Here is a 103,979-nt window from a genome sequence, read left to right as displayed (position 1 = left end):
CTCGCGGACCTCAGGAGAAAACTTGTTCGTCGTCTTGCTCATACAGGCTCCACCTTCTCAGGAGTTGGAGCCTCCGGCAAACCCGGCGCGGTTCACCCTCGGCCACCGCGGCATCGCCGGTCGCGCGGAAGCGCCAGTTCTCGAAGGTCACCGCCACCTTCTTGCCGATGCGGCGAAAGGCGAGGATCTGTTCGGGGCCGACCATGCCGCGATCGATGCGCAGATTGGCCGAGCCCAGCCCGCTGCGCATCGTCGTCGCATAAAGGAAGCGGCCGGCGACGCCATCGGCGTCCGGGCGGGGCAGCGTGAACAGGATGCGGCCCTCCGCCGGCACCGCTTTCACCGGCAGCAGCGGCGCTTCCTGCGCCTGCGCCGGCAGCGCGGCGGCACTCGCCGCCAGCCAAATCGCCATCGCCCTTCCGCTTACCCGCCCCCGCATGCCCGATCTCCCCATTGTGGTGCTGCGCCGCCGCATCCTAACCGCAGAAGCCGTTGTGCATCCCAACAAATATGCACAACTTTTCACAGCAGATTGATCGATTTGTTCAACGGAAGGGGCGCCAGATGAACAATTCCACCACCAGCGATCTCGACGGTACCGATCTCCGCATCCTCAACCACCTCGTGTACGACGGCCGCAGTTCGGATGTGGCGCTGGGCGAACGCGTCCATCTGTCGAGCACGGCAACCGCGCGGCGGCGCAAGATCCTCGAGGATCGCGGCGTGATCCGGGGCTATACCGCCGAACTCAACATGGCGGCCTTGGGCTATGGCATCGACGTGCTGGTCTCGATCGAGCTCAGCTCGCAGGCGGAGCAGGCGTTGAACGAGTTCGAATCGGCAGTGGTACGCTGTCCTTCGATGTCGTTCTGCAGCTTCGTCTCGGGCGAGACGGACTTCATCATGATGATCCATGTCCGCTCGTTCGAGGATTATGACCGCGTCTACCGGCGCGAGCTGTCGACTCTGCCGCATGTCGCGCGCATCCGCAGCAGCTTCCTGATGCGATCGGTGGAGCGGCGGATCGTGGCGCCGGTAGTGCTCGACTCCATTCGCCACCCCTGACACTAAGCTTCAATGCAAAGGGTTGCTGCGCACAAATCGGGCGCTTGCCGCCCAATTTACGTTCGATTCCATCAAGCAGCCGGCTCCCGGCTGCATTCTTTGCCGGGAAGCGAAGATGCGCTTTCGCTACACTGCATCGCATAATAGGGGCGACGCAACGACGGAACGCACCCGAGGCAGGACGAACCAACCACGCGGGAGAGACGCCACGTCACCACGGGGGTTCACAACATGCACGAGAGTCGCATCGGCCGCGCATCCGCGCGTCCGTCCAGCATCCAGCGCCGCGTCCGCTTCGCCGCGGTCGCGCCGGGCGCGCTGATCCTTTGCCTCGCCTGGTCGGGATCGGCCTTCGCACAGATCGAGGCGCGCGGCCCCGACAAGTCGGCGCCGGCCGAAGGGCAGACCACCAACACGCCGGGCGGCAAGCCGGAGATCCCGGTCGATCCGCTCACCGGCGAACCGATCGCCGATCCGGGCGGCGACATCGTCGTCACCGGCACGCGTATCGAACGCGACGGGTACAGCGCGCCGACCCCGGTCAGCGTGATCAGCAGCAAGGAGATCCAGACCGAGGCGCCGGCCAACATCGCTGATCTCGTCAACACGCTGCCCGCGGTGCGCGGCGGATCGACGGCGGCGAATTCCAACGGCTCGCTGAGCAACGGTCTGGCGGGCATCGCCTCGGTCAATCTGCGCGCGCTCGGCGCCAATCGCACGCTGGTCCTGTTCGACGGCCAGCGCTCGGTCGCCTCGGCGACCAACGGCGTGGTCGACGTCAACACCTTCCCCCAGGCGCTGATCAAGCGCGTCGAGGTCGTCACCGGCGGCGCCTCCTCGGCCTATGGCTCGGACGCGGTCTCGGGCGTGGTCAACTTCATCCTCGACAAGGAATTCAAGGGCGTCTCGGGCGACTATGAATATGGCATCACCACCTATGGCGACGGCCCGAACCACAAGGTGTCGCTCACCGCAGGCACGCCGTTCGCCGGGGGCAAGGGCCACCTCCTCGCCAGCGGCGAATATTTCAAGCAATATGGCATCCAGTCGATCGACCGCGACTGGAACGATGCCGGCTTCTTCCAGATCGACAACCCCGCCTATTCGGCGGCGGCCTGCAGCGACAGCAACGCCGCGACGATCTGCTATCCGGCGCGCCTGATCCAGGGGGGCATCGGCACCAGCCAGTTCACCCCTGGCGGCCTGATCAGCACCGGCCCGTTCCGCGGCACCTATTTCGGCACGATCGATCCGGCCACCGGCAAGGCAACCACCGGAACACTCGCCTTCGGCCAGGTCAACGGCCAGTGGATGGTGGGCGGCGACTATAAGCTGACTCGTCAGGGCCATCTCGGCAGCGCCACCCTGCTCCCCGCCGAGACGCGCGGCAGCGGCTTCGGGCGGGCGAGCTACGCCTTTTCCGACGCGATCGAGCTCTACGCCCAGGTCGCGTACAGCCGCTATCAGGGCCAGAGCTATTATCAGCAGACGCCCTCGACCGGCGTGACCATCCAGGTCGCGCCCACCGCCGCCAATGGCGGGCTGGTCAACGCCTATCTGCCGCAGTCCTTCCTCAACCAGGTGAGCGCCTATAACGCCTCGGTCGCGGCGGCGAGCCGGATCTCCACCATCGCGATCGGCACCAGCAATGCCGGCATCCCGCCGCAGGGCAGCGACAATAGCCGCGAAGTCTATCGCTATGTGCTCGGCGGCAGCGGCAAGTTCGTCGTCGGGCCGATCGACTGGGCGTGGAGCGGCTATTACCAGAAGGGCGTCACCAAGACGCAGGAGCTGCTGACCAACGCCTGGAACGTCACTCGCCTCGCGCTGGCGACCGACGCGGTGGTCGCCCCCGCCGGCAACAGCGCCGGCATCGCCGCGGGCACGATCGTCTGCCGCTCGACGCTGACCAGTCCGAGCAATGGCTGCGTGCCGATCAACCGGATCGGCGTCGGCGGCGTCAGCCAGGCGGCGCTCGACTATATCTTCTACGACGGCCAGCAGCCGCTGCGGTACCAGACGCTCAAGCAGGACGTGGCAGCACTCAACTTCTCGACCAACAACCTGGTCGACCTATGGGCGGGGCCGATCTCGCTCGCTTTCGGCGGGGAATGGCGGCGCGAGGCAGTGTCGGGCTATGTCGACCCGCTGTTCCAGCCGAGCCTGGTCAACGGCGTCTCCACGCCCACCTGGATCTACGGCAATTACCTGCCCAGCTTCGGCCATTATACGGTCAAGGAAGCCTATGCCGAGACGCTGGTGCCGCTGTTCAAGGGCGCCGACTTCAACGGCGCGCTGCGCGTGACCGACTATTCCACCTCGGGCAGCGTCACCACCTGGAAGGCCGGGGCCACCTGGCAGCCGATCCCGGACATCAAGCTGCGCGCCACCTATTCGCGCGACATCCGCGCACCCAATCTGGGCGAGCTGTTCGCCGCCGCCACCGGCCGCACCAACACGGTCAACGTGCCGCTGGCCAATGGCGCCCAGCGGACCGACCAGTTCCTTGAGGCGACGATCGGCAACCCCGCGCTGAATCCCGAGATCGCCAAGACGCTGGGCGTGGGCGCGGTGTTCACCCCCAGCTTCGTGCCCGGTCTAGCGGCCTCGGTCGACTTTTACCGGATCAAGCTGGGCGGCGCGATCAACACGATCACCGCGCAGACGCTGGTCACCCAATGCTATGAGCAGGCCAATGCCGCGGCCTGCGCGGCGATCACTACCACCGGCGGGCGCGGCGCGACGGGTGCGGGGCTCGCGATCACCAATATCGAGCTGAAGCCGACCAACTTCGTCTCGATCCTCTCCAAGGGCATCGACTTCGAGCTGAGCTATCGCCGCAATCTGGGTGCCGGCAAGGCGACGCTGCGCGCGCTGGTGACGCGCAACCTCAGCCTCTACACCAACAACGGCATCGACGTGCCCACCGAGGCGGCGGGGCAGAATTCGGGCAGCCTGCCCGACTGGAGCTATCGCTTCTCGGCGGGGTACGACGTGGATCGCTGGACCTTCCAGCTGGTCGGCCGCGGCGTGAGCAGCGGGGTGTACGACAACAGCTATGTCGTCTGCTCCACCGACTGCCCGGTCTCGACCGTCGCCAACCGGACGGTCAACACCAATCGCATCGCCGGCGCGATCTATTTCGACCTGCAGGCCAATCGCGAGTTCGCGGTCGGGCGGGTGAACTTCCAGGGCTTCCTGTCGATCCGCAACCTGTTCGATACCGACCCGGTGCTCGTCGGCAACGGGCCCACCGGCAACAACACCCCGGCCTATCCGCAGACCAACCGCAACCTCTACGACGTGCTCGGCCGGGTCTACCGGCTGGGCGTGCGCTTCCACTTCTGACGTCGCCGGGCGTCGCCGATCGCGCGCGCCCGGCTCCCGCTTCCTTACCCCCAGGAGAGACTGGCCATGACCCTCTTGTCCCGCACCCTCGCGACCGCGCTGATCGCGAGCACCACCCTCACCCAGATCGCGGTCGCCGCGCCCCGCCCCGCCGGTCCGCCGGCCCCGCAGGCAGCGGTCGCCGATCCCAAGCTCGCCCAGATGAAGGCCGATGCCGTCGCCAACATCGATGGCCATGCCAAGCTGGTGCAGGAGATGGTGGATTCGGTGTTCAGCTTCGCCGAGCCGGGTTTCCAGGAATATCAAACGATGGAGTATCTGACCGGCATCCTGGCCAAGAACGGCTTCACGATCACCAAGGGCGTCGCCGGCATGCCCACGGCCTGGACCGCGACCTGGGGCACCGGCGGGCCGCTGATCGCACTAGGCAGCGACGTCGACTGCCTGCTCGGCCTCTCGCAGGTGCCGGGCTCGCCGACGCTCAAGCCGCTGGTGCCGGGCGCACCCGGCCATGGCGAGGGGCATAATGCCGGCATGCCGCTGATCATCGCCGCGGCGATCGCCACCAAGGCGGTGATGGAAAAGAACCACATTTCCGGCCGGCTGATGCTGTGGCCCGGCGTCGCCGAGGAACTGCTCGGCGCCAAGGCCTTCTACGTCAAGGCCGGGCTGTTCAAGGATGTCGACGCGACGATCTTCACCCATGTCAGCAGCGATTTCGGCACGGCATACGGCAATCTCGGCAACAACGCGCTGGTATCGGTGGAATATACCTTCCACGGCAAGACCGCCCACGCCGCCGGGATGCCCTGGGAGGGGCGCAGCGCGCTCGACGGCGTCGAGATCATGGACACGGCGTGGAACTTCCGCCGCGAGCATCTCCCCGTCACCCAGCGTTCGCACTATGTGATCACCAATGGCGGCGGGCAGCCGAACATCGTGCCGGACCTCGCCTCGGTCTGGTATTATTTCCGCGAGCAGAATTTCGACAGCGTCCGCAATCTGTACAATCTCGGCAACGAGATTTCGGAGGCCGCGGCCAAGGCCACCGGCACCACCGTCGAACGCCATCTGCTCGGCTATGCCGCGCCCAATTTCGCCAACAAGCCGATGGCCGAGGCGGCCTATGCCAACATCAAGGCGATCGGCATGCCGGCCTGGACCGCCGACGACCAGGCCTTCGCCAAGGCCGTGCAGCAGGCGAACGGGCGCACGCTGAAGCCGCTGCCGACCGAGATCGGCCCGCTCTCCACGCCGGAGACCCGCGAGCGCTCGCTGGGCGGCGGGTCGGACGATATCGGCGACATCATGTGGACGGTGCCGACGATCACCATCCGCTTCCCGTCGAACATTCCCAGCATGATCGGCCATAACGTTCTCTCAGCGATCGCGATGGCGACGCCGATCGCGCACAAGGGCGCGGTTGCCGGCGCCAAGGCGGTATCGCTGACCGTGCTCGACCTGATGACCGATCCCAAGCTGCTCGCCGACGCCAAGGCCTATTTTCGCGACGTGCAGCTCAAGGACCAGAAATATGACCCGGTGGTCGCCCCCACCGATCAGCCCGCCATCCACCTCAACCAGGAACTGATGGAGCGCCTGCGGCCCAAGATGAAGCCGTTCTACTATGATCCCAAGAAGTACCCGACCTATCTCGACCAGCTCGGCATCAAATATCCGAACCTCAAGACCGAATGAGCCTCGCCGGGTTCGCGTGCCGCGCCCGGTGCCGGCACGCGCTCGGGCGGGGCTTGCAAGCTGCGCTCTTGCTCTCGGCCCACGCTGCTACCCGTCGCGCTGGAAGACGATCCGGCGGCCGCGCTGGGCCTCGAGGTCGGCGACAGCATCACCGTGTCGGTGCTCGGCGTCGACCTGCGGGCGGCGCGGTGCTCGACCAGAGCGCGGCGCTGCGCGGCCTGTAGCGGCGGGTCGCCAAAGCGGGTAGGACCGTTGCCCATGAACCGCAGACAGTCGAAGAAAGACCCCTATGGCGAGCTGCTTCGTGTGGAGGAACCGCCCGAAGCAGCTTTGCAGTGCTGGCTGTGCGGACGGCCTATGGGCAAGACGACCGTCTGGCACCATCCGGTGCCGAAGAGCCGCGGCGGGCGCGATGTCGTGCCGATGCATGCGATCTGCCAGCAGACGCTGATCGCCAACTTCACCAACGCCGAACTGCAGCGCCACGGCAACGATGTCGAGGCGCTGCTGGCGAATCCCAACGTCCGGAAGTTCGTCGACTGGGTGGCGAACAAGGACCCCGATTTCACCGCGACCACCGCGAAGAAGCAGCGCTGACCGCGCGATCGCGATCGACGAGCCGCATGCCGTATACCCCGTCCGCCACGCCCTCCAGCCAGGACCCGTAATGCGCCACGCCTTTGTCTGCGACGCCATCCGCACCCCGATCGGCAAGCTCAACGGCGCGCTGTCGACGATCCGCGCCGACGATCTCGCCGCCATCCCGCTCCGCGCGCTCGCCGAACGCAACGGCCGGGTCGATTGGGAAGCGGTCGACGACGTGCTGCTCGGCTGCGCCAACCAGGCGGGCGAGGACAATCGCAACGTCGCGCGCATGGCGGTGCTGCTCTCCGGCCTGCCCGAGGCGGTGCCCGGGGTGACCGTCAACCGGCTCTGCGGATCGGGGCTCAACGCAGTCGGCATCGCGGCCCAGGCGATCCGCGCCGGCGATGCCCAGCTGGTGATTGCCGGCGGCGTCGAGAGCATGACCCGTGCGCCCTATGTGCTCGGCAAGGCCGCGAGCTCCTTCGATCGCGCCCAGAAGATCGAGGACACCACGCTCGGCTGGCGCTTCGTCAACCCGCTGCTGCGTGCCGGCTACGGCGTCGACACGATGCCGCAGACCGGCGAGAACGTCGCCGACCACTGGCAGGTGAAGCGCGAAGACCAGGACGCCTTCGCGCTCGCCAGCCAGGCAAAGACCGCGGCGGCGATCGCCAGCGGTCGCCTCGCGGTGGAGATCGTGCCGGTCGCGGTGCCCCAGCCCAAGGGCGAGCCGATCCTCTTCGCGCAGGACGAGCATCCGCGGGCCACCAGCCTGGAGGCGCTCGCCCGGCTGAAGCCGGTCGTCCGGCCGGACGGCACGGTCACTGCCGGCAATGCCTCGGGTCTCAACGACGGCGCGGCGGCGATGCTGCTCGCCAGCGAGGCGGCGGCGCACGCGCACGGGCTCAGCCCTCGCGCCCGGGTGCTGGGCATGGCAGCGACGGGGATCGCGCCGCGCATCATGGGTGTCGGCCCCATCGAGGCGGCGCGCAAGCTGTGCCGCCTGACGGGCGTCCCGCTCGACCAGCTCGACGTGATCGAGCTCAACGAGGCCTTTGCCAGCCAGGCGATCGCCACGTTGCGCACGCTCGGCATTCGCCCGGACGACCCCCGCGTCAACCGCAACGGCGGCGCGATCGCGCTCGGCCATCCGCTCGGCATGTCCGGCGCACGGATCGTGATGACCGCCGTCGAGGAACTGCACCGCACCGGCGGCCGCTACGCCATGGCGTTCATGTGCGTCGGCGTGGGCCAGGGGATCGCATTGATGCTCGAAAGGGTTTGAGGAAAGACGAAGCCGAAGTCCTTTGCCGAGAAACGCAGCAGAGGCCTGAAGCCCATCCATTCCCGGAATGTTGCCGACGTCCGTCGGAGACCAACCGCTTTGAGATGGGAGCCTTCGACGATGCTTTCACGATAGTGATTTTTCCATGACCCAAGCGCCTGTTTGGAAATGCGCCCAGGCGCATTTCGCGGCACCGGCCCGCACATAGGCGCGCCAGTGTTGCCGTCCTCACAAGCATGCCCTCGGCGCCGAGCAGCCGAGCTCGTGCGGGAATGGCACCCACCGGCGCAGCGCATTCGATCGTCAGCGGGCTCGACGCGACATTCGGAACATGCAAGCTTGCACGCTCAATCCGGAACGGCCGCGCCCGAGACGCGCGGGAGGAGGAGAGGCACAGCATGATCGGCGCGGAGGCTGCCGCCCTGCTGGCGTTGGGGCTGGTGCTCGCGCTGTTCTGCGTGGCAGCGATCGCCGAGCGGCGCGCGGCCATCGCCGCCCGATCGCCGCTCCGCACCGCGGCCTATACGCTGGCGCTCGGCGTCTATTGTTCGAGCTGGACCTTCTACGGCGCGGTGGGCAGCGTGGGTCGCGACGGTTGGAACTATCTGCCGATCTATGCCGCCCCTGTCCTGGCGCTGCTGTTCGCACCCGGCTTCTTCCAGCGGCTGGGCGAGGCCGTGTCCGCCGAGCGGGCGACCACCGTTTCCGATTTCATCGCCGCGCGCTTCGGCAGCGACATCATGGTCGCCCGGCTGGTGACGGTGATCGCGCTGCTCGGCTCGGTGCCCTATATCGCCTTGCAGCTGCGCTCGATCGGCATCGCGCTGCGCATCGGATCGGGCGTCGCCCTGGAGCAGCCGGTGATGATCGCGGCCGCCGCGCTGTTCGCACTCTTCGCCATCCTCTACGGCGCCCGCCGCTTCGAGCTGGCCGGGCGGAGCGAGGGATTGCTCTACGCGATCGGGCTCGATTCGCTGGTGAAGCTGCTCGCGCTGCTGGCGGTGACGTTGCTCGCGGTGCACGTGATCCTCCGCCAGGGCGAGCAGCGCGCGCTTGCCGGGGTGGCGCGCTTCGCCGCGCTGTTCCGCGCCGAGCATCTTTCGATCGACACGCTGGTGATCGGGCTGATCGCCGCGCTGGCGATCATCGGGCTGCCGCGCCAATTCTACATGGGGCTGGTCGAGGCGCGCGGTCCCGGAGACCTAGTGCGCGCACGCTTCGGTTTCGCAGCCTATATCGCGCTGATGGCGGTTCTAGTGCTGCCGATCGCGCTGGCAGGGCTGACGATCCTGCCGCCGGCGACCACCCCCGACGTCTATGTGCTGGCGCTGCCCGCCGCCATCGGATCGCCGCTGGTGCTCAGCATCGCGCTGGTCGGCGGGATCAGCGCCGCCGCCTCGATGGCGGTGGTGGAGGCCAATGCGCTCGCCACCATGGTCTCGAACGACCTGATCTTCCCCAGCATGCTCCGGCGCGGACTGCCGGACGGCGCCGGACGGATCGGGCGGCGGATGCTGGCGGTGCGGCGCGCCTCGATCGCGGCGGTGATGCTGGCAGCACTGGGCTGGGGGCTGGCGATCTCGGCGCGCAACTCGCTCGCTTCGATCGGGCTCATCGCGTTTGCAGCGACCGCCCAATATACCCCGCACCTGATCCTCGCCGCGCTTCGGCGGGACAATGATCCGCTCGCCGCCCGCGCCAGCCTGGGGACCGGCATGCTGTTGTGGCTCTATACGCTGGCTCTGCCGCCGGTGCTGCCCCAGGCGGTGCTCGACGCGCTGGCCGGCACCCTGCTCGATCCGTTGGCGCTGCTCGGCGTGCAGGGGCTCTCGCCGCTGGTGCACGGCGCGCTGTGGAGCCTGGGCGGCAACCTGCTCGCCTTCGCGGTGCTTGCCGCCCGAAGGATGGGGCCGCCTGCCCTGCCCCGCTTCCTCCGCGACCAGCGCCGGATCACCACGATCGCCGAGCTGCGCCGGCTGACCGCCAGCTTCGTCGGGGAGGAACGCGCGCTGGCCGAATTCGCCGAGGAGAGCGACCAGCGGATCGACGCCAAGGCCGCCCGGCGCGCGCAGGCGTTGATCGCCCGGGTGATCGGTGCCTCGTCCGCCCGCGCACTGATCGCCTCGGCGCTCTCCGGGGGCACGATGCGGCTCGACCAGGTCACCCGCCTGCTCGACGAAGGCGGCCAGTCGCTGCGCTTCTCGCGCGCGCTGCTCGCCGCAACCTTCGAGAATATGGACGCCGGAGTCAGCGTCGTCGATGCCGATCTCCACCTCGTCGCCTGGAACAGCCGTTATCTCGAGCTGTTCGACTATCCCGAGGGGATGGTGCGCGTGGGCACGCCGGTCGCCGACCTCATCCGCCATAATGCCCGGCGCGGCGATTTCGGACCGGGCGGGGCCGATTTCCATGTCGAGAAACGGCTCGAACATCTCCGCCGCGGGCTCGAGCACAGCTTCGAGCGGACCCGCGCCGACGGGCGGGTGATCAAGACGGTGGGCGGGCCGATGCCCGGCGGCGGCTATGTCATGAGCTTTACCGACGTGACCAGCGAAGCCCGCGCCCGCGCCGCGCTGCGCGAGACGCTGGAGGCGCTGGAGGATCGCGTCGAGGCGCGGACTCACGAGCTCTCCGAGGCCAATCGCCGGCTCGCCGAGGCGGATCGCGACAAGACCCGCTTCCTCGCCGCCGCAAGTCATGACCTGCTCCAGCCGCTCCACGCCGCCCGGCTGTTCGCGGCGGCGCTGGAGCGCGACATCGCGCCGACGATGCGGCCGATCCTCGCCCGGCTCGACGGCTCGATCCGCGGCGCCGAGGAGCTGCTGCGCGCGCTGCTCGACATCAGCAAGCTCGATGCCGGCGGCGTGCAGCCGACCCTTGAGTCGATCGCCCTCGCCCCCTTGCTCACCGAGCTTGCCGAGGAGCTGCGGCCGATGGCCGAGGCGAAGGGGCTGAAGCTGCGGATCGGCCCTCTGCCCGGCGCGATCCACAGCGATTCCGGGCTGGTGCGCTCGGTGATCCAGAACCTGCTGGTCAACGCCGTGCGCTATACCGCCAAAGGTGGCGTGCTGATCGGGGTGCGGCGGCGTGGGAGCGACTGGCGGATCGACGTGGTCGATAGCGGCGTCGGCATTCCGGAGGCGCAGCTCGACACGATCTTCGGCGAGTTCACCCGGCTGGGCGCGGTCGATGTCGAGGGCCAGGGGCTGGGGCTGGCGCTGGTCGCGCGCATCGCCCGGCTGCTCGGCGGCACGATCGAGGTCCGCTCGGTGCCAGGGCGGGGCAGCCGGTTTAGCCTGCGCCTGCCTGCCCATGCCGCGCCGGCGCCGGTGGCCACAACCGCAGCGCCACCGGCATCCTCGGGCCGATCGCTGCGGCTGCTGGTGGTCGACGACGATCCCGCCATCGTCGAGGCAAGCGTGACGCTGCTGCGCCAGCTGGGGCATGTGCCCGTGGCCGCGCAGGATAGCGCGACGGCGCTGGCGGCGCCGGGCCCCTTCGATGCGGTGATCGCCGATCTGCGGCTGGGCGAGGACAGCCTGGACGGGCTGGCGCTGATCGCAGCGCTGCGAGAGACGCGCCCGGGATTGCCGGCGGCGCTGGTCACCGCCGAAAGCGGCGCGGCGCTGACGGCGCAAGCAGCCGCCGCCAATGTCAGCCTCTATGCCAAGCCGATCGACCCGGAGGCCCTGCGCCGCTTCCTCGATCGCGTGTCAGTGGCACAGGTCCAGCCCTAGCGAGCGGGCGACCAGCGCGGCCTGGGTGCGGTTGCGCACGTCGAGCTTGCGCATGATCACCGTCATGTGCGCCTTCACCGTCGCTTCGCTGATGCCCAGCCCATGCGCGATCTGCTTGTTGAGCTGACCGTCGAGCACCGCGAGCAGCACCTTCAGTTCGGTGGGGGTCAGCCTGGCCACCGTTTCGCGGACCGGCGCCAGCTCGGCATCGTCCGGCGCACGCTCGACGGGCGGCGCCCGCCCGTGCAGCGCCCTGGCGATCGCCGCCTCGATCGCGGCGAGATCGCTGTCCTTACGCAGGAAGCCCACCGCGCCGAACGCCCGCGCCTCCTCGGCCGCCGCCGCACCCTCGGCGCTGGAGACGACCAGGATCGGCACGCCGGGGCGTTCGGCATGGAGCAGCGCGATCCCCGAATAGCCGACGGCGCCTGGCATCTTCAGGTCGAGCAGGATCAGGTCCAGCGCGTCGCCCGCCCCCTGCACGTCTTCGACCGCGCGCGCGGCGGCGGCGAGCGTGCCGGCCTCCACCACCCGCGCCTCCGGCCGCACCCGGGCGACCGCGAGGCCGAGCGCCTGACGGAACAGCGGGTGATCGTCGGCGATCAGGATGGCGGCGGCCACATTCCCCTCCGGTTCATGCCTCCGCGAGCTGCGGACGGTCGGCGATCAAGGTGGCGACCACCGACGGGTCCGCCAAGGTAGAAATATCCCCTAGGTTCGAGGTTTCGTTCTCCGCGATCTTGCGAAGAATGCGCCGCATGATCTTGCCGCTCCGCGTCTTGGGCAGGCCGGGCGCGAACTGGATCACGTCGGGCGTGGCGATCGGCCCGATCTCGTGCCGCACCCATTGCACCAGCGCGCGGCGCAGCGCTTCGTCGGGTTCCACTTCGGCATTGGTCGTGACATAGGCATAGATGCCCTGCCCCTTGATCGCGTGCGGCATTCCGACCACCGCCGCCTCGGCAACCGCCTCGTGCGCCACCAGCGCGCTCTCGATCTCGGCGGTTCCCATGCGGTGGCCGGAGACGTTGATCACATCGTCGATGCGGCCGGTGATCCAGTAATAGCCGTCGGCGTCGCGGCGGCAGCCGTCGCCGGTGAAATATTTGCCGGGAAACGTCGTGAAATAGGTCTGGAAGAAGCGCTCCGGATCGCCCCACACCCCGCGCATCTGGCCCGGCCAGCTCTGGGTGAGCACCAGGCAGCCTTCGGTCGCGCCTTCCAGTACCTTGCCCTCGCTATCGACCAGCTGCGGGGCGACGCCGAACATCGGCTTGCTCGCCGATCCGGGCTTGAGATCGGTCGCCCCGGGCAGCGGAGTGATCATCGCCGCGCCGGTCTCGGTCTGCCACCAAGTGTCGACGATCGGGCAGCGCCCCTCGCCGACGACCCGGTGATACCATTCCCACGCCTCCGGGTTGATCGGCTCGCCGACCGAACCGAGCAGCCGGAGCGACGACCGGCGGGTCTTCTGCACCCAGTGATCGCCTTCCCGCATCAGCGCGCGCAGCGCCGTGGGCGCGCCGTAGAAGATCTCCACCCCGAACTTGTCGACCACCTGCCAGAAGCGCGAGGGATCGGGCCAGTTGGGCACGCCTTCGAACATCACCGTGGTCGCGCCGTTGATCAGCGGGCCGTAGACGACATAGCTGTGCCCGGTGACCCAGCCGATATCGGCCGCGCACCAGAAGATCTGCCCCGGGCGATAATCGAACACATATTGGTGGGTCATCGACGCCCACACCGCATAGCCGCCGGTGGTGTGCAGCACCCCCTTGGGCTTGCCGGTGGAACCCGAGGTGTAGAGGATGAACAGCGGATCCTCGGCGTTCATCGCTTCGGGCGGGCACTCCGCAGGCTGAGACGCGACGCCTTCGTGCCAGTCGACGTCGCGACCGGCCTGCATGGCGACGTCCGCGCCGGTGCGGCGAAGCACGATGACGCTGTCGACATCGCGGCAATGGGTCAGCGCCTCGTCGACATTGGCCTTGAGCGGCACCCGCCGCCCGCCGCGCAGCCCCTCGTCGGCGGTCACCACCAGCCGCGAGCCGCAATCGAGGATGCGCCCGGCCAGCGCGTCGGGCGAGAAGCCGGCGAAGACGATCGAGTGGATCGCGCCGATCCGCGCGCAGGCGAGCATCGCGACGGCTGCTTCGGGCACCATCGGCAGGTACAGCGTCACCCGGTCGCCGCGCCCCACGCCGCGCGCCTTGAGCAGGTTGGCGAAGCGGCACACCTCGGCGTGGAGCTGGCGGTAGCTGATCCGCCGCTCGGGCTCGCTCGGATCGTCGCTTTCCCACAGGATCGCGATCGCATCGCCGCGCACCGCGAGGTGCCGGTCGAGGCAGTTGGCGGCGATGTTGAGCGCGCCGTCCTCGAACCAGCGAATGCCGAAATCGGCCTCGTCGAAGCTGGTCCGCTGCACCCGCGTGAAGGGGGTGAGCCAGTCGAGCCGCTGCGCCTCCTGCCGCCAGAAGCCGTCCGGATCCTCCACCGACTGACGGTAGAGCTCGGCATAGCGATCGGCATTGATCAGCGCGTTCTTCGCCCAGGCTTCGGGCACGGGGTGGATGGCTTCGGACATGGCGCTCTCCTTCGCGTGCGGGCGGCGGGTCGTGGGTCGCCGCGCTTTTCCGCTGCATAGCGCCCGCCGGGCGCAGCCGGACCCCCGACCATCGTCGCCCCTCCCCCGACCATGGTCCTTCTGTCGGCGACGTCTCGATTGCGGGACAGTCAGGCCCAGAAAAAAACGAATGTTCCAGGAGAGTAAGATGGCTGGATCGAAAGCCGCCTTCGTGGCGGCGCTGTTGGGCGCAACCGCGCTCCTGTCCCCGATGGCCGCGCAGGCACAGCGCCGTGCCGGGCCCAGCGCGCGCGAGGCGGCGCTCGAAGCGCGGCTCGCGAAAATGGAGGCCGAACTGGCCGAACTGCGCACCGCACTCCAGGCGAGCCGCGCCCAGACCGATGCCGAAGGCGCCGCCAGCGCCGCGCGGGCAGCACAGCTCGCCGAAGCCGCCCAGGCGGCAGTGACCAGAAGCGAGGCCACCGCCGCCAAGCTCGCCGCGCTGGAGGCAAAGCCCGCGCCGGAGGGCATGCGCAGCGGCAATACCACCATCAAGCTCACCGGCTTCGTCAAGCTGGTCGCCGCGAGCAGCCATTTCGCCAATGGCGCAGTCGCCACCAACTCGCTCGGCCGCGACTTCTACCTGCCGCAGACCATCCCGGTGGGCAGTGCGGAGGGCACGACCGATACCGATTTCGGCGCCAAGCAGACCCAGCTCGCGGTCAACCTCGCCTCCACCGTCGCCGGGCACCGCGTACTGGGTTATGTCGAAACCGACTTCCAGGTGGATTCCAACGCCGCCCCGGCGATCAGCGGCGGTGGATCGCAGCGCACCACCAATGGCTATACGCTGGCGCTGCGCCGCGCCTGGCTGCAGGTCGATCGCCTGCTGATCGGCCAGGAATGGACCAACTTCCAATATGTCGGCGCGCTGCCCGAAAGCACCGATTATGTCGGCGCGACCGAGGGCACCGTCTTCGCCCGCCAGCCCCAGATCCGCTACGCGGCGCCGCTCTCCAAGGCTGTGACGCTCAGCGTGGCGGTGGAAAATCCGGAAAGCGCGACCGCCACGCTCGACGGCCCCGCGCTGGTCGAGAACGGTACCGATCATCTGCCCGACGCCACCGCGCGGCTAAACCTCATCTCAAGTCGTGGTGAGTTGTCGCTGGCAGGGCTGATGCGCCAGGTCCGGTTGGAAGCGAGCGGCACCGGCCGCACTCAGGCCGGCTATGGCGTGTCCGCCGCCGGCAAGCTCTGGCTCAACGCCGCCAAATCGGCCGATCTGCGCGCGATGGTCACCTATGGCCGGGATATCAGCCGCTATGTCGGGCTGAACTTCGCGCCCGATGCCGTCCTCATGCCGGCGACCGGCCGGCTGAAGCATGTGAAGGTGCTGGCCGGGCTGGTGGCGGTACGGGTGCCGCTGGCCGCCCAGTGGCGCGCGAACCTGATCGGATCTTTCCAACAGGTCGACTATGCAAGCGCGCTGCCGCTTGCCAGTATCGCCGCGTACAACAAGCGTGCCTTCAGCATCGCAGGGAACCTGTTCACTTCGCCGGTCAAGAATGTCGATCTCGGCATCGAATTCCGCCACGGCGAACGCGAGCTGGTTTCCGGGCAGAAGGGGCGCCTGGAGCGTGTAGAGTTCGCCGCAAAATACGGGTTCTGAACCGAACCGTCCGAACAACGGGCGGCACGGACCCGCCGAACGAGGAGAGAATGCGATGGCAACCAGCGTTGACGATGCCTTGCCACGGCATCACGAGGCGACCCGAAGCGAGAAACTGGTGATCACCGCCAGTTCGCTCGGCACGGTGTTCGAATGGTATGATTTCTATCTCTACGGGCTGCTGACGACGATCATCGCCGCGCAGTTCCTCACCGGGCTCAACCCCACCACCTCGTTCATCATGGCGCTGCTGGTGTTCGCCGCCGGCTTCATCGTGCGGCCGTTCGGCGCGCTGGTGTTCGGGCGGATCGGCGACATGGTCGGGCGGCGCTACACCTTCATCATCACGCTGCTGGTGATGGGGCTTTCCACCTTCCTGGTCGGCTGCCTGCCCACCTACAAGACGGCCGGCGTCGCGGCACCGATCCTGCTGGTGGTGCTGCGCATGTTCCAGGGCCTGGCACTGGGCGGCGAATATGGCGGGGCCGCCACCTATGTCGCCGAGCATGCACCGGAGGGGAAGCGCGGCTTCTACACCAGCTGGATCCAGATCACCGCCACCGCGGGCCTCGCCATGGCGCTGCTGATCGTCATCACCGTCCGCTCGCCGGTCACCGGCGTGGGCGAGGAAGCGTTCAAGGCCTGGGGCTGGCGCGTACCCTATCTGCTCTCCGGCCTGTTCCTCGCCGTCGGCCTATGGCTTCGCCTGAAGCTGCACGAATCCCCGGTGTTCAAGAAGATGAAGGCCGAAGGCACCGCCTCCAAGGCGCCGCTTACCGAAGCCTTCGGCCAGTGGAAGAACCTGCGGATCGTGCTCATCGCCTTTTTCGGCGCGATCGCCGGCCAGGCGGTGATCTGGTACACCGGCCAACTCTACGCGCTGTTCTTCCTCGAAAAGATGCTGAAGGTCGACGGGCTCACCGCCAACATGCTCACGATCACCGCGCTGCTGCTGGGAACCCCCTTCTTCCTGTTCTTCGGCTGGCTGTCCGACAAGATCGGCCGCAAGCCGATCATCCTCACCGGCTGCGCGCTGGCGACGCTGACCCTGTTCCCGGTGTTCCACGCGCTGACCAACGCAGCCAATCCGGCGCTGGCCCGCGCGCTGGCCTCGGCCCCGGTCACCGTCACCGCCGATCCGGGCGAATGCTCGTCGCAGTTCGATCCCGTCGGCCAGAACAAGTTCGACACGACCAGCTGCGACATCGTCAAGAACGCGCTCGCCAAGGCCGGCGTGAACTATGAGAATGTGAAGGCGGCGCCCGGCACGCTCGCCACCATCACCATCGGCGGCAAGCAGTTTACCGCGCCCGATCCGCGCCAGGTAAGCGGCGACGCGCGCAAGAAGGCGATCGCCGCCTTCACCGCCCAAGTCGTCGGCGCCCCCGCCGTGCCCGCCAAGGGCAGCGATCCGGCCAAGCCCGCCGTCACCGGCGAGCTCGCCAAGGTCGGCTATCCGACCAAGGCCGATCCCGCGGCGATGAACAAGCCGCTGGTCGTGGCGCTGCTCTTCTACCTCGTGCTGCTGGTCACCATGGTCTATGGACCGATCGCGGCGATGCTGGTGGAGCTGTTCCCCAGCCGCATCCGCTACACCTCGATGTCGCTGCCCTATCATATCGGCAATGGCTGGCTGGGTGGGCTGCTGCCGGCGATCGGCTTCGCGATGGTCGCCGCCAACGGCAACATCTATCACGGCTTCTGGTATCCCGTGGTGGTGGCGGCGGCGACGCTGGTGTTCGGGTTGATCTTCCTGCCAGAGACCTTCCGGCGCAACGTCGACGGCTGATCCGCCCTATATTGCCACGCAAACGAAGGGCCCTCGGGGATCGTTTCCCCGGGGGCCTCTCCCTTGCGGCGGGCGGCTTCCCCCGTCTTGCCGGCGAGGCTCATGGCGCCGGCGGATGCGGCGGCACTCGCTTCGGGAAATCAGCCAGCGCATTTTCAAGTTGACCGTGTACGGCGAACGGCTCGGAAAATGCGGCAACCAAACATCTAGAGCGTCTTCACCCATGGTAAAAACGCTCTAGCATCGCCCATCGCCTGCCCTGTCAGGCATAGGGCCAGATTGGCGTGGGAAGCGCCGCGCGATCCATGTTCGAGCTGGCGGCTCGGAAAGACGCGTTGATATCGAACGCCGCCCCCAACAGGCTGCCGAACAGCAGGAAACCGCCGATCGCGCTGCCCAGTTCGGAAAGGCTCGGCATGTCGCTGTCGGGCCCGTACATCTGGCCCGGCCTGGTCAGGTCGGCATCGGCCTGCGTTACCGTCTCGCCCAGCTCGGTCTGCCAGCCGCCCGACGACTCGAGCACGGTGAAGCCGTCGCGATGGGCGGCATCCAGCGCATAGCCGTTGGTCGAGACGCTGACCGCCAGATCGCCCAGCTGCTGCTGGCTGATGCCGTCGATCACCACCGCATTGGCGCCGCGCGTCACCACCACCTGGCTGGCGAAATAGACGTTGGGATTGCCCTTGGCCTGCTCGGTATTGACCGTGATCTTGGTGCCGTTGTCGAGTTCGAACGTCGTCGTGCCGTAGAAGTCGAACTGGTGCTTGCCGTTCACGTCGACATGCGGATCGCCCCACACGCGGGTGCTCTGGCCGGTCTTCTCGTTGACGATCGTCATTTCGCTGTTCCGCTCGTCGATGGCGAGGTGATAGCCGTCGCCCAGGTCGACGCGCGCGGTACTCTGGCCGGTGGCCTGGGCGGTGAAGCCCGCCTGGGGCTGGAGCTGCCCGGCGCCCGCCATCGTGCCCAGCTGGATCGACAGCAGCGACGGCAGCATCGCGCTGGCATAGGCGCTGGCGCCGAGCGGGTTGAACTGCTGGGCGAGCACGCCGCCGGCCAGCGCCAGTTGCGCGGCGGCGAACGGAGTCGAGGCGGCGGTCGAGATCGTCGTCATGTCCATGCTCCTGAGAAAGGCGATTGGGTGCGAGCCCGTTGGTAGGCTACTGCGTCCCATGCCCTGCCCCGCTGCGGCATCGCCGGATCGCGTAGGCCGCCTAAACGAATCGTCTAGCGACGAACCGTGCCGGCGATGGCATCGAGGCACGCGACGGCCTTCGACGGGGAACCACGAACATGATGTCGGCAGCTGACCAGCTCTCGCGACCCACCGGCATCGGGTCCTCTTCGGCGATCTCGACGTCGCGGCAGCGCGCCGCGAACGACGATTTCCAGGCCCGTCACCTGCCCCCGCGCGAGCTGCTTGCCTGGCAGCAGCTCACGCCGCCGGTCCAGTTCGTTCGCAGCGAAGCCCCACAGCTCGCGGCCGAACGGACCGGCGGACCTTCCACCATCGACCTCGCGGCGATGGCGGCGGACGTTTACAACGACACTCCTGCCCCACCCGCCGGCTACCGCGTCGCGAGCAGCGACGACCTGGCACAACTCGGCCTCCGCGCGGAGGACCTGACCTCGCCGCAGAGCAGCTTCCGCGCCCGCGTCTATGTGGCGGAGGGCGATGGTGGCCCCAATTATGTCGTGAGCTTTCGCGGCACCACCGGCGGCAGCGACTGGAAGGCCAATGCCCAACAGGGAGTAGGCTTGCCTTCCGATCAATATACCCGCGCGCTGATGATCGCGAAGGCGATCGGGCGCCATCCGGAGGCGCAGGTGACGATCACCGGCCATTCGCTGGGCGGCGGTCTCGCCTCGGCGGCGGCGCTGGCGAGCGGACGCGACGCGCAGACCTTCAATGCCGCCGGGCTCAGCGACGCGACGATCCACCAGGCCGGCGCGATCCGCGGCGATGCGCCTGCCCCCAGGATCGCGGCCTTCTATGTCCGCGGCGAGATCCTCTCGGCGATCCAGGATGGCGGCGACCGGATTGTCGGAGCGATCCTCGGCGGCATCCCCAGCGCGATCTTTGCCGACGCGCCCGAAGCCTATGGCACGCGCATCCCGCTCGACGCCAAGCAGCCCGCCGGCCAGCCTTGGTATCAGGACACGCCGGTGGCCCGGCACCAGATGGACTGGGTGCAAAGCAGCCTGGGCGCACATTGACCCGGGGCTCCCCCACTCCCTACAGCATGGCCTTGTGAACCGCCGCATCCGCATCCTCGCCGCGCTGATGCTGGCGACCGCCCCGATCGGAGGATGCATGGCCGCCGCGCCCAGTTGCTATACCAAGCGCGCCTCGGTGGTGCTGCCCGACCGTATTCGCGTCCTTGCGCATCTAAACAACGGCGCCTCCGGCCGCGCGGTCGCCGAGGCGATCTTCGACGGGCGTGTCGACGATGCACGCGCGATGCTGGCGCGCGACCCGCGGCTGATCACCACCGCAGTGCTCGACGACCCGAAAGTTCCGCAGCCGCCCGCCGGCCAATATGGCGATCTGCTCACCTTGGCCGTGGCGCGCTGCGACGCTGACGCGGCGACGATGCTGTTCGCCGCAGGCATGCCCAAGGACGGGGTAAAGCGCGGCAACGCGCTGTCGCTCGCCATCCTGGCGGACGCCCCCACCATGGCCGAGCAACTGCTCGCCGCCGGTGCCTCGCCCGATCCGCAAGCCCGGGGCGGCGAGGATCCGATGCGCAGCGCGATCAGCTTCGGCCATCTCGGCGGGGTGATGACCTTGCTCCGCCACGGCGCCGATCCGCGCTGGACCGACCGCTTCGGTATCGATCCCGTCCGCAGGGCGATGGATGCCGAACAGGCGGAGATCGCCGAGTTGCTGGTGGACAGGGGCGGTACGCTGTGGAGCGTCGCCGACGACGGCAGCATGGCCGCGCACGCACTGCTCGAACCGCCGTTGATCTTCACCAGTCCCGAGATGCGCGCCGCCCGCGCCCGCCTGCTGGAGCGTGCGCGCAACGCCGGCCTGGGCTGGCCCCCGCCCGACCGTGCGATGGTCAAGGCGCAGGTGGCGAGCGGCGCGTGGCCGACGGCCGAGATGGCACACGCGGGGATGACCGTCGCGCCGACGGTGCTGGAGCGGATACGCTCTGCGAAGCGCTGATGCCACCAGCAGGAGATGGGCGCGCTCCCCTCCGGAACATCGCCTAAGCGATTCGTGGAGCGCGCCGAGCTGCCCAAGCCGCTATCCAGGCTGGCATGTTGCTTTCGACGGACGAGATTCGGTCATGACCCAGCCCGTTGGCATCGGCGGCCCGCGGTTCAACGCGATCAGTGCTGTCGGCCAGACCGGAACCACGCCAGGCGCGCTTGCCGGCCAGGCGATGACGACACTCGCCAACCGCGTCGCCGGTACCGTGACCCGCGCATTGGGTCTCGCGCAGGGCGACCGGTCGCCGCTGCAGGCTGGGGACGCCTATGGCATCGAAGGCGTCGCACGCGATCTCGCCGCAACGCTGAATGCTGGCCCGGCCGATGCAGGGCGGCTGTCGCGAGCGCTGCACGACTTCACCAGCGAAGTCGCGTCGCTGGTCGCGGCCAGCCCCACCAGCGACGTGCTCGATCGGCTTTCCGGTCTCGGCAATGCGCCGCTCGATCCCGATGGTCGGCCCGGCATGAGCGATAGCGACAAGGTCATCGCAACGATCGACTCCGCCCTCTTCCAGCTGCGCGAAGATCCGACGCGGGTCGGCCGCTGAGCGACGCGGCCTCAGCGCCGCGCCGCCACCGGCATTGCCCTTCCCTGCACGCCCACCTTGCCGACGCGGACCTCGCGGCGCAGCAATCGCTCGTGCAGCTGCTCGCTCCACTGCGCGGCCACTGCAGGCGGCACTGCAGCGGAGGGAATCAGCAGCACATTGACCTGCCCCGCCAGGTCATGGCCCAGCACCGCGCCTTCCACCTTGTAGCTGCCGAGCGGCAGCGACAGATGTACCTCGGGCTGCGCGGTCTTGCTCACCTCGGCGATGGCGGCGGCGATCCGGTCGAGCTGGGCACGCTGGGCGGGATCAACGGTGCCTGCCGCCGAGGGCCGCGCCGCCACGGCAAGCGCGGCGAAGTCGCGCGGCGCGATCATCGCCGCCAATCCGTCGGCCTTTTCCATGCCGGGATCCTTCGCCGAACGCTTGCCGGCGTGCCGGGAGAGCGCGTCGGCGAAGGCCTTGCGCTGCTTGGGTGCGGCTTCGGACTCACCCTTGGCCGGTGCGTCGCGGGGGGTCGGTGCAGGCTTGCCCTGGACCGAACCGCTGGTCGGAGCGCCGTTCATGCCCAGCCCCGCGACAGGAGAAAGGCAGCGGCCTCGGAATCGACGCGATCCTCGGCCCGGCGCTGCTCGGCACGGCGGAGGGTCTGGTGATGCGCGGCGACGCTCTCGCTGCGAGCGCGGTGTTGATCGAGCGCGCGTCCGGCGGCGCCCTGGGCATCGACCGCAAGTTCGTGCCGCGCGCGCTGGTCGCTGGCACGGGCCGCCGCGCCGATCTCCTCGGCCACCCGCCGGTCGAGCCAGAGCCGCGTCTGCGGGCAAGCCGGGCTCGCCTGGAACAGCAGCCGGGCATCGCCGCGCGCGCGTTCCGCCGCGGCGCGCGCGGCTTCGGCAGCGCTGGCCGCCGCATGCGCCTGCGCGGCGGCCTCGCGCGCCTCGATCAGCGCGCGGGTCAGGCGCTGCTCGCGCATCTGGGCGATACGCGCCAGCACCGGCGCGCGGTTGTCAGCGGACATGGTCCATCTCCTCGAAGGTGCGCAGCCGGGCGATGCTCTCGCCCAGCGCGGTGCGTTCGCTACCGGACTGGCGCAGATAGGCGGCGATCGCCTGGCGCTCGGCCAGCGCGCGATCGGCCAGCGGATCGCGGCCGGGCTGATATTCGCCGATCTGGACCAGCAGCTCGATCTCGTCGAGCTTGGCCAGCATCGCGCGCAGCCCATGCGCCGCGCGCTGCTGCGCCACGGTGGCGAGGCGCGGGAACAGGCGCGAGAGGCTGCCCAGCACGTCGATCGCCGGATAATGGCCGCTCGAGGCGAGCTTGCGGGACAGCACGATATGCCCGTCGAGCAGCGAGCGCACTTCCTCGCCGATCGGATCGCCCTCCTCGTCCTCCAGCAGCACGGTGTAGAGCGCGGTGATCGCGCCCTCGGCGGCCGTTCCGCTGCGCTCGAACAGCCGCGGCAGCTCGGCGAAGACCGAGGGCGGGAAGCCGCGCCGCACCGCCGGCTCGCCCGCCGCCAACCCGATCTCGCGGAGCGCGCGGGCGAAGCGGGTGACGCTGTCCATCAGCAGCAACACATGCCGTCCTTCGTCGCGCAGACCCTCGGCGATGGCGGTGGCGACATGCGCAGCGCGCACCCGCTCCATCGCCGGACGGTCCGAGGTGGCGACGATTACCACCGAGCGAGCGAGCCCCTCGGCACCCAAGATCTCCTCGATGAACTCGCGCACCTCCCGACCGCGCTCGCCGATCAGCGCGATGACGATCGCATCGCACTGGGCGTTACGCGCCAGGTTGGCGAGCAGGGTCGACTTGCCGACGCCGGCGCTGGCGAAAATGCCGACGCGCTGGCCGATGCCGATCGGCATCAGCCCGTCGATGGCGCGGATGCCGGTTTCCATCGCCGCGTCGATCGGGCGGCGGTGCATCGGGTTGGGCGCCTCGCCATGAATCGGCCGGTCGGTGCCGCGACGCACGCCGCCCAAGCCATCGAGCGGCTGGAGCCGGGCATCGAGCACGCGGCCGAGCATGTCGGCACCATAGGGCGCGCGATCCTCGCCGCTGCGCAGGATCACGTCGCTGTGCATCGACAAGCCGCGCAGGTCGCCCAGCGGGGTGAGGATCGCGCCGCCATCGGCGAGGCCGATGACCTCGGCCCAGAGCGAGAAGCCGGTCTCGGCGTCGACGATCTCGCAATTCTCGCCGATCCGCGCGCGCACGCCGGTGACGCGCAGGGTGGTGCCGAGCGCGCCGACGATGCGGCCGTGCTGCTCGAACATCGGTGCCGCATCGAGCGCGCGCAACAGCGCCAGCGGATCACTCATGCCACCCCCCAGCGCTTGGCAAGCGTCTCGAGCTGGACGGACAGGCTGGCGATCACCTGCCCCTGTTCGGTGCGGATCGCACAATCGTGCGCGCCGAGTGCAGGGTCGGGCAGGATGCTGACTTCGGTCAGCGCCTCCAGCCGCTCCGCAACCTTGTCCGCCAAGTCCGGCGCCACGGCGACGATCACCGCGCCCTGCGGCTGCAGGCGGTCGAGCGCGCGGGCGACCAGCGCGGGCACCAGCGTCGCGTTGTCGAGTTCGCCGAGCACGGCACGCACCGCCGCCAGCGCCGCCTCGGCGATCTCGGCACGACGCGTCTGCTCTTCCAAATCAATAGCTCTGGAAAACCGTGCAATTTCGCCGGCGAGCAAGGAGTCGATCTCGGCCCGCGCGCCGTCCAGCGCAGTGCTGTACGCCTCTTCCCGCGCAGCATTCGCAGCCTGCACCGCCCGCGCCTGCGCCTCGCGCACCGCGCCCAGCAACGCCACCGCAGCGGCGAAGGACTGGCGCTCGCCGCGCTTGATCACCGCCCGCTCGCTGAACAGCAGCGCGGAATCGTCGGCCTGGACGAGATGATAGGTCATGCGAGGCTCTCCGCGATGGCATGGGCGCGCGCCAGCAGGCCGCGCGCCGCGGCATCGTCACGCGCACCGGGGAACTGGTCCTGCAAGGCGAGCGGCAGGGCGGCCTCCAGCAACTGCGTGCCGACGGCGAGCACGCGCTCCGGTGACGGCAGCTTCTCCGCGCTGACGATCTCCGGCACCTCGGCTTCGCAGACCGCGTCGAACAATGGTTCGCCCACCGCCGCCGCCAGCGCCGCCAAGCGTGGGCCCGAAAGCTCGGTATCGATCGCCCGGCGAAGGCGCAGCAGCCCGGCCGCCGCGGCGATCCGCGCCCGCTGCGCCTCGGGCGCGTCGAGCCAGTCGGGCAGCTTGGCGAGGTCGCCAAAGCTTACCGGCGGCTGCCCGCTCGCCCGGCGGGCAAAGCGCGCGCCGCGGCCCTGCCCGCAATGGCGGGCAAGCAGCGCCAGCTTGGCGGCCCGCGTCTCCCGATTCACCGCTGCACCGTATCCGGCAGGCTGGTCCGGGGTTTCCGCATCCGCCACAGCCCGCGTCCCGCGATCGCCAGCACGATCAGTGCGACCACACCGATGCCCCCGCGCATCAGCGTCGAGACCGACACCATGCCCTCGCTCTCCGACAGCACCGGCGCGGCCTGGGCGGGCACCATCACCACCGAGACGCGGTCATAGGTCAGCCCGTCGATCGAATTGGTGACCAGCGACTTGATCGCCCCGGTCTGGCTGCGCAGGTCGAAGCCGGTGCGATATTTCACGAACACCGACGCAGCCGAGGGCTTGGCTTCGCGGGAGAGCGGGTCGGCCTCGGGCATGGTCAGGTGCACGCGCGCCTGCACGACGCCGTCGATGGCGCTGATCGTCCGGCTCAGCTCCTGCGAGAGGCCGTAGATCAGCCGCGCCCGCTCCTCCAGCGGGGTGGAGGTGAAGCCCTCCTTCTTGAACACCGAGCCGAGCGAGTCATAGTCCTCGTGCGGCAGGCCGTGGGCGCGCAGCGTCTCCACCGCGCGGGCGAAATCGGCCTGGTCGACGGCGATGCTCCACTGGTCCTTCTCCCCCGCCACCTTGGTCGCGGTGATGCCGGCCTGGTTGAGCACGGCGATCATCTCGTTGGCGGCCGGTTCGGTGAGCTTGCCATAGACTTCCTGCCGGCTGCAGCCGGCCAGCCCGAAGGCGGCGATCACCAGCAGCGGCGCGGCGATCCGCGCCTGCCAGCGGCGCGCGGGGGCGCGGCCGCTCATTGCTGCTTGAACAGCTGTTGCACGCCGTCCGAACTCCGGTTGGCGATGTTGGAGGTAAGCTGCGCCTGGAACATGAACTCGGAGCATTTCATGTTGAGCTGCACCATCTCGCCCGGGGTCAGCTGGCCGCCGCTGGCCTCGGCGGCCTCGGCATAGCGCGAGACGGCGCGGGCCTGGACGTTCACCTGGTCGAGCGCGTTGAACATGCCCTTCATCGCCGGCGGGATCCGACCGGCGGCGACGGTGCCCTGCACCCCGCCCATCTTCTCCAGCGCCGCCTGGAAGCGCGCGTCGAACTGCGGCGTGGTGGCACCGCCGCCCTGGCCGCCGGGGGCGAGCAGTTCGAAGGCGCGCGACACGCCGCTCGTGCCCTGCCCCCCGGCCGGCGCGACCAGCGCGCCGATCGCATCGATGCTCATCGTCAGTTCTTCCGCGCCATGGTTTCGAGCGCCTTGGAGACGCTGTCGATCGAGCTGTGCGAGCTGTTCGCCATGAAGCTCATCCGCATCGATTCGGTGGTTAGCTGGGTGATGTCGGAAGGCTTGTCGCCGCCCTGGCTCACCACGTCGGACTGGGCGGTGATCGCATCGGCCTGGGTGTCGAGTGCCTTGCCCCAGGCTTCGCCGAACGCCTCGAACCAGTTGCCCTTGCCGGTGCGGCTCTCGGTGGTGCCCATGTTGCCGAGCGAGGCGATCGTGCCGAGGACGGCGCTGTTGATCGGGTTGGTCATTGGGTGGTCACTCCGTTGGTGTCGCCGCCAGAGGTGGTGGAGGGTGCCGGGGACGGCGGCGTGCTGGGTCCCAGGACGAGTTCTTCGATCCGGCCGTCGCGCTCGAAGCTGGCGCGGCCGTTGCCGATGGCGACGATGCGGTGGCCGGTCGGCACCGTGGCGCCGGCGAACCAGCGGGTACCGTCGGCGGTGGTGAGGTAGCCGGGGTCGCCGTCGACGAAGGTGGCGAGGCCGTATTCGGCACCCGAGAAGAAATATTGCAGGTCGCGGTCGCCGCGCTTGCCGTCGGTGGCGAAGTCGACGCGGGTGATGCCGGGCACGTCCTCCTTGATCAGCCGCGCGAGATCGGCCTGGCGATCGGCGGGGAGGAATTCAGCCTTCACCATCAGTGCGTTGCCGCGGCGGGGAATCGCTTCAGCATCGACCCCTTGTGCGCGCAGCAGATCGGTGGCGGCGGCGGCGAGGCCGTCCATCGTCTCTACATCGAGCGTGGCCGGGCCAATCCGCTCGGCGACGATTTGGCGCAACCGGGCGAGCGCGGCGTCGTCCTTGACGATCCCGCGGACGATCGTGCCGTTGCGGGTTTCCTCCACCTCGAGGTCGCGGAAGCCGGCGGCGGCGAGCATCGTCTGTTCGCCGGCGCTGTCGTGCAGCTCGCGCGCCACCCAGCGGACGGCGGGCGGCGCGAACAGCAGGAGCAGCAGCAAGGCCGCCACGGCCGCGGCATAGGCGGGCCAGTATCGGTCCAGCGCCAGCGCGCCGCGCATCGGGTAGAGCCGGGTCGCCACCCGCTCGGGGAGCGCGGCGCGCTGCGGCGACAATACGGGTGCATCGGCAGCGGCTGGCGCAACCATCGGCGCAAGCCGGATGGCGTCCTCCCAGCGCGGGTCCTCCGGCGCGCCGATCGCGACGGCCACCGCGCCGACCAGCATCGGCACGAAGGGCGGCAGCGATGCCTGCTCGCCCGCTCCGACCGGTCGGCCGAGAAGGGTCACCTGCCCCGCCGCCACGCGGACGCAGGCCATGCCGTCGGCCAGGTCGAGCTCGAGCGACACGCCGCGCACGGAGGGATCGCGCAGCACGATATCATGCTCGAACCCATGCCCTACGCGGACGAACTTGCCCCGGTGCAGCCGGTGCTCGGCGCCCGAGAGGCGACCGTTCAGCACCCGCAGCACCATCGTGCCGGGCTTTACCGGGGCGAAGGGCGCGTTCACCGGCGGGCCCTCCGGCGGCGCTTCTGGTGGTGATCGGCGGCGGCCTGGATCTGCTCTATCGGGATCGGGTTGGTCGCCGTCGCAGGCTGCACCGCCGCCGCCTGCTGCTCGCGGCGCGAGACGACGCGGGGGGTGATCAGGAAGATGCGCTCGAAATGCTGGTCGCCCTTCTTGCGCTTGCGGAAGGCCTGGCCGAGGATCGGCACGTCGCCCGCGACCGGCACCTTCGACTTGTAGTCGTAGGAGGTCTCGACCGTCATGCCGCCGATCAGCAGGCTCTCGCCCTGCTTCACCACCGCGCTGGTGTTGATGCTGCTCTGCTTCACCGCCGGGATGCCGTCGACCACCAGCCCGGTGGGCGAGCCGTCGAGGATCTCGATCGCCATCCGGGTGCGCAGCTCGCCGCCGTCGTAGAGGATCGACGGGTAGACCCGCATCACCATGCCCGCGGTGACCGGGAACAGGTCCACCTGCCGGTCGCCGGCGACGCGGACATAATATTGCACCTGGTTGTTGAACACGGCGGGGATGTTGTTGAGCGTGCTCAGCCGCGGCCGCGAGATCACCCGCAGCGCACCGGTCTTCTCCAGCGCGGTGATGCGCGCGGCGAACAGGTCCAGGCCGCCGGTCAGATATGCCGCACCGACATTGCCGCTGGAGAAGTTGTTGGCCGGGTTGGTCGCATTGCCGCCGAACAGCGCGCCCAGCCCGCCGGTCCTGAAGCCGAAATCGAGCCCCAGTTCCTTGAGCTTGCTGGTATCGAGCTCGAGGATCGTCGCCTCGATCTCCACGCCGCGCGGCTCGACGTCGAGTGCGCGGACGATGTCCTCGTAGACGGTCATCGATTCGGGCCGGTCGCGGATCAGCACGGCGTTGTTGCTGGGATCGACCTCGACGCGCGGGCCGTTGATATCCCGCACCGCCGCCTCGCGGACGACGACGGTATCGAGCCCCGGCGTGCCCTGCTGGTCGAAGCTGCGCTGCGCCTCGTCGGGCGGCACGGCGTTGAGGCCGCGCCCGCCCAGCCGCGGCAGCGACTGGCGCTGGACATCGAAATTGCCGCTGGTCGAAACCGTCGCGCTCGGCCGCCCGTCCCCCATCATCCCGCGCAGGATCGATCCGACGCCGGGGATGGTAATGGTGCGGTCAAAGCTCTTCTGGATCGTGTCGTCGGCGCGCGCATAGCGGAGGTAGAAGATCCGCACCTCATAGGGCGAGCGCGTCGTGGCGCCGCTCAGCACCTTGGAGCGAAGCGGCGAACTGGTCACCGTCTCCAGCGCGGCGGGGCCGAGCAGCGGCGAGACGATGGGTGCGTTGGAGGATGTGGCGGAGGCCGGGATCACCGCCGGGTTGCCTGCGGTACCCGCCAGTTGCGCGACGCGATCGAGGAACGCCGGCACGCCGGTGGCGCTCACTGAATTGCTCGCTGCGGAGACGCGATTGGCGTCGTCGAGAATCCGCAGCTTCTGCGCGTCGCGCACTACCGCCTCGGGATCGGCGGCGTTGAAGCTGCGCGAGGTAACTTCCGCCGCCGAATAGACCCGCACCACCGCGCCGTCATAGTAAGCGACGAGGTTGAAGGCCTTGGCGAGCTGGGTCCACACCTGGCGCGGCGTGCCGACGAACACGCCGTTGACCTTGCCGGTCACCGCCGAGCTCACCTTCGCCTTGACCCCGGCCTGGCCGAACAGATCGACCACGGCGACATCGACCCGCTGGTTGCGCGCGGTGAGCGTGATCCGCTTCTGCCCCATGGGCGGCGTCTCGGCGGATGCGGCAACAGGCAGCAATGCGGTACAGGCAAGCAGGGCAAGGAAGTGCTGAGCGCGGATCATAGGGAAACCTCGTCCGACATCTGGTTGGTCAGGCTTTCCGGGGCGGCGTTGATTTCGCCGACGATGTCGAGCGGCACGGCCGGGTTGAGCTCGTTGAAACTGATCACCGGAACCTCGAACAGATCGCCCGCGATCAGCAGGCGGAGCGGCCGGCGGAGATCCTGCGCGGTGAGGATCGCCCGCGCGCCGCTGGTGGCGACCTGGGTGGAGAGCAGCGCGATCAGCGCGCGCATCTGGTGCGGGTTGATCGCGAGGCGCATCTGGCCGTCGGCGGGGGTGACGGTCTGGCGGATCGTCTCCTCCAGATCGGCGCCGACGATCAGCACGCGGAGGCGGCCGGCCTCGCAGAGCGGCGCGATCAGGTGGCGGCGCATCGCGACGCGCACCCGCTCGGCCATCGGCACGGCTTCGCGCTCATATTGGCCGACCTCGCCGATTGCCTCGATCGCGTCGCGGAAGTTGCGCAGGGGCACACTTTCCTCGGCGAGCAGGCGCAGCACTTCGCCGATCCGGCCGGTGGGCACCGCGCGCACCGCTTCCTTGACGACTTCCGGGTGCGTCTCGCCGAGCCGGTTGAGGTGATCGGTCACCTCCTGCAGCCCGAGGAACAGGCCGAGATTGCGCTCGAGCAGCTGCGCCACGCGCTCCGCCGCCACGTCAGGCAGCGCGCCCGCGTCGCTGGCGCCGCCGCCGAGCGGGGCGTCGTGGGCGCTGAGCAGCCACTCGCCTTCGTTCAGCCGGGCGTCGGGAACGACGCGTAGGTCGGGAATGGCGATGCCGGTGCGCGTCTGGAGTGCCGCCGCGGCGTCGCGCAGCCGTTCCGCCAGTGCCGCAAAGGCAGGATGCTGCGGCGGCAGGCCGACGGCGAGCCGCAGCGGATCGACCACCGGCAGCGCCTGCGCGGGGATCAGCGTCTCGCCGGTCGCGACCGCCGTCTCGCTCGTTGCCAGCCCCAGCCGTGCCCGCAGCCAGGCGCCCGAGGTCGGGTGGAGGAAGGCCCCGCCGAGCAGGAGCGCACTCGCCAGCGTGAAGAAGATCAGCGTCGGGAAGCCCGGCACCAGCCCGAGCAGCATCGCCAGCCCGCCGGCGATCATCAGCACGTGCGGCTTGCCGGTGATCTGCCGCGCGATCGCGGGGCCCAGGTCGCTGTCCCGCTCCTCGTCGGTGGTGCGCGTGACGAGCATGCCCGCCGCCATCGCCGAGAACAGCGCCGGCACCTGCGCGACCAGCCCGTCGCCGATCGTCAAGATCGAGAAGGTCGTCGCCGCCTCGCCCGCCGACATGCCGTGGTAGAGCATGCCCACGGCCAGCCCGCCGAGCAGATTGACGAGCACGATGATCACCGAGGCGATCGCATCGCCCTTCACGAACTTCATCGCGCCGTCGAGGCTGCCGTGGAGCTTGCTCTCCATCTCCAGCGTGCGGCGCTTCTCGCGCGCCTCGTCCTTGGTGAGGATGCCCGAGCGCAGGTCGCTGTCGATCGACAGCTGCTTGCCCGGCATCGCATCGAGGCTGAACCGCGCGGCGACTTCGGCGACACGCTCGGCGCCCTTCGAGATGACGATGAACTGGACGATGGTGATGATCAGGAACACCACCAGCCCGACCACGAGATTGCCGCCCGCGACCATCTGGCCGAACTGCTGGATGATCTCGCCGCCATCGACATGGGTGAGGATCATTCGCGTCGTCGAGATGCTGATCGCCAGCCGGAACAGCGTGGAAAGCAGCAGGACCGTCGGGAAGGTCGAGAAATCCAGCGGCTTGGTGACGTACATGCAGCTGAGCAGCAGCAGGATGCCCACCGTCATGTTGGTCGCGATGAACGCGTCGAGCGCCAGCGGCGGCATCGGCACGATCATCAGCAGCACGACGGTGACGACGCTGCCGACCAGCAGCATGTCCGCCACGCGCAGGGGCATGCGGCGCAGGCCGCGCAGGATCAGGGCTGGGGCCATGTTCAGCGGGCCCGCGCGGCCTGTTCGGCGAGCAGCCGGCTGTACCGGCCCAGTACGCCGGCCACATAGGACTGGGTTTCGGGGTAGGGCGGGATGCGGTTGCCGTAGCGCCGCACCGCGCCCTCGCCCGCATTATAGGCGGCGAGCGTAAGGTTGAAATCGTTGAAGCGGCCGTGCAGTTGGCGCAGCAGCCTCGCGCCGCCATCGACATTGGCCTCGGCATTGGATGCCGAGACGTTGAGCATCCGCGCCGTGCCCGGCATTAGCTGCATCAGGCCGTGCGCGCCGACCGGGCTGCGGGCATCGGCACGATAGTGCGATTCCTGGTCGATCACCGCGTGCAGCAGCAGCGGATCCACCCGCCGGCGCGCCGCGACCCGTTGGATCATCGCATCATAGCGCGTCGCATAGGATAGCGGCCGCATCGCGAGGATCGCCGCGTCCGACGCCGCCGTCCGCGACGCGGGCTCCTGGCGGAGCGGCGCGATCGCCGCGACCCGCAGCGTGGCGGCGGGTGCCGGCTCCGCCGCGCGGTGCTTCTTGCCCGAGACCAGCTGGAACGACGCGGCGCGATCGCCCGAGGAACCCTCCTCGGCCTCCGGCGCGATCCGCACATCCTTCGGCATTTCGGCCGGAGTACCCGGCGCGACAAGGATGTTGCTGCAGCCCTGGAGGGACTGGATCCCCGCCAGGGACGCCGCATCCGCCACCCGCAACGTGACGGTCAGCGCACAGGGCGGCGGCGGCGGGGTCTTGTCCCGCGACCATGCCGCTTCCGGAATAATCATCGCCGCACCGCACAGGGCCAGCGAGGAAACGCTAAGAACTACTCTACACATTGCATCGCTCCCCAGCCGATGGCGCTCTTGGCCAACAGTTGTCTCAGCACGATGCCCCACAATTCCCGGCCTGCCCGTCCAGGAACACCTATAGGCTGTCGCGATTTTCTTACAATTTCAAGTCGATATTCAGAAATATTTCGCAGTGTTACGGCGCGACGAACGGAGACATTATGTCGATGAGATGCGGAACCTTTTCAAATTCAAGTTTTGTTGACACTCGTGTCAACACAACTGATCGCCGATGAGCAACCACCCACCGCGATTCGACTCGCCGAACATCGTTCAATATCAATAACTTAACCTATCCATTTTGCATCCGGCACAGATTTTGCCTGTTGCATCCGGGAACCGGTTACAGGATTTTAACGATGTTGCTGCCCCGCCCCACGGGCAGACAATGTGTCGACCTGCTCGACCTGTCCGGACACTTCGCGACTATGGTCGCACTGTCCGGCAGCAAGAGTTCAACTTCATGAGCCAAGGCAAGGATAGCGCCGACAAGAGCGAGCTCCCGACGCCGAAGCGGTTGCAAGATGCACGCAAGAAGGGTGACGTCGCCAAGTCCAAGGATTTGGCCACCGGACTTCTTACGCTCGCCTGGTTGCTGCTGGTCGTCGGGGTCTCGGGCTATGCCGCGAGGGAGCTCGCGCGCCTCGCCACCGATGTGGTGGCGCAGGCGGCGACCGGCTCGTTCGAGCAGACCGCCCCGGCGATCGGCTGGGATGCGGCGTGGACGCTGCTGCGCCTCACCTTCGCCACGCTGGTCCCTGCCGCACTGATCGGCACCTTCGCCGAGTTCCTCCAGGTCGGTCCGATGATGACGACCGAGAAGATGAAGTTCGGGCTGGAGAAGCTCAATCCGGTGGAGGGCCTGAAGCGAATGTTCGGCAAGGACGGCCTGTTTGAACTTGCCAAGACGCTGGTGAAGGCCGGGCTGATCTGCGCGATCGGCTATCTCGTCTATCAGAGCGCGCTGTCCAGTTCGGGCCAGCTGATCCGGCTCGCCGCAACCTCGCCGATCGACGAATCGCGCGAAGGTGCCGCGCTGAGCACGATCGGGCTCACCTATTCGCTGACGCTGCAGATGCTGGCGATGGTGGTCGCGGTCTTCCTGTTCGTCGCGGTCGCCGACCGGATCTATTCGAAGCACAGCTTCATCAAGAAGATGAAGATGAGCCGCCGCGACATCAAGCAGGAGCACAAGGAGAGCGAAGGCGATCCCCAGGTCCGCGCACTCCGCCGCGACATGCACCAGGAATGGGCGAACCAGAACAATATCGGTGCCACGCGGGGCGCCGCCGCACTGCTGGTGAACCCCACCCAGATCGCCATCGCGCTCAACTATGACGAGGCGACGTGCCCGGTGCCGGTGATCGCCGCCAAGGGCATGGGCGAGCTCGCCGCCGCGATGCGCGCCGAGGCGGAGGAAGCCCGCGTGCCGATCGTCCGCAACGTCGCCGCCGCTCGCAGCTTGTGGGCACGCGGCGAGATCGGCGAGATCGTGCCCGAGGACATGTTCGACGCGATCGCCGCGGTGATCCTCTGGGCCGCCAAGGCGAAGAGCGGCGACGGCCCGATGCAGCACGACATGGATACCGCCGCCCCGCGCCTCGCCGCGCCCCAACGCTGACCAGACCGGAGAACGAATCGCATCATGGGAATCGGAGCCGTCTTTTCCTCGATCCTCGCCACCGTCGTGGCGCTTGCCCTGGTATTGGGCATGGCCTGGGGGGTGATCTGGCTGCTGAAGAAGCTGCGGGATCGCCAGCTGGGCGTCGCCGCCAATGGCGAAAGCGACGCGCCGATCCGCTTCCTCCGCTCGATGCAGCTCGGCCAGCGCGAACGGGTGGTGCTGATCGAGGCACGCGGCGAGACGATGCTGGTCGGCGTCACCGCCGGGTCGGTAACGCTGCTTGCCCGCTGGCCCGAGGGGCAGGCGCCGGCCAAGCCGGTTGCCGCGCCGGTGCGCTTCTGATGGCGACCATGCTCCGCCTCGATGCGCTCGACCTGCCACGGGTCGATCCGGCGCGCGACGCGCTGGCCGCTGCCGTCGCGCGACTGCTCGATCATGCCGGGTTCGCGGTCGAGATCGTCGCGGCGCCGCCGCGCGGCAGCTGGTTTCGCTGCGCCGATGGCAGCCAGTTCCGCCCCGGCGGGGCCGTGCTCCATCCCGAACGGATCGCCGAAGCCGCCGCCGCGCTGGACGATGCCGAACCGATGCTGCTCGCGCTGGAGCAGGTGCTGGGCTTGCAGCTGGAGCCGGAAGACCTCCGCAGCGCCTCGGAAGAGGCCATGCTCCACTTCGCGCTGCGCCGAGAGGACCAGAAAGCCGCGCTGCTCCTCCCCTGCGACCATCCGCATGCGGCAAACTGGCTTGCCGAGGCGGATGCGCTCACGCCGCTGGCATCGCGCCTGCCGGTTCTTGCACTGCTGCTGGTACAGGGTCCCCGGCTCGGCATCGCCGAAGCGGGTGACCTCGCCCCCGGCGATCTCGTGCTGATCGGCGCCCGCCCCCGCGCCACGCTCGAAGCCCCGCATTTCCGGCAGGCCGGTCAGTTCGACCTCGCCGCCGGCAGTTTCACCCCGCATCCCGACGGAGCGCCCATGGAATCCAGCGACGCTGCCCCCTCCCCCCGCGATTTCGCCGTGCCCCTCACCCTCCGCCTGCCCGCGCAGCGGGTCAGCGCCGCGGCGCTCGCCGATCTGCGCCCGGGCCTGGCGCTGCCGCTCGGCCCCGTCTCCGAAGGGATGGCGGTAGAGCTGCTGGTCGCCGGCAGCCCGATTGCCCGCGGCGAGCTGGTCCAGCTCGGCGATCGTTTCGCGGTGCTGATCGAGGCGCGCGAAGATCTCGCCGAGGGCACGGTCCAGCAGCCGGTGGAGGTGGCGGCGTGAACCTCGCCCAGTTCACCCCCGGCTCGGCGCTGATCACGGTCGTCCTGATCGCGCTTGCGCCGTTCTTCGCGGTCATGGTGACCAGCTTCACCAAGATCGCCGTGGTGCTGAGCCTGGTGCGCAACGCGCTGGGGCTGCAGCAGGTGCCGCCCAACCTCGTGCTCAACGGGCTGGCGCTGATCCTCAGCGTGTTCGTGATGTACCCGACGCTGGAGAAGATGCAGGCGGCCGCCGCCGTCCAGGGCCCAGCCACCCCCACCATGCCCGGCGATCCCCCGGCGCAGGCCGAAAACCCGATCGAGAGCACCGGCGACATCTTCGCCACCGCCGATCGCGCCAAGGAGCCGTTGCGCGAGTTCCTCGTCAAGCACAGCGATCCGCGCGAGCGGGCCTTCTTCCTGCGCACCCAGCAGCGGATCGGCGATCCCGGCAAGGTCAGCAGCCTGCGCGACACCGATTTCGTGATCGTCATCCCCGCCTTCGTGGTGAAGGAGCTCAAGCTCGCCTTCCAGATCGGCTTCCTGATCTTCCTGCCCTTCCTCGTCATCGACATGGTGATCGCCAACATCCTCCTGGCGATGGGCATGATGATGCTGTCCCCCGTCACCATCTCGCTGCCGTTCAAGATCCTCCTGTTCGTGCTGGTCGACGGCTGGGTGAAGCTGAGCCACGGCCTGGTGCTCTCTTATGCGTAAGGGGGTGCTTCCTGCTGCGCCAAGGGCGCAGGTCCGGTGCCGGCCCGCTCCCCCACCCGGCCACCCAACGCCAGTATCCTATGGGTGGCCGGGTGGGGGAGCGGGCCGGCACCGCGCGGAGAAAATGTCATGAGCGACGACCTGGTCGCCGTCACCACGCAGGGGCTGTGGCTGGTGCTGCTGCTCTCGGCGCCGCCGATCATCGCGGCGTCGCTGGTGGGGCTGCTCGTCGCGATCGTGCAGGCGGCGACCCAGCTGCAGGAACAGACGCTGCAATATACGCTGAAGTTCTTCGCGATCGTGATCAGCATCTTCGTCACCGCCAGCCTGATGGCGGGCACGCTGTACGGCTATGCCGATTCGATCTTCTCCGGCCTCGCGGCGGTCGGACGATGATCGAGGCGGTGCCGCCCGGCGTCGGCGTGCCGCTGTTCGCGGCGATGCCGTGGCTCGACCAGTTGCTGGTGGTCGCGGTCGCCTCGGCGCGCTTCGCCTTCGCCTTCGTGTTCGTGCCGGTCTTCTCGCGCGAGGTAATGCCGGGGACGGTGCGCAACAGCATCATCGTCACCTTCGGGCTGGTCGCGCTGCAGATGCAGCCGGACTTTCACCCGAACGCCCTCTCCGCGATGGGCTGGCTCAAGATGCTGCTCAAGGAAGCCGCCGCCGGGGGCGCGATCGGCTTCTTCTTCGGCACCGTGCTCTGGGCGATGGGCGCGGCGGGCGAAATCATCGACACCAAGGTGGGTGCGACGATCGGACAACTCGTCGATCCCTTGAGCGGCAACACCAGCTCGCTCACCGGCATCCTGCTCAGCCGCTTTGCGGAGGTGGTGTTCGTCACCGCGGGCGGGCTCACCCTGCTCGTCGGCACGGTGATGGGCAGCTACCTGATCTGGCCGCTCGGCCCCGGCGCGCTGCAGCTCGATGCGCGCGCGCTGATGTTCTTCGAGGGCGAATTCGGGCGGCTGTTCGCCCTCGCCTTCCTGTTCGCGGCGCCGGTACTGACCGTGCTCTACGTGATCGACCTGGCGATGGGGTTCCTCAACCGCTTCGCCCAGTCGTTCAACGTCTTCTCGATGGCGATGCCGATCAAGGCCGCCGCCGCCACCTTCGTCGTCATCCTCACCCTGCCGCTGCTCGCCCAGGCGATCCTCGCCGATCTCGGCACGCGCGAGGAGATTGCGGGCGGCGTCCTCCAGCGAACGGCCAAGCCCCAATGACCAGCGCCACCGCCCTCCGCGCGCCCTCGCCGCCAAGCGATGCCGAGCAGCTCGCCCAGCTGATCGCCGAGTTGCGCGAAGCAGAGGCGCGCCGCGGCGCCGCCACCCGCGAGATCCGCATCGGCGCGTTCACCGTGCCCGGCTGGCGGGTGCCGCTGCTCCATCTGGCCGGGCTGCAGACGCTGACCCGCAACGAGGCGGCAGTGCTCCGCTTCCTCGGCTGGGGCCGCGCGAACGGCGATATCGGCACCTTGCTCAACATGACCGAGAACACCGTGCGCACGCACATGAACAACGCGATCCGCAAGCTCGATCTCGACGGCGTTCGCGAACTCAACAGCCTGGCGGGACTGCTCTTCCTGCCGCTCGAATGATCGCACCCCTCCACGATTCGTTGAGCCCGGCTAAACGAATCGTGGAGCGCGTGCGGCGCCGATCCGGGGCAATTTGCGCTCGTACCGGCGACACGGTGTCGGCGGCCTGGCTCCCGAGGGGGAGCGCGATATCTGGATGGAAAGGAACGATCCATGGGTCTCCTGAGCGGTCTTACGCGGTCTCTGGTCAATCCGATCAGTCTGGCGTCCCTGGCGATGGGCCCGGCGGGCTGGGCATCGCTCGCGGTGCGCACGCTGGGCGCGGCGATCGGCCAGCAGGTACTCCAGCAGCTCGGCGAAAAGCTGGGCCTGCCGCAGGGGATGATCGACATCGCCAAGAGCACCTTCAGCGCCGCCGTCGGCGGGGCGCCCGGCAGCATCGCCGATGCGGTCAGCACGGTCGGCTACGGCCTTTTGTCGCCGACGGAGCAGGGCGCGATGGCGCGCGAGATGAGCCAGCAGGCCGACAACATCGCCGAGAACCTCTTCGCCGCGTCGCGCGAGGGCAGCGACCGCGCCAAGACCGAGAGCTCGCGCGAAGGCCGGGTCGGCAGCGGCAACTGGCTGCGTGCGATTGCTGAGGTGATGGCACAGTCGATGGATGCGAAGATCGACGAAATGCAATCGCTGGCGCAGACCTACGATTCCCAGTCGAAGAGCAACAAGTCGACCAAGACGATGACCGACCTGCAGGTCGCCACCCAGGAATTCAGCTACCTGATGCAGTCGACGACCAACATGGTCAAGACGATCGGCGAAGGCCTGTCGACCATGGCTCGCAAGGGCTAGGAAACGCGGCATTTCATCGCAAAGGGCCGGGCGAAGCATCGACTTCGTCCGGCTCGTTTTTTATTCTGCCGGCTGTCGGGCAACGATCCGTCCGGCATGTGTGGGAGGTATCGATGGCATCGCGGTTGCTCATTTCCCTCGGCCTGGCATTCGTCGCCCTGCCCGGCGTGGCGCAGGCCCAGATGATCAGCCCGATGCTCTACGAGGGGCCGCGGATCGCACTGCAGGATCATGCCGATCGCTTTTCGAACGACGCCAGGGCACCGCAGGCGCACGCGCGGATCGCGGCGGACCCGGGCATGCACCGCTATGCACCGTCAAAGGCACGGCGCATGGCCAATCTTGCCCGCTTCGTCAGCAAGACTCGCGCGGCCGACCCGCGCGGCGCCGACGATTTGCAAAAGCTGTTCGCGCAGGGTGATTTCATCGAGAAGATCGGCGCGCTCGTCGCGCCCCAGGGACTCCGGATCGACAATATCGCCGACGCATATGCGCTGTGGTGGATCACCGCCTGGGAGGCCGCGCACGGCGACAACGACACGCCCAATCGTGCAACGCTCGCCGCCGTTCGCCGTCAGGCCGCCAGCGCGATCGGCGCGACCGGAGAGATTGCGGGTGCGTCGGACGCACAGAAGCAGGAACTCGCCGAAGCGCTGTGGGTGCAGAGCGCATTGTTGGATGGCGCGGTTGAACAGGCGAAGCAGAATCCCGAGCGCATGCGCGCGATCGGCGACGCCGCGCGCAAGGGCGCTGCGCAAATGGGCCTCGATCTCGACAGCTTCGCGCTGACCGCACACGGCTTCGTGCCGGCGAGGGTCGGTCACAACCAGAAGCGGTCGGGCCCGGCACCGATGGGGTATGCCGGCAGCTATGGTGCCCTGGCGCTTGCCGCCGGCGGCGTGGGCATGGGCGGGTTGCTGATGATACGCCAGCGCCGCGGTTGACTCCCCGCCGCGGCCGGATGACGCCGAAGAGCGGCTGCAGGACGAGGCTTTCTCCGACCGCCTGAATAGGGGCTGGCAATGGTCATCCGCTCGCTAGGGGGCGGAAGACGGGTAAGGTCACCTTCCGCACATCGCCGTCGCCTGGCCCGAGCACCGGATCGATCCGATCAGAAACGTTTTCCCGGGGACACCGGCAGATCGAGCAGCGAAGCCGGCGGCGCAGCGGCGCGGACGACGTTCGCCCAGGCCGCGCAACAACGCGCCGCGCGACGTGTCCCCCGCGGCAAGGGGATTGTCTCCGATCCACGCGCTCCGCTCACGCCATGCAGAAAGGGCGGCACCGTTGCCGGCACCGCCCTTTCCATGTGCAGGTGCGAAAGCCGATTAGGCCGCAGCAACCTTCGCGCTGGCGCGACGACGACGCACGGCAGCACCGGCCATGCCGGCGCCCGCGATCATCATGCCCCAGGTAGCGGGCTCGGGGATCGGGCTCGGCGGCGAGGCGAAGCTGAAGCTGCCCGAGATGTCCGAACCAGCGCCACCGGCCTGGTTGAAGGTGAAGGCCACCGAGGCCTTGCCCTTGTCGTAGCCCGACGCGGCGGTCGGGGTGAAGTCGCCGAGCGTGTAGATCGTCACGAAGTTCGTGCCGGTGGTGACCTTCGCCACCGTGCCGGCGAACGAACCGAACACGGCATTGAACGTGACCGCCGCACCCGAGGTCGCGGTGACCGACGAGGTGAGGAACGACGTGAAGAGAGCGACCGACGACAGGTCGCCGCTCGAACCCAGCACGGCGCTGCCGCCGTTGCTGAACGTGGTGTCGGCACCGATTGCTGCGGTGCTGCTCGTAACATTGACCAGACCAGCCGAGAAACCGCCGATGATGGTCGCCGCCGAAGCGGTGGCCGGGGCTGCAACCGCGACGGTCGCAGCAGCCAGCAGGGTGAGAACACGAGTGCGCATAAAACCCCCTAATGGTTAACACGCCGACGGATTGCCGGCAGCGCCCTACTCAACGGAAAAGCGCTCTTCGTCAATGATAATGTGCGCTGCAGCGTAATTAATGGAAGACAAACTGTCGAGCCTGTCCAATTTCTGCACGACAAGCACGGCACAAAACCCGTTTCATATTGCATTTTCAGCGAATTCTGGCGCTCTGGCGACCGCACATACTATATCTTCATTATCGTGAAGGTATTCTATACTCAATTGTGCTTCGCCTGCGGCCGCACTATTAACGCATAAAACCGCATTACACTTCACATATCCGAAGTATATGCACGAAGAAAACGCGGGCCGAGCACATCGTGCATGCAACCGTGTGAGTTAACCACTTCTTAACCATTTGGTTCCCGGGATAGCGATACACATTTGTGCGGAGAATATGCCCGGAAGCGACTGAAGGCGCGCCGCGAGGAAAGTAATGATTCGTTACAGCTACATTCCTTGCTTGCCATTCCCCGCTGCATTCGCGCACCACAGCAAGAACCCCAATAGGTTTACGCGAATGTCAACCAAAGCGTTTCGCTTTGCAGCACAACAATTACAGACGAAAAGCCTGGCTTGAGGCGTATTCTGCAAATCCAATGAGCACGAATGCCGCACTGCAACAGGCCGGTATATGTCGCCACCATGGGTAGATTTGCAGCCCCCGACACTGACGGCGCACGCCGCCTGCATGCGCTTGATGAATTTCACACGCGCGATGAAAGACAGCGCCAAACGGTTCGCCAGAACTGCCGAGTGAGCAGGTCGAATCTGCGTCAGTGCAATGAAATCGCCCTGATCCCCAACAGCTTTCCCTGGCCGGACAACAACCCTGTCCGACAAATCCTCACCACCTTCCCATATCGTTCAGCGGGGATTTTTTTCTGCAAGGCTGGTGCGATCGTGCCGGGTGGACGGTCCGCCAGCCGCCCTCGGCGCCGCCGACGGCCAATAGCGGAGGTAGAGAATCCGTCAGCCGCGGCTCGCACCTGCTCTACCGGCGGAAAGAAGGACAGGAGCGGAAGCAGCCGGAACGCCGCGCATGTCATGGTCGGGGAGACAGGATTCGAACCTGCGACCCTCTGGTCCCAAACCAGATGCGCTACCAGACTGCGCTACTCCCCGACGGACCGCCGCGCTTAGAGCGTCCGGGCTGCGGACACAAGGCCTCGCACGCTCGATACCAAGCAACACACTGGTGGGCCCGGCAGGATAGCGGCAATCGTTCATTATCAACCGTTTAGCGTGTCCACCCTACCGGAATTTTGCGCGGATCACCTCTGGGCCTCGCCGAATTTGGCTAACCTTTCGAGCGGAAAAATACGCTGATAGCTGTATATCGTGTGTATAGATGCTTGCGTCGCGGCGGCTGTGTGTGTATAGAATACACATAGCGAGGGAGCCGAGATGAAAAGCCGGGAAGTGATAAAACTGATCGAAGCAGACGGGTGGTACGAAGTCCGCCAGACCGGAAGCCACAAGCACTTCCGCCACCCGACAAAGCCCGGCTTGGCAACGGTTCCCCACCCGAAGAGCCACCTGCCCAAGGGCACGCTCAACAGCATCACGAAGCAAACTGGTGTGCCGCTCAATAAGTGAGCGGCACACACCATCTGCCCGAGAAGGGAATGATTATGGCAACCGTCTACTATCCTGCGATCATCGAAAAAGACTCGGAGGGGTTCGGCGTGTACTTCCCGGACCTGCCGGGCTGCGTTTCCGCCGGCAGCACTGCCCAGGAAGCCGCCGAAGGCGCGCAAGAGGCGCTTGAGGGGCACCTGTCCGTCATGTCCGAATTCGGCGACCCGATTCCCGAGCCGTCCGCGATCGATGCCATCCATCCAGAGGAGGGTAGCGTCGAGGTCGCAAGGCTTCTGGTTGCAGGCGAGCGCCCGGGCCGCGCCGTTCGAGTTCAAATCACGATCGAGGATCAGTTGCTCGCGCGGATCGATCGCGTCGCCAGCAATCGATCTCGTTTCCTCGCCGAAGCGGCGCGCGAAAAGCTCGGCGGAAAAGTAGCCGCCGCGCCGCAACGCTAGCTGCGGCGCGCGTCACGCAGAGCGTCCAAGAACGCCGAGGATCTCTCGACGCCCACCGCACGCGTGATCGCGTTCACGGCCGCTGTCATCTCCTGGCTGCGGCCGAACGCGGTGGCACCCTGCCCCGTCTCCGACCGCCCGACCGCTGCTTTCCAGAACTGCTCGATCCAGCTCCGCTCCGCTCCGCAGAGATGCAGGAACGCTAGCGCCAGCCGGAGCCCCGCCGTTGGCGGCACAGCTCCGGTTCTGGCGCGCTCCTGCGCCTCGTCCACCACGCACAGCGCATGGAAGATGGCTCGGTCTCTGGCGACTCGCATTCGCGGAACATGGAGAGAACATTCGCAGGAGTCGAGGGCAGCTATCTTCCAAGGCGGCCGCTGTTCGCTGGCAGCTCCCCATCAAGCCGTGGCTGTCGATCGCGTCCCCGCTCGTCCCGCGACGAACCCTCGCAGCATGCGCCGGACTGGTGTGTCGAACCAGTGGACCACCGCGCTGGCCAATAAACCGACCGACAGCACGAACAGACCCGTGGTTACGAGGCCATGGAGATGCAGACGCTTGCCCAGCATCACGAACACAACCACTAACGGAAAGTGGATCGCGTAGACCGCGTAGGAGATGTCGCCAAGATAGCTGAAAAGCGGAGCCACCTTTGCCGGAAGCTCGTAGTGGACGCCGAACCACACGATCAAAGGAAAGATCGCCAAGACGGTGAGGAGTTCGAACATCGGCCGCCGATGATTGCCAACGGGGGCCATCATCAACACCAACACGAGCCCCACCACCGCCAGCGAGATCCAGGAGACCCTTCGATCGGAAAGGCGCATCCGCCGCCAGAGCACCATCCCCACCGGGAAGGCGAACAGCGTGCGGGCCAAACCAAGATCGAAATGCTGCCAAGACCAGCCGACGTTGAAGAACTCCGGCGAAGCGATCTGCGGTGCCAGCCATGCCAGCGCGGCAGCGGAAATAATCAGCAGATGCCGGGTCCGCAGGCGCACCAAGACCAGCGCGAACAGGACGTTCACCGCGAACTCGAAGAATAGGGACCAGCTGGGGATATTCAGCGGGAAAAGCTCATAAGGCCCAGGTCCCATCGGTGGGGCGGGCAGCATGAATAACGCGCACAGCGCGGCAAAAGCGACTTCCCCCATCCCCAGGCTATGGGGGAGATGCAGCAAGACGCCACCAACCTGCCTCAGGCAGCCGAGCACAAGCCCTACGAAATAAATCGGATAGAGCCGCAAAATTCTCTGCCAGAAGAAGTCAGCAAAGCTCAACCCATTGGTGAGCTTGCCTTCATAATTTAGGGCGATGACGAATCCGCTGAGGATGAAGAACAAATCGACCGCGAGATAGCCCCCCGGGATGAATTGCACGTCCCTCTGGCCGAGATGGTAGGCAGCGACTGCTAGCGCGGCCATTCCCCGGATTGCATCGAGCGTCTTGTATCGCCCCCCGACCGACTGTGCAGGACGCACAATCTCACTTTCAACGCTCATGTCGCCCTTCGCCCCCCTTGAAGGAAAGACTCCTGCCTGTGTCAGCAGGACTCTTCTAGGGTTAGCTTCTAAGCTATAGCCTCGCGATGCCGCAAGCGCCGATCTTCGGCCGTTGTGTCTTGATAGTGACGCTTGCTAGGCCCCTTTAGCTTGTTCGAGCAAGTATAAGCCATCGATCACTGCTGTAAGGCGCCAAGCGCCACCGGTGGCCTCGCGCACCAGCTTTCGCACCCGATAGGCGAGCTGGATGCCGACGTTCGAGCAGGTCCCCTCTCGAACCGGCGCCATGGACTCCACGCTCGACACCGGCAGCTTGCCTTTCCGCTGGATCAGGAGGGCCAGCAGCACCGCGCACCGTCCGCGCGCATGCACATAGTGGGAACGGAAGTAGATGGTCGGAGCGGTGCTATACGCCCCTTCCACCCGCCACGGGCCCCATTCATGCACGCTTTCGACCTGGCACCGGCACCGATCGCAGAGTGCCATTATTGGGCCGGCGGCGGGTCGAACTGCGCGGTGACGGCGATCAACCCATGCAGCTTCTGCGCCGTCTTCTCCTGTGGCTCGTCGGGATCGGATACCGAGAATAAGCCGTCGCGGTGGAAAACGATGTGCCCCGTCTGCAAGACGAGGCAGACGAGGCGAGGCGTGTCCGGAAACGACACCATCGCCTTGATCGACTGCAGGAACGGGGAGAGCCAGTCGGCAACCCATTGCTCGGTCTGGGTGGCCATTACGAGCCGATCATGCTCTGGCGCGCGACAGTCGCTTCCTTGGCGTAGCCTTGCGCTGAGAGGTGCGTGCCGTCGAACCGATCGGTGGTGACGAACGGGATCACATTGTAGTTGATCACCGGCGCCAGGCTTAGGTTCGCCGTGACAGTGTCTATCACCGCGAGCATTTCCGACGACATATTGTAGCCGCCGGTCATGGCAACTCGGCATTTGACCAGCGCCACGTTGGCGCCATTCCCGCCAGCCTGGCCCTTCAGCTTGGTGGCGATGTTGGTCATCGCGGTCTGGAAGTCCGTCGCGGTCACGGCCTGGTTGGCGTCGTTCGTGCCCAGCTCGATGATATAGGCATCCGAGTTGAGCGCGCCGAGTGCATTGTACGGCGTCGCCGCGGTCATGGTCGACGGATCGGAATAGATATTCCAGTGGCCGGTCCCGTTGGTGCCGAACGCCTTGGCGCCAGGCCAGCCGAGGTTGAGGATCTCAAGGCAGGGCGACGTCGAGTTGTAGGGAATGATGCCAACCAGAAAGACCTGGCCGCCAGAAACGCGGGTGATGGTGATCGGCTTCGTCGAGGCGACGGGGCGCGTGATGGTGGTCCGCTTCATGCCGTTGCCGCTCGCCGTGACAACCTGAGCGCCGCTGTTGGTGCCCTCGTTGATCTGGACGTTGAGGCCATCTTCGTCCTGGACCACGATGATCCCCAGGCCCGCCGTTGCCGAATGGATGATGTCGAAGGAGTCGGCCGCGATTTCAGGGGTGAACGTAATCGGCGTGGTGACCGTGTTCGGACAGTTCAACATCGAGCCGCTAAGGCTATAGTTGGTCAGCGTCCAGCCGGTACCGATAACGATATTCGGATTTGCGGCCTGCATGTTCGCCACGCTCGAGTCGGGCTGCGAGGTGAAGAACGCGTCGTGTCGGCATGGAACGCCGCGAGCGATCAGCATATCCTTGAGCTGGGCAGGCCAAGACTTGTTGCGGAGATAGTTGCCCGGAGCATTACCCGCGGTCGATTGGCTGGCAGCCCCCGTGCCGCTGTCGACGCCGCCGCCCCAGCCCGCAACTGCGCTGTCCCCGACGATCGCAATTTGCGATCGCTGGCCAGCCGCCATTTTGGCTTGAACCGCAGGGAATTGAAAAGTCACCGATGACGCTGCCGTGACGGTGAGCGCGAAGGAGGCTCCATTGGCGCCGGCTGCAGAAACGGCGATGTCGACCGATCCGGCACTAAGCGCGCTCAGACCGACAACGGCGACCCAGCCGGTGCCGGCGCTCCCGCTGATCACGAAGCGGCCGTCGTTCGGACTGATCGTAGGCGTCACACCCGCAGGTACGTTGCCGATCGCGAACAGCTGATAGCCGGCTGCCGTGTTCGCAGGGATCGAGGCGCTGGTGGGCGTCAGGGTCAACGTCGGCAACGGCGTCGCACTGATTGGCTTCCCAATGCTCGCGCCCACGCCCAACGAGATCGCGATCGCCGCCACGCTCGCCGGCACCGCAATTCGCCGCATCCGCTTCGATACACCGTCTTCCAACGCGATCTCGGTCGGCGTGCCGGGATCGAGCGGGCCACCGACGTTCAGCGTAGCAAAATCGGCCGGGTCGACCGGCGCCGCGAAGCCGGAGCGTACGGCGGCCGAGGCGAAGGTGTCGTTCACCGACATTCGGTGTGGCGGACGATCCGGGAACCGCTGGTCCCAGAGCAGGATGGTTTTCATCGGTCGAGACCCTTTTCTTGTCGTGGAAGTGGCGGGAGCGGGAAATTAGAGCCCGAGGAAGCTGCGGCTGGCCCGCTTCACCGCAGCCGCGTCGCGCGCTTCGCAGCGGCCGACGATGCCGATCGCCGCGCGATAGCGATCGTTCGCCTTGTCGAGCTGGCCGGTCTGCGCGTCGGCAAACACCTGCCAGTCGGCCAGTACGTCACCGGTCGGCAGCGGCGCGCCGACCACGCCCGACAGCCATTCATCGGGGAGCAGCGAACTGCAGGCACTTTGGGTCGCTACGATAGGACGCCCGCTTGCAAAGAGCCCGCAGGCCTGCGTCGCGAGCAGCGGGATCAACGGGAGCATTCGCGCCAGGCGCTGCACGTATTTCATGCTCGTTCTCCTTGGTGATGTCGTCGATGTGGCCTTCGGCGGCGGTCTGGTTGCCGATTGTCAGCACGGTATCCCGCGCGCTTTCGGTCGCGGCGGCACCCTGCCCGTTCGCGAGCTTGACGCGGGTCTCGGATCCGCTGCAGCCGCGCACGAACAGCGCTAGGCCGAGCGCGGCCAAGATGCCGAGGATGATCAGAATGGTTCGGAGGCTGGGCAACGTCATGGCGTGACATCCTTGGTGCTGACGGGATCGGAGGGAGTGCCGGCGGGCTCCAGCGGCCGCGCGGACGGAAGGCGCATCAGGCCGATCAGGCCGCCGGTGACGGTGCCCAGGCCGAAGGCCTCCATTTTGCCGATGATGCCGTTCGACAGCGCCGCGATGATCATCGCGCCCAGCAGCACCACCACCAGCGCCACCAGCGTCGCCAGATAGGCGATCAGCTGTTCGCGGGAGTTCACGCGCCACCCCGCTTCACGAAGGCTGCCGCGAGGCGTTCGTCATAGCGGTTCTCGCGATAGGCGGTGCCGTTGTAGCCCTTGGCGAACGCGGCCCAATCGTGCCGACGTAGCGCGCCGACCAGGCCATTGCCCTGGACGAATTTGAGGAAGGCGGCGAGCTGGTCGGCCTCGGTCTGGGCCTGCTGCCAGGCGAAGGACCAAGGCGACGTGGCGCCGCAGACCTCGAAATTCTCGCCGAGGATCTGGAAGCCGCCATAGCTGGCCGAGGCGAAGCCCGCGTCGACATCCAGCGCCACCGCGTCCAGCAGCTGCGTCCAGCGCCCCACCTGCTTGGCCGGGTATAGCTTGCGGTTCCACTTCCGCGACGAAATTGTGGGGTGGCTTACGTCGTAGCGATGGCCGGTGGCCCGGCTGAACCGATGCGGCTCGAACAGGATTGTGGGCCGCCCGTCGATGAAGGGCGCGGCGCTACCCTCCACGTCCCACACCGCCCAGATCGCGGCGGGCTCCACCTTTATCTGGTCGGCCGCGTCGGCAACGTCGTCGTCGCCCAGCTTGTAATCGGGGCCGTCGGTCAGCGCCGTCAGGATGGCGGAGCGATCGGCCGCGCCAAACGGCGCGCCATCAGCCCCGGGCCGCTGGCCAAGCTCCGCCAGCCGCCGCCGAAGCGTCGTCAGATCCATCGATATTCTCCGGATTAGAGGAAGATCAGGCGTTCTTCTTCGGCGCCTGCGGGTGCGGCTTCAGCGCCGCATATTCCTTCGGCGCCCGCCCATCGGCATGCGCCTCGATGATTGATTCCGCCGCCAGCTCGTTCGCCACCACGGTCCGCGCACGGCCGAGCATCTGATTGGCGACCAGCTCGGCCTCGCTGTCGACGCGCTGCAGGAAGCGATCGGTCAGCAGCTTCACCAGGCGATCGGCGCCGACCGCGCAGAAGGCGGAGAAGAGCGCGGAGGCCTCCGCTTCGAAGCCGGCGCGCGTGGCCATCCAGTAGGCGATCAGCGCCACCATCGGCAGCAGCAGCAGATCCGCGAACACCAGCCGTGCCTTCACCGGCACGCCCCGCTTGATCAGCAGCGCATATTTCGCCGCAAAGCCGAACGTGATGCCGATCAAGATCCAGCCGTATTTCGCCAGGAACTTCGCCAGCAAGGCCTCGAAACCCGGTGTCATTGGCCCTGCCCCCTTTATCGTGATTGTCATGCCGGCGCCCCCGGCCAACCGGTGGCGATGTCGATCGCCGCGACTTCTTCCACCGTCTCGGCCGCCTCGATCTCGCCGCGCAGTTGCTGCGCCCGATCCCAGCAGGCGGCGGTGTGCATACCCACGGCGACACCAAGCGCGATGATGGCGTCGGCATCGTGCGCCACTGGGCTGTTGTCGGCCATCGTCCAATCGACAGAGAATGGCCTGCCGGCCGCCTTGTCGATCTGCGCCATCTGAACCGTGCCCGATATCAGGATGCGACTGCGATCCGTGGTGTCGACGCGTCCCAGCGCGGAATCGCAGCCGCCGTCCGCCGCTCGATCGCGTGCCGCCTTCACCGCCGCCCAGGCACGGGCCTTCGCGAGCTGCAGATCTCCCGCCATCGGGTCGATCACCGTTCCGCCGTCGAACGGGGCACCAGGCGCGGTCAGGATCTGCTCGACATCCTGCAGGCTGGTGATGCGCACCAGCAGCGGGATCGTGTACACGTCTTCCCAGGACACGAGTTGCATGTCCGCAAGGTGATAGCTTTGCACCACCGCATGCGTGGCATCAGGGCGCACCTCGAAGCGGATTGCGCGATGAAAGCGGGTGGCCGCACCGTTCGGCGCCACCATTTCGCGGATGAACATGCCTACATTCCTGTCACATCGATGAGAGAGAAAGAGCCGTCGACGAACAGGTTCTGCGCGGCGCCCCCAGAGGTTACCTCCTGCAGAAGCTGCTCGGCCACGGAAGGGAAGTCCTGGTCGCCGGAGGTGATGACCCGCCCCGCCGCGACCGAGATCCGCGTGGTGCCACCGCCGGTCTGCCCACCTGAACCCTGAAAAACCTGATAGTGCCGCCCAGGGGAATGCATCATGACGGCATAGCGCCGCCCCGCACGCGCGCCGGCCAGATAGCGATCGGGGCCACCCCACAGGCTGCCGGAGAAAGGCAGCGTGTCGACGATATTGAGCATCGGGATGCTGGTGTCGCCCATCAGCTCGCCCGAATTGCTCCACCAGCGCATCCCGCCGCCGGAGCCGAGAGAGGGCACCTTGCCGAAGAAGTAGATCTCGACCGTGCCCGTGCCGAACGCCCGCACCACGAGAACATTCTGGCCGCCGGAGTTGACCGAGGATGAAAGCGGCGTGACGTACACGTCGCTCCTGATCGCGTAGGGCGGCAAGTTATTGTAGGGAAACGGCACCACGATCGGAACATTGTTCCCGACCGCGACGCTGGCGGTGACCTTCGCGAGGAAGTGATAGGTGAAGAAGGTCTCGTCCAGCATGAAATTGCCGTTGTCGTCACGGGCGAAGAACCCGGCGGTACCGGGCACATGGGTCGACACATAAGCCGGGTTGTTGGCCTTCCCGACGGCATAGATGTAGGCAGTCGGCCCCGCGATGGTCTGCGCGTCCCAGCTCAGTGTTGCCCCGGAGAAGGTGAAGGTGCGGGTGGTGCCGAACTGGTAGGGCGTCTTCGGGAACACGAAGCCCTTTCCGGCAAGCAAGCGACCATCGGTGAGGGAGCCGGCCCCTGCTCCCACGGTGAACTCCCCGAGCGCCTTGCCCGCGCTGTCGATGGCCGAATCGAACATCACTGCGCCAGAGGCGGAGCGCTGGATGAAGCCGCCGGGCATCAATATTCACCCGCGAAGAAGGTGTTGACGTTCGAGCTGTTGAACACCGCCACGCCGTCATTTCTGAACTCCGCCCGCTTGCCAGCGCTTGCAGTGCGCAAGAGGCCGATCCGCGCCGTGATCGCCGAAAGCTCGGTCACCGCGAGGCGGGCAGCATCGATCGAGCCGATCTGCATGTGGTCGCCGATGAGCGTTTGGAAGGCGACCTTTTCGCCAACGATCGAACGCGCGATGAGGTTTTCGGCCCTCAGGAAGCCATAGGCTGGCACGCTGTACGGGAGCATCTCCGTCGCGTTCTCGGCGGTCTCGGCGAACATGGGTCGCGCACCGAAGAGGCGGCTAGTTCCGGAAGCGTTTGGAGTAGTGTGCGCCTTTCGGAACACCAGCATCGCCTGTCGCGCTCCGACCGGAGCCTTGCCTCGGTTATAGATGCGCTTGTAGCCCCCGAGCGTGGTCCGACCCGGAACTTCGTCAGGTTCCACAAGGGCGTAGGAGTTCGCCACAGGGTCGCCGGTTGGGGTCTCCGAGAGAGCGTTTCCGTCACCATCGAACCACACGATGAGAACAGCGAGACGACAGCCATAGGCACACGCCCAGAGACTAAACTCGTAAGTCTTACCCTCTTCAATAGGCCACATCTCGTCCAGGTCGCCGTTCTGGTTCTTCATCCTGGCCATGCGAATGTCAGAGAAGTGCGCAGCACCCGTCTGACTGTTGGGCTGGTACACCATGAAAGTGGAGCCATCCGGAAGCGAGTAGTCAGGGCCGGGGTCGTACCCGAAGTTTAGAGATTGGAGCACGCCCTGCCCGCCGGTGGTGAGGCCACCGGTGACTACGTCGTAATACTGCACACCGTCAGGGTTGTAGGCGAACCGCATATAGTTGCGCGGGTTCGTCCCTGGCACCGCACCGATCAGCTGGTTTCCACCAACACCGATGCCCAGCTGAGACGATGCCACCGTGCCGACCAGGTCGGCCGCGGGCACTGCGCTGGTCCATGCGCCATCGTGGAAGCGCCAGAGCTTGCCGTCGAGTTCGAGGAAAACCATCCGCCCCTCGAACAGGTGATCGGTCGGCAGCGGATTGGGCGCCTTGATGATCTCGTAGCCCCCGCGCAGCTTCGAGATCGAGACCACCTCGGAAAGGGTCACGCCGCCCACCACCGCGGTCAGCGTCAGCGTGCCATCGTCCGCCGACATGCCGGTGATCTGGTAATAGCCCTTGGGCTTGCCGGAGACCGGCGTATCGGCGGCGGTGTTGATGGTACCGGTGCAGCCCTCCGCCACCGCCGAAAGCGTTGCGGCGGCGGTGATGTTGGCGTCGCCGTTCCACACGCTCAGCTGGCCGTTGGCCTTCTCCAGCCCCTTCACCGTTCCGTCGGCGAATGCCTGGATCTGGATCGAGCGAGTCGTCAGCCGCAGCGCCGTTGCCGAGGGACTGGCCGCGCCGTCCTGCACGGCGGCCACCTGCGCCTTGGAAGTGAGCGTGGCGCCGTCCGTCAACGTCGCCGTGACGATCACGCTCTTCGTGGTGCCCCGCGCCGCCGCAAAGGCCGCCTCGGTCATCTGCACGCTGTCGCCGGTTGCGCCCGATAGATAGGTGATCGAGACCGGGTTGCCCGCGCCATCCGCCAGCGACCAGTAGACCGTCGCCGCCGTGTTCTGCTTGTTCGCGGTGAAGGTCACCGTCTGCCCCTCGGGCACCGGCAAGCCGGCACTGGAATAGGTGATCATCTGGCGATCGCTGGTGATCGTCAGCGCCTTGCCCGGCGGGCCCGGCTCCCCAGGGACGCCCTGCGCGGCCAGCACGGCCCAATAGGCGGTGTTCGGGGGTGCATTGCCGGCGCTGGGCGTCGCGCTGCTGTAGCGATAGCTGGAGCCCTCGAACTGGACGATGTTGCCTGCGCGATAGGTGACGGCGGGGTCGTACGGCCCCATGTCGATCAGCGGATCGGCGAAGGCGATGTCGGCCAGCGCATGCACGGTCCAGGCGCGCGCCGCGGCCATCGCCACCTTGGAGAACGGGGCCGAGACCTCCATCTGCTCCACGCTGCGCACCGGCGGCAGCGCCGATCCGTCGGCCGCCAGCGTCAGCGACGCCGCGCCGAGGCCCACCGGCACCACGAACAGCTTGCCCGCCCAGCTGACACCCGCCACCGCGTTGACGCTGGCAGCGATTGCCTGGATCAGCTGCCGCGCCGTCGTCTGCTGATCGAGATAGAGCGACAGGTTGTAGGGCCGCGCCGCGTCGAGCGCGTCGAGCGAGGCGTCGTCGATCTTGCCCGCGCCGCCCGAGAGCAGCGCCAGGCGCCGGATCAGCTGGCCCGGCTTGCGTGCCCAGCCGTTCGGCCCGGACGCGTCGCCCTGCATCAGGAAGCTTACCTGCCCGTTCGGCGGCGCGCCGAAGCGGGCCAGGCCCTGCGCCTTGCACGTCGCCCAGGTGCCGGCGGGCACCGTTGCCGCGACCAGGGCGGCATAGTTGGGATAGTCGGCCAGCGCCCCCTCGAACCGCGCGAGCCGCTCCAGCGCGGCCTCGAACGCCTGCACGGCGCCATAGGCCGAGACCTGGAAGACGTTGTTGACGCTGTCGATCAGCTTGCCGGCGACGTAGCGCGGCGCGCCCAGCGCCAGCGGCTTGGGCTGGCCCTTCAGGCTCGCAGGTCCTTCCACCCCCGTCGTGCCCGCATAGGTGGCGAGCAGCGGCTTATCGAGCCAGCCGTCGTCGACGCGGATGGCGAGCTGCGCGCGGCCGTCGAGCAGCTGCGGCTGCGCGGTGGCGCGGCCGTCGAAGATCGGATCGCTGCTGATGTCGGTCCACAGCTGCACCCGCGCATCGGCGAGGGCATAGCGACCAAGGTTAGGCCATGCTTCGGCCTGCAGCTCGATCGTGCCCGTTGGCGCCGAGATCTCGCCGCCGAAGGCGCCGTCGAACAGATCGTAGCGCAGCACCGGCAGCTTCGCGAGCATGGGCCACCAGGGGCCGCCCGCCGCCATGCAGACGGCGGGATCGTCGACGCTGGCGGCGCGCAGCACCACCGGGGCGCCGGCCACCGGATCATAGGCATCGATCTGCGCCCACATCGTCATCACATCAGCCCCAGCAGGTTGGCGCGCCATTCGAAGCCCCTGGCCGTCGCCCAGGTGGTGCCCAGGTCGCCGACCAGCGGGCCGAACCAGCAGCGTTCCTGCCGCTCGGGCTCGGCCGCCGGGTTGATGCAGAGCGCCAGGCAATCGGTGTTGCCGGCATAGTCGAGCAGCTCCAGCGCGGTGCGCTCCGCCTCGAATTTCGTCAACGTCGGGAAGTTGAGCGACACGGTGCGCAGTTTCTTCGCCCGCCGCCGCAGCAGTACGCCGCGCGCTGACACATCGGCCGAGCCCAGATCGCGGACGCCCAGCTGCAGGCCGTATTCGAAGCCGATCGCCGGCTCAAACTTGTCGCCCACCACCGCCCGCGCGAGCTGCAGCCAAGCGCCGCCGTTCGACAGCGCAATTTCAAGGTACCGGAGGGGGGGCCAGCCAACGGGCAATGGCAGGAACGCCACGCCGCCGCGGATTTGCGGCATGATCGAGCCAGCGAGCAGCGGCCGCCCACCATCGCCGCGCGCTCGCGTTGGCCCCTCGGCCGTCGTCGCCCCGTAGATCTGCACCGTGGCTCCCGCCAAGTCGGCGCTGGACGCGATGCCGAACAGCATCACGGTATCGATCACCTGATCGGCGCCAAGGTCGAGCTTGACGGACGGCGCGGCCGTGGCGGTGCTACGCCAGACGATGCCCGCATAGTCGTTGCCCAGATAGTTCGGATCGCCCAAGCCTGTGGCCGCACTGGTGGCGGTGAACGGCAGTGGCTTTACGAAAAGTGCGTTTGCCATCAGCCGAACACCTCCAGGCTGGTGCGTTCCTGCTCGAAATCCACCTCGATTCGCGCGGCCAGCAGCGTTGCGTCGAGCGACTGCTCGGGATCGATCACGCGCGCCTGCGGAAGGCCCAGCGCCGGATTGAAGGCAAGCACATCATCAGCCACCACCGCGAACCGCCGCCGCTCGGCGCCGATCAGCGCGCCGCGCTGGTTGGCGACGGCCTGCGCGTCGGCGAGGCTATCGAAATAGCCGGGTGCCGCCTCGACGGTGCCGTCGCGGGCGGACGGGTGACGCGCGGCGATCGCGGCATCGCTCCACGTCGCCGTCACCACGTCGCGCGACGCGGCACCGATATCTGCATCGATTGCAGGCATGATTACCTCTGTACGAAGTTGCGGTTGGCCGAGAGGAAGCTGCTGCTGCCCCCGCCTCCCCCGCCGCCCAGCTGGGCGAGGATCTGGTTGGTCTGCGCCGTCAGGGTGGAGAGCTGTTCGAGCAGCGCGTTGGTGGTGGCGGTGTTCTTCGCCGTATCGGCCGTGCTGGTCGCGGTTGCGCTGGCGAAGGGGTTCTCCACCGCGGGCGAGACGGGGACGGCATTGTCGATAGAGCTGATCGCCTTGTTGGTGGCGCTCTGGATCTGGTCGAGGAAGTCGAAGAACTGCTTCGTGGACCCGTAGATCTGGCGCTCGATGTCGATCGCGCTGTTCGCCGCCGCCTGATAGGCGCTCTGGTCGATGCTCTTGCCCTGCGCGATCTGGTCGAGGAACGGCTGCAGCTTCGCCAGCGCCGCCGCTTCCTGGTCGCGGAGCGAATAGGGCGAGGCGCTGCCGATCTTCAGGCTGTCCTGGAAATCGCGCAGCGTCGCGCTGGCGGCAGCGGTGCTGTTCTTCACCTGATCCAGCTGCAGGTTATAGAGCTGCTGCGCCTGCGCCATCTGCTCGGTCGAGGCACCGCCTTCCTTCAGCGCCGCCACGGTCTTCTTCCACTCGCGGTTCAGATCGTCGATCGCGGCCCCCACCGGGTCGAGCATCTTCTTCAGGTTCTTGGGGATCGCCTCGATCAGCACGGCCTTGCTGATTGCCGTCTCAAGATCCTTGCCGCTGGCGAGGATTCGCTGCGAGGCATCGCTGATGCCCTTGATCGCGCCATCGGCCAGGGCGTTCGCGATCGCCGCCCGCACGGCACCCTCGGGGTCGCCGTCGAACTTCAGGACGCCGTCCTTGTTGCCGTACTTGCCGCCCACGCTGGTGCCGCCCGAAGGGTCGACGCGGTAGCTATCCTTGTACTTGTTGATGCTGACCGCGAAGGTGCCCAGGTCGCCGCCCAGCGCGTCGGCAATCTGCCGGATGCCGGTCTGAACGTTGGTGGCGAGGCCGCCAAGATCGGACTGCACCGCCGAATAGTTGCCGTTGACAACGGCGGCCTGGTCGACGCTGGTGATCTGGGCCGAGCCGCGCTCGGTCTTCTGGAACAGGCCGCCGACGACGTTGCCCATGATGCCGCCCGCAATCGCGCCGAGCGGCCCCGCGAAGCCGCCCAGCGTCTTGCCCAGCGAGCCACCGATCTCCTTCGTGATCGTCTTGCCCAGTTCCTTGCCACCATATTCGCCGAGGACGCCGCCGATGCCGCTGGCCGTCTTGTCGGCCTTGCCGCCGCCGAGCGCCGAGAAGACCGAGCCGCCGATGCCCCCGAAGGCGGCGCCTTCCAAGATCGTACCTAGGTTGCCCTTCAGGCCCTTGGTGATGGTCTCCGGCACCGTGATGCCAAGCTTTTCCATCCGCTTGGCCCAACCGTCGATCGCCAGTTCGAGCACCTTGCTGGAGCGCACCAGGCCGAGGGCTTCGCCTGCACTGGCCTTGCCGGTGACGACGATTTCATTGTCGTTCGCGCTATAGCCCCCGCCGCCAAAATATTGGGCGATGGCCGGGGACGCCACAGATGCCGCCGCGCGCGCCGCTTGGGGATCATACCCACGAATGCGCAGCGTGGCATCCGAGAGTGCGTCGACGAAGTCGTTCACCGTGTCCCGCAGAACCACGGCGGCACCCTTGGCCTGATCCTGCAGGATCTCGGCGGGCGTCTGCTTGCCCGTCATCTTGCGGATATAGTCCTCGATCTCGCGATCGATGCCGCCGAACAGCGCGTTGCTCAGCAGATCCCGCTGCAGCTTTTGCACCACCCCGACGATGCCGCCGGCATTGCCCTGGATCTTGGCGAACACGCCGTCGACCTGATCGAGAACCCCGCCCCACGCATTCTCGTAGATGCCGACGATCCGGCGCTGATCCTCCAGCAGGCGATTGATGGCCTGGTGCTGCTGCGCGAGCCGATAGGCCGTCTGCACCTGCGCTTCGTTCAGCGGCCCCATCTGCTGCTGCAGGCGCAGGATGTTCTGCAGCGCCTCGGCATCGGCATCCCTGCCGGCCAGCACCAGGCGGCCGACTTCCAGGCTTTCCTGCTGCGCTTCCACGAATTCGCGGAACGGACGATCCATGCCGTTCCTGATCGACTCGCGCGCCTGATCGATCAGGCCGAGCAGCTTCTGCACCTCGGGCGTCAGCTTCCGCTTGCTCAGCTGCTCGGTCAGGTTGTCCAGCTTCAGCGTCGCGATTCGGGCGCGATCGATCAGGCGGGGTTGATCGTCCCACTCGGCATTGATGGCGGTAATCGCCTGCTCGGCAGCGTCATCGGAGCGGGAGAAGTCGCGGGGCTTTCTCGGCGTCCGAGGCTTCTTCGGCTTGGGATCTCGCTGGTAGGGCTTCAGCTCTTCAGGGATCGCCCCGCCCTCGGCAACCGAAATCACCTGCAGCGCGGCGGCCTTGTCGGTGGCCGTCTTCGCCAGATCGTTGAATTTGGCCTTCACGTCGACCAGCGACTGCCCGGCGATCCTTCCATTGACGGCCAGCTGGTCGAGTTGCCCCAGCGCGATCGTCAGGTCGCCGCCAACCTGTTTCGCGTAGAGAGATGGATTTGTGGTGGCCAACTGATTGTTGGCGACTGCAGCCTGCAGCTTCGCGAAGATCTGCGCCTGCACGGCCTGTTGTCGCCGGGCATCGACGCTGGCGCGAGCTGCCGCATCGACACTGCCGGCGCCGACGCCGAACTGCCCAGCCGTTCCCGGCGCGGCCGCCACCAGAGCCTTGTCGTTCGCGCCGGTGAGATCGTCGATCTTCTTGTTTGCCGCGAGCAGGTTTGCCTGCGCCTGCAGCTTGATCGACTGGATCAGAACCTCGTTTTGGGTCTTCAGCTTGCCAGTGGTGAGATCGATGATCGAGCCGAGCAACTGCTGCGCCGCGCCGAACGAGTCGGCAGCGCTGGTCGCCTGCTGCAGCTTCTTCGCGCTCTCGTCGGCCGCATCCGCGCTCTCGAACAACTTGGCGACAAACGGGGTCGCGGCGATCAGCGCGATCGTGAAGGCGGTTCCCATGGGGCCGGTGAGAGCGCGTCCGAGCGCGCCGGCACGGCCTTCCATAGTCGACAACGCGAAGGTGGCCTGCGGAAACTGCTGCGCGAATGCGACGACGGCGCTCTGGCCCGAAACCACCTGCACCGTGAAGTCGCCCAACTGCTGGCCGATGTTGGTGAACCCCGCGCCGCTACGCTTTGCGGCATCGACCAGGTTCTGCTCTTCCGCCGTCAGCTGGCGCGTCTTGCTGACGGTCTGGGCAAGCTCGGCCTGCAGCTCTTCATAGGCGGTGATCTTGGCGCGGATCGCTGCGGCCTCTTGGACCGAGGCCCGCTCCGCCACCATGGCCGCGTCGGCGACCAGGCGCTGGGAGGCTGCCGACTCGCCGCCGCGCGCCGCCACGGCCGTGGCAGCCGCTGCCAGCTCTCGCTGGGCCTGCGCCGTGTTCTGCGCTGCCGCTTCCTGCGCGCGAAGCTGGGCAATATCGCGCGACAGATCGAGGCCGCCGCCCGTGGTGCGCGGCAGCTGCAGTGCGGTCTGGGCCGTGCGCTGCACCTCCGCGAACGCACCGTTGAATTCGCTGCGGATGTCGGCCGCAGCCGAACGCGCGCGGGTCTTCAGCTCGGCGAAACGCTGACCAGTCTCGGACGAGAACTGCTCAGCCTTCAACTGCAGGCGGGCCACGATGTCCGTCTGTGCCATGGGCTACCTTTCCAGTTGCGAGCAGATCAGCGCAGCGAGAGGCCGCGGATTGCGTTGAACAATTCGCGCGCCAGCTCGCCATCGGCGGCGTTGACGATCGGTTCGATTGCGAAGGCGTTGCGGAAGCGCACCACCGGGACGAGGACGAAGATCGGCACGACCGAGCTTTGCAGCGGATTGGCCCCGCCCCGGCCTGCCCGTTGGCGTCCGCCGGTAAGCTGGCGGAAGCCGCCAGTCCGGGCGTTCGTCGTGCCGCCGGTCGCGACCAGCAGCGAATAGTTGCCGGCGCGGTAGATGAATTGAAGCTTCTGGCCTGTCCGGCGCTCCCACTCTCCGGGAGTGAGATCGCGCCCGCGGCCGCGCGAGCCCGCCGAAGGAAGCGGCACGGCGAGATATTGCCCTCGCTTGCCCCGGATTTCGCCGGGCTGCGTCCAGAAGCTCACCGCGCCGCCGGTGCGGCCATCAGCGCGCCCCTTCAGCCAGACCGTGGCGGTTGGGTTCCTCGCCGGGCCGGACCGCGGGAAAGCGCTCGACTGCCAGGCCCGCCACAGCTTGCCGGGGACAGCCGCCTGCGTTGCGTCTTCAAGCCGCTTCTCCAGGTTGCGGGCAGTGCCCGAGACCGCCTTCGTTCCGGCCGACAGATAGCCGCGGATCAACCTGTCGGCGGCGGCATCCAGTGCTTTGCCGTCGATGATGAGATCGGCGCCGTCAGCCATCGGCCGGCTTCTCCATCAATTCTAGGAGCAGGAACGCGTCCATCAGCGCCGCCGGCTGTTCACCGACGCTGCCGGGGCATGGCAGCACCCGCCCCGTCAGCGGCGAGGCGAACCGCCGGCACTGGAAGTAGAGATCGACGACAGCCCAGATCCAGCCTGGCAGGACTATGCGGGGGTTTTCCTTCCACCGCGTGCCTTCGATCTCCCACCCTTCGCCCGCGGTGAGGCCGACTTCGAAGTCTTCGGGCCGTCTTCGGACGAAGACGGCCGCTCGAAGTTTTTTTCCTCTCCTCCGCCGAACTGCAGGCTGAAGGCTCGGGAGCCGGCAAACAGCAGATCCACCTCCTGCAGCCGGCGAAGCGCACGATCGGCGACATGGCCGTTTTTGTCCGCCTCAAACGGGATCACCGCGCCATTTTCGTCGCGGACGTTTTCCCAGCCCGTGCAGTAGCGGGTGAGCGCCACGATGGGCACCAGCGTACGACGGCGCTCCATCTGGGCGACGAGGTCGGCATAGGCCGGCCAGTGCTTCACGAGCAGCGGGTCCACGGCCTTGGCGAGCTTCTTGTCATCGTCGCTCAGCTGCTCGGCTTCCTCGCCCTCAGCCGAGAAGATCGCGACCAGCCGGTCATATTCAGGTTCTTCGGCGAACAGCGCATCGATGCCCTTCAGCTGGGCCTCGCGCAGCTGGTGGCTCCAGACCTTGGCGGCCTGCAGCGGGCCGTCGAGCAGCGCGGTCATCTGCCCGCGCTCGATCGTGGAGCCGGCGCGCAGGTGGAAAACAGGCGCGCCGTCGACCTTCTGCACCCAGGGATGGGTGTAGGGCACGGTTTCGGTGGTGGTGGTGACGATCATGGGTGCCCCGATCAGTAGAAGCAGAGGATGCTGTCGGTGTCGCGCAGATAGGCATCCTTGCCCTGGCTGATCGCCTGCGCGGTGATCTGCTCGCCGACCAGGTTGTCGCGCTGCGTGTCGCTCTCGCCCGTCACCTGCGCGACGGGGATGGTGAGCGCCCAGCGGTTCCCCGCCTGCGTACCGTAGCGGAACGACGCCGGCACCAGCGCGCCGGTGGAGATCTGCGCCAGCACGTCGCGATTTGCGACCAGCGTGGCGAGCGGGTCGATCGTCAGCACCGGGGTGCGCTGGCCAATCTCGCCCGCGCCGAAGCCGATATTGGTGTTCGGGTCCTCGCTCGACGTGACGTTGGCGCCATCATTGAAGGACCAGGTGGAGATCGAGACCGGCTTGCGGTTGAAGATCGCCACGTTCGAGGCGTCGGTACCGCGCGCGAGGTTCGGCGGCGCGTGCTGCTTCAGCGCGGCGAGGCTGGGCACCGCGGCGTCCGTCTTGCCGGCGAAGATGCCGGCGAAGCTGAAGGCGGCGAAGCCGGGGCGGGCGGAGCGGCCGTTGAGGTTCACCACGCCACGACAATGCGTGTACTTGAACAACACGCCGTCGCGATAGAAGGCGATCACCGCCAGGGGCTGGTCGGTCGCCTTGGCGGTCGCGTCGGCGGGCGTGGTGCCCGAATAGGTCCAGTTCGCCGGGATCGCCGCGCTCTCGCCCGTCGTCAGCGGCGTGTCGAAGGTCTCGGACAGGGTGGCGACCCGGCCCGCACTGTAGCCGGTCACCATCGGCAGGCGGCCGTTGTTCGCCGTGCCCCCGCTCAGGATCAGCGGCATGCCGACCAGCGCGCCTGCGGTCGCGGGCGCGCCATTGGCGAGCGTGGCGCTGGTGGCGCTGCCGGCGGTGAGCGCGGCGGCCGCGACCGCTGCCTGGAACTGGGCGCGCTTGCCGCAGGCCGAGAGCGCCGCATGGAGCGGCGGCTTGACGGTGGAGGTGTACACCACCCCCGGCCCCGCGCCGCGAATGCGCGAGGTGAAGGCAAAGCTGGCAGCCTGGCCGATCACCTGCGCCGCGCCCGAGACCAGCGAGCCGGTCGCTTCATTCGACTGTTCCGTGGTGAAGGGAGACCCGCGCGTGATGCCGTCCAGTTCGATGCCGATGAAGTCGGTCGCCGGGTCGGGAAGCGCGGTGTCGTTGTCGTCGGCCATGAGTCGGATGCCCACGGCGATGAACGCCGAGCGCTGCGTAGGATCGGACATGTTGGGTGCCTCCTTTAGGCGGGCTGGCTTGGATCGCCGCGACGGGCGGCGAAGGTGATGGGCAATTCGAGTGCGAAATACATGCGCGAGGCCGACGCGAGCGACGCGACGCCGATCGTCATACGGCCTTCGTCGATCGTCTCGACCAGGCCGCCGAGCTGATCGTCTTCGCCCATCACGGCGAAGACAGCGGCGGCGTAGAAGGCATTCAGCTGCGCATAGGTCTCAGCGCCCCCGTCACGCTCGAAATAGGCTTCCACGCGAGGCGTAAACTCCATCGTGGTGGCGGACGCCTGCGCCTCGATCGGGTCATGGCCGTCGTCGAACAGGTGAAATGCCGGGAAGGCCATGGGATCGGCGGAAGGCATTACCTCCACCTCGGCGATGCCGGGCACCAAGCGTAGCCGGCGCTCGATCTCCGCAACGACCTCAGCGCGGCGGGCCGTCATGCCACCTTCTCCAGGACGATCAGCCAAGCGTCGACATTGTCGTCGTAGCTGACCTGGTTCGGCTGCCAGGTGAGGCCGCCCCGCGCCAAGCGATCCGAGCGGATTGGCCTGTTGGGGAGATCAGCGCAGGCGATCTCCGCTGTAATGGTCCGCGTGGTGTTGCCGGGGCCTTGGAATGGATCGCCGGGGGCATCGGTCCAGATGACGCGAAGCTCGGTCGGCTTTGCGAGGCCGCCCCCGGTGTACAGCACGGTATCCGGCGAGGCGGCGCGGATATCGGCCGCCGCCTGCTGCCAGGGATCAGGCATCGGAGCTGGTCGGCGCCGGTACGCCGGCGCCGCGCTTGGCGGTGTGGGCCTTAACGAGCTCGCTCGCGCGATCGGCGGCGATCTGCTTCGGCTTGTCGCCGATCGTCACGTCGGTGCCCGCGTCGATGAACGATCCATCGTTGGCCCTTGCCGGGCCATGAAGGTGAATGACGGACATATTGGTCTCCAAAAAGGCGCGGGCGGCGCGCCGAGGCATCGCCGCCCGCCCAGGCTGGGAGGAACATGGGTTCAGATGACGGGAACGAGCCGCACGTCGACCGAGGCGGCGCCGGAGGTGGCGGCGCCCATGGAAATGCCGATCTTGGTGTTATTCGTCGCCACATTGGTGACCACTCGGGCGCTGTTGTCCCAATAGACCACCGTCTTGCGGGCGATCGCCACCGCCGCCTTGGGCAGCGTGAACACGCCGCGAACGACGCCGACCACCGGGGCGCCGGATGCCGCGTCGGCCGACGCGACCGCGAATTCGGCGCCGTCGAGGTAGCCCTGGCCGCTCGCGACGGCATAGGGCGCGACACCGGTGATGTTGTCACCGTTCTGCACGAAGTTCTTCATCGGGGATTACTCCTGCGGGCGATCGGCGCGCGCGATGCGCGCCTCGCGGATCTTGGTGAGGATCTCAGCCTTCTTGGTGGCCTCGCCGAGATCGATTTCCTCGGCGGCCGCGAGCTGCTTCAGCTCCGGCACCGTCATAGCGTCGAGATCCTCGCTATCGGTTTCCAGCTCAGCGGTCTCCGCCTTGCCTTCACCGATCAGCTGGTCGGCATAGTCGTCGTCGGCGACGGGGATCGGGCCTTCGACGGGATAGCGAATGGCGCCGGCAATGACTGCCGGCGCGAGCAACAGGATAAGCTTCATTGGGGGCACTCCTTAGCGCGCCGGGATCAGAGCCCCGGGTTCTTGTACATGCCGCGATAGTCGACGATCGCGGCGCCGACATCGAGGCGAGCCTTGGTCTTGACGCCGTCCACGTCGAAGCCGGGCTGCGTTTCGATGAACACGTCTTCCTGGCCTTCCAGGTGCGACAGCTCGATCGTGTCGATCGCGGCCTTGTCGGCGAACAGGTACCAGCTCTTGTCCGTGATCCGCGGCTCGACGATCAGCTGCAGCGAGCCGACAAACGGGTTGACGTTCGCGGTCTGCGTCGCGGCAACTGCAGTCAGGAACTGCTCCGCTTTCGTCTCCATCAGCGGCCCGACCACCAGATAGGCGGGGCGCACGATGATGAAGCCGCCCTCGACGCTCTTCTGCTGGCCCATCGCAGTGCGGCCCGCGGTGACCGAGTCCACGTTGATGTCGGCAGCGGTGCCGAGATTGCCGTGCTGCGCGGAGAACAGCGCGAAGCCGTCGCCCATGGTCGGATTGCTCAGCACCAGCCCCCAGACCAGATCACTTTCGAGATCGCGGGCCTTGTAGCCGAACTTGTCCGGCACGCGGGCGAACAGGCGCTTGTCATCGTTAATGATAGCCTGCCGGGTGATCGCGATGATGCGGCCATAGGTCTGCAGGCGGTAGGACATGCCAGTGTCGGCCATCGCGCCATAGGTGAACTCGGCATTCTCCTGCACCAGCAGCAGCTGCGGCGCATCACCCAGGCCGATGATGTTGGTCGGCTTGAAGTCCGGCAGCGTGCCGGTCATGACCAGCGGGCCGAAGGTCTGCGGCGCGGCAAGGTAGGCCTGCCGCACGCGCTTGCCGGTGGCGCTGGAGAGCGCGTTGGCGAAGTCGCTGGTGGTGTGGGCACCATAGCGCAGGCCGAGCGCGGCGCCGGCAATGTCAAGGCGGCCCATGCCGGCGGTGGAGATGCCGGTGCGCTGCAGATAGTCGCGCGACATCTCCATCAGGGTCAGGCCACGCAGTTCACGGGCCCGCTCGACGTCGGCCGGGTCGAAACGCGCACTGGGATCGGCGCGCAGGGTGACGGCGACTTCCACCGCGCGGCGATAGTCCTCGCTGTCAGTGCCGGCCGCGCCGACGCGCACGTCGATGCGCGGCTGCTCGCGCTGGCCGAGCAGGCGATCGCTGATCGCACGCTCGAACTCAGCCTCACTCAGCGGGTTCTCCTCATTGCGCCCGATCAGGTCGAGCGCGAAGTCGCTGCCGAGATCGGTCGAGCGCGCGCAGCGTTCGCGGATCTGGCGGGCGGTGATCCGCACGCTGCCGCTGGGCGGTTCGGCGCGCGCTGCGCCGCCCTGGTCGCCAACGGGCGCGGGAGCTGCTGGCGCGGCGGGAGCTGCGGCAGAAGGAGCGGCCGCAGCCGCGCCGCCGGGGAGGTTGCGTCGCATATCATCTTCCTCTTGGGTGGTGCCGTGTTGCGGAGTCCCGGATGCAGACCGAACCACGGCGTTCGGATCGGCGGGAACGGGCACGAGGCTGGCTTCCAGCAGCTCCCAGGCGACGGCGCGCCAGGTCTCGTGGTCATTTTCGTCGGTGGCGGTGATCTGCCACTTGGTGACGCGATATCCGATCGAGATCGCGCGCAGCTCGCCGGAGGCGACACGCGCCTCAATCGCGCGGCCCGCGTCCGTGTCGGCGAACTCGAGCGTGCCGATCAGCTGCCCGCCCTCGATCCGCACGTTGGTGATGCGGCCCAGGACGTCGCCCAGCCTGCCTTGATTATGCGTGTCCAGCAGCGGACAGATGCCCGCGCCGACGCGACCGAGATCGATCGCCGCGTCGCTGATCTCCAGCTCTTCGGTGAAATAGAAGCGCCGCACGGCCGTCCCGGCCGAAAGGACGGCTTCGACGGTGCGCGCGGTGGCGTCGTAGCTCTCCGGCGTGAGGGACAAATCGCGTGTGCCACGCCCGTTCGCCTGCGGTTGGCGGCGCTCCTGCAGATCGCCCTGCTCGGGCGCGTTTCGGGTCAGCAGCCCCGCGATCGCTGCGGCGGCCGCGCCGACCAGCAGCGCCTTTTTGCCCCGCTTTGCTGGTGGCAGCGGGGTGGTGACGACGCGGCCTTCCGGACGCGGCTCGTCGGCGGCGCCCTGCGGCGCCGGTTCGGACTTGCTCATGATGGTCTCCTTGCTAGGCGGCCGTGGAACCGGCATCCGCGCTGGCCGCGGCGTTCTGGGCTGAGCTGAAGGGATCGCCCTTGTAGTACAGGCCCTTGCCCTGCTGATTTTTCAGGTCGGCAGCGGTCTCGTCCATGAACACATCATGGTCGAGCCCGCGGGAGGCGAGCAGGCTGCGCCGGTTTTCCAGACCGGCCTGCATTTCGAGGATATCGGCCTCGGCATCGCCCTTGCGATCGATCGACTTGCGCGGCGGGGGCGCCCAGCGGATCGGATAGGAGCGCTTGCCGGTGCGGCCGAACTCGTAGGCGGCCTGGCAGAACCAATCCCAGACGCGATTGAGCGCCACCGGAATGAGCGTGTTCCACTGGAAGCGCGACATGAAGGTGTCGAATTCCAGCGCGCCAGCCCGGTAGGACGAGAAGTTCACGTTCGACAGGTCACCGGTCATCTGTTCGTAGGTGACCGACATGCCGGCGGCCGCGGCGAGCAGGTTGATCTTCACCGCATCGCCTACGCCGCCCACCGGCTTGGGATCGCTGAACTTGATGTCCTCGCCCTGTTCGAGCGTGAACACCATGCCAGGCTCGATATTGTCGATCGGCGGCAGGCCGCCCTCCCGCTCCTCCCGCTCGCCGAGTGGCCGCTCGTCGGCCTCCGCGCTCAGCGTGCGGAAGCCGGCGAAACAGGCGTCGATCTTCCGGCGGACGAGATCGGCATCGAGCGTCTCATCGATATCGTCGAGCCGCTTCACCACCGGCTCGAACACCGATATGCCGCGCTTCTGCCCGATATCCTCTTCGACGAAGAGGTGGATCACGTCCTCGGCCGCGAAGAACACGGGCGGCTTGAAGCCGCGATATCGCGCCCGTGCCGGGTGGAACCAGTAGCCGGCGACGTTGCCGTCTTCGTCGTACTGGATGCCGTCCTCGATATTGTCGCCGAACTTCTCCGTGGCGAGCATCCCGCCGTCCACCAGCTGGATGCGAAACGGCAGCACTGCTGCATCCCGCACCCACCGGCGCAGGATGAACACCTCGCCCTGGCGGAACATCGTTCGCACGCCCAGTTCCTGCTGGCCGTAGAAGTTCAGCCTACCGCGGAAGTCGCTGACTTCCACCCAATCGAGCCAGAGCTGGGCCAGCGCCTTCGGCCCCTTGGGCGTGCCGGTGATGCCCCAGCCTACGGCGTTGTTGACCAGCGCGTTCAGCGCCTTCTTGCCGTAGGGGTTCTGCGACGCGAGGCGGATGACGGTTGCCCGATCGAGCGTGCGGCGCGGCCGCGCGTCGTTCGGATCGCCGGTATTGATGTCGAAGTTGGCAGCGCTGGCGCGCGTGCGGCGGCCCTGATGGCGCTCGATAGCCGTCAGTTCCTGGACGCGGACGCGGGCCATGGCGCGGCGAGCCGCCACACCCGGCGCGATCGCCGCGATGGAGCGCTCGAACCAATTCATCGGCGCAACGTCCGAAGCACCACAGACCGGGTGCGACGGCTCCCACGCACGGCGGCCTGATCCAACTCGGCCTTGATGGTGTTGCGCACGCTCAGCAGCTCGCCCGAGTTTTGATATTCGGTCGAGCGGCCGTCGGCGAACGTCACCTTGCGCACGTTGCTCTTGAGCGCGGTATCGACCGCGTCGAGATCCTCTTGCGTCCAGGCCATCAGCGTTTTCCGATCCAGTTCCCGCTACGCTTCGTGAAGCGATTGACGGGGTTGCGTTTCGAGGCGGGCACCTGCGGTGCCTTGGGTTTTGTCGGCAACGGCGGCGGCGAAGGCTTCGTCAGAGCGGGTTTCGCCACTGCTGGCGCTGTGGGTGCCGGATCGGCCCCCAGCGGCAGCGCAGCCTGATCCGGCACGCGATAATCCCTCGGCACCCACCGCATGTGCGTGCGAGCTTGTGCGAACGGCGGCCGCAGAAGGGTGGCGTAGCCGTAGACCAGAAGATCCCAGGTCTCGTTGCGAGGCCGGACCTTCTCCCACTTGCCCTTCTTCAGCTCCTCGGCCGTGATCTCCTCGACGTGATGGTCGAGCAGGCGGCCCGTCGCGCCTTCGTCTTGCCCAGCCTTCAGCGGGCCACCCCCGGTCTTGCCGCCGGGCAGGTGGATATAGCCCGGACCGGGTTCGGAACGGCGAAGGCGGGCGTCGATAACACCCTTGATCCGATGCACATTCGGCAACCATAGCTCAGCCGAAGTGCGCTTGGCGCCGCCGCGCCGCTTCTGTTCGGCGAAGCGAGCCCGCGGCATCAGCTCGCCCGTCATGCTGTTGCCACCCTTGGTGAGGGTAATACGGTTCTTTGCGATGCCCGCCGCCCGTGCCATCTCCCACACCGCCTTGGCGAACTCGGCAGCGCCCTCACCCTTGGCGCCGCCCCCGCCCACGTCCAGCTGGACGGTGAGAGGCGGCGGCGACATGCCGGAGCCGTCGGCAAGCGGATATACTCGATCCCAGAGCGGCAGCATCACCCGCGCGTGTTCCGGGTGGCTGAACGGCGCGAGCGACGTGATCCCGTCTTCCAGCACGTCCGTCGACCACCGATCGACGATCCAACTTTCGAGCCCCTCGCCGAAGGCGAGCGCCATATGCTCCAGCCGGTTGGCCTGTGTGTCGGTCAGGATCACCCACACCTTCGCGCCGCGGGGCATCACGCCCAGGTGCAGGCCCTGCTCGCGGCGGAGCTTGAGCGTGTCGGTCTCGACCGGCTTCTCGCCCGAATGCTTCGAACGATAGTTCTTGCCGCCCTGCGTGTTGATCACGGTGCGCAGCGCGCTTTCATCCTGCCGCACCTCCCATGCGATCTGGGCGTCGCGCCACTTGCGGGCCAGCGTCGGCCAGCTGGGCAGCGCCATCAGGCCGTCCACCCGAAAAGTGCGGCGGCGCTTCGAAACGCCATGGTTCGCCTGCACGAACCCATGGTTCGGCAGTCGTCCGCAGCTTTCATGCAGCTTGCGGCGATCGCTCGGCTCCAGGATGCAGCCGTTTGTCGGGCAGACGACGTGTGCAGTGGCCTCGGCCTGGTCGGCGGTGCCGCCGGTGTCGAAGCGCAGATCGCGCAGGAAGTCGATTTCCCAGCGCTCACCGCAGTGCGGGCACTCCGGCCAGATCCGTTCATCGGTACCGTCAGCGACGAACGCTTCGATGCCGCTCTTCTCGTCCTTCGCTGGCGAGCTGCTGATGTACTTCTTCTCGCGGCCTTCGTGGCTGATGAAGCGGCCATCGAGCAGCGCAATGCCGCTGCCCTGCCCGCCTTCGCCGCCAGTCTCGCCGATATTATCGTCATACTGGTCGTAGTCGTCGAGCCAGCCGAACCGGATCGACAGCTGCGTGAACTGCGAGGCTACCGGCCACACCGTGGTCAGCATCATGCCGTGGAAGAGCTTGATCCACTGATTATTCGCATTGTCGGCGGGCCGAAGCTTGGTCTGCACCGCAGACGTGCCGGCGATCATGGGATCGAGGCGGCCCTTGACGAACTTCTCGGCCATCAGCCGATCAGGCTGGCAAACCAACGTATCCGACGGGTCGCTCTCGACGATCCAGCCCAGCCAGTCGACGCCGATCGTCGTGGCGCCGCATTGCGCCGGCTTGATGATGCCGATTTCGGACGTGACCGGGTCCGACAGGGCCAGGCGCAGTTCGTTCTGCCAGGGCAGTGTATCCGGGTCATAGCCGCGATGGCGGATCGACCATTGAAGCAGGTTGAGCTTGTCGCGCGGGCGGTAGCTGGGCGCCGCGCGTCGCAGGATGTCGCCCCTAGTTGGAAAGGGCGGAATCACCCAGCGCGGCGGCGGGATCATGGGCGCCGTCGCCAAATTCGTTGCTCCAGTTTTCCATCATCGTGGCCAGCTGCTGCTGATCGTCGTGCATCAGCCGTTCGATCGCAGTCAGTTGGTCGCGGGTGAGATCGATTTTCTTTGCAAGGCGGGCCGTGAAGGTGGCCTGTCGCTGCTGGAAGCGGCTGAGAATGTCGCCGATCGCGCCGACCACTTCCACGAATGGCACCAGCTCCCGGCGCTTCTCCGCCAGCTTCGTGGCGATCACCTCTTCTTCGAGCAGCTGCTTCCGCTCGGCGATCGAGAACCCGGCCATGGGCTGGGCAGTCACACCAACGCCGAGGTCCAGGCCGAGCTGGCGCAGATCCTCGGCACGCTTCCGCGCTTCCTCGGTCTTCCGCGCTTCCTCGGCCTGCCATGCGGCGATCGCCGCGGGGATATCGATTTCGTACGCGTCGCCGTTCGAACCGCGCTTCCTGATCCAGGCCTGATCCGGCTGCGCGGCGATCCACTTCCGGATCGTCGGCTCGGACGCCAGCCCCGTTGCCGCGAGATCAGCCAGGTTACCGAGCATCGGACGGACCCAAACCGAAAGAACAAGAGGAAGCCGACAGAAAATACACGACACTCGCACGCGCCGAGCCTTTGGCCCCCGCATAGCGAGGATGCCGGGGAAGGACCCAAGCCACCCCCACCCCCCGCCGCCCGACCGCGCGTGCCGCGCAACGATGTTGCGCCGCTTCGCTGCTTTCAGGCATCGCGTTGAAAGAATGTTGCGCCATCGGGGGAAATCCGGTCGATGCTGCGCGCCCCTGCAGGTATGCCGCCTGTCGGTCGAGGCGACGCCGCCCCTGCCCCGCATGCGAATGCCCCAAGGCTATCAGCTGGATAGCCGGAATGGGGCTCCAGGCGAACAACTGATATTTGCTCGACATCACATTCTACCCCTTGCGCGCCTCTACCCTCGGTTTTCTGCGGTGTTCAGCGCGCGACAGATGCGGGTGATCGCGCGGCCATAGCGCATGCGGTAGGCGTCGGGCTCCGCCACGCTGCCCAACCGTCGCGCAATCCACACCCACTCTGGCCGTGCGATGCGCTGCAGCTGGGCCAGCGCCAAACCCACCAGCTTGCGGTCGCGCTCGGGCACATGCTGCAACCAACTCAGCGCTTCCTCCATCCGCCCCACCTCGTCAGACGAGAGGCCAGGGAGCCGAGGGCGAGCGTCCACATCCATGTCGCCGTAGTCACCGAATGCGTGATGTCGGCGCACGTCGGGCCATGTGGCCTGCACCCGAAGCCACCCCGCCTCGCGATCCGGCAAGCGGGCGAGGAAGGCCCACGCCTCCACCAACCGCTCTTGCACCGCCTCGAACGTCCAGCCCAGGTCGCCGCCAAGCTCGCCGTTCCGTGCCTTTGCTGCGTTGGAGAAAGTAGAAGAAAGCATATTACCCTCTTTGATTTTTAGGAACGGACAGACAGACGGATGCAGGGATATCGCGCATGCATGGGCGCACATATGGAGAGCTTAGGAACTAAACAGTCCGTACTGTCTGTACTGTCCGTAACTCACGCTTTTCTGCCGCCCTCAGCTACGGACAGTTAACGGACAGACGGACGGTTTGAGTAATGCTTGCATCGACTTATCCCTCCTAGCACACTCGGCCCGCGTTCCAACCCGCGCCGCGCCCCCGAAAATCACGGACAGTATGGGCCAACTGTCCGTGAACTGTCCGTTGTTAGAGCGGCTCGCCCTCGTCACCGCCGTCGCCAATGGGCTCGGAACTGCCCGCCGGAAGGTCATTCGTGCGGCGCAGGCGAGCGCCACGGCGCAGCTTCTTGCCCTTGCTGTCCTTGCCGCACATGATGATCTGGAGATCGCCCAGAGCGCGCCCGAAACGGGTGGAATTCATCACCTCGTTGTCGCTCAACCCCTCCGCCTCGCACCATTCTTTGTACGAAGTGTACAGGTCGGCCGACAGCTCACGCGCCAGCGGGTCGCTCATGTCGAGCTTCGCGTGGGCCCATTCGGAGAAAGGGTTGGCGGAGCGCCGATACTCCTCGATCGCGTCGACCACCTCGGGCGGCTGTTCCAAGCCATCGTTGAGGTATCCGATGACTCCGGCAATGATCCAGTTCAGCACGCCCGAGGCGCCGCCAGGATCGTCTTTCAGGATGCGTTCGTGCATCCCTTTCACGATCGCGCCGCCTTTGAACTGGTGCCGCCACAGCATGATGATGATGCGCCGCCAGATCCCGTCGTCGTCGCCGCTGATGCGGGGACGCTTGTTCGCCTCCATCACCACCTTGCCGCGGGGCTCGAACTCGCTCTCCGCGCCGTATAGCGGGCGGTAAGGCACCGGAGATCCGCCCGTGAACTGCTTCACCCGCTCTTCCGCCATGGCCTTGCCGCGCTTGGGCTCTTGGATCGAGATCAGTCGCGTGTCGCCCACGAACCGCACCAGCTCGGGCGTCGCGCCGCCGGCATCGGTGTCGGGCCCGTCAAGGAAGGTCTGCACCTTACCCGACACGCCGTAGCTGCCCAGGACGATGCGGATCGCGTTCATTGCGGTGGATTTGCCGTCACCGCCCTTACCCTGCAGGATGACGAAGATCTGCTCGACGTTCAGGCCGGTGGCGCAGTATCCGATCAGCTTCTGGAAAAACCACCGCACTTCCTTGTCCGGCAGCACGGTCTCCATGTGCTTCAGCCACATGTCGTTCTTCGCGTCGGGCCGCCACTCGGCCGCGCACTGGCGCGTCAGCAGGTCAACCGGGTCGTGGGGCGCATCGTGCACCTCCCACCCGTCCGAGCCTTGCCGGAAGCGCAACGTGCAGTTGCGGGCGTTCAGCGCCAGCGGATCTGCGTCGAATTCTTCCTCGCGGCGGTTCAGCACGTCCAGATTGGCCGCCTGCTCCAACATCGCCTTGGTGCGGGAGCTGTCACCGGACTTGGTCGCGTGCTTCGAAAGCGCCTCGATCCGCCCTTCCAGGAACTCCTCGGTCATGCCGTCCGGCAGCGGCCGACGGTCCAAGCGCGCCTCCAGCTCCTCCATCTCCGCGCGAATGCCGCGCGCCACGTCCATGGCCTTCAGCCGGGCAAGCCGCTCCCCGTCGTCGCGCGACCAATGCCCGTCTTCATAGGCCAACCACCCCCAGCTTCGGACATAGATCAGCAGGCCCTGCGCATGCGCGACAAGCCGGTCAGCATTCCCCTGATCGTTCAATTCCTTCCACGCCAGCGCCCATGGATCTACTACCTGCACTTCAAACCCCGTCTTAGCCGCCATGGCGCTTTCCCTTCCCGTCGATATTCACGGCGCGCGCGAGCATCAGCGCGGAGCTGACGCGCTTGCGGCGGGCCGATTGTTTCTGTTGCTGCCGATCTTCACCGGCGAACTTCTCGAAAAGCGCGCGATCGCGCTCTGTCGTCATGCTGGTCTGCGCTTGGTGCACTTCGACCGTGCCACGGTAGAGCCCGAACGTGGCTTCCCCGGCGCGCATGGCTTCCTCGCCATGCTTCGCCACCTTCTCGAACCAGCGAACCACAAGGGCGAGTTGCTTGGCGTCGAAACCCTCCTCTTTGGCGAGCTTCTTCCGCGCCGATTCCTGCGCCCGCAGCAGCGCGATTTCGGCGCGCAGATCCAGCAGGAACAGAACATGCTCCACCAGCGCCGACGCCTGGTTGCTATCCTCCAGCGCGACGATTTCCGCAGTCAGCAGGTCAAGCGCGAGCGCAGCGGCATCTGGGCGCAGCGCGGTGATCGCCTCCCGCGCCTCGGCATCCTCCATCCCTAGCGCCGCCTCATAGGTGGCGAGCAGCTCTTCAGCCTCGGCGCGGTGGTGAGGCTCCATTGCCCGCCGCGCGATCACCTGCCGGATCGTCTTGGTGTCATAGCCTTCGGCCTTGGCCTCGGCGTACACGTCGCGGATATCGTCGCTGATGCCGGCGCGTTCCTCGATCAGCCGTTCGATGCGCTCTACGAACAGCCGCAGCCGGTCCCCGCTCATGCCGCGACACCTTCGAACAGGCCATACTGCCGCTGGGCATCCTCGATGCGCTTGCAGGCGAGGGCGAAATAGGTCGGGTTCAAATCAATCCCGATGAAGCTGCGCCCTGCCATAACAGCGGCGACGCCTGTCGTTCCACTACCCATGAACGGGTCCAGGATGGTCGCTCCGGGTTGCGTAAAGTCTGCAACCAGCTCGCTCATAAGGCGACGCGGCTTTTCAGTCGGATGCGCCCCGGTGCGCTCTGGACCATTCACTAAATGCGTGTAGACCCCACGCTTGCCGCCAGCATTCCATCGGGCGTGCCCCTTGCCCGCCCAGGCACAAACGAAATGCTCAGCGCCCTGCGCAGGCCCTTGCCCGTTCATCTGCGGCGTCGAGTCCGGCTTGATCCAGACACAGGCCCGCTTGTACTTCATCGGGCTGGCGTTGATCGCATCCGCCCACCGCGCCACGCCTTCCGACGTGCAGAAGGCGATGAACCAACCCTCGCACTGGGCGCCCCACGAAACCACTTCGTCGCGGATTGCGTCGATCGGGTCGAAGTCTAGCGGCTTCCAATGATGCGAGCCATCGGGCCGCACTAGCCCTTTCATGCCCGATTTGCTCTCGTGCATGATCGCCTCATAGGGCGGGTCCATCATGATGTCGGACACCAAGCCAAGCGTAGGCACAATCTCGCGCGCATCCCCCAGGTACAGCGTCGCCCGCCCGATCACTTCCTTGCGCAGGTACGTCATTGCGCAGCCCTCACCATGTCGTTGAAATCCATCCCCATCGGCGGGCGTTCGGCGCGCACCAGGCCGGCGCCGGCATGCCGCCAGTGCTGCACCGCCGCCGTCGCGCAGATCTGCGCGCGCTCGGCCTGCTCGATAGTCCCGCGCACCCACTTGGCGCCGCGGCGATACTGCAGCTTCTGATCAGCCAGCGGCTTCATGTCCGCGTCCACCAGCACCACCGCCTCGGCCGCGCCCTGGATCAGGAACGGCGGACGGCCCAGCTCGGCGCGGATGTTCCACAGGGGCCACACGCCATCCTTGCGCACGATGCCGCCCTGCAGATTGTCCAGGCTCAGCGCCGCGGCGGCGGCGCCGTCCCACTGGTTGCGCTGCACCCAGCTCCAAACCGTTTCGATGCCTTCGCCCACCGCGATCCGCCCGCCGGGCATGTCACCGGGGCACCCCTGCAGCCACACCGCGCCGCGCTGCAGCCCGCCCCACATCTTGCGCTCTATCTTGTCGCTGCCGTCCTGCCGCAGATAGGTGGCATGCACCCCCATCGGCTCGCCGTCGCGATCCACGATCAGGCCCAACATCGCAGGCGCCCGCTTGCGCACGTCGCCCTCGGCCGCGCCGACGCGCCACGGCACCACCGCCGCCCGAGGATGAAAGCGCAGCGCGGAGAGCATGCGGAACTGCCGGATGCCGCCAAGTTCCAACCCCCGCGCCACCAGGTAGCGCTCCACGATCGAGCCCAGCGCCGGCAGCGAGGTGCGCCACAGCCACCGCGCCACCTCCACCGAAGCTACGACCCCCGAATCCTCCCGCAGCGGCCCGGCGCGCTGCGGGAGCGCCGCATCGGCCTGGATCGGATCGCCGTCGCTCAGCCGGCGGACTGCTTCCTTGAAATCGACGCCTTCCGAATCCTGCACCCAGCGGAACAGGTCGCCATGCGCGCCGCAGCCATAGCAATGATAGGTGCCGCTCGCGTCGCTCACATGGAAGCTGGGCGTCCGCTCTTTGTGGAAGGGGCAAAGCCCCTTGAACCCGCCCGAGCTGCGCCGCAGCTTCACCTTCTTGCCAATCAGGCCCGAAAGCGAGTGCCGGCGCCGGATGGCATCCAGATCGGCAAGGCTGGCAGAAGGTGGCGACACGGATTCCTCCCGTAGGGTTCGGGCTGTTCTGGTTGGGGTGCCGGGCTTTGGGAGACGCCGCCCAGCGGGGCGCAAGGGCACAGGGTGTCCGCCCCGCTCTCCCGATCAGGTGCGCACCGGCATCACGACCATGCCGAAATCGCCCGCATCCTCGTCCCCCGCGATCGAGGCCGGGGCCATCCCGCCATTCAGGCCGAAGATCGCCCGCGCGCCGCGGCAGGAATTGAGGCAGTCGAGCAGATACCGGCCATTGAAGGCGATCTGATAGCCTTCGGGCAGCCCCAGGCATTCCAGCATCACCACGCTTGCGCACGCGCGGCTGTCCTTGCCGCCCCAATCGGTAGCGATCGAGCAGCGTAATTCCCCACCTTCGTGGCGGATCGTCACGTCGGGCCGCTTGGCCGCGCTGCTGGCTACTAGCGAGAGCAAGGCCCGTCGCAGCGTCGCGATATCCAGTACCACCCGGTATTCGTGCGCTTCCGGGATCACCCGCGTGTAATCGGGGAAGGTGCCGTCGATCGTCTTACTGCGGAACGAAACCAGCAGGTCGCCCAGGTTCGCCGCCAGCGCCACGCGCGGGTTGATCCCCCTGGCCGGCGCGGTGCCCTCGGCAACCTCCACCGCGTTGAAGGGCAGCGGCACACCCACCACCAGCGCGACTTCCTCGGCGCGCTTGAACCGGCGCAGCACCAGGTTGATCAGGCCGCGCGGCAGGATAACGCCCGTGAAGCGGTCCCGCGCCATCATCGCGCCGGGAATCTTCAGGTTCGCCCAGAACAGCCGGTGGCCGTCCGTCGCAACCGCCCGTACCGTCCAATCGTCCAGCGCATGCAGGAAGATACCGTTCAGGTAATAGCGGGTTTCCTCGGCAGACATTGCCCGCGCCACCCGCCCGATCGCCGCGATTTCCGCCGAGCCCAGCACGCACCGCAGATCCTCCCGCGCAAGCGCCTCCAGCCCATGCGTCGGGAAGTCCCCGGCGGGCACACCCTTGGCGGCAAGCGCGAGCGGCCCCGCCTCTACCGAGACGGCACCATCCTCGCCGGGCACCACGCGCACCGAATCGCCGCCGGAATGCGCCACCGCCTTGCGGATCCGCGCGGGCTCCGGCAGCAGAAAGGGGCTGGCCGGTGCGCCGCTATACGGCAGCCGAACCTCGCACCCCATGTCCAGATCCGTCGCGCTGATCGAGAGCAGGCCATTGGCATGCAGCCGCAGTTGGCGAAGCACTTCGATGCTCGTCCCCCGCTGCACCACCGATCCGGCGATTTCCATCGCCGCCACGAACTTGCGCGTTTCAATCTCGATCATGGGGTTTCCTCCGCTCAGTATCGACGCGGCAGGGGCGGCCAAGGCTCGCGGCAGGGCGCGCATTTGCCCTCCACCAGCCTCAGCGTCTCGTCACCGCATTCTTCGCATTTGCCGGACACCCAAGCTTCGAAGGGCTCCCGGCGCACCTCGGCCAGCGCACGGTCGATGTGCGCCTGCTCGATCTCGCTCGCATCATCGACCTGGTCCGCCATCAGAGCGGCGCCCGCACCGTGCGCTTGTCGGTGCCAACCAGCACCGCCACGCGCCTCTCGAACGGACCATGGTCGACCAGCTCCACCTTCCCGTCGCGCACCAGCTTGCGCAGGCGGTAGCTGGCGGCGATCGCGCCGCTCAGTCCCGCGCCCTCGGCGAACTCGGCATTGGTCGGGCACGGCTGCTTCAGCCGGATCGCGTCGCGGATCATGCGCAGGATCGCGTTTTCGGCGCTGGAGCGCGGATGCACCCGCCGCACCTGACGGCCCGCGCGGTACGTCGCCGATCGGCGCTGGATCAGGAACTGCCAGCCGCCGCCATCGCGGCGCCGCGTCAGATCCACCAGACCCTGTTCGTGGAAGCGGCGGGCCAACTCGGCCACCGGCCGTGAAATCGTCTCGCCCCGCGCGTATACGGCCATGTCGCCCGCCTTTGCATTGCGCACCCATTCGGTGATGCCGGCAGCATCAAGCATGGGCGTCTCGTTGATCGGTTGAGGCGAGCCGAGCCGCCGGGGGGGTGGGGAAACGGCTCGGCTCGCCAGGGCGCGCGTCTTCAGTGCGACCCGAGGGCCGCGCGCCGGTAACTGAATTGGTGTTGATCCCCCCCGCCATGATCAGGCCGCAGCGGGAACCCGAGGGTTGAACCACCCGATGGGACGATCGCCCCACCAGCGATAGGCCGGGCGGCGCCAGTCCTGGCGCTGGATCAGGCCCATGCTCCACAGCTGGATCTCGGCGGCCATGACGGCGCAAGGCACCACCTCACCGGACAGCACGCGATCGAACATCGCCACGCCGCCCACGGCCTGGCCGAACCGCTCGATATCGTCGACCGGATCGCCGGAGGTGCCGATGATCCACGCCAGCTTGTGGGCGCCGCGGCTGGGCACGACGGCCGCCAGATGCATGAGGGTCAATTCTGTTCTCCCGATGCGTCGACCAGCGCGGCCATGCCGACGGCCAGCTCGACGAGTTGATTGATCTCGGCGCGCACCTCGCGGCGCTCCTTCGTGTCGAATTTCTTGTCGGCGAGCGCGCGGGCCAGCGAGGTCACGACATCGGACGCTTCCTTCACTAGCTCGCCCGCGCGCAGCATCAGGTCGCCGCCCGCCGCCACGCCCGCAGGGTGCGGCACGAAGGAGCCGCCCATTTCCCGGCAGAGCGCGCGGGTGACGTGCGGCCAGCCGTCGCGATCGCGGGCGAGCGGCTCCAGATCGGCGATGACATCCAGCGGCGGCCAGCGATCCGGGCAATTCGGGTTCTGCGCATCGCCCAGCACGGACTTGCCGACGCGGCAGAACTCCGCCGCCGCTTCCAGGCCGCCGACGCCCTTTATCGTGTCGGCAAAGGCGCGCTTCAGCGCGAGGCGCTCGGGCTTCATGCGGCGAGCCCTCCGGGGAGGGAGCATGCCCCCTCCCCTTCGGCTGCAGTCGTAGCTGAGCCCGGGAGGCCGACTACAGAACTCAGTGCGCCCGACGGCGCGGAAATATTCGTTTCGGTTCCGGATGACGCATGCTGCGCCTGCGAAGTATCACGGGCGCCATGGTCAGCCCCACCCACACCAAGCGTCGCGTCCCTATCGTCCATGTACGACTTGATGCGGTTCAGCACTTTCAGCGTGGGCGTGGAGCCGGCGCGCAGACGGCCGAGCAGCCCAGGCTCGCCTGTTGCGTCGCGACCGAAACGCGACTCTCCGATCTTCGGGTGGCGCTCCAGGAACGCATCGATGGTGCGAAGCACCTCTTCATGGGTCGGAACATGCATGGCCGCATCGGATGCGGTATTTGTATCTAACAGTCAAGCGACAATGTTAGATCAAACTAGCGTTGCCGTCTCATTGGCGTTGTTCGATACGCCTAACACGATGGCCGAACCGAAACCCCCAGTCTACCGCGCGCTCATGGCGCTGAAGCCGGACGGCCTCGCGCTTGGCCGATGGGCAACCGACGCGGGCTTGGCGCGGAATTATTTCAACGGGCTGGAGAAGCACGGCAACCCGAGCCAGGACGTTGTGGACGCCCTGCTGTCCGCCATCTCGGCAACGCGGGCCGATTACGAACGGTCGTTGGAGCATGCAAAGCAGACTGATAGCGAATTCGTTCTTTCCGAAGTGGTCGGCATCGCCCGCGGCTCGCGCGATACCCGGATGGCCATATTCGGCGACGAACCTCTCCCGCCGGTGCCGCTAGTGGGCAGCGCCATCGGAGGCGATTTCGGCTCTGTGGAAGAGCATATCGAACTGACCGAACTCTATTACGGTCAGGTCCTCGACTATGTCAGCCGCCCGGATTTCCTCGCGAAAGACCCGCAGGCCTACGCGCTGCGGATCGTTGGTGAATCGATGGTGCCGGCGCTGAAGCCTGGTCACGAAGTATGGGTCAGCCCGCGCGAGGGTGTGGGCATTGGCGACACGGTGATCGTCCAGCTGCGCGGCGGCACCGACCAGGACCAGGGCGTAAAGATGGTGCTGGTCAAGGAATTAGTACGCCGCAGTTCAGAATACGTCGAACTGCGGCAGTACAATCCACCCACCATGTTCCGGGTCGAGATTGCCCGCGTGGCGGCGATGCACAAGGTCAAGGGCGCTCGCTACTAGTAGCGCAATTCAAGATCACTGCTCGATTCTCACCGCCCGTTGCCCGTCAAGCCACTCCATTAGCAGTTTCGCGAGGGCTTGTTGGTTAGCGATGGTTGCGTCGTCCATAGTGGCAGGGAACTCTTTTACCGCCATCGGTATCGCGATTTCGCCCTTTATGATTGCAGCGACACCCCTTCGAATTAGCTCTTGATCGCTCTCAATGGCCGCATGCCCTTCTGGATAGTATAGGCCATTTTCCAATTCAGCCCTATTGAAGTCGTAACCCAGATACGACGACATTTTTTGAAGCAAATCGAGAAAACACCCCTGTCTCGCCAGCGCAATAGCTGCTGCCGCTTCGCCTCCAGCACCCTTGTTTTCAAGAGACGCGAGGTAGATTTGCCAATCATCTCTGATTGCCTTCAACTTCTTGCTTCTGCCGTAGAAATCCACGGGCACGCTATTCAACGCCTCGACGTGTGCCGATGACAACCTCGCCGCTCTCGTAGCCATCAGCACGCGAAAAACATAGTTCTGGCGGTCCTTTATAGCCCTATTACGTTCGAGCCACTTTTGAGCCTGCACCGCCAGGATAGGACCAACGAGCGTAGCTATGATGATAGCAAGATCGCTTACCTTGATTACCCAGGTAAATTGTTCCTGCTGCATATGTCCCCCCCACCCATCTTGAACCAGACACTTAATTAGAGCCCAGCTCTCTTTGCATCCAAGCCCGCCGTATCGAACGAGAACTGCGGCCGCCCCGCTTGGTACACCTCGATCTCCACCACCATCTTCTTCGCCTTCAGCATCGACGCCGCCAACGAGCCCGACGCAAAGAGGGTGCCGGAGCTATGGTCGGAAGGCTCGGCAAGGCTCACACGGCGCGCAGGACCATCGTCGAAGCGGACGAGGGCGTAGCAACTATCCATCACGCCGCACACCAACTGGCCGCTTCCAAGGGTGAAGTACACGTCGCGACCCCAACGAGGGTGCCGCCGGATCGTGGCAGTCAGGCCGCTTTCACCATAGGGAAAGCCCTGCTGTATCTCGTTGCTGCTTTGGACACTCGCGGTAAGGATCTGCTTCCCGCTGATGTTGTCCTCACTGGACGAATACTGCCAAGCCCGAGCCGGCGAGGCGGCAGCAGCCGAGTCTGCGGCATTCTCGATGGGTGCCGCTGCATCCACCGCGAGAATGTCTTGGCTATTCGCGATCTCATTCTGATTGGCCGATATGCTCGAACCAAGCGCCGCGATCAGCAAACCCACCATCACAATGCCGACGCCTCCAAACATGATCGGCGTCAGCGTATCGCGCTCAGGCTCACGATCGGGGACCGTGGGCGCCACCTGATCGGCTTCGGCCGACGGTGCATCCACCTCCTCCGGCACCAGCCCAGCCTCGCCGACCGCGGCGCCGGACGGCACAAGCGCAGAAACCGGAACACCACAGTGGCTGCAGAACCTTGCGCCCTCCGGCAGCTTTTCTCCGCAGTCCGAGCAGTACGCCGCCATCTTTACCCCCTCTAGCCCCTTGACGCTCAGCCTAGAACCGGGTGGTGTCGCTTGCACTGGTAGTTTTGTCTAACATTTCTGTTGACTGTTAGTTTTATCTACCTCATTGATCGCCGCCATCAGACATGGAGGCGACAATGCCCGATCCCCGATGGACCCGCGTCCACCTAGAAGCTGATGCGCGCGAACCGTTCGCGCCATCGCTCCCCCGCCGCGCTGCTGATCTGGCGGACGAACACCCGGTTTCCCTGCCCCTGCTCGCGGGGATCATCGTTGGCATGATCGTCATGCTCGGCATCGCCGGGACGCCGTTCTGATGCGCCGTGACGATCGCCGCTTCGCGCCCGAGGCCAGCGGCAGCAGCCGCGCGCTCGGCTTCGCCATGCTGGCCATGCTGGCGCTCTCAGTGGGCGGGATGATCCTGCTCGCCATCGCCTGGAGCCCCGCGCAGTGACCGCCCGCCGCTACACCTGCAAGCGCAGGGGCTGCAGCGGCGCGCGCGAGCTGCGCCACCTGCTCTGCGCGGATTGCTGGGCGCTGGTGCCGCAGATCCTTCGCAAGGGCTACCTCGGCGCGCGCCGCCGCCGCCTGACGCGCATGGCGAAGATCGCCAGCGAACACATCCTGAAGGCCCTCGGCCCCGTCCGACCGACCGAGGCCAACGGCCCGGCCGCCAAGGCCGCCCGCACCTATTCCCGCATCGCCGCCCAGCAGGGCGACCGGTCCGATCTGGAGGCCGCAGAATGACGGACGTTGCAGACACCCCCGACTTCCGTCGCCTTGCGTTGGCGGCCGCATCCCAGGCCGCCACGGCGCTTGCCGACATCATGCTCGCCGCCACCGAAGGCCCGCTGAACGTCCACACGCCGTTCGATCAGGAAGCAATCGAGAAGCTGGCCGACGCCACGAAGCTGGCGATCGAGGCCAGCGTCGCCAGCGGCGAACCCCTCGACGATATGCGCGGCCAGCTGCTCGGCGCCCTCGCCCGCTACCTGGAGGATTGGATATGAGCAGTCCGAAGCCAACTTTGGGCTTCCCCACCCGCACGGCGGCGATCGAGCATCTGCGCACCGAGGGGATGACAGCAGCGCAGATCGCGCGGAAGATCGGGATCGACGTTAAGTCAGTCTCGGCTCTCGAAGCGAGCGCAGCCCGGAAGCGTGGAACCGAACGGCCGATCCGACAAGCCGCGCCCTCAACTGCGAAACAGCACACCGTGTGCGCCGACAATGACGTGCTGCGCGCCCTGCGTCCGCATGCGGCAAGGCGAAGCCTGTCCGTCAATGCCCTGATCCGGCTACTTCTGGCGACCGTGGCCGACGACGACCTGGTCGACGCGCTACTCGACGATGGTGAAGCAAATTGACGCCGCGCACCGGTTTCATTGCTGCCAGCCTCGCCTGGTCTGGCCTGTTCATCGACGGCTTTGCCGGCGGCGGCGGTGCCAGCACGGGGATCGAGCAGGCTATCGGGCGCCCGGTCGATATCGCGGTGAACCACAGCCCTACCGCGATCGCGATCCACAAAGCGAACCACCCGCAAACGGAACACTTCTGCCAGGACATCAAGTCGCTGTGGCCGCTGCACGCCACCCGCATGCGGCCGGTATCCGGCGCCTGGTTCTCGCCCGACTGCAAGGAATTCAGCCGCGCCAAGGGCGGCCCGGTCAAGGACCGGAGCATCCGCGCACTATGCTGGGAAGTCGTGGCATGGATGCGCGACGTTCAGCCAAGTGTCGCCTTCCTAGAGAACGTCGAGGAATTCCAGTACGCGGCGCCGCTCGACGAAGAAGGCCGCCCGATCCCCGGCCAGGAAGGCCGCGAGTTCAAGCGGTTCGTCCGGGCCATCCGCGCGCTAGGCTATTGCGTCGCGTGGAAGATGATCCCGGCTTGCGACTTCGGCGCCCCAACCACCCGCAACCGCCTCTACATGATCATGCGCCGCGACGGCATGCCGATCGTGTGGCCGAAGCCCACCCACGGCTCGCCAGGTTCGGCGGGTGTCCGCAGCGGTCGACTGCTGCCGTATCGCACCGCCGCCGAGTGCATCGACTGGTCCATTCGCTGCCCCTCGATCTTCGATCGACAGAAGGATCTCGCGGACGCAACGAAGCGCCGCATTGCCGCGGGCGTCATGCGCTATGTCGTGAATGCGGCCGAGCCGTTCATCGTCCCGGTGACGCATACCCAGAGCAGCCCGCGCACCAATGCCGTGTCGAAGCCGCTCCCGACCATTACCACGGCCAACGGCGGCGAGTTCTCGCTGGTCGACGTGCAACTCGCACCGCATGTCACCAAGTTCCGCACCGGGTCTGTCGGCGCCGCAGCGAACGACCCACTGCCGACCATCACGGCGAATGGGGAACCAGCCCGCCCAGCCGGTGCGGTGCCGCTCGGCGTCGTCAGCGCCTTCCTGTCCAGCTTCTACACCAGCAATACGAACGGTGGCCGCGCTGATCCGCAGAAGCCGCTGAAGACCGCCACTGCCGGCGGCAACCATCATTCCGTCATCGCCGCTCACTTGGAGCAGGCGAACACCGGCGCGATCGGCCGGGATGCTCGGAAACCGCTCTCCACGATCCTCGGGAAGGGTGCGAACCAGCGCGTCGTCGAGACGGTGATGGTGGAGGCCGATGCGCTGCCGCCAGAGCAGCTGGAACGCGCCACCCGCGTCGCCGCGTTCCTGGTCAAATACTACGGCACCGACGGCGAGTCGGAGGCCGCGCAGATCCAGCCGGTCGATCGACCGCTCGACACGATCACCACCAAGGCACGCTTCGCCGTTGTCACGGTGACGATCGACGCGCGGACCTATGTAATCGTCGACATCGGCCTGCGGATGCTGAAGCCACGCGAGCTGGCGCGCGCCCAAGGCTTCCCGGAGACGTACGTCCTCGATCCGGAATGCTTGTATCGGACCAAGGGCGGCAAGATGAAGTTCGGCCGCTTACCGATCGCCCAGCAGATCAGCGCCATCGGCAACAGCGTTTGCCCACCTGTCGCCCGCGCTCTGGTCGCTGCGAACCCACCGGCCGCTCCCGAAATGAGGCTGGCAGCATGAACCGCACCGACTACGTCGCTCGCGACTGGCCTGCACTCGCGGCAGAGGCCGGGCGCATCCACGCCGCGCGCCAGCGCCATGCCGACCAGCTGGCGGAGAAAGGCGACACCGAGCGAGCCGCCCCGGCGGCCGATCGGGCGCGCGTCTCCGGCGCCCTCGCCGCCATGTGGCGCGCGATCGTCGATCACCAGCCCGAGCCCGAGCTGCAGGCCAGCCATGCGGAGATCCGCCAGGATCTCGCGGGCATCCGCGACATGCTCACCCAGCGCGCCGCCCGTGCGCCGGACGAAGTGAACGCGGAGCAGCTCGCCCGCGTCCAGGCGCTGATCGACCACCACTTCCCGTGGTGGCCCGGCGCCGATCGTCCGCACATCCTGTTCCTGCACTCCGTCAATCAAGAGGCGCGCCGCCGCTGGCCGCGCCCGAGCGGAGAAGATGCCGTTTCAACCGAGGGAGGCCGCCATGTGACCCGCAGCGCGGAGCGCGCACCCACGCGACAGACGGCGGCGCCGGTCCCCCGCGCCGCCGTCACCAAGCCCCAGTCGAAGCAGGAAGGACTGTTCTAATGCCGATGGCAACCAAGGGCACGGTTGTGCCGAACCCGTTCCAGCCGGTGATGATCGATACCGTCGACCGCGAAGCGCTGTTCGGAGGCCTGATCTCCGCCGGCCACACCGTCGAATATGCCCGCGTGCAGGCCGATACCCTGCCATCGACCGACGGCGCGCTGCAGATGCTGGCGCGGCACCGGCTGCAATCGGCCGCTGCGGCCACCGGAGACACGGAACGGGAAAAGGCCCGGATCGCCGAGGTGATTGAAGAGGATGGCGGTTGCTGGACTGCGTGCAGCGGATGTCAGGAATCTTGCGAGGGGTGCGTCTCGACCAAGGATTATCCTTACGATGCGCGGTTTCAATGCCAGCCCGGCGGCGGTTGTCGAGAATGCGGCGGCATCGGCGTAATCTGGTGGGATGGCGAGTTTCTAAGCAGTTACGGGGACGCTCTTACCCCAACCGATGATAGCAACGGCGATGCCGCGCGGGAGGCGCTGGCAGACGCGGTGAAGGCCGTCATGCCGAGCGGCATCAAAGACGATCGCATCCCCGACGACAAGGTCTTCCCGCTGTACCTCCGCATGGGCGAGATCCGCTCGCTCGCCAACCTCGCGACCTTAGCGAAACACGTTGGGACGGAAGCATGAAGCGCGAGAACGACATCAAAGCACCCGACGGTTACACGCTCGGCGGGGTGCGGACGGTGCGGCGTGATGGGACCATCCTGTTCAATCGCGGCTACTGGAAAGCTCCCGACGATTGGGTTGGCGAATCGGTCTGGGTGCATGAGGCGTGGGTTACGGTGGAGGGGAAAGGCGAGCGCCTATTCCTTGAGGCCGCCCAGCCCGGCCTGCACATCTATGATGCTCGTGGCAGAATTCCGCCTTGGACCGTGCTTTGCGAGGGGGCCGATCGGAAGGACGCAAAGACTGTTCGTCGGAGGGCAGAATGACCAACGTTCCGGCCATCCGCACTGCTGTTCGCCCCGCACGCTATGAAACCGGAGCAGACTCCGAGAGCCGCGCCAAGATCTTGGCCGCAGTGGAGACGTTCCCGGAGAACCAGCGGCTTGCGGCAGCGTGCATGTTCACGCTGGTGGCGCTTCGCGGCATGCGGAGTGCGGCCCCAGGCCCCGCCCAGCGGAAGATGTGCCAAGAGCATATCGACATCCTTCTGCCGCTGATTCCCGCAGAGGTGCGAAGTATGTTCCCCGCGGACGCGCAGGGCGATGCCTAAGCCGCCCGCCCCACCCTTGTTACAAGCGTGCTCTCAGCGCGTCAGCAATCGCATGCCTGGGCAACAGGCGGGCGGGTGGCCGCCGCGCGAGTGCCCCGAGTGCCGCAAGGTGTTCGAGCCGAACCGTGCCAACCAGCTCTTCTGCAGCAGCCAGCACAATGCCGATTGGAACAACCGGGCGACCGCTCGCGGCCGCGTGCTGACACCCTTCTCGATCGTCGCCCGAGTCACGCGCGATGGTTCGCGCGGCAAGCCCGAGGAACGCGAGATCGGCCGCAAGGCCAGCAGCCGCCACCGGGCATTGATCCAGGAATATCGCGACGAAGATCGCGCCGCCGGCCGCATGGAATGGGCCGAATACATGATTCACCGCCACCGCCTGGGACTCGACACGCGATGACTGCCCCCGCCCGCTTCACCAAGACGGACATCAAGCGCGCCCTGTCCGGCGCGCGCGAGGCCGGCTTTGCGCGCGTGCGAGTCGGCATTGACGTGAACGGCAATATGGTGATCGATGCCAGCGACGATCCGATGACGATCGTCGAGGCTACGCCCAACCCTCTCGATAGGCTGCTGAAGGGCCGATGAAGACGCGCTACAAGAACGTCACGGTTGCCCCCGATCGGCACGGCAAGCTGCGCGCGCGCTTCCGGAAGACCGGCTTTGCCCCGGTCTACATGAAGACCCTGCCCGATCAGCCCGGCTTTGAGGCGGAATACAAGGCGCTGCTGGCAGGCGCGCCGACGCAAATGGAAACCCGCCACGCGCCGGGCAGCGTCCACGATCTCTGCACGCGCTACTATCGTTCCGCCGACTTCGCGGCGAAGGGCACGCCAGAAACGCGCGTCCGCCGGCGGTGGCTGATCGAGAGCTTCCGCGAAGAGTTCGGCAACGATCGCGTCACCGACTTCCGGTTCGAGCACATCGAAGCGATCCTGATGACGCGGACGGAGAAGAAGAAGCTGGAAAACGGCCGCACCATCGGCGGCCAGGTCGCGGCCGTGAAGCTGCGCAAGGAGCTGCTGCGGCTGTTCGCCTACGCGAAGAAGCTGGAGTGGATCAGCTCGAACCCGGTCGCCGACGCGGAGAAGGTCGGGAAGGAACGCCTGCAGGGGTTCTACACCTGGACCGAGGAAGACATCGCCACCTACCAGGCGAAGCACAAGCTGGGCACCAAGGCCCGGCTGGCGCTGGAGATCATCCTATGGACCGGCCAGCGCCGCGGCGACGCGCGCATGTTTGGGCCGAAGCACATCGTCAACGGGAGGATCAACTATCAGGCGGCGAAGACCGGCGGCGAGATCTGGATGCCGGTCGCGTCGGATCTGCGCCGCGCGATCGATGCCATGCCCAGCGTCGGCATCGCCACCTATCTGGTGACCGAATTCGGCAAGCCGTACACGAAGGACGGCTTCGGCAACAAAATGCGCGAGTGGTGCGACGAAGCCGGTTTGCCGAAATGCACGGCGCACGGCCTGCGCAAGGCGATCGCGCGGCGCATGGCCGAAAGCCGACTCACCGACGAACAGATCATGTCTGTCGGCGGGTGGAAAAGCTCCAGCCAGGTGCGGACCTATACCGAGGCGGCCAACCAGCAGGCGCTTGCCGAGGGCGCGATTCACCAGATCGATGGGCTGTATTCGGTCAAAGAGTGACCGCCGATTTGTCTAACCCTCACCCTTGGGTTAGACAAAAATTCCGCAAATAACGTGCAATTACAACACGTTACGCGGGCTGCTGGTGGGCCCGGCAGGACTCGAACCCGCAACCTAGCCGTTATGAGCGGCCAGCTCTAACCATTGAGCTACAGGCCCCCCAGCGTCCGTCCGCCCTAGCGGAGCCCCGCACCCGGCTGCAAGCCCAAGGTGCGCGAACGCCGCGGTTCAGCTCTGCTGCGCCTGCTCACGAGCAGCACGCGTCGCAGCAGGGAGACGAAGGGTAAGCAGGTCGGGAGCAATCATCAGACCGCCGCCCAGCTCCCGCGCCAGGTTGCGCGCCAGTCGCAAGGCGAAGCCGGTGCCGAGCAGCGTGCCATCCTCGTCCTGCTCGTCGTCGATGCCGAGCACGGCTTCGCCCGGATAATGGCCGAGCGCGCGCGGCCGCGCGATCATTATCGCGACATGCTGCTCGCCGTCCTGCGCGAAGCGGAGCTGCAGCCGCTCGCCCTGCGTCGTGGCAGACACCAAAGTCGCCAGCAGCCGCGCCAGCAGACGCTCGACCGCGCGGCGATCGCCCGAGACGGCCATGTCCTCCTCGGGCAGCAGGATCGCCGAGCCGCGCAGCGCCAGCAACTCGCCCAGATCGGCGACGATGGCGGCGAGCATCGGGCGCAGCGGCACCCGCCCCTCGCCCAGCGACAGCGCCGCGCTCTCGATCCGCGCGGCGAGATCGAGATCATCGATGGCGCCGAGCAATTCGCGCGCCTGGGCGCGGATCACCGCAGCGCGATCGCGGTAGGGTTCGGGCACCGGGCCCAGCATCTGGGTCTCGATCATCTCGGCAAAGCCGGCGATCGCATTGGTCGGCGTACGCAGTTCGTGGACGATCTGGCGGAGCGCATCGGCTTCCAGCGGCGCACGGACGGGCTCGGCCCTTTCGTCGGCGCGCGGGCGCCGCGCGGTGCCGCGATAACCGGTGAAGCGGCCGGTGATCGGTTCGAACGCCGGCAGCGCCGAGAGCAGCCAGTCCCCCGCCGCATCCGATTCGCCCTCGATCGTCAGCCGGGCATTGGTGAAGCCGGCACGCCGCCGAAAGGCCCCCGCCGCGACGCCGTCGAGCCGGCTGCCGCGGGCCAGCCCCTGGAGGTCGAGCGACAGGCCGATCACCGGCGGACGGCTGACGCCTTCCACCCATCGCACCACGCCCGCCGCGTCGGTCTCGAAGCGGAAATTGCGGGCCCGCTCGCTGCCGGCGACCGCCGCCTTGGCCGCGTCGCGATCGCGGTGATAGGCCTCGATGCGCGCGACCAGATCCGCGACGGCAAAGAGGCCCTCGGGTTCGGCGTCCTCCGGCGCGCGCCGGGTATCCGCGCTCTGGTCCGCCAGCACGAAGTCGACGGGACCAAAGCTTTCGAGTGCGCGCATGACGCCCGGCGGCAGGTCGCGGCGGTTGCGCAGGACATGTCGCGCACCGGGCGCCAGCGCCGGCAGCAGCGCGATCCATTCCTGCTCGGACATGCTCGCCTCGCGCAGGACGGGCACCGCCACGCTGAGTTCGTCGATCGCGAGCAGCCGTATCAGATCGGCCGGCGGCCGGGCGCCTTCCAGCGCGCGCGCGCTCGCGGCACGCACGGTCAGCGGCACCGTGTCGCGGATCGAATTGAGCGCCTCGAGCGCGCGGGGCTCGGCGGGCACCCGACCACGGCCGAGCAGATCGACCAGCTGGCGCCACGCGAGCGGCGCGCCGGTGGCCGAGTGCAGGTCACCGGCCAGCACCGTCTCCAGCGTATCGTCAAAGCGCAGCGGCAACGCCGTCGTCCCCCCAAGGTCCAATCACTCACCATGTGCTCATACCGCGATGCAACCTGCGGAGGAAACAGTCCATTTCGGCACGTCGCAATGTGGGACAATTGCGTTGAAGCGTAATTTTATTATGCTAGGAAGCAGCGATAAGAAACGAACCCACGCAGGAGCCCCAGAAAAAAATGCGATTCGACGAGATCGACGTCCGGATCCTCGGATTACTCCAGGAAAATGGCCGCATGACCAATGTCGAGCTTGCCGAAAGGGTCGGGCTCACCGCCCCGCCCTGCCTGCGCCGCGTCCGCGCGCTGGAACAGGAAGGTGCGATCAAGGGATACCATGCCGCGCTCGATCCGAGCGCGCTTGGCTATAACCTCACCGTCTTCGCGATGGTGAGCCTGAAAAGTCAAGCCGAAAGCGATCTTCGCGCCTTCGAGCAGCTGGTCGCCGAAATCCCCGAAGTGCGCGAGTGCCACATGCTCAACGGCGAGATCGACTTCATCCTGAAGATCGTCGCGCCCGACCTGCAGAGCTTCCAGACCATCCTTACGACGCGGCTGACCACTGCCCCCAATGTCGAGCACGTCAAGACGTCGCTCACCATCCGCACCGCCAAGGCGCTGCCCGGCGTGCCGGTGCCGGAGTTCAAGGGCTGACCTGTCGATCCAGCGACGTCTGAAGGACAAAAAAGGGGCGGTCCCAAAGGACCGCCCCTTTCCTTTTGGCAGCTGCCGACGCGATCAGGAGAGCGCCGGCAAGTCCAGTGCCACCATCCACAGCGCGGCGAGGTCGACCGCCGGGGCAGCCTTCACCTGGCCGAAGCCGGTACGCGCCTCGTCCTTGCGGCCGAGATTGTACAGCGCGATGCCGCGGTGCAGGTTGACGTCGTCGGTGGCGACGCCGCCCTTCTGCAGCGCCATGTCGTACAGCTCGACGGCCTTGGCATAGTCGCCCGAGGCCAGGAAGGCGTCGCCGGTCTGCGCCGCCATCTTGCCGTTGGCAGCCGCCTGCGACTGCTTGATCAGCGGGGTGAGCGAGCCTTCCGACTTCGACTTGGTCTGCGCCGAGGTGTACACGCGAGTAATTTCGGCGTTGCCGGCCGGGAGCTTGCCTGCGGCACGGCCCTCGTCGATCACCGCCACGGCTTCCCAGGGAAGACCGACGGCGTTCACCGATTCGGCATAGTCGAGATAGTCGTTCTGGTCGGCCAGCACCTTGGTGGTGCGGAGCAGGCGATAGAGATCGATGCGCTGCGCCGAGGTGAGACGGCCGCCCGACTGGTCCGCGCTGCCGCGCATCACCAGCACGCCCCAGCGCCAGTTCTGCTTGGTCGGATAGTCGGCAATCATCTTCTTCATCCACTCCGCCGTCGCAGCGCGGTTGCCGGTGGCATAGACGCGCGGGATCGCGAACTGGTACCAGGCAACCGGCGGCTTCTGGCCGGTGGCCTTCACTGCCTGGATCGCGCGATCGACTTCGGCGACGGACTCGTTCGGCTTGCCGGTCGCCGCATAGGCGTTGGCGAGCGCGATCGAGATGTCGAAGTCGTTGTTGCCGGCTTCGCGCGCCTTGGTCAGGTTGTCGATCGCTTCCGGATACTTCTTCTCGTTCAGCGCCTGGTTGCCGACAATCGTGTAATATTGGCGCTTGTAGATCGGCAGCTCGTTCGCCGGCGTGCGCGGGCTGGCGATCAGGATCGGCAGCGTCTTGGTCAGGCCGGCCATGTCGTTCTGGCCGATCTGCACGCGGGTGCGCAGATAGGCGGCGTAATATTTCTCGTCGTCGTTCTGGGCGACCTGGTCCAGCGCATCGAGCGCCGGGGCGGCGGCGGCCCAGTTCTTGGCCTGCACGGCGTCCATCGCCGGCTGGGCGGCCTTGCGGAAGGCATCGCCCACCTTCAGCGCGTTGGGATCTTCCTTCGCGGCGGCGCCCTTCTTGTCCTTCTGGGCCAGCGCCGGCGTCGACACCAGCGCGGTGGAACCCAGCGCAAGCATGGCAGTCAGCGCAAGCTTCGAAACAACCTTCATGTGAAACTCTCCTCGTCGGCCAGGCGGCGTCACGTCATCCTCTAAAGGCGCCCTGTACACCATTCAAGCGCGCTTGCCGTGCGAGAAGCACGCTGAACCACGATTGAATAAGCGCCATTGCGGTGCGGAAACGTTTAGCCCCCGACTTGGCTCCCATGCTCCCCACGCGCGCACGTACGCGCGGGCGCGGGGTTGGCAGGAGGCATGCGGACGGCTAGAGCCATCGCAGCGTAACAAAAACCCGAAAGTCTGTTGCATTGACCGACGAGACCCTGCTCGCCGACCCTTCCGACATTACCCCGATCTCGATCGTCGACGAGATGAAGACCTCGTACCTCGATTACGCGATGAGCGTGATCGTGGCGCGCGCCCTGCCTGACGTTCGCGACGGCCTGAAGCCCGTCCACCGCCGCATCCTCTATGCCGCCCAGGAAGGCGGCTATGTCGCCGGACGGCCCTACCGCAAGTCCGCCCGCCTGGTCGGTGACGTGATGGGTAAATATCACCCGCACGGCGACAGCTCGATCTACGACGCGATGGCCCGCATGGCGCAGGACTGGGCGATGCGCGTGCCGCTAATCGATGGCCAAGGCAATTTCGGCTCGATGGACCCCGATCCGCCCGCCGCGATGCGCTACACCGAAGCGCGCCTCGCCCGCGTGGCGACGGCGCTGCTCGACGATATCGAGAAGGACACGGTCGACTTCGTGCCGAACTATGACGGCTCGGAAAGCGAGCCGTCGGTCCTCCCTGCCCGCTTCCCGAACCTGCTGGTCAACGGCGCGGGCGGCATCGCCGTCGGCATGGCGACCAACATTCCGCCGCACAATCTCGGCGAAGTGATCAACGCCTGCCTCGCCTATATCGATAACGGCGCGGTCACGCTCGAAGAGCTGATGGAGCTGGTGCCGGGCCCCGACTTTCCGACCGGCGCCGTGATCCTCGGCCGCTCGGGCTGCCGCTCGGCCTATCAGACCGGCCGCGGTTCGATCCTGGTGCGCTCGCGCCACGAGTTCGAACAGCGCGGCGAGCGCCGCTCGATCGTGCTCACCGAAATCCCCTACCAGCAGGGCAAGAACGCGCTGGTCGAGAAGATCGCCGAGGCCGCCAAGGAAAAGCGGATCGAAGGCGTCTCCGACATTCGCGACGAAAGCTCGCGCGAGGGCGTGCGCATCGTCATCGACCTGCGCCGCGACGCGACGCCCGAGGTGGTGCTCAACCAGATCTGGCGGAACACGCCGGCGCAATCGAGCTTCCCGGCCAACATGCTCGCGATCCGCGGCGGCCGCCCGGAACTGCTCAACCTGCGCGACATCATCGAGGCCTTCGTCAAGTTTCGCGAGGAGGTCATCACCCGCCGCTCGAAGTTCGAGCTGGCCAAGGCGCGCGACCGTGCGCACATCTTGCTCGGCCTGGTGATCGCGGTCAGCAACCTCGACGAGATGGTGAAGATCATCCGCGGTTCGTCCAGCCCGGCGGCCGCGCGCGAAGCACTGCTCGCCCGCGAATGGCCGATCGCCGAGATCGCACCCTATATCCGCCTCGTCGAGGCGGTGGACACCGAGGTGACCGGCGACAGCTATCGCCTGTCCGACACCCAGGTCCGCGCGATCCTCGACCTGCGCCTCCACCGCCTCACCGCGCTCGGCCGCGACGAGATCGGCGACGAGCTCAAGGAACTCGCCGATTCGATCGCCGAACTGCTCGAGATCCTCGGCAATCGTGCGAAGTTGTATGAAGTGCTGCGCGGCGAGCTGGTGCTGATCCGCGACACCTATGCCACGCCGCGCAAGACCGAGATCGCCGCTGCCGCCGACGGCATCGACGACGAGGACCTGATCGAGCGCGAGGACATGGTCGTGACCGTGACCGTCCAGGGCTATATCAAGCGCACCCCGCTCGATGCCTTCCGCGCCCAGGCGCGCGGCGGCAAGGGCCGCGCCGGCATGGCGACCAAGGACGAGGACGCGATCACCGAATTGTTCGTCACCTCGACGCACACCCCGGTGCTGTTCTTCTCCACCCTCGGCCGCGTCTACCGCATGAAGGTGTGGCGCCTGCCCGAGGGCGGCCCCGCCACCCGCGGCCGGCCGATGATTAACCTGCTGCCGCTCGCCAATGGCGAGACCATCTCCACCGTGCTCCCGCTGCCGGAGGACGAGGACGAGTGGGCGAACCTCCACGTGATGTTCGCCACCGCCAAGGGCAACGTTCGCCGGAACAGCATGGACCTGTTCACCAACGTGCCCTCGAACGGCAAGATCGCGATGAAGTTCGAAGGCGAGGACGAGGACGACCGCCTGATCGGCGTCGCGCTGCTGGGCGAAGGCGACGACGTGCTGCTGGCCACCCGCGCCGGCAAGGCAATCCGCTTCCCGGGCGAGGATGTCCGCGCCTTCCAGAGCCGCGCCTCCACCGGCGTGCGCGGCATGCGGCTGGCCGATGGCGACCAGGTGATGTCGCTGTCGATCCTGCATCGCTCGGGCGCCAGCCAGGAAGAGCGCGACACCTATCTCCGCTTCGCCCCCTGGAAGGGCGAGCGCGAGGGCGAGTGCGAGCTTGCGCCCGAGAAGTACGAGGAGATGAAGGCGCGCGAGCAGTTCATCCTCACCGTCTGCGCCAATGGCTATGGCAAGCTCAGCTCGGCCTATGAGTATCGCCGCACCGGGCGCGGCGGCCAGGGCATCACCAACATCGACAATATCGGCCGCAACGGGCCGGTGGTGGCGAGCTTCCCGGCGACCAAGGGGCATCAGCTGATGCTGGTCACCGATCAGGCCAAGATGATCCGCATGTCGCTCGGCGATCTGCGCGTGATCGGCCGGAACTCGGCGGGCGTGCGGCTGTTCAACGTCGCGGCGAACGAGCATGTTGTCTCGGCGGCACGCATCGAGGAGAGCGAGGACGAAGCCGAGATGAACCTGGGCGACGGCGCCGTGACAGGCGAAGCGACGCCGGATGCGGTGCCGGGCGAAGACCTCGCCGACGGCGGCGAGGCCTGAGCCATGGTCGACATGCCCCTCACCGCCTACAAAATCCTGACGCAGGACCAGATGGACACGCTCGAGCACGAACGTGTCTTCCTGGGCGCGCCGATCGACTTGGCTGACGGCTATATCCACCTCTCCACCGCCGAGCAGGCGCAGGAGACGCTGGAGAAGCATTTCGCGGGCCAAGCGGATCTGTGGCTCGCTGCGGTGGATCTGGCCGCACTGGGCGACACGGTGCGCTGGGAACCCTCGCGCGGCGGCCAGCTCTTCCCCCACATCTACGGCCCGCTGCCGCTCGACGCGGTGACGGCGTACAGCGAAGTCGCGTACGAGCCGGACGGCAGCCTGCGCCTGCCGGTGGCGGGCTGAGAAAAGTGTAAAAACATCGCTTGACGGCGCCGGCCCCGGAACGTAATTGGCCGCCTCCGCCAAGCAATGGCCCCTTCGTCTAGCGGTCTAGGACGTCGCCCTCTCACGGCGAAAACACGGGTTCGAGTCCCGTAGGGGTCACCAGCCTTTTCAAAGGCTTAGCTGCTGAACGGCTGCACGAGCGTGCAACTTACTGCAAATTTACTGCAAAACCGTAGCTGGAAATCGGCGGACTTTCACGGATTGTTCTAGGACGCCCAACATGCCGGTAGCCATTCAGCCGGTTTCCAAATACCTCCAAGGCGGACAAGGCCTTGAGCGGGTCTGGGCATTCGTTGCTCACGTTTTGGCGGAGGCAGTTGGCAGGCGCTCCTCGATCCACAACGCTATATCTCCGAGGACCGTCTCTTTTCCGAAATCTGCCAGAAGGTCGTGAAACCCGCCTTCGTAGAAGCCCAGCCTCTTATCTTTTGATGCTGCGGCCTCATGGAATAGCTGGCTACCATCAGGTCGCGTCGCCCGGTCAGCGGTTCCGTGGAGGATCAAAACCGGCGTGGTTAATTGCGAAAATTCGCGTTTGAGTCGTTCCCCCGCCCGAATCAGTGCCGCCACCGTGACGGCGGGCTGCGTCTCCCTGGCAATCAAAGGATCGGTATTCAGGAAGCCCACTCGACCGGGATCGCGCGAAAAATCCTCGTTTTTGAGCCTGAGCACGCGGGCTCGGGGTGCGAAGCGGCTGAACAGCTTGAGACAGGCCAACGCAAAGCCGGGCGCAGGCAGCCGGAAGGCGAAGCTTTCGCAAATCAGCCCCTGCAGACCGAACGGGTGCTCGATCGCGTAGAGGCAGGCTGCCACGCCACCTGCGCTATGCCCTAGCAGGTACAACGGCAGATCCTGATCGCGTCGTCGGGCAAGCGCGATCATAGCAGCGATGTCCGCAACATAGTCGTCGAAGCGCTCGACGATGAAGCGCGGCCCGCTCGATCGGCCGCGTCCGCGCAGGTCCAGCGCATAGACGACCAAGCCCGCCGCCACGAGTTGCTCTGCAACCCACTGATAGTGGCCACCATGTGCATTGAACCCATGGCAAATCGTAACGATCGCGCGCGGAGACGAAGAAGGACGCCAGCTGCGGACGAAAATCGACACCTGGCCGACCGAAAGGGTAATCTCTTCAGGAATTACGGGGAAGGCGCTCGCGGACATGGTCCAACTCCTTCAAGCGCAGTTCGTCAGAGGAAGGGTACCTTCCCGAAGGACGATTTGACGCGGGATCAATCACGTCCGGCCAGTTGGCGGCGCAGTTCGGCATTTTCCCGCTCCAGCGCTGCCAGCCGGTCGTGCAGTGGCTGAACTGCTGTCGCGATCTCGCGCTCGCTGAATCGCGGCACGATATGCTGCGGGCAGTTCCAGTCGAAGGCGACCAGCCGCAAGCGGAAGATCCGCTCGACAGACGCCCGATACCCGGGATCGGTCACGCGCTCCGCCATCGCCGGATCGGCAGCAGGTGCAAGCGTCTCGACATGCACGTACATCTTCAGCCGGGCGCGCCGGGCATAATCCATCAGGATCAGGCACGCCCGATCATTCGCCCGGAAATTGCCGGTACTGATATATTGCCGATTGCCCCGGTAATCGGCGAAAGCGAGCGTCTGCGGATCGAGCATTTTCAGGAAGCCGGGTGGCCCGCCGCGATGCTGCACATAGGGCCAGCCGGTTTCCGATACCGACGCGATGTAGAAACTGTCGCGTTGCGCGAGGAACGTAGCTTCGTCGGCGGTGAAGTGATCGAAGGCGCGGTGGCCTTTGAACGATGTCCAAACGTCATCCGCCCCCATTTCCGCCTGTACGGCAGCCACGCCCGGCGTGCGGGCCACGTCCATGAAGCCGTATGGCACAGCGCCCTCCCTCGTCCGCTTACCTATGCGATCGCGTCTCGCGCCGCCTGCTGGGCACGCACATAACTCTCGATCACCGCCGCATAATTCGGCGCGGCCAGACCGTAGAGCGTGGCCAGCTCGGCGGCTTCGGGACGCGCCCAAGTACGGTGGAGTTCCGAGAGCAGCGCATTGGTCGAGGTCGGCTTCACGCCGCCCTGGACGAAGCGTGCGAGCGAAATCTGCGAGACCATCTCGCTCGGATCGCCCGACGCGTCGAGCACCGCATAGACCTCGAACCCCGCCGCCCGTGCGTCGAGCGCCGGGAACATCACGCACACGCTGGTCCACACGCCTGCCATAACCAGCGTCTTGCGCCCGGTATGGCGGACCGTCGCGACGAAATCGTCATTGTCCCAGGCGTTCACCTCGCCCTTGCGCGGCACATAGACGGCATGCGGGGCATGCAAGGCAATTTCCGGCATCAGCGGCCCGTTGGACCCGGCCGGTTCGGAAGCGGTGGTGATGACCGGAATCTCCAGCAAGGTCGCCAGCCGGGCGATCATCTCGACGTTGCGGCGGAGATCGGCCACGGGAATGTCCTTCACCGTCTGGAACAGACCCGACTGGTGATCGAGCAGCAGGATCACCGTATCGGCGGGGTCCATCAGCATGGTACCGCCGCCGCTGGCAAGAACGCTGGATTTGGAGGCAAGCGACGTGGGCATGAGCATAGTCCTGTAGGTTTGCCTCTGCGCCCCGGCAGCGGCCTGGAAGGGTTCGGTCGAAAGTACATGCGGGGTTGTACGCGACATCGGCGCGACGCTCTGGTCAGCTGCGGTAAGATGCGGTTAAGTACAGGCATCGTCCGGCAGACACCGCAGACATCTTGGTGGATAGGAGCTGCGCTCGCGCGCCGGCCGCGGGCGGGGCGTGGAAAATGAGATGCGGCAGAGCTAGGCTGCGCTATTGGGGACATCAGGGAAGGTGGCGACATCCGGGGATGGGAGGAGCGCCACCAGGGGATCAAGGAAGCGTGACGATACGGGTGCTGACGGTCGACGATCACGCAACGGTCCGCGATGGCGTGGCCGCTCTGGTCGCACGCCAGCCTGACATGGAGATTGCCGGCGAAGCGGCGAACGGCGCCGAGGCCGTTGCCATGTTCCGCGCGCTCGCGCCGGACGTGACGCTGATGGACCTCCAGATGCCCGATATGGACGGCGTCGATGCGATCGGCGCGATCCTGGAACTGTGCCCCAAGGCGCGGATCCTGGTGCTCACCACCTATTCGGGAGACGCGCAGGCGGTCCGCGCAATCCGTGCCGGCGCGGCAGGCTATCTGCTGAAGAGCTGCCTGCGCACCGAGTTGCTGGACGCGATCCGCGCCGTCGATGCCGGCCGTCGCGCGATGAGCGCGGAGATCAGCCACGCCGTGGCCGAACATGCCCTCGACGAACCGCTGACCGACCGCGAGATGGCAATTCTCGGCATGGTCGCCGAGGGACATCCCAACAAGCAGATCGCCCGCAACCTCGATGTCTCGCCGGACACGATCAAGTCGCACCTCAAGAACATCTTCGCGAAGCTGGGCGTGGATGATCGCACCCATGCCGTCACGGTCGCAATCCGGCGCGGCTTCTTTCACCGCTGACGCGCCGCGAGCTGCGCTCAGTCCTGCACGTCGGCGATGAAGCGATAGCCGCGGCCGGTGACGGTGGCGATGTAGCTCGGCGCCTCCACCACCTCGCCCAGCACCTTGCGCAGGCTGGCGACATGCACCTTGAGATTGCCGTCACCGACGAAGGTGTCGGGCCAGGTGCGGGCGCGCAGTTCGCGCTTGCTGACGACCTCCCCCGGCCGCTCGGCAAGCACGGTGAGAATGTCGAGCGCGCGGGCGCCAATCTTGACCGGCACGCCATGCTTGAGCAGCAGTTGCCGGCCGGGCTTCAGAACGAAGGGGCCGAAGCGGAAGCACCGCTCGATCGCCCGCACCAGGGGCGCCTGATAGGCCGGTAACGGTGCGGGCACCGACAGAGAAGTTGACGGCATGGTGACGACCTCCTGGTTGCACCGTTTCCGACGGACCTGACGCTCTGCGCCAGCGCGACGGGGTGGTGCCCCGGAGACTATGCCGATGGCGTTCCAGCGGCACCCTACCCCCGGGTCTCCCCGCTTCACCCATTTGGGTGATCGACACGGCAGCGCGCCGTCGCGCCCCGTGACACGAGGGCCGCTTTCGACGAGATACAGCGCATGCCATGCGCTGCGAAATACTGGGTCCTGGCCATGCTGGCCCCGCTGTGGAGCACCGGCGACGCCTGCGCAGCGGGCGCACCGCGCAGTCTACAGCAACTGCGGCATACCGCCTGGACGGTACGCGATGGCGCCCCACCGGAGATCTGGGCACTCGCCCAATCGCGCGACGGCTATCTCTGGCTGGGCACGGGGAGCGGGCTGTATCGCTTCGACGGCGCGCGCTTCGAGAGATTCCGTCCGATGCAGGGAGAGCATCTCCCTTCGCTCAACGTAAACTCTCTGCTCGCCACCCGCACCGGGGATCTCTGGATCGGCTTTGCATCCGGGGCGGTAGCGCGGCTCCGCGCCGGGCATCTGGCTACGTTCGACCTTGGTATCTCGTCGGTTCCAGTGCTGGCACTGGCCGAAGACCGCGCAGGGGTGATCTGGGCGGTCTTCGGCGAAGACAATCGCGGCGGCGTTGCGCGCTTCCGCGGGGGCAGATGGGAGGTGCTGGACCGCCGCCACGGCGTGGCCGCAGGTGCCGCGACCAGTGTTGTGGCCGGCATGGACGGGTCCGTATGGATCGCCGTGGGCGGCGAGTTGGCGGTGCTGCGTCCCGGCGCCGCGCGCTTCGCGCGGGTGTCGGCTTCCGCATCAGAGAGACCGCAGTTGCGCCAGGCACCCGATGGCGCGATCTGGCTGAGCACGGGCACCCGCCCCGGCCTCCAGCGCATTGCAGGATCCGCAGCCGGCGCGCCCCAGACATGGGTGCAGCCGCCGATGACGGCCAATCCCCGCGCGGAAAGCATATTCTTCGATCGACGCGACGGACTTTGGGGCACCTATGGCAGCGGCGGTGTCTTTCGTCTCGGTCTTGACTGGGTCGACGGCGCGCTTCTCCCCAACGGCCTGCGCGAACGGTTCGGTTTGGAGCGCGGCCTTACCTCCAACCTCGCCAATCCCATCCTGAAGGACCGCGAAGGCAATATCTGGGTGGGGACCAATCTCGGACTCGATCAATTTCGAGAGACCAGCGCGGTGGTGGCCCTCGGGCTGCCGACCGACTCGCGCAACGGCTTCCGGATTGCGCCGGGTCCAGCAGGCGCGATGTTCGTGACGACCAACGAGGCGCTGTTTCTTGCAAGTCCGGGGCGTGTCGCGCGGAAGCTGGCCCGGCTTCCCAGGCGCCCGCTGATCCTGCACACCGATGCGCTCGCACGCGTCTGGATCGGCACCGATCGGACGCTTGGCATCTGGTCGGGCACGAGCGTGCGCGATGTGCCGCTGCCCTGGCGCCGACCGACGCCATTTGCGCTCGTTGAGGAAAGGCCCGGCCGGATCTGCGTCTCGTCGGCCAACGGCGCTTTTTGCCGGAAGGGTGATAGGTGGGTGCCCGAGCCGCTGCTCGCGACGACAGGCAATCCGCCGACGCAGATCCTGCGCGACGGCGCCGGCCGTACCTGGATCGCCGAAGGGGACCGTATCGAGCTGATCGAGGGGACGAGGCGGCGTGGATTCTCTGCGCGCAAGGATCTGGCGCTGGGTACGGTCGTGGTCATCGCCGTCCGGGGAAACCATGTCTATGCGGGGGGCGATTTCGGTCTGGCGCGGTTCGACGGCAGGCGCTTCGTTACCCTGCGATCCGATGTACATCCCTTCCTGAGCCGGACCGCCGGGATTGTCGAAACCGCCTCGGGTGACCTTTGGCTCAACACCGCCCGCGGTGTGGTCAAGGTCGCTCGGTCGGACCTCGAGGTGGCGTTCGCGCATGCCACCCGTCCGATCAAGGCGCGTGTGTTCGATCGCGACGATGGCATGCCCGGCGTGGCCCAGCAGGACTCCTGGTCGCAGACAGCCTTCGAAGCTGAGGATGGACGCCTCTGGTTTCTCACCAGGGTCGGTGTCGCCTGGATCGACCCGACACAGCTGTTCTTCAATCGGCTGCCACCGCCGGTGATCATCAAGTCGCTGACATCTGGAGGACGCTCCTATTTGGGTGAGGCGCCTATTCTGCTGCCGAAGGGCACTTCAAACCTCCAGATCGCCTATACCGCGACAAGCCTGGCCGTGCCTTCGCGCGTGCAATTCCGCTACCAGCTGGAGGGAATCGACGACGGCTGGGTGGACGCGGGCACGCGGCGCGAGGCCTTCTATACCGGGCTCACGCCGGGCAGCTATCGTTTCCGCCTGATGGCGGCGAACGAGGACGGCGTTTGGAACCGGCAGGGCGCGACCCTGGCGTTCACGATCCCGCCCACCTTCGTCCAGAGTTGGACCTTCCGGCTGCTCTGCGGCTTGGCCGCGCTGCTGATACTGGGGCTGCTCTACCGCCTTCGTCTGCGTGCAGCCGCCCACCGCATTCGCGCGCGCATGGCCGAACGGATGGGCGAGCGCGAACGCATCGCCCGCGAGCTGCACGACACGCTGCTGCAATCGGTCCAGACCCTCACGCTGCATGTGCAGGTGGCGGTGGAGGATTTGCCCCGAGATGCGCCGGAACGCGCCAGGCTGGAGAGCGCCCTGAACCGTGCCGACCGGGCGATATCGGAGGGGCGCGACCGCGTGCGCGACCTGCGCACCCAGCTCGATCCTGAGGGTATCGTGGAGATCCTCGCCGAGATCGTGGCCGAACAGGGCTTCGATCCTGCAACGGGTGTCCGGATCCAGGCGATAGGGGATACCCGCCCACTCGCCCCGGTTGCGCTGGACGAAATTGTGCGCATCGCCGGCGAAGCGATTGCGAATGTCCGCCAGCACGCGAAGGCGACCCAGTTGCGCATCGAGATCCGTTTTGCCCGACCTCTCACGATCCGGCTTTCCGACGACGGTGCAGGGATCCCTGCGGCGATCCTCGAGCGCGGGGGGAAGGCAGGACACTATGGGCTGCAAGGGATGCACGAACGCGCGAGGAAACTCCGCGGCACCCTCGCCATTCGCGCGCTTGCAGTCGGCGGAACGGAGCTGGTGCTCACGATCCCGGCGCATGTCGCCTATGCCCGTCGCGGCGGATCGCGGTGGTCGGCGTGGCGGGACAGGCTGCCGCGTCTGTTCAACGCCCGGCTGTGGCGGCGGCTCGCCGCCTCCCGCCACATCACCATCGACTAGACAGGCGAGGACTCGGCCAGAAGATCCCGCGCTTCGGGATGGCGCTGCAGATAGGCGCTGACGAATGGACAGCGCGACGCGATCCGCAATCGCTGCGCGCGGACGTCCGCCAGCGCCCCGGCGATCAGGCGGCTGGCGATCCCCTGCCCTTCGAGTGCCTTGGGTACGACCGTGTGGGTGAAAACGACGACGTCGTCGTGACGCCGATACTCCGAAAAGGCGATTCCCTTGGCGGTGGCCAGTTCGTAGCGGCTTGCGTTCAGGTTGTTCCGAACCTCGCTGTCTGCTTGCATCGTCTCTCCTCTTATCGTCGGATGTGACGCAGCTCCCTAGCGCAGATGGCGCTGGAGAAAGTCGCACATATGATCGGCGATCACGCCTGCGTGCGTCTCCAGCGCGAAATGACCTGCATCGAGCAGGTGCACCTCGGCTTCGGGCAGGTCGCGCCGAAAGGCCTTCGCACCCGCGGGCAGGAAGAACGGGTCATTCGCCCCCCACACCGCCAGCAAGGGTGGCTGCCGCTCGCGCAGATAGGTATGGATGCGCGGGTACAACGCGACATTGCGCGCATAATCGGCGATCAGGTCCAGCTGGATCTGGTCCTGGCCCGGGCGCGCCAGCAGCGCGGCATCGAGCCAATAGCCTTCGGGGGCGACCCGGGCCGGATCCGGCGCGCCGTGGGTATATTGCCAGCGCGTGGTCTCCAGTGTGAACATGCTCCGCATCGCGTCGCGGTTGGCAGGCGAAGGATCTGCCCAATAGGCGCGGGTCGGCGCCCAGCCTTCGCTCATGCCTTCTTCATAGGCGTTGCCGTTCTGCGACACGATCGCGCGGATCGCGTCCGGCCGCTGCGGGGCGAGGCGGAACCCAACCGGCGCGCCGTAATCGAACAGGTACAGCGCGTACTGCCTCAGGCCGAGCACGTCGCAAAAGGCACCGATCGTCTCCGCGAGGCTGTCGAAGCTGTACACGAAGTCGTCGGGTACTTCGGTGAAGCCGAAACCGGGCAGGTCCGGCGCAATCACATGGAACCGATCGGCCAGGCGGGGCATGAACGCGCGGAACTGATGCGACGAGCTCGGAAAGCCGTGCAGCAGCAGGATCACCGGATTTCGGGGATCGCCGGCCGCTCGGTAGAATATGGATACCCCGGCCGCCTCGATCCGGTGGACGGACGTCTCAAGATGCTCGGACGGACGCTGCATCGATACCTCATGTCGGAACGCCGCGGCGCTGCCGGGCTAGCTCCCACCTTCGCCCCCCATCGGCAAGACACAAGTAAATCCTCGTATATTCGGGTTCAACGATGCGGCACCCGGGCGATTGCGCGCCAAGCTTCCGGCATCACGCTTCACGGAATTTTACCACAAGCGACACCAGCTTACGCTCGACCTGGCTACTTCTTGCGGGAGCCGACGCGCACTTCTAACTCGCAAGGAGACTAAACATGAAACAACTTCTGATTAGGGGGGCGCTTGCCGCCGCTACGATCGCTGCCGCTCCCGCGGCATTCGCCTTCCCCGAAGCCGCGCCCCAGCCGCCTGCGCCGAGCATCAGCGTCCCGGTGATCCACTATCGCACCGTCACGGTCGACGGGGTGAAGGTGTTCTACCGCGAGGCCGGCCCTGCCGACGGCCCGGTGGTCCTGCTGCTGCACGGCTTCCCCACCTCGTCGCACATGTTCCGCAACCTGATCCCGCTGCTCGCGGGCAAATATCGCGTGATCGCGCCAGACTATCCGGGATACGGCCAGAGCGACGCGCCCGATCACACCAAGTTTGCCTACACCTTCGCCAACCAGGCGGATATCGTCGACAAGCTGGTGACCCAGCTCGGCGCCAAGCGCTACACCATGTACGTGATGGATTACGGCGCGCCGATCGGCTACCGGCTCGCGCTCAAGCACCCGGAGCGGGTGAGCGGCCTGATCGTCCAGAACGGCAACGCCTATGACGAGGGGCTGCAATCGCCCTTCTGGGATCCGATCAAGGTCTATTGGCGCGACCGTTCGCAGAAGAACCGCGACGCGCTGAACAATCTCGTCACGTTCGACATTACCAGGTTCCAATATACCGACGGCATGGGCGACGTATCCCGGATCAGCCCGGACAACTGGGTGCACGATCAGGCGCTGCTCGATCGCCCCGGCAACCGCGACGTCCAGCTCGACATGCTCGGCGATTATGGCTCGAACGTGCCGCTATATCCGCAATTCCAGGAATTCTTCCGCACGCGCCGGCCACCGACGCTGATCGTCTGGGGCAAGAACGACAAGATCTTTCCAGAGGAAGGCGCGCATCCCTATCTTCGGGATATCCCCAAGGCAGAGATCCACATTCTTGATTCGGGGCATTTCGCGCTGGAAGACCGGCTGGACATGATGGCGCCGCTGATCCGGAGCTTCCTGGATCGCAATCTCACCAAATGACCGACGTTGCCGTACCCGCGACACCCAGCGCGTCGCGGGCTGCACAGTATCGCACCGCATGTTCAGCCGGTTGATTATGGTAAAGTACGCCGCCACATCGGCCGCAAACACATCCACTGGCGATATAGCGCAGAAGCCGGTCGGAAATTACCCGAACGGCAATGTGAAAATGGAGTATTGAATGCCGGAACGGGTTGACCTGCTCCCCGTTTTCAGGCCGCCGATAAGTTAGCTTCGGTGTCCCTATGCCCTTGGCGGGGGCGGCTCGTAAACTCGGCGGGTGCCAATCCGCCAAGGCTGCTGTGTGGACGCACGGTGTTGTAGTCCGTCCGCCATGCCTCGATGATCCGTCTTGCTGCGGCCAGCGATGGGAACAGGTGCTCGTTCAGGCACTCGTCGCGCAAGCGACCATTAAAGCTTTCGACGAAGCCGTTCTGCTGCGGCTTGCCCGGCGCGATGTAATGCCACTCGACCCCGGTGTCCTGGCACCAGGCAAGGACGGCGTGACTGGTCAATTCGGTACCGTTGTCGCTGACCACCATGCACGGCAGCCCGCGACGTTCGGCGATAGCGCTTAGTTCACGAACGACCCGCCGGCCCGACAGCGACGTGTCGACGATACAGGCCAGACATTCCCGGCTGTAATCGTCGATGACGTTCAGCATGCGGAACCGCCGGCCGCAGGCCAACGCGTCCGACACGAAGTCGAGTGACCAGCGCTGGTTGGGTTCTTGGGGAATCGCCATCGGTGCCCGCGTGCCGAGCGCCCGCTTGCGGCCGCCACGCTTGCGCACCGTTAGCCGCTCCTCGCGATACAGCCGGTACACCTTCTTCAGGTTCATGCCCTTGCCCTCACGTCGCAGCAGTATCGCCAGCCGACGGTAGCCGAACCGACGACGCTCGTTCGCGAGCTCGCGCATCCGCTCGCGGACAGCATCGTCCTTCCCGCGAAGCGGCTCATATTGCCACGCCGACCGATTGA

The 103,979-nt window shown here is 66.8% G+C and carries 108 protein-coding genes, 3 tRNA genes and 2 pseudogenes; 43 read left to right on the top strand and 70 right to left on the bottom strand.

Going from position 1 to position 103,979, the window contains the following annotated elements:
* Window positions 1-10 precede the first annotated feature (10 nt).
* Window positions 11-412 (bottom strand): hypothetical protein, encoded by a 402-nt coding sequence (locus GGR89_RS18935; RefSeq protein ID WP_206434333.1) that lies wholly within the window; start codon window positions 410-412, stop codon window positions 11-13.
* A 152-nt stretch (window positions 413-564) separates the two neighbouring features.
* Between GGR89_RS18935 and GGR89_RS18930 the strand changes: the two genes are divergently transcribed.
* The 6 genes from GGR89_RS18930 to GGR89_RS18905 all read left to right on the top strand — a co-directional run bounded on the left by GGR89_RS18930 (window position 565) and on the right by GGR89_RS18905 (window position 11,718).
* Window positions 565-1,065 carry an Lrp/AsnC family transcriptional regulator gene (locus tag GGR89_RS18930; RefSeq protein WP_125977722.1) on the top strand — a complete coding sequence of 167 codons (501 nt, stop codon included), beginning with the start codon at window positions 565-567 and terminating at the stop codon, window positions 1,063-1,065.
* Window positions 1,066-1,296: 231 nt separating this feature from the next.
* Window positions 1,297-4,413 (top strand): TonB-dependent receptor plug domain-containing protein, encoded by a 3,117-nt coding sequence (locus tag GGR89_RS18925; protein ID WP_241218067.1) that lies wholly within the window; start codon window positions 1,297-1,299, stop codon window positions 4,411-4,413.
* A gap of 66 nt (window positions 4,414-4,479) precedes the next feature.
* On the top strand, window positions 4,480-6,111 hold the full coding sequence (locus GGR89_RS18920; RefSeq protein ID WP_125977720.1) for an amidohydrolase: 1,632 nt from the start codon (window positions 4,480-4,482) through the stop codon (window positions 6,109-6,111).
* Between the two features lie 258 nt (window positions 6,112-6,369).
* Window positions 6,370-6,708, top strand: coding sequence for a hypothetical protein (locus tag GGR89_RS18915; protein ID WP_125977718.1), 339 nt, complete (start codon window positions 6,370-6,372; stop codon window positions 6,706-6,708).
* A gap of 70 nt (window positions 6,709-6,778) precedes the next feature.
* On the top strand, window positions 6,779-7,981 hold the full coding sequence (gene pcaF, locus GGR89_RS18910) for a 3-oxoadipyl-CoA thiolase (protein WP_125977716.1): 1,203 nt from the start codon (window positions 6,779-6,781) through the stop codon (window positions 7,979-7,981).
* Between the two features lie 398 nt (window positions 7,982-8,379).
* The gene (locus tag GGR89_RS18905) at window positions 8,380-11,718 is read left to right on the top strand and encodes a hybrid sensor histidine kinase/response regulator (protein ID WP_209092389.1); all 3,339 of its coding nucleotides are present in this window, start codon (window positions 8,380-8,382) and stop codon (window positions 11,716-11,718) included.
* Here GGR89_RS18905 and GGR89_RS18900 read toward each other — a convergent pair.
* Window positions 11,695-12,339, bottom strand: coding sequence for a response regulator transcription factor (locus GGR89_RS18900; RefSeq protein WP_125977714.1), 645 nt, complete (start codon window positions 12,337-12,339; stop codon window positions 11,695-11,697). The genes GGR89_RS18905 and GGR89_RS18900 overlap by 24 nt on opposite strands.
* A gap of 13 nt (window positions 12,340-12,352) precedes the next feature.
* On the bottom strand, window positions 12,353-14,302 hold the full coding sequence (gene acs, locus GGR89_RS18895) for an acetate--CoA ligase (protein WP_125977712.1): 1,950 nt from the start codon (window positions 14,300-14,302) through the stop codon (window positions 12,353-12,355).
* A 187-nt stretch (window positions 14,303-14,489) separates the two neighbouring features.
* Between acs and GGR89_RS18890 the strand changes: the two genes are divergently transcribed.
* Both GGR89_RS18890 and GGR89_RS18885 read left to right on the top strand, forming a co-directional pair.
* A complete protein-coding gene (locus GGR89_RS18890) occupies window positions 14,490-15,950 on the top strand; it encodes a DcaP family trimeric outer membrane transporter (RefSeq protein ID WP_241218066.1) in 1,461 nt (486 codons plus the stop codon).
* A 55-nt stretch (window positions 15,951-16,005) separates the two neighbouring features.
* Window positions 16,006-17,739, top strand: a complete 1,734-nt coding sequence (locus tag GGR89_RS18885; RefSeq protein ID WP_125977710.1) for an MFS transporter — start codon at window positions 16,006-16,008, stop codon at window positions 17,737-17,739.
* Window positions 17,740-18,001: 262 nt separating this feature from the next.
* On the opposite strand, the gene GGR89_RS18880 is transcribed toward GGR89_RS18885, so the two are convergent.
* Window positions 18,002-18,853: a DUF1521 domain-containing protein gene (locus tag GGR89_RS18880; protein ID WP_164542717.1), complete on the bottom strand. Its 852-nt coding sequence runs from the start codon at window positions 18,851-18,853 to the stop codon at window positions 18,002-18,004.
* A 179-nt stretch (window positions 18,854-19,032) separates the two neighbouring features.
* Between GGR89_RS18880 and GGR89_RS18875 the strand changes: the two genes are divergently transcribed.
* The 3 genes from GGR89_RS18875 to GGR89_RS18865 all read left to right on the top strand — a co-directional run bounded on the left by GGR89_RS18875 (window position 19,033) and on the right by GGR89_RS18865 (window position 21,506).
* A complete protein-coding gene (locus GGR89_RS18875; protein WP_125977706.1) occupies window positions 19,033-19,956 on the top strand; it encodes a Tle-like phospholipase domain-containing protein in 924 nt (307 codons plus the stop codon).
* A 34-nt stretch (window positions 19,957-19,990) separates the two neighbouring features.
* The gene (locus tag GGR89_RS18870; protein ID WP_125977704.1) at window positions 19,991-20,911 is read left to right on the top strand and encodes an ankyrin repeat domain-containing protein; all 921 of its coding nucleotides are present in this window, start codon (window positions 19,991-19,993) and stop codon (window positions 20,909-20,911) included.
* Between the two features lie 124 nt (window positions 20,912-21,035).
* Window positions 21,036-21,506: a hypothetical protein gene (locus GGR89_RS18865; protein ID WP_125977702.1), complete on the top strand. Its 471-nt coding sequence runs from the start codon at window positions 21,036-21,038 to the stop codon at window positions 21,504-21,506.
* A gap of 11 nt (window positions 21,507-21,517) precedes the next feature.
* On the opposite strand, the gene GGR89_RS18860 is transcribed toward GGR89_RS18865, so the two are convergent.
* Genes GGR89_RS18860 through GGR89_RS22075 form a run of 12 tightly spaced genes read right to left on the bottom strand, consistent with a single transcriptional unit; the run spans window position 21,518 to window position 32,179 of the window.
* The gene (locus GGR89_RS18860) at window positions 21,518-22,072 is read right to left on the bottom strand and encodes a hypothetical protein (protein WP_125977700.1); all 555 of its coding nucleotides are present in this window, start codon (window positions 22,070-22,072) and stop codon (window positions 21,518-21,520) included.
* Window positions 22,069-22,524: a hypothetical protein gene (locus GGR89_RS18855; RefSeq protein ID WP_125977699.1), complete on the bottom strand. Its 456-nt coding sequence runs from the start codon at window positions 22,522-22,524 to the stop codon at window positions 22,069-22,071. The genes GGR89_RS18860 and GGR89_RS18855 overlap by 4 nt, the downstream gene beginning before the upstream one ends.
* Entirely contained in the window at window positions 22,514-23,833 is a 1,320-nt protein-coding gene (locus GGR89_RS18850; protein ID WP_125977697.1) for a FliI/YscN family ATPase, read from the bottom strand. The genes GGR89_RS18855 and GGR89_RS18850 overlap by 11 nt, the downstream gene beginning before the upstream one ends.
* Window positions 23,830-24,417: a FliH/SctL family protein gene (locus GGR89_RS18845; RefSeq protein WP_167713048.1), complete on the bottom strand. Its 588-nt coding sequence runs from the start codon at window positions 24,415-24,417 to the stop codon at window positions 23,830-23,832. Before GGR89_RS18845 ends, GGR89_RS18850 begins: the two co-directional genes overlap by 4 nt.
* On the bottom strand, window positions 24,414-24,890 hold the full coding sequence (locus GGR89_RS18840; protein ID WP_125977693.1) for a hypothetical protein: 477 nt from the start codon (window positions 24,888-24,890) through the stop codon (window positions 24,414-24,416). Before GGR89_RS18840 ends, GGR89_RS18845 begins: the two co-directional genes overlap by 4 nt.
* Entirely contained in the window at window positions 24,887-25,651 is a 765-nt protein-coding gene (gene sctJ, locus GGR89_RS18835) for a type III secretion system inner membrane ring lipoprotein SctJ (RefSeq protein ID WP_125977691.1), read from the bottom strand. The genes GGR89_RS18840 and sctJ overlap by 4 nt, the downstream gene beginning before the upstream one ends.
* Window positions 25,648-26,070, bottom strand: coding sequence for a hypothetical protein (locus tag GGR89_RS18830; protein ID WP_125977689.1), 423 nt, complete (start codon window positions 26,068-26,070; stop codon window positions 25,648-25,650). The genes sctJ and GGR89_RS18830 overlap by 4 nt, the downstream gene beginning before the upstream one ends.
* 2 nt (window positions 26,071-26,072) lie before the next feature.
* On the bottom strand, window positions 26,073-26,381 hold the full coding sequence (gene fliE, locus GGR89_RS18825) for a flagellar hook-basal body complex protein FliE (RefSeq protein WP_066722170.1): 309 nt from the start codon (window positions 26,379-26,381) through the stop codon (window positions 26,073-26,075).
* Window positions 26,378-27,598 (bottom strand): hypothetical protein, encoded by a 1,221-nt coding sequence (locus GGR89_RS18820; protein WP_125977687.1) that lies wholly within the window; start codon window positions 27,596-27,598, stop codon window positions 26,378-26,380. Before GGR89_RS18820 ends, fliE begins: the two co-directional genes overlap by 4 nt.
* Complete coding sequence (gene sctC, locus GGR89_RS18815; protein WP_125977685.1) at window positions 27,595-29,433, bottom strand: type III secretion system outer membrane ring subunit SctC; 1,839 nt, start codon at window positions 29,431-29,433, stop codon at window positions 27,595-27,597. The genes GGR89_RS18820 and sctC overlap by 4 nt, the downstream gene beginning before the upstream one ends.
* On the bottom strand, window positions 29,430-31,391 hold the full coding sequence (locus tag GGR89_RS18810) for a flagellar biosynthesis protein FlhA (RefSeq protein WP_167713046.1): 1,962 nt from the start codon (window positions 31,389-31,391) through the stop codon (window positions 29,430-29,432). The genes sctC and GGR89_RS18810 overlap by 4 nt, the downstream gene beginning before the upstream one ends.
* 2 nt (window positions 31,392-31,393) lie before the next feature.
* Window positions 31,394-32,179, bottom strand: a complete 786-nt coding sequence (locus GGR89_RS22075; protein ID WP_206434344.1) for a lytic transglycosylase domain-containing protein — start codon at window positions 32,177-32,179, stop codon at window positions 31,394-31,396.
* Window positions 32,180-32,705: 526 nt separating this feature from the next.
* Between GGR89_RS22075 and GGR89_RS18800 the strand changes: the two genes are divergently transcribed.
* The 9 genes and pseudogenes from GGR89_RS18800 to GGR89_RS18760 all read left to right on the top strand — a co-directional run bounded on the left by GGR89_RS18800 (window position 32,706) and on the right by GGR89_RS18760 (window position 39,147).
* Complete coding sequence (locus GGR89_RS18800; RefSeq protein WP_164542739.1) at window positions 32,706-33,863, top strand: EscU/YscU/HrcU family type III secretion system export apparatus switch protein; 1,158 nt, start codon at window positions 32,706-32,708, stop codon at window positions 33,861-33,863.
* A 24-nt stretch (window positions 33,864-33,887) separates the two neighbouring features.
* Entirely contained in the window at window positions 33,888-34,208 is a 321-nt protein-coding gene (gene fliO / locus GGR89_RS18795) for a flagellar biosynthetic protein FliO (RefSeq protein WP_125978378.1), read from the top strand.
* The gene (locus GGR89_RS18790) at window positions 34,208-35,125 is read left to right on the top strand and encodes a FliM/FliN family flagellar motor switch protein (protein WP_125978376.1); all 918 of its coding nucleotides are present in this window, start codon (window positions 34,208-34,210) and stop codon (window positions 35,123-35,125) included. The genes fliO and GGR89_RS18790 overlap by 1 nt, the downstream gene beginning before the upstream one ends.
* Before the next feature lie 74 nt (window positions 35,126-35,199).
* Window positions 35,200-35,820: pseudogene (gene sctR / locus GGR89_RS18785) on the top strand (type III secretion system export apparatus subunit SctR); the annotation flags it as partial.
* 129 nt (window positions 35,821-35,949) lie between these two features.
* Window positions 35,950-36,216 carry a type III secretion system export apparatus subunit SctS gene (sctS, locus tag GGR89_RS18780; protein WP_125978374.1) on the top strand — a complete coding sequence of 89 codons (267 nt, stop codon included), beginning with the start codon at window positions 35,950-35,952 and terminating at the stop codon, window positions 36,214-36,216.
* Window positions 36,213-37,040, top strand: a complete 828-nt coding sequence (gene sctT, locus GGR89_RS18775; RefSeq protein ID WP_125978372.1) for a type III secretion system export apparatus subunit SctT — start codon at window positions 36,213-36,215, stop codon at window positions 37,038-37,040. Before sctS ends, sctT begins: the two co-directional genes overlap by 4 nt.
* Complete coding sequence (locus GGR89_RS18770; RefSeq protein WP_125978370.1) at window positions 37,037-37,414, top strand: helix-turn-helix domain-containing protein; 378 nt, start codon at window positions 37,037-37,039, stop codon at window positions 37,412-37,414. Before sctT ends, GGR89_RS18770 begins: the two co-directional genes overlap by 4 nt.
* Window positions 37,415-37,567: 153 nt before the next feature.
* The gene (locus GGR89_RS18765) at window positions 37,568-38,203 is read left to right on the top strand and encodes a hypothetical protein (protein WP_125978368.1); all 636 of its coding nucleotides are present in this window, start codon (window positions 37,568-37,570) and stop codon (window positions 38,201-38,203) included.
* Window positions 38,204-38,316: 113 nt separating this feature from the next.
* Complete coding sequence (locus GGR89_RS18760; protein WP_209092382.1) at window positions 38,317-39,147, top strand: DUF6683 family protein; 831 nt, start codon at window positions 38,317-38,319, stop codon at window positions 39,145-39,147.
* A gap of 384 nt (window positions 39,148-39,531) precedes the next feature.
* Here the strand turns inward: GGR89_RS18760 and GGR89_RS18755 are convergent, their stop codons facing one another.
* Together GGR89_RS18755 and GGR89_RS18750 are read right to left on the bottom strand one after the other, a co-directional pair.
* Entirely contained in the window at window positions 39,532-40,110 is a 579-nt protein-coding gene (locus GGR89_RS18755; protein WP_125978366.1) for a PEPxxWA-CTERM sorting domain-containing protein, read from the bottom strand.
* 1,072 nt (window positions 40,111-41,182) lie between these two features.
* Window positions 41,183-41,259 (bottom strand) — tRNA-Pro (locus GGR89_RS18750).
* Window positions 41,260-41,541: 282 nt separating this feature from the next.
* Here GGR89_RS18750 and GGR89_RS18745 point away from each other — a divergent pair.
* Window positions 41,542-41,733 carry a type II toxin-antitoxin system HicA family toxin gene (locus tag GGR89_RS18745; protein ID WP_125977279.1) on the top strand — a complete coding sequence of 64 codons (192 nt, stop codon included), beginning with the start codon at window positions 41,542-41,544 and terminating at the stop codon, window positions 41,731-41,733.
* 35 nt (window positions 41,734-41,768) lie between these two features.
* Window positions 41,769-42,173 carry a type II toxin-antitoxin system HicB family antitoxin gene (locus tag GGR89_RS18740; protein ID WP_125977280.1) on the top strand — a complete coding sequence of 135 codons (405 nt, stop codon included), beginning with the start codon at window positions 41,769-41,771 and terminating at the stop codon, window positions 42,171-42,173.
* Here GGR89_RS18740 and GGR89_RS18735 read toward each other — a convergent pair.
* From GGR89_RS18735 to GGR89_RS18540, 40 genes and pseudogenes are all read right to left on the bottom strand, one after another.
* Entirely contained in the window at window positions 42,170-42,490 is a 321-nt protein-coding gene (locus GGR89_RS18735; RefSeq protein WP_126002622.1) for a hypothetical protein, read from the bottom strand. The two genes, GGR89_RS18740 and GGR89_RS18735, sit on opposite strands and share 4 nt — an antisense overlap.
* A gap of 81 nt (window positions 42,491-42,571) precedes the next feature.
* The gene (locus GGR89_RS18730) at window positions 42,572-43,675 is read right to left on the bottom strand and encodes an acyltransferase family protein (protein WP_125977281.1); all 1,104 of its coding nucleotides are present in this window, start codon (window positions 43,673-43,675) and stop codon (window positions 42,572-42,574) included.
* Window positions 43,676-43,810: 135 nt separating this feature from the next.
* Window positions 43,811-44,023 (bottom strand): hypothetical protein, encoded by a 213-nt coding sequence (locus tag GGR89_RS18725; protein WP_125977282.1) that lies wholly within the window; start codon window positions 44,021-44,023, stop codon window positions 43,811-43,813.
* Window positions 44,024-44,160: 137 nt separating this feature from the next.
* Entirely contained in the window at window positions 44,161-44,409 is a 249-nt protein-coding gene (locus GGR89_RS18720; RefSeq protein ID WP_125977283.1) for a hypothetical protein, read from the bottom strand.
* Window positions 44,409-46,127, bottom strand: coding sequence for an SGNH/GDSL hydrolase family protein (locus GGR89_RS18715; RefSeq protein WP_125977284.1), 1,719 nt, complete (start codon window positions 46,125-46,127; stop codon window positions 44,409-44,411). Before GGR89_RS18715 ends, GGR89_RS18720 begins: the two co-directional genes overlap by 1 nt.
* A 45-nt stretch (window positions 46,128-46,172) precedes the next feature.
* The gene (locus tag GGR89_RS18710; RefSeq protein ID WP_125977285.1) at window positions 46,173-46,358 is read right to left on the bottom strand and encodes a hypothetical protein; all 186 of its coding nucleotides are present in this window, start codon (window positions 46,356-46,358) and stop codon (window positions 46,173-46,175) included.
* Between the two features lie 13 nt (window positions 46,359-46,371).
* Window positions 46,372-46,728, bottom strand: coding sequence for a hypothetical protein (locus GGR89_RS18705; protein WP_125977286.1), 357 nt, complete (start codon window positions 46,726-46,728; stop codon window positions 46,372-46,374).
* Entirely contained in the window at window positions 46,725-46,964 is a 240-nt protein-coding gene (locus GGR89_RS18700) for a hypothetical protein (RefSeq protein WP_125977287.1), read from the bottom strand. The genes GGR89_RS18705 and GGR89_RS18700 overlap by 4 nt, the downstream gene beginning before the upstream one ends.
* Window positions 46,961-47,647 (bottom strand): N-acetylmuramidase family protein, encoded by a 687-nt coding sequence (locus GGR89_RS18695; protein ID WP_126002623.1) that lies wholly within the window; start codon window positions 47,645-47,647, stop codon window positions 46,961-46,963. Before GGR89_RS18695 ends, GGR89_RS18700 begins: the two co-directional genes overlap by 4 nt.
* A gap of 25 nt (window positions 47,648-47,672) precedes the next feature.
* Entirely contained in the window at window positions 47,673-48,140 is a 468-nt protein-coding gene (locus GGR89_RS18690) for a hypothetical protein (RefSeq protein WP_125977289.1), read from the bottom strand.
* A gap of 26 nt (window positions 48,141-48,166) precedes the next feature.
* Window positions 48,167-48,805 carry a DUF4376 domain-containing protein gene (locus GGR89_RS18685; protein ID WP_125977290.1) on the bottom strand — a complete coding sequence of 213 codons (639 nt, stop codon included), beginning with the start codon at window positions 48,803-48,805 and terminating at the stop codon, window positions 48,167-48,169.
* A gap of 2 nt (window positions 48,806-48,807) precedes the next feature.
* Window positions 48,808-49,800 (bottom strand): hypothetical protein, encoded by a 993-nt coding sequence (locus GGR89_RS18680; RefSeq protein WP_125977291.1) that lies wholly within the window; start codon window positions 49,798-49,800, stop codon window positions 48,808-48,810.
* On the bottom strand, window positions 49,800-52,886 hold the full coding sequence (locus tag GGR89_RS18675; protein WP_125977292.1) for a hypothetical protein: 3,087 nt from the start codon (window positions 52,884-52,886) through the stop codon (window positions 49,800-49,802). Before GGR89_RS18675 ends, GGR89_RS18680 begins: the two co-directional genes overlap by 1 nt.
* Entirely contained in the window at window positions 52,886-53,668 is a 783-nt protein-coding gene (locus GGR89_RS18670; RefSeq protein ID WP_125977293.1) for a hypothetical protein, read from the bottom strand. The genes GGR89_RS18675 and GGR89_RS18670 overlap by 1 nt, the downstream gene beginning before the upstream one ends.
* A complete protein-coding gene (locus GGR89_RS18665; protein ID WP_125977294.1) occupies window positions 53,668-54,030 on the bottom strand; it encodes a hypothetical protein in 363 nt (120 codons plus the stop codon). Before GGR89_RS18665 ends, GGR89_RS18670 begins: the two co-directional genes overlap by 1 nt.
* A gap of 2 nt (window positions 54,031-54,032) precedes the next feature.
* A complete protein-coding gene (locus GGR89_RS18660) occupies window positions 54,033-57,764 on the bottom strand; it encodes a hypothetical protein (protein ID WP_125977295.1) in 3,732 nt (1,243 codons plus the stop codon).
* Window positions 57,765-57,790: 26 nt separating this feature from the next.
* A complete protein-coding gene (locus GGR89_RS18655) occupies window positions 57,791-58,480 on the bottom strand; it encodes a DUF6441 family protein (RefSeq protein WP_125977296.1) in 690 nt (229 codons plus the stop codon).
* Window positions 58,481-58,645: 165 nt separating this feature from the next.
* Complete coding sequence (locus GGR89_RS18650; protein ID WP_125977297.1) at window positions 58,646-59,335, bottom strand: hypothetical protein; 690 nt, start codon at window positions 59,333-59,335, stop codon at window positions 58,646-58,648.
* 11 nt (window positions 59,336-59,346) lie between these two features.
* Window positions 59,347-60,585, bottom strand: coding sequence for a hypothetical protein (locus tag GGR89_RS18645; protein ID WP_125977298.1), 1,239 nt, complete (start codon window positions 60,583-60,585; stop codon window positions 59,347-59,349).
* Window positions 60,586-60,599: 14 nt separating this feature from the next.
* Window positions 60,600-61,034: a hypothetical protein gene (locus GGR89_RS18640; protein ID WP_125977299.1), complete on the bottom strand. Its 435-nt coding sequence runs from the start codon at window positions 61,032-61,034 to the stop codon at window positions 60,600-60,602.
* Window positions 61,031-61,342 (bottom strand): hypothetical protein, encoded by a 312-nt coding sequence (locus tag GGR89_RS18635; protein WP_125977300.1) that lies wholly within the window; start codon window positions 61,340-61,342, stop codon window positions 61,031-61,033. The genes GGR89_RS18640 and GGR89_RS18635 overlap by 4 nt, the downstream gene beginning before the upstream one ends.
* Entirely contained in the window at window positions 61,335-61,520 is a 186-nt protein-coding gene (locus GGR89_RS18630) for a hypothetical protein (RefSeq protein ID WP_125977301.1), read from the bottom strand. The genes GGR89_RS18635 and GGR89_RS18630 overlap by 8 nt, the downstream gene beginning before the upstream one ends.
* A 71-nt stretch (window positions 61,521-61,591) precedes the next feature.
* Window positions 61,592-61,918, bottom strand: coding sequence for a DUF2190 family protein (locus GGR89_RS18625; protein WP_125977302.1), 327 nt, complete (start codon window positions 61,916-61,918; stop codon window positions 61,592-61,594).
* A 6-nt stretch (window positions 61,919-61,924) separates the two neighbouring features.
* Window positions 61,925-62,221, bottom strand: a complete 297-nt coding sequence (locus GGR89_RS18620) for a hypothetical protein (protein WP_125977303.1) — start codon at window positions 62,219-62,221, stop codon at window positions 61,925-61,927.
* 26 nt (window positions 62,222-62,247) lie between these two features.
* The gene (locus GGR89_RS18615; protein WP_164521891.1) at window positions 62,248-64,374 is read right to left on the bottom strand and encodes a prohead protease/major capsid protein fusion protein; all 2,127 of its coding nucleotides are present in this window, start codon (window positions 64,372-64,374) and stop codon (window positions 62,248-62,250) included.
* A gap of 13 nt (window positions 64,375-64,387) precedes the next feature.
* Window positions 64,388-65,827 carry a phage portal protein gene (locus GGR89_RS18610; protein WP_125977305.1) on the bottom strand — a complete coding sequence of 480 codons (1,440 nt, stop codon included), beginning with the start codon at window positions 65,825-65,827 and terminating at the stop codon, window positions 64,388-64,390.
* Window positions 65,824-66,036: a phage head-tail joining protein gene (locus GGR89_RS18605; protein ID WP_125977306.1), complete on the bottom strand. Its 213-nt coding sequence runs from the start codon at window positions 66,034-66,036 to the stop codon at window positions 65,824-65,826. The genes GGR89_RS18610 and GGR89_RS18605 overlap by 4 nt, the downstream gene beginning before the upstream one ends.
* On the bottom strand, window positions 66,036-68,171 hold the full coding sequence (locus GGR89_RS18600; protein WP_125977307.1) for a terminase gpA endonuclease subunit: 2,136 nt from the start codon (window positions 68,169-68,171) through the stop codon (window positions 66,036-66,038). The genes GGR89_RS18605 and GGR89_RS18600 overlap by 1 nt, the downstream gene beginning before the upstream one ends.
* A complete protein-coding gene (locus GGR89_RS18595; protein ID WP_125977308.1) occupies window positions 68,128-68,721 on the bottom strand; it encodes a hypothetical protein in 594 nt (197 codons plus the stop codon). Before GGR89_RS18595 ends, GGR89_RS18600 begins: the two co-directional genes overlap by 44 nt.
* 384 nt (window positions 68,722-69,105) lie before the next feature.
* Window positions 69,106-69,591, bottom strand: a complete 486-nt coding sequence (locus GGR89_RS18590) for a DUF6362 family protein (RefSeq protein ID WP_125977256.1) — start codon at window positions 69,589-69,591, stop codon at window positions 69,106-69,108.
* A gap of 292 nt (window positions 69,592-69,883) precedes the next feature.
* Window positions 69,884-71,434, bottom strand: a complete 1,551-nt coding sequence (locus GGR89_RS18585; protein WP_125977257.1) for a DNA primase family protein — start codon at window positions 71,432-71,434, stop codon at window positions 69,884-69,886.
* Between the two features lie 499 nt (window positions 71,435-71,933).
* Window positions 71,934-72,155, bottom strand: a pseudogene (locus GGR89_RS22435) (DUF2312 domain-containing protein); the annotation flags it as partial.
* Window positions 72,152-72,895: a DNA-methyltransferase gene (locus tag GGR89_RS18575; protein WP_206431265.1), complete on the bottom strand. Its 744-nt coding sequence runs from the start codon at window positions 72,893-72,895 to the stop codon at window positions 72,152-72,154. The pseudogene GGR89_RS22435 and the gene GGR89_RS18575, both read right to left, overlap by 4 nt.
* Window positions 72,892-74,028: a CHC2 zinc finger domain-containing protein gene (locus GGR89_RS18570; protein WP_164521893.1), complete on the bottom strand. Its 1,137-nt coding sequence runs from the start codon at window positions 74,026-74,028 to the stop codon at window positions 72,892-72,894. Before GGR89_RS18570 ends, GGR89_RS18575 begins: the two co-directional genes overlap by 4 nt.
* 105 nt (window positions 74,029-74,133) lie before the next feature.
* Window positions 74,134-75,339, bottom strand: a complete 1,206-nt coding sequence (locus tag GGR89_RS18565; protein ID WP_164521894.1) for a DNA polymerase III subunit beta — start codon at window positions 75,337-75,339, stop codon at window positions 74,134-74,136.
* Between the two features lie 14 nt (window positions 75,340-75,353).
* Window positions 75,354-75,551, bottom strand: a complete 198-nt coding sequence (locus GGR89_RS18560) for a TraR/DksA C4-type zinc finger protein (RefSeq protein ID WP_125977261.1) — start codon at window positions 75,549-75,551, stop codon at window positions 75,354-75,356.
* Complete coding sequence (locus tag GGR89_RS18555; protein WP_125977262.1) at window positions 75,551-76,027, bottom strand: LexA family protein; 477 nt, start codon at window positions 76,025-76,027, stop codon at window positions 75,551-75,553. The genes GGR89_RS18560 and GGR89_RS18555 overlap by 1 nt, the downstream gene beginning before the upstream one ends.
* A gap of 141 nt (window positions 76,028-76,168) precedes the next feature.
* The gene (locus GGR89_RS18550; protein WP_125977263.1) at window positions 76,169-76,471 is read right to left on the bottom strand and encodes a hypothetical protein; all 303 of its coding nucleotides are present in this window, start codon (window positions 76,469-76,471) and stop codon (window positions 76,169-76,171) included.
* A complete protein-coding gene (locus GGR89_RS18545; RefSeq protein WP_125977264.1) occupies window positions 76,468-76,935 on the bottom strand; it encodes a phage regulatory CII family protein in 468 nt (155 codons plus the stop codon). The genes GGR89_RS18550 and GGR89_RS18545 overlap by 4 nt, the downstream gene beginning before the upstream one ends.
* The gene (locus tag GGR89_RS18540) at window positions 76,932-77,318 is read right to left on the bottom strand and encodes a hypothetical protein (RefSeq protein WP_164521895.1); all 387 of its coding nucleotides are present in this window, start codon (window positions 77,316-77,318) and stop codon (window positions 76,932-76,934) included. Before GGR89_RS18540 ends, GGR89_RS18545 begins: the two co-directional genes overlap by 4 nt.
* Before the next feature lie 100 nt (window positions 77,319-77,418).
* Between GGR89_RS18540 and GGR89_RS18535 the strand changes: the two genes are divergently transcribed.
* Window positions 77,419-78,150, top strand: a complete 732-nt coding sequence (locus GGR89_RS18535; RefSeq protein WP_167713045.1) for a S24 family peptidase — start codon at window positions 77,419-77,421, stop codon at window positions 78,148-78,150.
* 15 nt (window positions 78,151-78,165) lie between these two features.
* Here GGR89_RS18535 and GGR89_RS18530 read toward each other — a convergent pair whose 3' ends face one another.
* A complete protein-coding gene (locus GGR89_RS18530; RefSeq protein WP_125977266.1) occupies window positions 78,166-78,801 on the bottom strand; it encodes a DUF6680 family protein in 636 nt (211 codons plus the stop codon).
* A gap of 35 nt (window positions 78,802-78,836) precedes the next feature.
* On the bottom strand, window positions 78,837-79,649 hold the full coding sequence (locus tag GGR89_RS18525) for a zinc ribbon domain-containing protein (protein ID WP_125977267.1): 813 nt from the start codon (window positions 79,647-79,649) through the stop codon (window positions 78,837-78,839).
* A 137-nt stretch (window positions 79,650-79,786) separates the two neighbouring features.
* On the opposite strand from GGR89_RS18525, the gene GGR89_RS18520 reads away from it, so the two are divergent.
* From GGR89_RS18520 to GGR89_RS18460, 13 genes are read left to right on the top strand one after another with little or no spacing between them, the layout of a single operon-like run.
* Window positions 79,787-79,966, top strand: coding sequence for a hypothetical protein (locus tag GGR89_RS18520; RefSeq protein ID WP_125977268.1), 180 nt, complete (start codon window positions 79,787-79,789; stop codon window positions 79,964-79,966).
* The gene (locus tag GGR89_RS18515) at window positions 79,966-80,103 is read left to right on the top strand and encodes a hypothetical protein (RefSeq protein ID WP_164521897.1); all 138 of its coding nucleotides are present in this window, start codon (window positions 79,966-79,968) and stop codon (window positions 80,101-80,103) included. The genes GGR89_RS18520 and GGR89_RS18515 overlap by 1 nt, the downstream gene beginning before the upstream one ends.
* The gene (locus tag GGR89_RS18510) at window positions 80,100-80,396 is read left to right on the top strand and encodes a hypothetical protein (RefSeq protein WP_125977269.1); all 297 of its coding nucleotides are present in this window, start codon (window positions 80,100-80,102) and stop codon (window positions 80,394-80,396) included. Before GGR89_RS18515 ends, GGR89_RS18510 begins: the two co-directional genes overlap by 4 nt.
* Window positions 80,393-80,659 (top strand): hypothetical protein, encoded by a 267-nt coding sequence (locus GGR89_RS18505; protein ID WP_125977270.1) that lies wholly within the window; start codon window positions 80,393-80,395, stop codon window positions 80,657-80,659. The genes GGR89_RS18510 and GGR89_RS18505 overlap by 4 nt, the downstream gene beginning before the upstream one ends.
* Window positions 80,656-81,015 (top strand): hypothetical protein, encoded by a 360-nt coding sequence (locus GGR89_RS18500; RefSeq protein WP_125977271.1) that lies wholly within the window; start codon window positions 80,656-80,658, stop codon window positions 81,013-81,015. The genes GGR89_RS18505 and GGR89_RS18500 overlap by 4 nt, the downstream gene beginning before the upstream one ends.
* Window positions 81,012-82,709, top strand: a complete 1,698-nt coding sequence (locus GGR89_RS18495) for a DNA cytosine methyltransferase (RefSeq protein WP_209092380.1) — start codon at window positions 81,012-81,014, stop codon at window positions 82,707-82,709. Before GGR89_RS18500 ends, GGR89_RS18495 begins: the two co-directional genes overlap by 4 nt.
* Complete coding sequence (locus GGR89_RS18490) at window positions 82,706-83,275, top strand: hypothetical protein (RefSeq protein ID WP_125977272.1); 570 nt, start codon at window positions 82,706-82,708, stop codon at window positions 83,273-83,275. The genes GGR89_RS18495 and GGR89_RS18490 overlap by 4 nt, the downstream gene beginning before the upstream one ends.
* The gene (locus tag GGR89_RS18485) at window positions 83,275-83,910 is read left to right on the top strand and encodes a hypothetical protein (protein ID WP_125977273.1); all 636 of its coding nucleotides are present in this window, start codon (window positions 83,275-83,277) and stop codon (window positions 83,908-83,910) included. The genes GGR89_RS18490 and GGR89_RS18485 overlap by 1 nt, the downstream gene beginning before the upstream one ends.
* Complete coding sequence (locus tag GGR89_RS18480; protein WP_125977274.1) at window positions 83,907-84,215, top strand: hypothetical protein; 309 nt, start codon at window positions 83,907-83,909, stop codon at window positions 84,213-84,215. Before GGR89_RS18485 ends, GGR89_RS18480 begins: the two co-directional genes overlap by 4 nt.
* Window positions 84,212-84,499, top strand: a complete 288-nt coding sequence (locus GGR89_RS18475) for a hypothetical protein (protein WP_125977275.1) — start codon at window positions 84,212-84,214, stop codon at window positions 84,497-84,499. Before GGR89_RS18480 ends, GGR89_RS18475 begins: the two co-directional genes overlap by 4 nt.
* Before the next feature lie 52 nt (window positions 84,500-84,551).
* Window positions 84,552-84,899: a hypothetical protein gene (locus tag GGR89_RS18470; protein WP_125977276.1), complete on the top strand. Its 348-nt coding sequence runs from the start codon at window positions 84,552-84,554 to the stop codon at window positions 84,897-84,899.
* Window positions 84,896-85,087 carry a hypothetical protein gene (locus GGR89_RS18465; protein ID WP_125977277.1) on the top strand — a complete coding sequence of 64 codons (192 nt, stop codon included), beginning with the start codon at window positions 84,896-84,898 and terminating at the stop codon, window positions 85,085-85,087. Before GGR89_RS18470 ends, GGR89_RS18465 begins: the two co-directional genes overlap by 4 nt.
* Window positions 85,084-86,154, top strand: coding sequence for a tyrosine-type recombinase/integrase (locus GGR89_RS18460; protein ID WP_125977278.1), 1,071 nt, complete (start codon window positions 85,084-85,086; stop codon window positions 86,152-86,154). The genes GGR89_RS18465 and GGR89_RS18460 overlap by 4 nt, the downstream gene beginning before the upstream one ends.
* Window positions 86,155-86,237: 83 nt before the next feature.
* On the opposite strand, the gene GGR89_RS18455 is transcribed toward GGR89_RS18460, so the two are convergent.
* A tRNA-Ile gene (locus GGR89_RS18455) sits at window positions 86,238-86,313 on the bottom strand.
* A gap of 69 nt (window positions 86,314-86,382) precedes the next feature.
* Window positions 86,383-87,966 carry a histidine kinase dimerization/phospho-acceptor domain-containing protein gene (locus GGR89_RS18450; RefSeq protein WP_125978129.1) on the bottom strand — a complete coding sequence of 528 codons (1,584 nt, stop codon included), beginning with the start codon at window positions 87,964-87,966 and terminating at the stop codon, window positions 86,383-86,385.
* Between the two features lie 176 nt (window positions 87,967-88,142).
* Between GGR89_RS18450 and GGR89_RS18445 the strand changes: the two genes are divergently transcribed.
* Window positions 88,143-88,616 (top strand): Lrp/AsnC family transcriptional regulator, encoded by a 474-nt coding sequence (locus GGR89_RS18445; protein ID WP_093295502.1) that lies wholly within the window; start codon window positions 88,143-88,145, stop codon window positions 88,614-88,616.
* An 84-nt stretch (window positions 88,617-88,700) separates the two neighbouring features.
* On the opposite strand, the gene GGR89_RS18440 is transcribed toward GGR89_RS18445, so the two are convergent.
* The gene (locus GGR89_RS18440) at window positions 88,701-89,987 is read right to left on the bottom strand and encodes a tetratricopeptide repeat protein (RefSeq protein ID WP_125978131.1); all 1,287 of its coding nucleotides are present in this window, start codon (window positions 89,985-89,987) and stop codon (window positions 88,701-88,703) included.
* A gap of 257 nt (window positions 89,988-90,244) precedes the next feature.
* Here GGR89_RS18440 and gyrA point away from each other — a divergent pair, with 257 nt between their 5' ends.
* The 3 genes from gyrA to GGR89_RS18425 all read left to right on the top strand — a co-directional run bounded on the left by gyrA (window position 90,245) and on the right by GGR89_RS18425 (window position 93,490).
* Entirely contained in the window at window positions 90,245-92,989 is a 2,745-nt protein-coding gene (gyrA, locus tag GGR89_RS18435; RefSeq protein WP_125978133.1) for a DNA gyrase subunit A, read from the top strand.
* 3 nt (window positions 92,990-92,992) lie between these two features.
* The gene (locus GGR89_RS18430) at window positions 92,993-93,346 is read left to right on the top strand and encodes a DUF952 domain-containing protein (RefSeq protein WP_125978135.1); all 354 of its coding nucleotides are present in this window, start codon (window positions 92,993-92,995) and stop codon (window positions 93,344-93,346) included.
* 68 nt (window positions 93,347-93,414) lie between these two features.
* Window positions 93,415-93,490: transfer RNA gene (locus GGR89_RS18425), tRNA-Glu, on the top strand.
* A 195-nt stretch (window positions 93,491-93,685) separates the two neighbouring features.
* Here GGR89_RS18425 and GGR89_RS18420 read toward each other — a convergent pair.
* The 3 genes from GGR89_RS18420 to GGR89_RS18410 all read right to left on the bottom strand — a co-directional run bounded on the left by GGR89_RS18420 (window position 93,686) and on the right by GGR89_RS18410 (window position 95,951).
* Window positions 93,686-94,552: an alpha/beta hydrolase gene (locus GGR89_RS18420; RefSeq protein ID WP_125978137.1), complete on the bottom strand. Its 867-nt coding sequence runs from the start codon at window positions 94,550-94,552 to the stop codon at window positions 93,686-93,688.
* 68 nt (window positions 94,553-94,620) lie between these two features.
* Window positions 94,621-95,244, bottom strand: a complete 624-nt coding sequence (locus GGR89_RS18415) for a pyridoxamine 5'-phosphate oxidase family protein (RefSeq protein ID WP_125978139.1) — start codon at window positions 95,242-95,244, stop codon at window positions 94,621-94,623.
* Between the two features lie 23 nt (window positions 95,245-95,267).
* Complete coding sequence (locus tag GGR89_RS18410) at window positions 95,268-95,951, bottom strand: isochorismatase family protein (RefSeq protein ID WP_125978141.1); 684 nt, start codon at window positions 95,949-95,951, stop codon at window positions 95,268-95,270.
* 308 nt (window positions 95,952-96,259) lie between these two features.
* Between GGR89_RS18410 and GGR89_RS18405 the strand changes: the two genes are divergently transcribed.
* On the top strand, window positions 96,260-96,877 hold the full coding sequence (locus tag GGR89_RS18405) for a response regulator (protein ID WP_241213611.1): 618 nt from the start codon (window positions 96,260-96,262) through the stop codon (window positions 96,875-96,877).
* A gap of 17 nt (window positions 96,878-96,894) precedes the next feature.
* Here GGR89_RS18405 and GGR89_RS18400 read toward each other — a convergent pair whose 3' ends face one another.
* Entirely contained in the window at window positions 96,895-97,275 is a 381-nt protein-coding gene (locus GGR89_RS18400) for a winged helix-turn-helix domain-containing protein (RefSeq protein WP_125978145.1), read from the bottom strand.
* A 237-nt stretch (window positions 97,276-97,512) separates the two neighbouring features.
* Between GGR89_RS18400 and GGR89_RS18395 the strand changes: the two genes are divergently transcribed.
* On the top strand, window positions 97,513-100,569 hold the full coding sequence (locus tag GGR89_RS18395) for a sensor histidine kinase (protein WP_164542727.1): 3,057 nt from the start codon (window positions 97,513-97,515) through the stop codon (window positions 100,567-100,569).
* Here GGR89_RS18395 and GGR89_RS18390 read toward each other — a convergent pair.
* Window positions 100,566-100,862, bottom strand: a complete 297-nt coding sequence (locus tag GGR89_RS18390) for a GNAT family N-acetyltransferase (protein WP_125978149.1) — start codon at window positions 100,860-100,862, stop codon at window positions 100,566-100,568. The two genes, GGR89_RS18395 and GGR89_RS18390, sit on opposite strands and share 4 nt — an antisense overlap.
* Before the next feature lie 36 nt (window positions 100,863-100,898).
* A complete protein-coding gene (locus tag GGR89_RS18385) occupies window positions 100,899-101,774 on the bottom strand; it encodes an alpha/beta fold hydrolase (protein ID WP_125978151.1) in 876 nt (291 codons plus the stop codon).
* A gap of 242 nt (window positions 101,775-102,016) precedes the next feature.
* Here GGR89_RS18385 and GGR89_RS18380 point away from each other — a divergent pair, with 242 nt between their 5' ends.
* Complete coding sequence (locus tag GGR89_RS18380) at window positions 102,017-102,997, top strand: alpha/beta fold hydrolase (protein WP_125978153.1); 981 nt, start codon at window positions 102,017-102,019, stop codon at window positions 102,995-102,997.
* Window positions 102,998-103,209: 212 nt separating this feature from the next.
* Here GGR89_RS18380 and GGR89_RS18375 read toward each other — a convergent pair.
* On the bottom strand, window positions 103,210-103,979 hold a 770-nt coding region (locus GGR89_RS18375), incomplete at its 5' end, for an IS3 family transposase (RefSeq protein ID WP_167713043.1).

This window comes from Sphingomonas trueperi, assembly GCF_011927635.1.
In the GTDB taxonomy this organism is placed as follows: Bacteria; Pseudomonadota; Alphaproteobacteria; order Sphingomonadales; family Sphingomonadaceae; genus Sphingomonas; species Sphingomonas trueperi.
Note: the sequence above shows the minus strand (reverse complement) of the source record. Positions and strands in the feature narration are given on the sequence as shown.

Excerpts from the sequence above, each read along its gene's own strand:
- GGR89_RS18935 (WP_206434333.1), bottom strand. The coding sequence starts at position 412 with ATGGCGATTTGGCTGGCGGCGAGTGCCGCCGCGCTGCCGGCGCAGGCG.
- GGR89_RS18930 (WP_125977722.1), top strand. The coding sequence starts at position 565 with ATGAACAATTCCACCACCAGCGATCTCGACGGTACCGATCTCCGCATC.
- GGR89_RS18925 (WP_241218067.1), top strand. The coding sequence starts at position 1,297 with ATGCACGAGAGTCGCATCGGCCGCGCATCCGCGCGTCCGTCCAGCATC.
- GGR89_RS18920 (WP_125977720.1), top strand. The coding sequence starts at position 4,480 with ATGACCCTCTTGTCCCGCACCCTCGCGACCGCGCTGATCGCGAGCACC.
- GGR89_RS18915 (WP_125977718.1), top strand. The coding sequence starts at position 6,370 with ATGAACCGCAGACAGTCGAAGAAAGACCCCTATGGCGAGCTGCTTCGT.
- pcaF (WP_125977716.1), top strand. The coding sequence starts at position 6,779 with ATGCGCCACGCCTTTGTCTGCGACGCCATCCGCACCCCGATCGGCAAG.
- GGR89_RS18905 (WP_209092389.1), top strand. The coding sequence starts at position 8,380 with ATGATCGGCGCGGAGGCTGCCGCCCTGCTGGCGTTGGGGCTGGTGCTC.
- acs (WP_125977712.1), bottom strand. The coding sequence starts at position 14,302 with ATGTCCGAAGCCATCCACCCCGTGCCCGAAGCCTGGGCGAAGAACGCG.
- GGR89_RS18890 (WP_241218066.1), top strand. The coding sequence starts at position 14,490 with ATGGCTGGATCGAAAGCCGCCTTCGTGGCGGCGCTGTTGGGCGCAACC.
- GGR89_RS18885 (WP_125977710.1), top strand. The coding sequence starts at position 16,006 with ATGGCAACCAGCGTTGACGATGCCTTGCCACGGCATCACGAGGCGACC.
- GGR89_RS18880 (WP_164542717.1), bottom strand. The coding sequence starts at position 18,853 with ATGACGACGATCTCGACCGCCGCCTCGACTCCGTTCGCCGCCGCGCAA.
- GGR89_RS18875 (WP_125977706.1), top strand. The coding sequence starts at position 19,033 with ATGATGTCGGCAGCTGACCAGCTCTCGCGACCCACCGGCATCGGGTCC.
- GGR89_RS18865 (WP_125977702.1), top strand. The coding sequence starts at position 21,036 with ATGACCCAGCCCGTTGGCATCGGCGGCCCGCGGTTCAACGCGATCAGT.
- GGR89_RS18860 (WP_125977700.1), bottom strand. The coding sequence starts at position 22,072 with ATGAACGGCGCTCCGACCAGCGGTTCGGTCCAGGGCAAGCCTGCACCG.
- GGR89_RS18855 (WP_125977699.1), bottom strand. The coding sequence starts at position 22,524 with ATGTCCGCTGACAACCGCGCGCCGGTGCTGGCGCGTATCGCCCAGATG.
- GGR89_RS18850 (WP_125977697.1), bottom strand. The coding sequence starts at position 23,833 with ATGAGTGATCCGCTGGCGCTGTTGCGCGCGCTCGATGCGGCACCGATG.
- GGR89_RS18845 (WP_167713048.1), bottom strand. The coding sequence starts at position 24,417 with ATGACCTATCATCTCGTCCAGGCCGACGATTCCGCGCTGCTGTTCAGC.
- sctJ (WP_125977691.1), bottom strand. The coding sequence starts at position 25,651 with ATGAGCGGCCGCGCCCCCGCGCGCCGCTGGCAGGCGCGGATCGCCGCG.
- GGR89_RS18830 (WP_125977689.1), bottom strand. The coding sequence starts at position 26,070 with ATGAGCATCGATGCGATCGGCGCGCTGGTCGCGCCGGCCGGGGGGCAG.
- fliE (WP_066722170.1), bottom strand. The coding sequence starts at position 26,381 with ATGACCAACCCGATCAACAGCGCCGTCCTCGGCACGATCGCCTCGCTC.
- sctC (WP_125977685.1), bottom strand. The coding sequence starts at position 29,433 with ATGATCCGCGCTCAGCACTTCCTTGCCCTGCTTGCCTGTACCGCATTG.
- GGR89_RS18810 (WP_167713046.1), bottom strand. The coding sequence starts at position 31,391 with ATGGCCCCAGCCCTGATCCTGCGCGGCCTGCGCCGCATGCCCCTGCGC.
- GGR89_RS22075 (WP_206434344.1), bottom strand. The coding sequence starts at position 32,179 with ATGATTATTCCGGAAGCGGCATGGTCGCGGGACAAGACCCCGCCGCCG.
- GGR89_RS18800 (WP_164542739.1), top strand. The coding sequence starts at position 32,706 with ATGAGCCAAGGCAAGGATAGCGCCGACAAGAGCGAGCTCCCGACGCCG.
- fliO (WP_125978378.1), top strand. The coding sequence starts at position 33,888 with ATGGGAATCGGAGCCGTCTTTTCCTCGATCCTCGCCACCGTCGTGGCG.
- GGR89_RS18790 (WP_125978376.1), top strand. The coding sequence starts at position 34,208 with ATGGCGACCATGCTCCGCCTCGATGCGCTCGACCTGCCACGGGTCGAT.
- sctS (WP_125978374.1), top strand. The coding sequence starts at position 35,950 with ATGAGCGACGACCTGGTCGCCGTCACCACGCAGGGGCTGTGGCTGGTG.
- sctT (WP_125978372.1), top strand. The coding sequence starts at position 36,213 with ATGATCGAGGCGGTGCCGCCCGGCGTCGGCGTGCCGCTGTTCGCGGCG.
- GGR89_RS18770 (WP_125978370.1), top strand. The coding sequence starts at position 37,037 with ATGACCAGCGCCACCGCCCTCCGCGCGCCCTCGCCGCCAAGCGATGCC.
- GGR89_RS18765 (WP_125978368.1), top strand. The coding sequence starts at position 37,568 with ATGGGTCTCCTGAGCGGTCTTACGCGGTCTCTGGTCAATCCGATCAGT.
- GGR89_RS18760 (WP_209092382.1), top strand. The coding sequence starts at position 38,317 with ATGGCATCGCGGTTGCTCATTTCCCTCGGCCTGGCATTCGTCGCCCTG.
- GGR89_RS18755 (WP_125978366.1), bottom strand. The coding sequence starts at position 40,110 with ATGCGCACTCGTGTTCTCACCCTGCTGGCTGCTGCGACCGTCGCGGTT.
- GGR89_RS18745 (WP_125977279.1), top strand. The coding sequence starts at position 41,542 with ATGAAAAGCCGGGAAGTGATAAAACTGATCGAAGCAGACGGGTGGTAC.
- GGR89_RS18740 (WP_125977280.1), top strand. The coding sequence starts at position 41,769 with ATGGCAACCGTCTACTATCCTGCGATCATCGAAAAAGACTCGGAGGGG.
- GGR89_RS18735 (WP_126002622.1), bottom strand. The coding sequence starts at position 42,490 with ATGCGAGTCGCCAGAGACCGAGCCATCTTCCATGCGCTGTGCGTGGTG.
- GGR89_RS18730 (WP_125977281.1), bottom strand. The coding sequence starts at position 43,675 with ATGAGCGTTGAAAGTGAGATTGTGCGTCCTGCACAGTCGGTCGGGGGG.
- GGR89_RS18720 (WP_125977283.1), bottom strand. The coding sequence starts at position 44,409 with ATGGCCACCCAGACCGAGCAATGGGTTGCCGACTGGCTCTCCCCGTTC.
- GGR89_RS18715 (WP_125977284.1), bottom strand. The coding sequence starts at position 46,127 with ATGAAAACCATCCTGCTCTGGGACCAGCGGTTCCCGGATCGTCCGCCA.
- GGR89_RS18705 (WP_125977286.1), bottom strand. The coding sequence starts at position 46,728 with ATGACGTTGCCCAGCCTCCGAACCATTCTGATCATCCTCGGCATCTTG.
- GGR89_RS18695 (WP_126002623.1), bottom strand. The coding sequence starts at position 47,647 with ATGGATCTGACGACGCTTCGGCGGCGGCTGGCGGAGCTTGGCCAGCGG.
- GGR89_RS18690 (WP_125977289.1), bottom strand. The coding sequence starts at position 48,140 with ATGACACCGGGTTTCGAGGCCTTGCTGGCGAAGTTCCTGGCGAAATAC.
- GGR89_RS18685 (WP_125977290.1), bottom strand. The coding sequence starts at position 48,805 with ATGTTCATCCGCGAAATGGTGGCGCCGAACGGTGCGGCCACCCGCTTT.
- GGR89_RS18680 (WP_125977291.1), bottom strand. The coding sequence starts at position 49,800 with ATGCCCGGCGGCTTCATCCAGCGCTCCGCCTCTGGCGCAGTGATGTTC.
- GGR89_RS18675 (WP_125977292.1), bottom strand. The coding sequence starts at position 52,886 with ATGACGATGTGGGCGCAGATCGATGCCTATGATCCGGTGGCCGGCGCC.
- GGR89_RS18670 (WP_125977293.1), bottom strand. The coding sequence starts at position 53,668 with ATGGCAAACGCACTTTTCGTAAAGCCACTGCCGTTCACCGCCACCAGT.
- GGR89_RS18665 (WP_125977294.1), bottom strand. The coding sequence starts at position 54,030 with ATGCCTGCAATCGATGCAGATATCGGTGCCGCGTCGCGCGACGTGGTG.
- GGR89_RS18660 (WP_125977295.1), bottom strand. The coding sequence starts at position 57,764 with ATGGCACAGACGGACATCGTGGCCCGCCTGCAGTTGAAGGCTGAGCAG.
- GGR89_RS18655 (WP_125977296.1), bottom strand. The coding sequence starts at position 58,480 with ATGGCTGACGGCGCCGATCTCATCATCGACGGCAAAGCACTGGATGCC.
- GGR89_RS18650 (WP_125977297.1), bottom strand. The coding sequence starts at position 59,335 with ATGATCGTCACCACCACCACCGAAACCGTGCCCTACACCCATCCCTGG.
- GGR89_RS18645 (WP_125977298.1), bottom strand. The coding sequence starts at position 60,585 with ATGTCCGATCCTACGCAGCGCTCGGCGTTCATCGCCGTGGGCATCCGA.
- GGR89_RS18640 (WP_125977299.1), bottom strand. The coding sequence starts at position 61,034 with ATGACGGCCCGCCGCGCTGAGGTCGTTGCGGAGATCGAGCGCCGGCTA.
- GGR89_RS18635 (WP_125977300.1), bottom strand. The coding sequence starts at position 61,342 with ATGCCTGATCCCTGGCAGCAGGCGGCGGCCGATATCCGCGCCGCCTCG.
- GGR89_RS18630 (WP_125977301.1), bottom strand. The coding sequence starts at position 61,520 with ATGTCCGTCATTCACCTTCATGGCCCGGCAAGGGCCAACGATGGATCG.
- GGR89_RS18625 (WP_125977302.1), bottom strand. The coding sequence starts at position 61,918 with ATGAAGAACTTCGTGCAGAACGGTGACAACATCACCGGTGTCGCGCCC.
- GGR89_RS18620 (WP_125977303.1), bottom strand. The coding sequence starts at position 62,221 with ATGAAGCTTATCCTGTTGCTCGCGCCGGCAGTCATTGCCGGCGCCATT.
- GGR89_RS18615 (WP_164521891.1), bottom strand. The coding sequence starts at position 64,374 with ATGAGCAAGTCCGAACCGGCGCCGCAGGGCGCCGCCGACGAGCCGCGT.
- GGR89_RS18610 (WP_125977305.1), bottom strand. The coding sequence starts at position 65,827 with ATGAATTGGTTCGAGCGCTCCATCGCGGCGATCGCGCCGGGTGTGGCG.
- GGR89_RS18605 (WP_125977306.1), bottom strand. The coding sequence starts at position 66,036 with ATGGCCTGGACGCAAGAGGATCTCGACGCGGTCGATACCGCGCTCAAG.
- GGR89_RS18600 (WP_125977307.1), bottom strand. The coding sequence starts at position 68,171 with ATGATCCCGCCGCCGCGCTGGGTGATTCCGCCCTTTCCAACTAGGGGC.
- GGR89_RS18595 (WP_125977308.1), bottom strand. The coding sequence starts at position 68,721 with ATGCTCGGTAACCTGGCTGATCTCGCGGCAACGGGGCTGGCGTCCGAG.
- GGR89_RS18590 (WP_125977256.1), bottom strand. The coding sequence starts at position 69,591 with ATGCTTTCTTCTACTTTCTCCAACGCAGCAAAGGCACGGAACGGCGAG.
- GGR89_RS18585 (WP_125977257.1), bottom strand. The coding sequence starts at position 71,434 with ATGGCGGCTAAGACGGGGTTTGAAGTGCAGGTAGTAGATCCATGGGCG.
- GGR89_RS18575 (WP_206431265.1), bottom strand. The coding sequence starts at position 72,895 with ATGACGTACCTGCGCAAGGAAGTGATCGGGCGGGCGACGCTGTACCTG.
- GGR89_RS18565 (WP_164521894.1), bottom strand. The coding sequence starts at position 75,339 with ATGATCGAGATTGAAACGCGCAAGTTCGTGGCGGCGATGGAAATCGCC.
- GGR89_RS18560 (WP_125977261.1), bottom strand. The coding sequence starts at position 75,551 with ATGGCGGACCAGGTCGATGATGCGAGCGAGATCGAGCAGGCGCACATC.
- GGR89_RS18555 (WP_125977262.1), bottom strand. The coding sequence starts at position 76,027 with ATGCTTGATGCTGCCGGCATCACCGAATGGGTGCGCAATGCAAAGGCG.
- GGR89_RS18545 (WP_125977264.1), bottom strand. The coding sequence starts at position 76,935 with ATGAAGCCCGAGCGCCTCGCGCTGAAGCGCGCCTTTGCCGACACGATA.
- GGR89_RS18540 (WP_164521895.1), bottom strand. The coding sequence starts at position 77,318 with ATGCATGTTCCGACCCATGAAGAGGTGCTTCGCACCATCGATGCGTTC.
- GGR89_RS18535 (WP_167713045.1), top strand. The coding sequence starts at position 77,419 with ATGGCCGAACCGAAACCCCCAGTCTACCGCGCGCTCATGGCGCTGAAG.
- GGR89_RS18530 (WP_125977266.1), bottom strand. The coding sequence starts at position 78,801 with ATGCAGCAGGAACAATTTACCTGGGTAATCAAGGTAAGCGATCTTGCT.
- GGR89_RS18525 (WP_125977267.1), bottom strand. The coding sequence starts at position 79,649 with ATGGCGGCGTACTGCTCGGACTGCGGAGAAAAGCTGCCGGAGGGCGCA.
- GGR89_RS18520 (WP_125977268.1), top strand. The coding sequence starts at position 79,787 with ATGCCCGATCCCCGATGGACCCGCGTCCACCTAGAAGCTGATGCGCGC.
- GGR89_RS18515 (WP_164521897.1), top strand. The coding sequence starts at position 79,966 with ATGCGCCGTGACGATCGCCGCTTCGCGCCCGAGGCCAGCGGCAGCAGC.
- GGR89_RS18505 (WP_125977270.1), top strand. The coding sequence starts at position 80,393 with ATGACGGACGTTGCAGACACCCCCGACTTCCGTCGCCTTGCGTTGGCG.
- GGR89_RS18500 (WP_125977271.1), top strand. The coding sequence starts at position 80,656 with ATGAGCAGTCCGAAGCCAACTTTGGGCTTCCCCACCCGCACGGCGGCG.
- GGR89_RS18490 (WP_125977272.1), top strand. The coding sequence starts at position 82,706 with ATGAACCGCACCGACTACGTCGCTCGCGACTGGCCTGCACTCGCGGCA.
- GGR89_RS18485 (WP_125977273.1), top strand. The coding sequence starts at position 83,275 with ATGCCGATGGCAACCAAGGGCACGGTTGTGCCGAACCCGTTCCAGCCG.
- GGR89_RS18480 (WP_125977274.1), top strand. The coding sequence starts at position 83,907 with ATGAAGCGCGAGAACGACATCAAAGCACCCGACGGTTACACGCTCGGC.
- GGR89_RS18475 (WP_125977275.1), top strand. The coding sequence starts at position 84,212 with ATGACCAACGTTCCGGCCATCCGCACTGCTGTTCGCCCCGCACGCTAT.
- GGR89_RS18470 (WP_125977276.1), top strand. The coding sequence starts at position 84,552 with ATGCCTGGGCAACAGGCGGGCGGGTGGCCGCCGCGCGAGTGCCCCGAG.
- GGR89_RS18465 (WP_125977277.1), top strand. The coding sequence starts at position 84,896 with ATGACTGCCCCCGCCCGCTTCACCAAGACGGACATCAAGCGCGCCCTG.
- GGR89_RS18460 (WP_125977278.1), top strand. The coding sequence starts at position 85,084 with ATGAAGACGCGCTACAAGAACGTCACGGTTGCCCCCGATCGGCACGGC.
- GGR89_RS18445 (WP_093295502.1), top strand. The coding sequence starts at position 88,143 with ATGCGATTCGACGAGATCGACGTCCGGATCCTCGGATTACTCCAGGAA.
- GGR89_RS18440 (WP_125978131.1), bottom strand. The coding sequence starts at position 89,987 with ATGAAGGTTGTTTCGAAGCTTGCGCTGACTGCCATGCTTGCGCTGGGT.
- GGR89_RS18430 (WP_125978135.1), top strand. The coding sequence starts at position 92,993 with ATGGTCGACATGCCCCTCACCGCCTACAAAATCCTGACGCAGGACCAG.
- GGR89_RS18420 (WP_125978137.1), bottom strand. The coding sequence starts at position 94,552 with ATGTCCGCGAGCGCCTTCCCCGTAATTCCTGAAGAGATTACCCTTTCG.
- GGR89_RS18410 (WP_125978141.1), bottom strand. The coding sequence starts at position 95,951 with ATGCCCACGTCGCTTGCCTCCAAATCCAGCGTTCTTGCCAGCGGCGGC.
- GGR89_RS18400 (WP_125978145.1), bottom strand. The coding sequence starts at position 97,275 with ATGCCGTCAACTTCTCTGTCGGTGCCCGCACCGTTACCGGCCTATCAG.
- GGR89_RS18395 (WP_164542727.1), top strand. The coding sequence starts at position 97,513 with ATGCTGGCCCCGCTGTGGAGCACCGGCGACGCCTGCGCAGCGGGCGCA.
- GGR89_RS18390 (WP_125978149.1), bottom strand. The coding sequence starts at position 100,862 with ATGCAAGCAGACAGCGAGGTTCGGAACAACCTGAACGCAAGCCGCTAC.
- GGR89_RS18385 (WP_125978151.1), bottom strand. The coding sequence starts at position 101,774 with ATGCAGCGTCCGTCCGAGCATCTTGAGACGTCCGTCCACCGGATCGAG.
- GGR89_RS18380 (WP_125978153.1), top strand. The coding sequence starts at position 102,017 with ATGAAACAACTTCTGATTAGGGGGGCGCTTGCCGCCGCTACGATCGCT.